110 protein-coding genes (2 of these 110 running past the window's edge) are annotated in these 114200 nt (G+C 64.0%); 75 read left to right on the forward strand and 35 right to left on the reverse strand.

The window, feature by feature from the left end:
• Positions 1-841 carry the 3' portion of an alpha/beta hydrolase gene (locus tag DN387_RS11515; protein WP_043863217.1) on the forward strand. The gene continues 77 nt to the left of window position 1, outside the view, so only the last 841 of its 918 coding nucleotides appear in the window; its start codon lies beyond the left edge, outside the window; its stop codon occupies positions 839-841.
• Positions 838-1167 (forward strand): hypothetical protein, encoded by a 330-nt coding sequence (locus DN387_RS11520; protein ID WP_043863218.1) that lies wholly within the window; start codon positions 838-840, stop codon positions 1165-1167. The genes DN387_RS11515 and DN387_RS11520 overlap by 4 nt, the downstream gene beginning before the upstream one ends.
• 48 nt (positions 1168-1215) lie before the next feature.
• Here the strand turns inward: DN387_RS11520 and DN387_RS11525 are convergent, their stop codons facing one another.
• The 4 genes from DN387_RS11525 to DN387_RS11540 all read right to left on the reverse strand — a co-directional run bounded on the left by DN387_RS11525 (position 1216) and on the right by DN387_RS11540 (position 7907).
• Positions 1216-5796: an NEL-type E3 ubiquitin ligase domain-containing protein gene (locus tag DN387_RS11525; protein ID WP_054915012.1), complete on the reverse strand. Its 4581-nt coding sequence runs from the start codon at positions 5794-5796 to the stop codon at positions 1216-1218.
• Between the two features lie 138 nt (positions 5797-5934).
• A complete protein-coding gene (locus DN387_RS11530; RefSeq protein WP_043863220.1) occupies positions 5935-6723 on the reverse strand; it encodes an OmpA family protein in 789 nt (262 codons plus the stop codon).
• 52 nt (positions 6724-6775) lie between these two features.
• The gene (locus tag DN387_RS11535) at positions 6776-7189 is read right to left on the reverse strand and encodes a DUF4398 domain-containing protein (RefSeq protein ID WP_043863221.1); all 414 of its coding nucleotides are present in this window, start codon (positions 7187-7189) and stop codon (positions 6776-6778) included.
• Positions 7190-7562: 373 nt separating this feature from the next.
• The gene (locus DN387_RS11540; RefSeq protein WP_043863222.1) at positions 7563-7907 is read right to left on the reverse strand and encodes a hypothetical protein; all 345 of its coding nucleotides are present in this window, start codon (positions 7905-7907) and stop codon (positions 7563-7565) included.
• A 144-nt stretch (positions 7908-8051) separates the two neighbouring features.
• On the opposite strand from DN387_RS11540, the gene ppc reads away from it, so the two are divergent.
• From ppc to DN387_RS11575, 7 genes are all read left to right on the forward strand, one after another.
• Entirely contained in the window at positions 8052-10679 is a 2628-nt protein-coding gene (gene ppc / locus DN387_RS11545; protein WP_043863223.1) for a phosphoenolpyruvate carboxylase, read from the forward strand.
• A 267-nt stretch (positions 10680-10946) separates the two neighbouring features.
• Positions 10947-11597: an adenylate kinase gene (adk, locus tag DN387_RS11550; protein WP_043863224.1), complete on the forward strand. Its 651-nt coding sequence runs from the start codon at positions 10947-10949 to the stop codon at positions 11595-11597.
• An 88-nt stretch (positions 11598-11685) separates the two neighbouring features.
• Positions 11686-12360 carry a tRNA (adenosine(37)-N6)-threonylcarbamoyltransferase complex dimerization subunit type 1 TsaB gene (gene tsaB / locus DN387_RS11555; protein WP_043863225.1) on the forward strand — a complete coding sequence of 225 codons (675 nt, stop codon included), beginning with the start codon at positions 11686-11688 and terminating at the stop codon, positions 12358-12360.
• 127 nt (positions 12361-12487) lie between these two features.
• A complete protein-coding gene (locus tag DN387_RS11560) occupies positions 12488-12781 on the forward strand; it encodes a hypothetical protein (RefSeq protein ID WP_043863226.1) in 294 nt (97 codons plus the stop codon).
• A gap of 3 nt (positions 12782-12784) precedes the next feature.
• The gene (locus DN387_RS11565; RefSeq protein WP_054915011.1) at positions 12785-13648 is read left to right on the forward strand and encodes a DUF72 domain-containing protein; all 864 of its coding nucleotides are present in this window, start codon (positions 12785-12787) and stop codon (positions 13646-13648) included.
• A gap of 33 nt (positions 13649-13681) precedes the next feature.
• Positions 13682-14512, forward strand: a complete 831-nt coding sequence (locus DN387_RS11570) for an oxaloacetate decarboxylase (RefSeq protein WP_043863228.1) — start codon at positions 13682-13684, stop codon at positions 14510-14512.
• 30 nt (positions 14513-14542) lie between these two features.
• Positions 14543-15208: an extensin family protein gene (locus DN387_RS11575; protein WP_152644128.1), complete on the forward strand. Its 666-nt coding sequence runs from the start codon at positions 14543-14545 to the stop codon at positions 15206-15208.
• On the opposite strand, the gene DN387_RS11580 is transcribed toward DN387_RS11575, so the two are convergent.
• A complete protein-coding gene (locus tag DN387_RS11580; RefSeq protein ID WP_043863230.1) occupies positions 15205-15825 on the reverse strand; it encodes a hypothetical protein in 621 nt (206 codons plus the stop codon). The two genes, DN387_RS11575 and DN387_RS11580, sit on opposite strands and share 4 nt — an antisense overlap.
• A gap of 99 nt (positions 15826-15924) precedes the next feature.
• Between DN387_RS11580 and DN387_RS11585 the strand changes: the two genes are divergently transcribed.
• A complete protein-coding gene (locus tag DN387_RS11585; protein WP_043863231.1) occupies positions 15925-16704 on the forward strand; it encodes a class I SAM-dependent methyltransferase in 780 nt (259 codons plus the stop codon).
• On the opposite strand, the gene DN387_RS11590 is transcribed toward DN387_RS11585, so the two are convergent.
• Entirely contained in the window at positions 16705-17340 is a 636-nt protein-coding gene (locus tag DN387_RS11590; protein ID WP_043863232.1) for a TetR/AcrR family transcriptional regulator, read from the reverse strand.
• A 280-nt stretch (positions 17341-17620) separates the two neighbouring features.
• Between DN387_RS11590 and DN387_RS11595 the strand changes: the two genes are divergently transcribed.
• Both DN387_RS11595 and DN387_RS11600 read left to right on the forward strand, forming a co-directional pair.
• On the forward strand, positions 17621-18721 hold the full coding sequence (locus DN387_RS11595) for an efflux RND transporter periplasmic adaptor subunit (protein ID WP_043863233.1): 1101 nt from the start codon (positions 17621-17623) through the stop codon (positions 18719-18721).
• A 6-nt stretch (positions 18722-18727) separates the two neighbouring features.
• Positions 18728-21793 carry an efflux RND transporter permease subunit gene (locus tag DN387_RS11600; RefSeq protein WP_043863234.1) on the forward strand — a complete coding sequence of 1022 codons (3066 nt, stop codon included), beginning with the start codon at positions 18728-18730 and terminating at the stop codon, positions 21791-21793.
• 78 nt (positions 21794-21871) lie between these two features.
• Here the strand turns inward: DN387_RS11600 and DN387_RS11605 are convergent, their stop codons facing one another.
• From DN387_RS11605 to plsB, 3 genes are read right to left on the reverse strand one after another with little or no spacing between them, the layout of a single operon-like run.
• Positions 21872-22561 carry a DUF4197 domain-containing protein gene (locus tag DN387_RS11605; RefSeq protein ID WP_043863235.1) on the reverse strand — a complete coding sequence of 230 codons (690 nt, stop codon included), beginning with the start codon at positions 22559-22561 and terminating at the stop codon, positions 21872-21874.
• A 32-nt stretch (positions 22562-22593) separates the two neighbouring features.
• The gene (locus tag DN387_RS11610) at positions 22594-22992 is read right to left on the reverse strand and encodes a YbaY family lipoprotein (protein WP_043863236.1); all 399 of its coding nucleotides are present in this window, start codon (positions 22990-22992) and stop codon (positions 22594-22596) included.
• Positions 22993-23005: 13 nt separating this feature from the next.
• Entirely contained in the window at positions 23006-25501 is a 2496-nt protein-coding gene (gene plsB, locus DN387_RS11615; RefSeq protein WP_043863237.1) for a glycerol-3-phosphate 1-O-acyltransferase PlsB, read from the reverse strand.
• Positions 25502-25723: 222 nt separating this feature from the next.
• Between plsB and DN387_RS11620 the strand changes: the two genes are divergently transcribed.
• Positions 25724-25933: a cold-shock protein gene (locus tag DN387_RS11620; RefSeq protein WP_038996759.1), complete on the forward strand. Its 210-nt coding sequence runs from the start codon at positions 25724-25726 to the stop codon at positions 25931-25933.
• A gap of 108 nt (positions 25934-26041) precedes the next feature.
• Here the strand turns inward: DN387_RS11620 and DN387_RS11625 are convergent, their stop codons facing one another.
• The 4 genes from DN387_RS11625 to DN387_RS11640 form a co-directional block, all read right to left on the reverse strand.
• Complete coding sequence (locus tag DN387_RS11625; protein WP_043863238.1) at positions 26042-26419, reverse strand: hypothetical protein; 378 nt, start codon at positions 26417-26419, stop codon at positions 26042-26044.
• 19 nt (positions 26420-26438) lie between these two features.
• Entirely contained in the window at positions 26439-27251 is an 813-nt protein-coding gene (locus tag DN387_RS11630) for a putative RNA methyltransferase (protein WP_054915009.1), read from the reverse strand.
• Positions 27251-28402, reverse strand: a complete 1152-nt coding sequence (gene dapE, locus DN387_RS11635; RefSeq protein WP_043863240.1) for a succinyl-diaminopimelate desuccinylase — start codon at positions 28400-28402, stop codon at positions 27251-27253. The genes DN387_RS11630 and dapE overlap by 1 nt, the downstream gene beginning before the upstream one ends.
• Positions 28403-28579: 177 nt before the next feature.
• The gene (locus DN387_RS11640) at positions 28580-31171 is read right to left on the reverse strand and encodes a glycosyltransferase (protein WP_043863241.1); all 2592 of its coding nucleotides are present in this window, start codon (positions 31169-31171) and stop codon (positions 28580-28582) included.
• A gap of 289 nt (positions 31172-31460) precedes the next feature.
• Between DN387_RS11640 and tcdA the strand changes: the two genes are divergently transcribed.
• Positions 31461-32285, forward strand: a complete 825-nt coding sequence (tcdA, locus tag DN387_RS11645; RefSeq protein WP_054915008.1) for a tRNA cyclic N6-threonylcarbamoyladenosine(37) synthase TcdA — start codon at positions 31461-31463, stop codon at positions 32283-32285.
• On the opposite strand, the gene DN387_RS11650 is transcribed toward tcdA, so the two are convergent.
• The 5 genes from DN387_RS11650 to pncA all read right to left on the reverse strand — a co-directional run bounded on the left by DN387_RS11650 (position 32264) and on the right by pncA (position 36110).
• Positions 32264-32674 (reverse strand): SufE family protein, encoded by a 411-nt coding sequence (locus DN387_RS11650; protein WP_054915007.1) that lies wholly within the window; start codon positions 32672-32674, stop codon positions 32264-32266. The genes tcdA and DN387_RS11650 overlap by 22 nt on opposite strands.
• Entirely contained in the window at positions 32671-33876 is a 1206-nt protein-coding gene (locus DN387_RS11655; protein ID WP_054915006.1) for a cysteine desulfurase, read from the reverse strand. Before DN387_RS11655 ends, DN387_RS11650 begins: the two co-directional genes overlap by 4 nt.
• Positions 33877-33930: 54 nt before the next feature.
• Positions 33931-34965 carry a 2,3,4,5-tetrahydropyridine-2,6-dicarboxylate N-succinyltransferase gene (dapD, locus tag DN387_RS11660; protein ID WP_043863245.1) on the reverse strand — a complete coding sequence of 345 codons (1035 nt, stop codon included), beginning with the start codon at positions 34963-34965 and terminating at the stop codon, positions 33931-33933.
• Positions 34966-35004: 39 nt separating this feature from the next.
• Positions 35005-35352 carry an ArsC family reductase gene (locus tag DN387_RS11665; protein WP_043863246.1) on the reverse strand — a complete coding sequence of 116 codons (348 nt, stop codon included), beginning with the start codon at positions 35350-35352 and terminating at the stop codon, positions 35005-35007.
• A 68-nt stretch (positions 35353-35420) separates the two neighbouring features.
• Positions 35421-36110, reverse strand: coding sequence for a bifunctional nicotinamidase/pyrazinamidase (gene pncA / locus DN387_RS11670; RefSeq protein WP_054915005.1), 690 nt, complete (start codon positions 36108-36110; stop codon positions 35421-35423).
• 158 nt (positions 36111-36268) lie between these two features.
• Here pncA and DN387_RS11675 point away from each other — a divergent pair, with 158 nt between their 5' ends.
• Positions 36269-37915, forward strand: a complete 1647-nt coding sequence (locus tag DN387_RS11675; protein WP_054915004.1) for a Na+/H+ antiporter — start codon at positions 36269-36271, stop codon at positions 37913-37915.
• Positions 37916-38024: 109 nt separating this feature from the next.
• Here DN387_RS11675 and DN387_RS11680 read toward each other — a convergent pair whose 3' ends face one another.
• From DN387_RS11680 to map, 4 genes are all read right to left on the reverse strand, one after another.
• The gene (locus tag DN387_RS11680) at positions 38025-38768 is read right to left on the reverse strand and encodes a M12 family metallopeptidase (RefSeq protein ID WP_052504292.1); all 744 of its coding nucleotides are present in this window, start codon (positions 38766-38768) and stop codon (positions 38025-38027) included.
• A gap of 94 nt (positions 38769-38862) precedes the next feature.
• Complete coding sequence (dapC, locus tag DN387_RS11685; RefSeq protein ID WP_054915003.1) at positions 38863-40056, reverse strand: succinyldiaminopimelate transaminase; 1194 nt, start codon at positions 40054-40056, stop codon at positions 38863-38865.
• Between the two features lie 23 nt (positions 40057-40079).
• Positions 40080-42782, reverse strand: a complete 2703-nt coding sequence (locus DN387_RS11690) for a [protein-PII] uridylyltransferase (RefSeq protein ID WP_043863250.1) — start codon at positions 42780-42782, stop codon at positions 40080-40082.
• Positions 42783-42802: 20 nt separating this feature from the next.
• Complete coding sequence (gene map, locus DN387_RS11695) at positions 42803-43585, reverse strand: type I methionyl aminopeptidase (RefSeq protein ID WP_043863251.1); 783 nt, start codon at positions 43583-43585, stop codon at positions 42803-42805.
• 345 nt (positions 43586-43930) lie between these two features.
• On the opposite strand from map, the gene rpsB reads away from it, so the two are divergent.
• The 23 genes from rpsB (at position 43931) to ispD (ending at position 69874) form a co-directional block, all read left to right on the forward strand.
• Complete coding sequence (gene rpsB / locus DN387_RS11700) at positions 43931-44671, forward strand: 30S ribosomal protein S2 (protein ID WP_043863252.1); 741 nt, start codon at positions 43931-43933, stop codon at positions 44669-44671.
• Between the two features lie 193 nt (positions 44672-44864).
• A complete protein-coding gene (gene tsf / locus DN387_RS11705) occupies positions 44865-45728 on the forward strand; it encodes a translation elongation factor Ts (RefSeq protein WP_043863253.1) in 864 nt (287 codons plus the stop codon).
• A gap of 182 nt (positions 45729-45910) precedes the next feature.
• Positions 45911-46654, forward strand: a complete 744-nt coding sequence (gene pyrH, locus DN387_RS11710; RefSeq protein ID WP_038614006.1) for a UMP kinase — start codon at positions 45911-45913, stop codon at positions 46652-46654.
• The gene (gene frr, locus DN387_RS11715; protein WP_043863254.1) at positions 46651-47208 is read left to right on the forward strand and encodes a ribosome recycling factor; all 558 of its coding nucleotides are present in this window, start codon (positions 46651-46653) and stop codon (positions 47206-47208) included. Before pyrH ends, frr begins: the two co-directional genes overlap by 4 nt.
• An 18-nt stretch (positions 47209-47226) precedes the next feature.
• Positions 47227-47982 (forward strand): polyprenyl diphosphate synthase, encoded by a 756-nt coding sequence (gene uppS / locus DN387_RS11720; RefSeq protein ID WP_043863255.1) that lies wholly within the window; start codon positions 47227-47229, stop codon positions 47980-47982.
• Positions 47982-48797 carry a phosphatidate cytidylyltransferase gene (locus tag DN387_RS11725; protein ID WP_054915002.1) on the forward strand — a complete coding sequence of 272 codons (816 nt, stop codon included), beginning with the start codon at positions 47982-47984 and terminating at the stop codon, positions 48795-48797. The genes uppS and DN387_RS11725 overlap by 1 nt, the downstream gene beginning before the upstream one ends.
• Positions 48794-49984, forward strand: a complete 1191-nt coding sequence (ispC, locus tag DN387_RS11730; RefSeq protein ID WP_043863257.1) for a 1-deoxy-D-xylulose-5-phosphate reductoisomerase — start codon at positions 48794-48796, stop codon at positions 49982-49984. The genes DN387_RS11725 and ispC overlap by 4 nt, the downstream gene beginning before the upstream one ends.
• Before the next feature lie 57 nt (positions 49985-50041).
• Positions 50042-51394 carry an RIP metalloprotease RseP gene (gene rseP / locus DN387_RS11735; protein ID WP_054915001.1) on the forward strand — a complete coding sequence of 451 codons (1353 nt, stop codon included), beginning with the start codon at positions 50042-50044 and terminating at the stop codon, positions 51392-51394.
• A gap of 74 nt (positions 51395-51468) precedes the next feature.
• Positions 51469-53817, forward strand: a complete 2349-nt coding sequence (bamA, locus tag DN387_RS11740) for an outer membrane protein assembly factor BamA (RefSeq protein ID WP_043863259.1) — start codon at positions 51469-51471, stop codon at positions 53815-53817.
• A 45-nt stretch (positions 53818-53862) separates the two neighbouring features.
• Entirely contained in the window at positions 53863-54366 is a 504-nt protein-coding gene (locus tag DN387_RS11745; RefSeq protein WP_043863260.1) for an OmpH family outer membrane protein, read from the forward strand.
• Positions 54367-54368: 2 nt separating this feature from the next.
• The gene (gene lpxD / locus DN387_RS11750; protein ID WP_043863261.1) at positions 54369-55424 is read left to right on the forward strand and encodes a UDP-3-O-(3-hydroxymyristoyl)glucosamine N-acyltransferase; all 1056 of its coding nucleotides are present in this window, start codon (positions 54369-54371) and stop codon (positions 55422-55424) included.
• 112 nt (positions 55425-55536) lie between these two features.
• Positions 55537-55977 (forward strand): 3-hydroxyacyl-ACP dehydratase FabZ, encoded by a 441-nt coding sequence (gene fabZ / locus DN387_RS11755; protein WP_038613986.1) that lies wholly within the window; start codon positions 55537-55539, stop codon positions 55975-55977.
• Positions 55974-56750 carry an acyl-ACP--UDP-N-acetylglucosamine O-acyltransferase gene (lpxA, locus tag DN387_RS11760; protein ID WP_043863262.1) on the forward strand — a complete coding sequence of 259 codons (777 nt, stop codon included), beginning with the start codon at positions 55974-55976 and terminating at the stop codon, positions 56748-56750. Before fabZ ends, lpxA begins: the two co-directional genes overlap by 4 nt.
• 1 nt (position 56751) lies before the next feature.
• The gene (lpxB, locus tag DN387_RS11765; RefSeq protein ID WP_054915000.1) at positions 56752-57879 is read left to right on the forward strand and encodes a lipid-A-disaccharide synthase; all 1128 of its coding nucleotides are present in this window, start codon (positions 56752-56754) and stop codon (positions 57877-57879) included.
• Positions 57880-58509 (forward strand): ribonuclease HII, encoded by a 630-nt coding sequence (rnhB, locus tag DN387_RS11770; protein ID WP_054914999.1) that lies wholly within the window; start codon positions 57880-57882, stop codon positions 58507-58509.
• Between the two features lie 102 nt (positions 58510-58611).
• Complete coding sequence (gene dnaE / locus DN387_RS11775; protein WP_054914998.1) at positions 58612-62133, forward strand: DNA polymerase III subunit alpha; 3522 nt, start codon at positions 58612-58614, stop codon at positions 62131-62133.
• 106 nt (positions 62134-62239) lie between these two features.
• Positions 62240-63187: an acetyl-CoA carboxylase carboxyltransferase subunit alpha gene (locus DN387_RS11780; RefSeq protein ID WP_043863266.1), complete on the forward strand. Its 948-nt coding sequence runs from the start codon at positions 62240-62242 to the stop codon at positions 63185-63187.
• 63 nt (positions 63188-63250) lie between these two features.
• Positions 63251-64534 carry a tRNA lysidine(34) synthetase TilS gene (tilS, locus tag DN387_RS11785; RefSeq protein WP_054914997.1) on the forward strand — a complete coding sequence of 428 codons (1284 nt, stop codon included), beginning with the start codon at positions 63251-63253 and terminating at the stop codon, positions 64532-64534.
• Between the two features lie 271 nt (positions 64535-64805).
• Positions 64806-66434: a CTP synthase gene (locus DN387_RS11790; RefSeq protein WP_043863268.1), complete on the forward strand. Its 1629-nt coding sequence runs from the start codon at positions 64806-64808 to the stop codon at positions 66432-66434.
• A gap of 3 nt (positions 66435-66437) precedes the next feature.
• Positions 66438-67283 (forward strand): 3-deoxy-8-phosphooctulonate synthase, encoded by an 846-nt coding sequence (kdsA, locus tag DN387_RS11795; protein ID WP_043863269.1) that lies wholly within the window; start codon positions 66438-66440, stop codon positions 67281-67283.
• Positions 67284-67438: 155 nt separating this feature from the next.
• Positions 67439-68728 (forward strand): phosphopyruvate hydratase, encoded by a 1290-nt coding sequence (eno, locus tag DN387_RS11800; protein WP_043863270.1) that lies wholly within the window; start codon positions 67439-67441, stop codon positions 68726-68728.
• A 160-nt stretch (positions 68729-68888) separates the two neighbouring features.
• Positions 68889-69167 (forward strand): cell division protein FtsB, encoded by a 279-nt coding sequence (ftsB, locus tag DN387_RS11805; RefSeq protein WP_043863271.1) that lies wholly within the window; start codon positions 68889-68891, stop codon positions 69165-69167.
• Positions 69164-69874 carry a 2-C-methyl-D-erythritol 4-phosphate cytidylyltransferase gene (ispD, locus tag DN387_RS11810; protein ID WP_054914996.1) on the forward strand — a complete coding sequence of 237 codons (711 nt, stop codon included), beginning with the start codon at positions 69164-69166 and terminating at the stop codon, positions 69872-69874. The genes ftsB and ispD overlap by 4 nt, the downstream gene beginning before the upstream one ends.
• A 94-nt stretch (positions 69875-69968) precedes the next feature.
• On the opposite strand, the gene DN387_RS11815 is transcribed toward ispD, so the two are convergent.
• Positions 69969-70865: a LysR substrate-binding domain-containing protein gene (locus DN387_RS11815; RefSeq protein WP_054914995.1), complete on the reverse strand. Its 897-nt coding sequence runs from the start codon at positions 70863-70865 to the stop codon at positions 69969-69971.
• A gap of 106 nt (positions 70866-70971) precedes the next feature.
• Between DN387_RS11815 and DN387_RS11820 the strand changes: the two genes are divergently transcribed.
• The 8 genes from DN387_RS11820 to rpoS all read left to right on the forward strand — a co-directional run bounded on the left by DN387_RS11820 (position 70972) and on the right by rpoS (position 78111).
• The gene (locus tag DN387_RS11820; RefSeq protein WP_043863274.1) at positions 70972-72084 is read left to right on the forward strand and encodes an S-(hydroxymethyl)glutathione dehydrogenase/class III alcohol dehydrogenase; all 1113 of its coding nucleotides are present in this window, start codon (positions 70972-70974) and stop codon (positions 72082-72084) included.
• Positions 72085-72092: 8 nt separating this feature from the next.
• Complete coding sequence (gene fghA / locus DN387_RS11825) at positions 72093-72941, forward strand: S-formylglutathione hydrolase (RefSeq protein WP_043863275.1); 849 nt, start codon at positions 72093-72095, stop codon at positions 72939-72941.
• 76 nt (positions 72942-73017) lie between these two features.
• Positions 73018-73491, forward strand: coding sequence for a 2-C-methyl-D-erythritol 2,4-cyclodiphosphate synthase (ispF, locus tag DN387_RS11830; protein WP_043863276.1), 474 nt, complete (start codon positions 73018-73020; stop codon positions 73489-73491).
• Entirely contained in the window at positions 73488-74546 is a 1059-nt protein-coding gene (gene truD / locus DN387_RS11835; RefSeq protein ID WP_054914994.1) for a tRNA pseudouridine(13) synthase TruD, read from the forward strand. Before ispF ends, truD begins: the two co-directional genes overlap by 4 nt.
• Entirely contained in the window at positions 74534-75283 is a 750-nt protein-coding gene (surE, locus tag DN387_RS11840; protein ID WP_043863278.1) for a 5'/3'-nucleotidase SurE, read from the forward strand. Before truD ends, surE begins: the two co-directional genes overlap by 13 nt.
• Positions 75283-75960: a protein-L-isoaspartate(D-aspartate) O-methyltransferase gene (locus DN387_RS11845; protein ID WP_162484879.1), complete on the forward strand. Its 678-nt coding sequence runs from the start codon at positions 75283-75285 to the stop codon at positions 75958-75960. The genes surE and DN387_RS11845 overlap by 1 nt, the downstream gene beginning before the upstream one ends.
• A 174-nt stretch (positions 75961-76134) precedes the next feature.
• A complete protein-coding gene (locus tag DN387_RS11850) occupies positions 76135-76995 on the forward strand; it encodes a peptidoglycan DD-metalloendopeptidase family protein (RefSeq protein ID WP_054914993.1) in 861 nt (286 codons plus the stop codon).
• A 108-nt stretch (positions 76996-77103) separates the two neighbouring features.
• Positions 77104-78111: an RNA polymerase sigma factor RpoS gene (gene rpoS, locus DN387_RS11855; RefSeq protein ID WP_054914992.1), complete on the forward strand. Its 1008-nt coding sequence runs from the start codon at positions 77104-77106 to the stop codon at positions 78109-78111.
• Positions 78112-78647: 536 nt separating this feature from the next.
• Here rpoS and fdxA read toward each other — a convergent pair.
• Together fdxA and mutS are read right to left on the reverse strand one after the other, a co-directional pair.
• The gene (gene fdxA, locus DN387_RS11860) at positions 78648-78971 is read right to left on the reverse strand and encodes a ferredoxin FdxA (protein ID WP_043863281.1); all 324 of its coding nucleotides are present in this window, start codon (positions 78969-78971) and stop codon (positions 78648-78650) included.
• Positions 78972-79110: 139 nt separating this feature from the next.
• On the reverse strand, positions 79111-81678 hold the full coding sequence (mutS, locus tag DN387_RS11865; RefSeq protein ID WP_054914991.1) for a DNA mismatch repair protein MutS: 2568 nt from the start codon (positions 81676-81678) through the stop codon (positions 79111-79113).
• Positions 81679-81847: 169 nt separating this feature from the next.
• Here mutS and DN387_RS11870 point away from each other — a divergent pair, with 169 nt between their 5' ends.
• Positions 81848-82582, forward strand: coding sequence for an XRE family transcriptional regulator (locus DN387_RS11870; RefSeq protein WP_078480062.1), 735 nt, complete (start codon positions 81848-81850; stop codon positions 82580-82582).
• Positions 82583-82719: 137 nt separating this feature from the next.
• On the opposite strand, the gene DN387_RS11875 is transcribed toward DN387_RS11870, so the two are convergent.
• On the reverse strand, positions 82720-84729 hold the full coding sequence (locus DN387_RS11875) for an acyltransferase family protein (RefSeq protein ID WP_156326214.1): 2010 nt from the start codon (positions 84727-84729) through the stop codon (positions 82720-82722).
• A 647-nt stretch (positions 84730-85376) separates the two neighbouring features.
• Here DN387_RS11875 and DN387_RS11880 point away from each other — a divergent pair.
• From DN387_RS11880 to recX, 23 genes are all read left to right on the forward strand, one after another.
• Complete coding sequence (locus tag DN387_RS11880; protein ID WP_043864289.1) at positions 85377-85730, forward strand: phage holin family protein; 354 nt, start codon at positions 85377-85379, stop codon at positions 85728-85730.
• A 106-nt stretch (positions 85731-85836) separates the two neighbouring features.
• Complete coding sequence (locus DN387_RS11885; protein WP_043864288.1) at positions 85837-86193, forward strand: hypothetical protein; 357 nt, start codon at positions 85837-85839, stop codon at positions 86191-86193.
• Positions 86194-86296: 103 nt separating this feature from the next.
• Positions 86297-86818: a hypothetical protein gene (locus DN387_RS11890; RefSeq protein WP_043864287.1), complete on the forward strand. Its 522-nt coding sequence runs from the start codon at positions 86297-86299 to the stop codon at positions 86816-86818.
• Positions 86815-87375, forward strand: a complete 561-nt coding sequence (locus tag DN387_RS11895; protein WP_043864286.1) for a phage baseplate assembly protein V — start codon at positions 86815-86817, stop codon at positions 87373-87375. Before DN387_RS11890 ends, DN387_RS11895 begins: the two co-directional genes overlap by 4 nt.
• An 80-nt stretch (positions 87376-87455) precedes the next feature.
• Positions 87456-87782 (forward strand): GPW/gp25 family protein, encoded by a 327-nt coding sequence (locus tag DN387_RS11900; RefSeq protein WP_043864285.1) that lies wholly within the window; start codon positions 87456-87458, stop codon positions 87780-87782.
• Complete coding sequence (locus DN387_RS11905; RefSeq protein ID WP_054914989.1) at positions 87779-88660, forward strand: baseplate J/gp47 family protein; 882 nt, start codon at positions 87779-87781, stop codon at positions 88658-88660. The genes DN387_RS11900 and DN387_RS11905 overlap by 4 nt, the downstream gene beginning before the upstream one ends.
• A gap of 1 nt (position 88661) precedes the next feature.
• On the forward strand, positions 88662-89264 hold the full coding sequence (locus DN387_RS11910; protein ID WP_054914988.1) for a phage tail protein I: 603 nt from the start codon (positions 88662-88664) through the stop codon (positions 89262-89264).
• Positions 89264-91162, forward strand: a complete 1899-nt coding sequence (locus DN387_RS11915; protein ID WP_054914987.1) for a phage tail protein — start codon at positions 89264-89266, stop codon at positions 91160-91162. The genes DN387_RS11910 and DN387_RS11915 overlap by 1 nt, the downstream gene beginning before the upstream one ends.
• Before the next feature lies 1 nt (position 91163).
• A complete protein-coding gene (locus DN387_RS11920; RefSeq protein WP_082405719.1) occupies positions 91164-91556 on the forward strand; it encodes a phage tail assembly chaperone in 393 nt (130 codons plus the stop codon).
• 67 nt (positions 91557-91623) lie between these two features.
• Positions 91624-91809, forward strand: coding sequence for a Com family DNA-binding transcriptional regulator (locus tag DN387_RS11925; RefSeq protein ID WP_080922947.1), 186 nt, complete (start codon positions 91624-91626; stop codon positions 91807-91809).
• A 10-nt stretch (positions 91810-91819) separates the two neighbouring features.
• Positions 91820-92152, forward strand: coding sequence for a hypothetical protein (locus tag DN387_RS11930; RefSeq protein WP_043864280.1), 333 nt, complete (start codon positions 91820-91822; stop codon positions 92150-92152).
• Between the two features lie 110 nt (positions 92153-92262).
• A complete protein-coding gene (locus tag DN387_RS11935) occupies positions 92263-93429 on the forward strand; it encodes a phage tail sheath family protein (protein WP_043864279.1) in 1167 nt (388 codons plus the stop codon).
• A 12-nt stretch (positions 93430-93441) separates the two neighbouring features.
• Entirely contained in the window at positions 93442-93951 is a 510-nt protein-coding gene (locus DN387_RS11940; protein WP_043864278.1) for a phage major tail tube protein, read from the forward strand.
• 9 nt (positions 93952-93960) lie between these two features.
• Entirely contained in the window at positions 93961-94260 is a 300-nt protein-coding gene (locus DN387_RS11945) for a phage tail assembly protein (RefSeq protein ID WP_043864277.1), read from the forward strand.
• 140 nt (positions 94261-94400) lie between these two features.
• Positions 94401-95783: a hypothetical protein gene (locus DN387_RS11950; RefSeq protein WP_054914986.1), complete on the forward strand. Its 1383-nt coding sequence runs from the start codon at positions 94401-94403 to the stop codon at positions 95781-95783.
• 9 nt (positions 95784-95792) lie between these two features.
• A complete protein-coding gene (locus tag DN387_RS11955; protein ID WP_054914985.1) occupies positions 95793-96638 on the forward strand; it encodes a phage tail protein in 846 nt (281 codons plus the stop codon).
• Complete coding sequence (locus DN387_RS11960; RefSeq protein WP_054914984.1) at positions 96613-96819, forward strand: tail protein X; 207 nt, start codon at positions 96613-96615, stop codon at positions 96817-96819. The genes DN387_RS11955 and DN387_RS11960 overlap by 26 nt, the downstream gene beginning before the upstream one ends.
• A 65-nt stretch (positions 96820-96884) precedes the next feature.
• Positions 96885-97928: a phage late control D family protein gene (locus DN387_RS11965; RefSeq protein WP_054914983.1), complete on the forward strand. Its 1044-nt coding sequence runs from the start codon at positions 96885-96887 to the stop codon at positions 97926-97928.
• A 26-nt stretch (positions 97929-97954) separates the two neighbouring features.
• Entirely contained in the window at positions 97955-98506 is a 552-nt protein-coding gene (locus DN387_RS11970; protein WP_054914982.1) for a glycoside hydrolase family 19 protein, read from the forward strand.
• Positions 98503-98997, forward strand: a complete 495-nt coding sequence (locus DN387_RS11975; RefSeq protein WP_054914981.1) for a lysis system i-spanin subunit Rz — start codon at positions 98503-98505, stop codon at positions 98995-98997. The genes DN387_RS11970 and DN387_RS11975 overlap by 4 nt, the downstream gene beginning before the upstream one ends.
• A 59-nt stretch (positions 98998-99056) precedes the next feature.
• Positions 99057-99539 (forward strand): CinA family protein, encoded by a 483-nt coding sequence (locus tag DN387_RS11980; RefSeq protein WP_054914980.1) that lies wholly within the window; start codon positions 99057-99059, stop codon positions 99537-99539.
• Positions 99540-99645: 106 nt separating this feature from the next.
• Entirely contained in the window at positions 99646-100728 is a 1083-nt protein-coding gene (gene recA / locus DN387_RS11985; RefSeq protein ID WP_043864269.1) for a recombinase RecA, read from the forward strand.
• Positions 100729-100742: 14 nt separating this feature from the next.
• A complete protein-coding gene (gene recX / locus DN387_RS11990) occupies positions 100743-101210 on the forward strand; it encodes a recombination regulator RecX (protein WP_043864268.1) in 468 nt (155 codons plus the stop codon).
• Between the two features lie 53 nt (positions 101211-101263).
• On the opposite strand, the gene DN387_RS11995 is transcribed toward recX, so the two are convergent.
• Positions 101264-102382, reverse strand: a complete 1119-nt coding sequence (locus DN387_RS11995; protein ID WP_043864267.1) for an LOG family protein — start codon at positions 102380-102382, stop codon at positions 101264-101266.
• A 345-nt stretch (positions 102383-102727) separates the two neighbouring features.
• Positions 102728-103147 (reverse strand): quorum-sensing-regulated virulence factor family protein, encoded by a 420-nt coding sequence (locus DN387_RS12000; RefSeq protein WP_043864266.1) that lies wholly within the window; start codon positions 103145-103147, stop codon positions 102728-102730.
• Positions 103148-103393: 246 nt separating this feature from the next.
• Here DN387_RS12000 and DN387_RS12005 point away from each other — a divergent pair, with 246 nt between their 5' ends.
• The 3 genes from DN387_RS12005 (at position 103394) to DN387_RS12015 (ending at position 105459) form a co-directional block, all read left to right on the forward strand.
• The gene (locus DN387_RS12005; RefSeq protein WP_054914979.1) at positions 103394-104104 is read left to right on the forward strand and encodes a tRNA-uridine aminocarboxypropyltransferase; all 711 of its coding nucleotides are present in this window, start codon (positions 103394-103396) and stop codon (positions 104102-104104) included.
• A 264-nt stretch (positions 104105-104368) separates the two neighbouring features.
• Entirely contained in the window at positions 104369-105019 is a 651-nt protein-coding gene (gene erdR, locus DN387_RS12010; protein WP_054914978.1) for a response regulator transcription factor ErdR, read from the forward strand.
• 77 nt (positions 105020-105096) lie between these two features.
• Complete coding sequence (locus tag DN387_RS12015; protein ID WP_054914977.1) at positions 105097-105459, forward strand: diacylglycerol kinase; 363 nt, start codon at positions 105097-105099, stop codon at positions 105457-105459.
• Here DN387_RS12015 and DN387_RS12020 read toward each other — a convergent pair.
• On the reverse strand, positions 105456-106382 hold the full coding sequence (locus tag DN387_RS12020) for a LysR family transcriptional regulator (RefSeq protein WP_043864262.1): 927 nt from the start codon (positions 106380-106382) through the stop codon (positions 105456-105458). The genes DN387_RS12015 and DN387_RS12020 overlap by 4 nt on opposite strands.
• A gap of 121 nt (positions 106383-106503) precedes the next feature.
• Between DN387_RS12020 and fpr the strand changes: the two genes are divergently transcribed.
• Positions 106504-107283 (forward strand): ferredoxin-NADP reductase, encoded by a 780-nt coding sequence (gene fpr / locus DN387_RS12025; protein ID WP_043864261.1) that lies wholly within the window; start codon positions 106504-106506, stop codon positions 107281-107283.
• Between the two features lie 111 nt (positions 107284-107394).
• On the opposite strand, the gene tsaA is transcribed toward fpr, so the two are convergent.
• The 5 genes from tsaA to rimO all read right to left on the reverse strand — a co-directional run bounded on the left by tsaA (position 107395) and on the right by rimO (position 111336).
• The gene (gene tsaA, locus DN387_RS12030; protein ID WP_054915093.1) at positions 107395-108090 is read right to left on the reverse strand and encodes a tRNA (N6-threonylcarbamoyladenosine(37)-N6)-methyltransferase TrmO; all 696 of its coding nucleotides are present in this window, start codon (positions 108088-108090) and stop codon (positions 107395-107397) included.
• A 7-nt stretch (positions 108091-108097) separates the two neighbouring features.
• Entirely contained in the window at positions 108098-108559 is a 462-nt protein-coding gene (locus DN387_RS12035; protein ID WP_043864260.1) for a DUF1456 family protein, read from the reverse strand.
• A 41-nt stretch (positions 108560-108600) separates the two neighbouring features.
• Positions 108601-109311 (reverse strand): rRNA pseudouridine synthase, encoded by a 711-nt coding sequence (locus DN387_RS12040; protein WP_043864303.1) that lies wholly within the window; start codon positions 109309-109311, stop codon positions 108601-108603.
• A gap of 130 nt (positions 109312-109441) precedes the next feature.
• Positions 109442-109909, reverse strand: coding sequence for an acetyltransferase (locus tag DN387_RS12045; RefSeq protein ID WP_054914976.1), 468 nt, complete (start codon positions 109907-109909; stop codon positions 109442-109444).
• Positions 109910-109998: 89 nt separating this feature from the next.
• Entirely contained in the window at positions 109999-111336 is a 1338-nt protein-coding gene (gene rimO / locus DN387_RS12050; RefSeq protein ID WP_043864258.1) for a 30S ribosomal protein S12 methylthiotransferase RimO, read from the reverse strand.
• Positions 111337-111603: 267 nt separating this feature from the next.
• Between rimO and DN387_RS12055 the strand changes: the two genes are divergently transcribed.
• A complete protein-coding gene (locus DN387_RS12055; protein ID WP_054914975.1) occupies positions 111604-113502 on the forward strand; it encodes a potassium transporter Kup in 1899 nt (632 codons plus the stop codon).
• 74 nt (positions 113503-113576) lie between these two features.
• Here DN387_RS12055 and DN387_RS12060 read toward each other — a convergent pair whose 3' ends face one another.
• Positions 113577-114200, reverse strand: partial view of a virulence factor family protein gene (locus DN387_RS12060; RefSeq protein ID WP_043864256.1) — the final stretch only. Its footprint extends 669 nt past the window's final position; 624 of the gene's 1293 nt are visible here — the last part of the coding sequence; its start codon lies beyond the right edge, outside the window — the gene reads right to left on this strand; the stop codon is at positions 113577-113579.

Here is a 114200-nt window from a genome sequence, read left to right on the forward strand (position 1 = left end):
CAGTTCGCTGTTGTTCTACCCCGAGCGTGGCCTGCCGTTCACGCCCGAGAAGGCTGGGCTGGCCTACCGCGACGTGAGCCTGACTACCGAGGACGGCACGCGCCTGCACGGCTGGTGGTTGCCGGCCAAGGCCGGGGTGCCGGTCAAGGGCACGGTACTGCACCTGCATGGCAATGGCGGCAACCTGGCCTGGCATCTGGGCGCCAGCTGGTGGCTGCCCGAGCAGGGCTACCAGGTGCTGCTGGTGGACTACCGGGGGTACGGGGTGTCCCAGGGCGAACCGACCCTGCCGGCGGTGTACCAGGACATCGCCGCGGCGCTGGACTGGTTGCAGCAGGCTCCCGAAGTGCAGGGCAAGCCGCTGGTGCTGCTGGGGCAGAGCCTGGGCGGGGCGATGGGCATTCACTACCTGGCGCAGCATCCCGAGCAGCGCCAGCGCTTCAAGGCCCTGGTGTTCGACGGGGTGCCGGCCAGCTACCGCAAGGTGGGCCAGTTTGCCCTGAGCACTTCCTGGCTGACCTGGCCGTTCCAGGTGCCGTTGTCGTGGCTGGTACCCGATGGCGACAGCGCCATCGGGTCGATCGACCAGCTGAGCTCGCCGCCCAAGCTGTTCTTCCACAGCATCGACGACCCGATCGTGCCGTTGGCCAACGGCCTGGCGCTGTACCGCGCCGCGCCGCCACCGCGGGTTCTGCAACTGACCCGTGGCGGGCATGTGCAGACCTTCGCCGACAAGACCTGGCGCCAGGTGATGCTGCGCTTTCTGGATGATCCCGAGCATTTCAACGGGCTGCGGCGCTTGGCCGAAGTCCCCAATTACCCTGACGAGAAGTCGCAATGAGTGAAGAACGCAACGCCATCCCGCTGATCATTACCGGTATCTGCAGCATCATCGGTACGGTGGGCGTGCTCTGGTACTACGGCTACCTGCATTTCGCCAAGCCCCAGGATGCACTGTTGCTGGCCGACTACACCATGCTCAAGACGGTGCCGGGGGAGGACTACAAGATCTCGCTCAAGCCGGCGGCGCAGGTGGCGCAATGCATCGATGGCGTGCTGGTGCTGTTCGACACCGAACAGAAGGGCCTGACCGGCGTGCTGGTAGACAACCGCAAGCAGGCGGTGCGCTGCATGGGGCAGGAGACGCCCCAGCAGGTCCAGCAGTAAGCGGTTCCCGGTACGCCGCGTGAACGCCTGCGGCGTACCGGGCACGAGTCAGCTACGTGACGAAGGGCCCGGGCGCGGCTCGCGCAGAATGGTCCTGGTCAGTTCCATGCGGGCCTGTTCGACCCGTTTCATCAAGGCCTGGTAGGCCGCGCGGTATTCGCTGCTGTTGAGCGACAGCATGTCCGGCAGCGCTTCATGCAGGCCCAGCCGACCACTCAGGTGCAGGATGTCGCGCAGGCGCGCCTGTTCATCCTCGCTCAAGGGTGGCGGCAGTTCTTCGTTGCTGACGGCGTCCAGGTATTCGCTGATTCGATCCCGCCAGCGGTTGACCTGCTCCAGTTGCGGTGACGCGGCAAAATCCAGGTAGCGCTGCCAGTAGGCCTGCCCATAGAGGTAGTCGGGCAACTGGCTCATCTGGGAGCGCAACACGGCCTCGCAGGCTTCATCGAGCATTGCCGGGGTAACCCAGCGGGTGTAACCGGTGAAGGCCTGGGTGGCCGGCTGGTCGCGCAGCCCCAGGCGCGTGGTCAACGCGATCCTGAAGTGCAGTTCGATTTCGCTGTAGTCGATCTGGTGCCCCAGGCGGCGCCAGCCCGGCAGGTTGGCGCTGACATGCTCGCGCAGGCGCAGTGCGCGCCAATGGCTGATCGCCATGTCGATCAGTTCGCCCTCGGCTGCCGCATCGCCCACGCTCGCCAGCGCCAGGTCGGCGTGCAGCAGGTTTTCCAGTTGCGAGAACACCACTGCATCGCGGTCAATGCAACTCACCGCCTCGAGCGCCACCTCATACAGGGTTCTGCGCAGGTCCTGGCCGAAAGCACCCCGGATCAATGCCTGGATTCGCGTGCGCATTGCCGTGTGCCTTGGCGGCAAGGCGTGCAGACGGTCCTGGCGCAGCAGCAAGGCGAAGAACTCGATCACCGCCGAGCCGTTGTCTTCGAGCAATTGCCGGGCCCGTGCCTGATCGTCAGCGGACATGCCTTCGAACAGGCGCGGTGCGTCGCGCAGTGCCGTGGCGTGGCGCACCGAGGCCGGTTCGACGTCGGTGGAGCCCTGCGAGTCGGAGCTCCCGGCGCTGGATGCATCGGAGTCCTGCAGCGTGTTGCCTGTGGCGATCATGTCGTCCTCGAACCGCTGGCGCTGTGATTCGGGCAGGTACTCGTATGCCATGCGCAGGCCGCGTACAAGGCCGGCCCCTTCGGGCACGCTGGCAATGGCCAGCCCACGCAGGTCGGCGCTGTGCACCCGGGGCAGTCGCTCAAGGCCCGTGGGCCACTGGTCGACGGGCGAGGCCAGGTACGACAGGTCGAGCTCTTCCAGGGCCTGCATGCGGGTCACGTCCGGCATGCGTGAAAGCGGGTTGGCGGACAGGTCGAGGCTGACCAGGCGCTGCAGGCCACCCAGATCGATGATGTCCTGTTCGCTCAAGCTGATGAGGTTCTGTGCCAGGTTCAGGGTGTGCAGGTGCGTTGCCTGCTGCAGTGCGGCGAAAACGCCCTGTTCGAAGCGCGCGCTCGAGCCCTGCAGGGTCAGAATGCGCAGCGAGTCGCGGGTCAGCAGACGGGTCATGTGCTGGGCCGTCCAGCTGAAGTCGGGCACGTCGATGTCGTTCAGGATCAGGGTCTGCAAGCCGCCCAAGGTTCCCAGTTCGGCCAGGCGGGTCGGGGTCAGCCGGGTACGCGACAGGTTCAGGTGGCTGAGCCGGTGCAGGTTCTCCAGACCTTGCGGCAGCTCGGTCAGGGGCAGATTGACCAGTTCCAGCCTGTGCAGGTTCGGAAAGTGCTGCACGAAGGCTGCCAGGCCGTCGATGCGCGGTGTATCCAGGACCCTCAGCGCCACCACTGCCGGCAACGTCACCGACAACGGTGGCAACGCCTGCTGGCTGTCGATGCGAACCTCGTCCCGCCGGCGCAGAATGCGACATTCCCAGGCCCGCACCAGCTGCTGCGCCACCTCTGTGCGCTCGGCGTGGGCAGTGGCATCGGCACTTTGCTCGACCCACCGGTCCAGGCTGCCATCGAGTTGCAGGCGCTCCTGTTCCAGCTGCGTCACGTGCGCGCCGATGGGCTGGTTCTGGCTGAGCAGGTGGGCGATGTAGGCATTGACGTAGCGGCGCGCAATGGGCAGCCGATGGTGGCTGATCAGGCGTTCGAGGCGGGTATGCAGTGGTTCGCGATTGAACATGTTCTGCTCGCCACGACTGGGGCTGCGTTGGGTCGGGGCATTGGCGGTGGTGGTCAACCAGCTTCTTTGCACCGGCAGGCCCAGCAGCAGGCGGGCGCGGGTGGGGCGCGCCAGCGCCATTTCCATCAGGCGCTGGTGCAGGCGCTGCGGCTCGTTGAGTCCGAAGCCCAGGCGGGCGCTGCGCGACTCGCCCAGTGCATGCAGCAATGCGCGGTAGAACCCGAACTCGCTGGTGTCCTGGGCCAGCAGCACCTGGGTCGCGCTGATCGCGTGCCAGCCCTCGTCTTCATCCAGGTACACCGAGGTGGTATCGACATCGGTCTGGCCCAGCGCTGCAAGCGGGGTGCCGAACCGTGCGCCGCTGCGCAGCAGCAGCGCGGTACCGGCCGGCCAGTGGTCCAGGTGTTCGAGCAGGCGCACGGCCAGGATGAAGGTGTCCTGGTTGATCGAGGCCGGCTGGGTAAAGCCCTCCAGGGCATTGCTCAGGCGCGCGTCATGGTCGAGGGCACGCGCCTGCTCGGCCACGTCCAGAGGCAGGGGCAGCGGCGGGGTCGCCTGCAGCGGGGCATAGATGCGCTGGCGGTTTTCGTCCAGCAGTCGTTGCGCGACACTCAGTGGCAGGTTCGGATAGCGTTGCTGGAGCTCCAGCACCGCATGATCGGTATCCAGTTGTGCCAGTTCGAAGCGGTGCAAGGCGATCGCCCGATTGAGCCGAGGTGACCAGGCATCGTACAGGTCGGCCGGCGGCGGGTTGCAGCCAGTGGTGCAGGGGGTGGCGGTGTCGCCGGGGGTAGGGGTCGAATCGCCGCTGCGACGGGTTCGCCTCGATGCCGGTTCCTTGCCCAGATAGACGGCCACGGCCTGGTAGAAGGCCTGCAGCTGGGGCACATCATCGATTTCGGGTACCGCCAGCCCCTGGGCGATCAGGGCCATGCTGCGCGCTACCTGGTCCTGAATGCGTGCCCGCTGCAGCACATGCGCCAGCAGCGCGGGCGCGGGTCGGTCGCGCAGGTACATCTGGCGCAGGCTTGAATTGTCAGCCCCGCTGACGCGACCCAGCTCCAGCAGGCGCGCATCGTCGAAGCCGGCCGCGAGCGGCCCCATGCGACGCAGCAGCGACAGGCGTTCCCAGCGCTGGGGCTGCTCGTGGCGATGGTGCCAGGCTCCGGCACCGTTGTGGTACAGAGGCGGGCAGTAGGCATCCTTGTCGGTGGGGTGGCGTATCTGCCAGTGGCCCTCGGGGGCCTGCTCCACCCGGTAGAACGCCTGGTTGATCATGATCGCCTTGTGCGCGCCCTGGGTGTAGAGCCCCATGGCATCCGGTTGCCCGGTCGGGGAGCTGGCGGCGTCAAGGCGGTAACTGCTCAGGTCGGGTAGCCAGCGCCGATAGTCGGCGGGTGCCGGCTTGATCACACGCAGCGGTGTGACCCACTGCGAAGGTGCCTGGCCTTCGTCTTCCTCGGTGCAGCACAGGCCCGCGCCGGCGCCGATCAGCAGATGCGCTTCGAGGGCGCTGGCGAACGGGGTGCACAGGGTGTTCAGGCTGTCGGCCTGCTGCGGTGTGGTCGGGATCAGCAGGCGGGCATCGTCGAGCAGGCGCTCGATCATGTGCTTCTGCACGAACCAGCGCAGCCCCTGGTCCAGGGCGCTGGTGTCCATCGGCAGGTCCAGCATCGCGTCGCTGGCCTGCCAGCTGCTCACCACCCGCTGCTGGTGACGCAGGGGGATGAAGCGCAGAAAGTACTGCTGGAAGGCGGTGCTCGCCAGCGCGCCGCGCAGGCTGGCAAAGAAGTGCGTGCGCGAGGGGTACTGCTTCAGCGGGTGCTGCGGGTGGCCCGGCATGTACGCGACGCACGGGGCATCGTCCACCGGCGGGCCGAGCAGAAGGATGCCGGGCACCAGCAGGTCGTCGAACAGCCTGAGCGATGCGCACACCGTTACATCCGGGCCGAAGTACGGGCCCTGTTGTGGGAACTCCGCCGAACCGTCCGGATAGGCGCCGATGATCCACTCGAGCAACGGCCTGCCTTGTCTGCCCAGGTGGCCCCGGATGTGCGCGATGCTGTATTCCTCGCGCAGGGTCGCCAGGTACGCATCCTGCTTGGCGTCAAGCAGCGTACGGCGCTGGAGCATGGCCTGCAGGTAGGTCAGGTAGACCTCGTCCAGGCTCCTGCGCTGCTGCACGCGATGGAACACCTGTGCGGTGACGGTGGCGAAGTCCTTCGCAGACAGGTCCAGAAGGTTGTAGGTGTACAGGCTCTGAACCTGCGCGAATGCCTGCGTTGCCCGCCGTCGGGCCAGTCGACCCAGTACCTGGTACTGGTGCAGCTGGCGTCGTTGCTCGGGGCTGGCCTGCTGCAGCCAGGCCGGTTGCTCCTGGGTTTCAAGCGGCGAGAACAGGGTATCGAATTGACGCACCTGCGCGTCGGTGTTGGAAGTGGGCATGGTGCACAGTCCTGGTGGAGGGGGAATGTGGCATTGATCCAGAGGCCCGGCAGGTGGCGGTGGTAGTTATTTGCGCAAGGGGCAGGCAAAAAAAATCCCGCCCTGTAACAGGCGGGATTCTGCGGGTTGCTCAGCCTGTCAGTAGGCTTTGCTTACCGAGCGTGGCGCTACCGGCTGGTTGTCGTTGGAGATGGTGACCTCCACGCGACGGTTCTGCGCACGGCCCGAGTTGCTGGAGTTGTCAGCCACCGGGAACTCCTTGCCGTAGCCCTGGGCCACGATGCGCGATGGGTCTACGCCGGCACGTACCAGTGCGGTGCGAACCGCGTTGGCGCGACGCTCGGACAGCGACTGGTTGTAGCTGGCAGAGCCCTTGCTGTCGGTGTAGCCCTCGACGATCACCTTGCGGTCAGGGTTTTCCTGGAGGAACTGCGCCAGGGTGGTGATGTTCGGCAGGGCGCTGCTTTTCAGGTTGGCCTTGTCGAAGTCGAACAGCACGTCGCCGAAGGTCACCAGGGTGCCGCGTTCGGTCTGCTTGGCGTTGAGGCTGTTCTGCAACTGCTTGATTTGCGCATCACGGGCATCCAGGCGGGCCTGGGCGCGTTTGGCGGCAGCACTTTTCAGGTTGTTCTCGGCGTCACGCAGGGCGATGGTCTGCTTGGCCACTTCCACGCGCTGGTTGGTCAGGTAGGCGAGCTGGTCGACTTTCTTCTCGTCTTCCTTGTTCATGTAGGCCTGGTCGGCCTTGTTCAGCCAGTCTTGCGCGTCCTTGGTTTCCAGCGCCGCGACCTTGCTCGCCTGCGGGTTGCTCTGCAGGGCGGAGAAGTTGGTGCGGGCGGATTCCAGGTTCGGGTTAGGCGGCGTGGAGCAGGCAGCCAGACCAACGCTCAAGGCCAGAAGGGCGGGGATCATCACGTGTTTACGCATAGTGGGTCATCCTTTATCGATTACGAATGCATGGGTCGGTGAGGCGAGCGGCTTACTGCACGCTGCGCATGCCTTCCTCACGCAGGTCCTGCACGCCCTGGTTGGCGTCCTGCACCGCTTTTTCGGCCTTGGCCGCCTGGGCTTTGCGCTCGGCGACGCGAGCGTCCCATTCGGCCTGTTCGGCCAGGCGCTTGGCCTCGTCGTACTTCTTGTCATGCATGGCGATTTCAGCTTGTTTGAGCTTGTCCTGAGCCGCCTTCATTTCCACCGCCGCGAACTCGGTACCGCCCGCGCTGACGGCGGAGTTCACCGCTGACTGCGTTACGGCGTACTGCTCGGTTGGCGGATTGCCTGCGCAGCCGGCCAGAACCAGGCTGCTGCCCAATGCCAGCGCAGCCAGCTTGAGCCCGCGCAGTTGGGTGAAGGAGGTTTTTTCGGTGCGGGTCTTCATGGTGGTCAACTCCATTGGATCACTCCTGATGAACAACGAATTCCGTAACAATCCATCGGCATGGCCCGTCAGCCTGGGGAACACGATATGCCCGTAGCTTAGGGGTTTTGCCGTAATGGCTATTGGCTGTGACCGAAGCGTTTTTTGAATAGTTCAGAAAAAAGTCTCGCCTTATCGTGTTTTTATCTGACTGATCGGTCAGTAGGTTTTCGGGGGAACTTTGCAGCGCGTGCGTAGTACGCGTGCCTGTATGGGTATAGACGGGGTTTGTGGTTCGGGCCATCAAAGGGCCTTGAATGCGGGGTTCTCGAGGCGGCTGCACGGCCCGTTGCAGAGGCCTGCGGGCTGTGGCGCTCCACAGCGCAGCCCGCAGTCGGCCAGCGGATCACTAGTGCGCCGGCCCGTCCTTGCGCTCACTCATGTCGCGCAGGTAACGGCGTGACAACGCCAGAAACCGAGGGGTGGGGCCGACGTCTTCGTAGAGCGGATTGTCTTCCTCGTCGGTGGCGATCACCTGCTGGCCCTTCACATACGGAAAGCTCGCCTCAAGCTCCTCCAGCGCCGCGCCGAGCAATTCGCCCAGCAACTCTTCGGGCCGGCGCTTGGGGTACATTTCGCTCAGCGCCGCCAGGCGCGCCGCCGCTTCGACGTCCAGGTGCAGGACGTGGCCGGTGGCGCTCAACGGGCCCTTGGCGCTGTGTTCCCAATGCTCGGCTAAATCACGGATCTTCATGGTGGCCTCCCACAGGTGGATGTGTTCGTTAGAGCATCGCCACCGCACATAGTTTGGTTGCATCGCCCACCCGGCTTGAAAGCCCAACCTCGACGGGGCACTCTGGACCCAGAGCTGTTTTCCCAGGATGCGGAGGCAAGGCTGATGACCGATATCGATGTGCGCTTGCGAGAAGATGTTCACCTGTTGGGCGAGTTGTTGGGCGACACCGTGCGCGAGCAGTACGGCGAAGCCTTTCTGCAGAAGATCGAAGACATACGTCGCAGCGCCAAGGCCGACCGCAGCGGCAGTGCAGAGCAGCTGAGTTCGACCCTGAACGATCTTGCCGAAGACGAACTGCTGCCGGTGGCGCGGGCCTTCAACCAGTTCCTCAACCTGGCCAACATCGCCGAGCAGTACCAGCTGATTCGCCGTCGTGATGCCGACCAGCCCGCGCCGTTCGAGTCGCGCGTGCTGCCCGAGCTGCTGGCCCGGCTCAAGGCCGCCGGGCACAGCGACGACGCCCTGGCTCGCCAGTTGGGCAAGCTCAGCATCGAACTGGTGCTGACCGCCCACCCGACCGAAGTCGCGCGCCGTACGCTGATCCAGAAGTACGATGCCATCGCCGCGCAACTGGCCGCCCAGGACCACCGCGACCTGACCCCCGCCGAACGCGACCAGGTGCGCCAGCGTCTGCAACGGCTGATCGCCGAGGCCTGGCACACCGAAGAGATCCGCCGTACCCGGCCGACCCCGGTGGACGAAGCCAAATGGGGCTTCGCGGTGATCGAGCACTCGCTCTGGCACGCCATCCCGCATCACCTGCGCAAGGCCGACAAGGCGCTGCACGAGGCCACCGGCCTGCGCCTGCCGCTGGAGGCTGCGCCGATCCGCTTCGCCTCGTGGATGGGCGGCGACCGTGACGGCAACCCCAATGTCACTGCCAAGGTCACCCGCGAAGTACTGCTGCTGGCGCGCTGGATGGCCGCCGACCTGTTTTTGCGTGACATCGATTCGTTGGCCGCCGAACTTTCGATGCAGCAGGCCAGCGAGGCGTTGCGCGCCAAGGTCGGTGATTCGGCCGAGCCTTACCGCACCCTGCTCAAGCAACTGCGTGATCGCCTGCGGGTGACGCGGGCCTGGGCCCAGAGCTCGCTGGCCAGCCCGCAGCCGGCCCCCGCCGAGGTACTGCACGACAACCGCGACCTGTTCGAGCCGCTGCTGCTGTGCTTCGAATCGCTGCACGCGTGCGGCATGGGCGTGATCGCCGATGGCCCGCTGCTCGACTGCCTGCGCAGGGCCGTTACCTTCGGGCTGTTTCTGGTGCGCCTGGACGTGCGCCAGGACGCCGCCCGGCACGCCGACGCACTCAGCGAGATCACCGAGTACCTGGGCCTGGGGCGCTACGCCGACTGGGATGAAGACGCGCGTATCCGTTTCCTGCAGCAGGAGCTGAGCAACCGCCGGCCGCTGCTGCCTGGCGACTTCAAGCCCCAGGCCGATACCGCCGAGGTGCTCGCCACCTGCCGCGAGGTGGCCGCCGCACCTGCCGCCTCGCTGGGCTCCTACGTGATCTCGATGGCCGGCGCCGCTTCCGACGTGCTGGCCGTGCAACTGCTGCTCAAGGAAGCCGGCGTGCGCCGGCCGATGCGCGTGGTGCCGCTGTTCGAAACCCTGGCCGACCTGGACAACGCCGGCCCGGTGATGGAACGCCTGCTCGGCCTGCCGGGCTATCGCGCCAGCCTGCACGGGCCGCAGGAGGTGATGATCGGCTATTCCGATTCGGCCAAGGATGCCGGCACCACCGCGGCGGCCTGGGCGCAGTATCGTGCCCAGGAAACCCTGGTGCGCATCTGCCGTGAAGAACAGGTCGAACTGCTGCTGTTCCACGGTCGCGGCGGCACCGTGGGGCGTGGTGGCGGCCCGGCGCATGCGGCGATCCTGTCGCAGCCGCCGGGCTCGGTGGCGGGGCGCTTCCGTACCACCGAGCAGGGCGAGATGATCCGCTTCAAGTTCGGCCTGCCGGACATCGCCGAGCAGAACCTCAACCTGTACCTGGCTGCGGTGCTGGAGGCGACCCTGCTGCCGCCACCGCCGCCGCAACCGGCCTGGCGCGAACTGATGGACCAGCTGGCCGCCGACGGCGTGAAGGCCTACCGTGGCGTGGTGCGCGACAACCCCGAGTTCGTCGAGTACTTCCGTCAGTCCACCCCGGAACAGGAACTCGGCCGCCTGCCACTGGGCAGTCGCCCGGCCAAGCGGCGCGCGGGCGGCATCGAGAGCCTGCGGGCGATCCCGTGGATCTTCGGCTGGACCCAGACGCGCCTGATGCTGCCCGCCTGGCTGGGCTGGGAGGCGGCGCTGAACAATGCGCTGGCCCGTGGCCAGGGCGAACTGCTGGCCGAGATGCGCGAACAGTGGCCGTTCTTCCGCACCCGCATCGACATGCTCGAGATGGTGCTGGCCAAGGCCGACGCCGACATCGCGCGCTTCTACGACGAACGTCTGGTGCAACCGCAACTGCGACCTTTGGGTGCCCATCTGCGCGACCTATTGTCGCAGGCGTGCCAGGTGGTGCTGGGTCTCACGGGGCAGCCGGTGCTACTGGCGCACAGCCCTGACACCCTCGAATTCATCCGTCTGCGCAACACCTATCTGGACCCGCTGCATCTATTGCAGGCCGAGCTGCTGGCACGCTCGCGCGCACGCGAAGCCGCTCTGGACAGCCCCTTGGAACAGGCGCTGCTGGTGACTGTGGCGGGTATTGCGGCAGGTCTGCGCAACACCGGTTGAGGGCGGGGCAGGGGTGGCGCGCCAGTGCCCGGCGCGCGCCCCGAGCACCCGGGCGAAGCGGTTTCGCCCCCGGTTGCGCCGGGCGCAACCCGGGCACGAACGGGCCTCACGCAGTATTTTTTTCCGACTTTCGACCGCTTGTGTGGTCCGGGTGCGCTGTGTATCTTGAGCAGCCTTTTGACCGATTTGCGGTCATCACCCGATTCTTGGGATTGGCCCTGAGTGGCGAATCCATTGATTTGCTTATAAAAAATTGAGGAGCACAAGATGCGCGTAATTCTGCTGGGAGCTCCCGGGGCCGGTAAAGGTACTCAGGCAAAGTTCATCACCGAGAAGTTCGGTATTCCCCAGATTTCCACCGGCGACATGCTGCGTGCCGCGGTCAAGGCCGGCACCCCGCTGGGTCTGGAAGCCAAGGCGATCATGGACGCCGGCAAGCTGGTGTCCGACGAGCTGATCATCAACCTGGTCAAGGACCGCATCGCTCAGGCCGACTGCGCCAAGGGTTTCCTGTTCGACGGTTTCCCGCGCACCATTCCCCAGGCTGAAGCCCTGGTGAGCGCCGGCGTCGAGCTGGATGCCGTGGTCGAGATCGCCGTTGCCGACGAAGAGATCGTCCAGCGTATCGCCGGCCGCCGCGTGCACGAAGGTTCGGGTCGCGTGTACCACGTGGTCTACAACCCGCCGAAGGTTGAAGGCAAGGACGACGAGACCGGCGAGCCGCTGATCCAGCGCAAGGACGACACCGAAGAAACCGTGCGTCATCGCCTGTCGGTCTACCACGAGCAGACCAAGCCGCTGGTGGACTTCTACCAGAAGCTGTCGGCTGCCAACGGTGGCAAGCCCAAGTACAGCCACATCGAAGGCGTGGGCTCGGTCGATGCCATCACCGCCAAGGTGCTGGCCGCTCTGAGCTGATCACCGCTCGGATGTGCACACAACGGCCCGCTTGCGGGCCGTTGTTGTTTATAATGCCGTTCTTTTTTCTTGCCCCCTGGAACCCCCGATGACCACCTTGCTGGCCCTGGATACCGCCACTGAAGCCTGCTCCGTTGCCCTGCTGCATGACGGCAAGGTGCTCAGCCACTATGAGGTGATCCCGCGCCTGCACGCGCAGAAGCTGCTGCCGATGATCCAGACGATGCTGGCCGAAGCGGGCATCGCCCTGTCGGCCGTCGATGCGATTGCCTTCGGCCGCGGCCCCGGCGCCTTTACCGGGGTGCGGATCGCCATCGGCGTGGTGCAGGGCCTGGCGTTCGCCCTCGAGCGTCCGGTGCTGCCGGTGTCCAACCTGGCGCTGCTGGCCCAGCGCGCGTTGCGCGAGCACGGCGCCGAGCAGGTGGCGGCGGCGATCGATGCGCGCATGGACGAGGTGTACTGGGGCTGCTACCAGCAGCAGGCCGGCGAAATGCGCCTGCTGGGCAGCGAGGCGGTGCTGGCCCCCGAACAGGTCAGCCTGCCGCCGGGCGCGGCCGGCGACTGGTTCGGTGCCGGTACCGGCTGGGGCTACGCCGAGCGCCTGCCGGTGGCCGTCAGTGGCCAGGACGCCGGCATGCTGCCCCACGCCCTCGACCTGCTGACCCTGGCGCGGTTCGCCTGGGACCGGGGCGAAGGTATTGCGCCCGATCTCGCCCAGCCGGTGTACCTGCGCGACAAGGTGGCCACGCCCAAGGCGCGGTAAACCGCTGGTCGTCTATCGCCGTTGCGCATAAACCTTTTGCTCGATATGTGGTCCAGTTATCAGTCGGGCATTTGCGAAGTCTCTCAGGTGCCGCTAAATTGCCATCATTGCTCCTGAGTAATCGTTCATGCGTGTCGACGGCTTCTCTTCCCAGTCCTATCCGATCAAGCGCCCGCTGCGCAAGCCGCCGGTGCGCGAAGAGGACGTGGACGAAGACCTGCCGGGCGAGTTCGAGGCGCAGCCGTCGCCATCAGGTGCTGCAGGCGGCGCCAGCCGCAGCGGCCTGCCGGTGCGCCAGCAGGACATGATATTCCCGCGGGCGCGCAACAAGCGCACCGCCCAGGCCCTGGCCAGCTACCTGACCACTGCCGGCTTCGTGGACTGGGAGATGGAAGTGCTGGGGTTGGACCTGTACATTTGAGGCATGACGCCTTTACCTTACTTTCTCGGTTGCCCGTCCTGGAGTGAAAACGCCTGGCGCGAGTACCTGTACCCCGCCGAGGCCAGACCCAGCGACTTTCTCGGCCTCTACTGCCAGGTGTTCAATGCGGTGGAGGGCAACACCACCTTCTATGCGCGCCCCGCGCCCGCCACCCTGGAACGCTGGGCGCAGATCATGCCCGCGCACTTTCGCTTCACCGCCAAGTTCCCCGGCGACATCAGTCATGCAGACGACCTGCGTCAGCAATGCGTGGCCGCGCAAACCTTCATCAACCTGCTCAAGCCGCTAGGCGCCCGTGTGGCGCCCTACTGGTTGCAGCTGCCTGCCAGCTTCGGTCCGGCACGCCTGGGCGAGCTGGTGGCATTTATCGACGAGGTGGACGTGCCGCTGGCGGTGGAGGTGCGCAACAAGGCCTTCTTCGCCAAGGGTGAGGAGGAACGTCTGCTCAATCGGCTGTTGCTCGATCGCGGCGTCGAACGCATCTGCCTGGACCCGCGTGCCCTGTTCAGTTGCACCTCGCGCGATCCGGGCGTGCTGCATGCCCAGTCCAAGAAACCGCGGGTGCCGCCACGCCCTGCCGCCTTCAGCCAGAGCCCGCAGGTGCGCTTCATCGGCCACCCGGAACTGGCGGCCAACGAGCCGTTTCTGCTGCCGTGGCTGGACAAGGTCGCGGCCTGGATCGAGGAGGGGCGCACCCCGTACGTTTTCCTGCATACTGCCGACAACCGCCTGGCAGCCGCGCTGGCGCAGCGTTTTCATCAGGGCCTGATGGAGCGCCTGCCCGGCTTGCCGGCCTTGCCTGAACTGCACAGGGCGCCCGCAGCTGAGCAGCTTGGCCTGCTCTGACCGCCCCGTACCGCCTGCTCTGGAGTTGTGATCATGGATGTGCAAACCCTGCGTGCCGAAGCCTTCAAGGCGCTGCATGAACGTGATGGCGCCTTTGTCATCCCCAACCCCTGGGATGCAGGCTCGGCCAAGCTGCTGGCCAGCCTCGGCTTCGAGGCGCTGGCTACCACCAGCGCCGGCCTGGCGTTCTCGCTGGGGCGCCCCGATGCCGAAGGCGCCATGAGCCTGGAGGAAACCCTGGGCAACGCGCGCAGCATTGTCGATGCCACCGCTCTGCCGGTGGCTGCAGACCTCGAGAACGGCTTCAGCGATACGCCCAAGGGCTGCGCCGAGGCCATCCTGCAGGCCGCCGCTGTGGGGCTTGTAGGCGGCTCCATCGAGGATGCCAGCGGCAACCCGCAAGAGCCGATCTATGGCTTTCATCAGGCAGTGGAGCGCGTCGAGGCAGCCGTTGCGGCGGCGCGCAGCCTGGAGTTCCCGTTCACCCTGTGTGCCCGCGCCGAAAACCTGCTGCACGGGCGCCTGGACCTGGACGACACCATCAAGCGCCTGCAGGCCTTTGCCGAGGCCGGTGCCGATGTGCTGTACGCGCCGGGCTTGCGCAGCGCCGAGGAGATTCGCCAGGTGGTGCAGGCCGTGGCGCCCAGGCCGGTCAACGTGCTGATGGGGCTGAGCGGGGTGGACCTGAGCGTAAGCGACCTGCAGGCGCTCGGGGTCAAGCGCATCAGCGTCGGCTCGTCGCTGGCGCGTGCGGCCTACGGCGCGTTCTTCCACGCCGCCGAACGGATCCAGCAGCAGGGCCGCTTCGACTATGCCGAACAGGCGCTGCCGTTCGACCAGCTCAACCAGTTGTTCAGGCGCTGATCGTCCATGCGGGGAGTGGGCATTTTCCTGATGATAGCGATGGCTGCGGGGCTGGTGGCCTGGCAACAGGGCTGGCGCCTGCCGGCTGCCTGGAACCCGTGGGCGGTGCTGGACGTCAAGGCGCCCCCGAACCTGCTGACCCCCTACAAGCTGAGCCGCCTGCAGGATGACCCCAGGCTTTGCGAACAGGCCCTGGCCACCTCGACGCTGCGCTACAGCAAGCAGGCCGACAGCGCGCCAGATGTGGCCTGCCCGCTGCACAACGTGGTGCGGGTGCAGGGCTCGGGCGTGCGCCTGAGCAGCAGTTTTCTGGCCAGTTGCCCAGTCGCGGTAGCCTTCGCGCTGTTCGAGCGCCACGGCCTGCAACCGGCCGCGCAGCGTGCATTCGGCCAGGCGGTGGTGCAGGTCGATCACCTGGGCAGTTTTGCCTGTCGCAATGTGTACGGGCGCAAGGAAGGGCGGCGCAGCCAGCATGCCAGCGCCAATGCGCTCGACATCGCCGGGTTCAGGCTGGCCGATGGGCAGCGCATCGAGGTGCTGCGCGACTGGCCGGGTGAGGGGGTGAAGGCAAAGTTTCTACGCGAGGTGCAGGCTGGCGGCTGCGACAGTTTCAACACGGTGCTGGGGCCTGACTACAACGCTGCCCACCGCAACCACTTCCACCTGGACATGGGCTTCTGGCAGATCTGCCGTTAGGCGGCGATGCGCACGTTGTTCAGTACCACCGGACGGGCCCAGCTGAGGTCGAACTCCAGCTCCGACTGCTGCTTGAGCAGCGTGGCCTGGTCGAACGGCTCCGGCGCCGGGTCGAGCAGGCTGGCTTCCAGCTCCGCGATCGGCAGGTGCAGCGGGTAGGGTTGCGGCGCCGGGCCTGGCTGCGGCAGCGGATGACCCTGGCTCATCACCACCGGGCGCACCCAGTTGTTGCTGATGTCCAGCTGGCGCTGCTGCTCTACCAGTTCCAGCGCGCTGAATGGCGGCGCAGGCTTGTCCAGCAGGTCCAGTTCGAATTCGGCAATCGGCAGGAACAGCGGCTCGGGCGGGGCGACGATGGTGTCGTGCACGTCGCACAGGCGCTGGCTGTGGATCTGCGCCAGGGTCTGGCTGCCGGCAATCGGTTCGCCGGTGACGGTGTCGACCTCGGGGACCGCCAGCTGACCTTCCTGCGCACCTTCACCCTGCTGCTCTGCCAACGCCTGGGCAAAGAAGTCCTGCCACAGGTGGCTGACGCCGCCGAGGGTCTGGGTGTTGTGCCGGGCAAAGTCGCCGACGGGCGACAAATAACCGGAAGGGAGCTGAAGAATGTCTGACATGGCAGTCGAAGGCTGTCCGGGTCTGGCAAAATAGCGATTACTGCGGTTATCGGCACAGGCCGGCAATCATTTAATTTTTTTGTGTGGGGAAGGTGAGCGGTGGAGCAACTGGCGGACGGCGGTATCCGGGTCGAGGCGTTGGCTGCCGAGTATCAGGCACAGGCCGAGCACTGGGCGGTGCGCCTGGGCTTGCCGCTGCAGGATGCATCGGCGGCCTTTGCCGTGCAGGTGGGCGAGACCGGCCTGCAGATCCAGCAGTTGGGCCCGCAGGCACCGGGCCCGGTGCGGGTGGATTTCGTCGAGGGCGCGGCGGCCCATCGTCGGGTGTTCGGCGGGGGCAGCGGGCAGATGATCGCCAAGGCGGTCGGCATCGCCCAGGGCGTGCGTCCACGGGTGCTGGATGCCACGGCAGGACTGGGCAAGGACGCCTTCGTGCTGGCCAGCCTGGGCTGCCAGATGCAACTGATCGAGCGCCAGCCGCTGGTGGCGGCGCTGCTCGAGGATGGCCTGGCGCGTGCGGCAGCGGATGCCGAGGTGGGCCCCATCGTGGCCCGCATGCAACTGCTGGCAGGCAACTCCATCGAGCGCATGCGCGACTGGCAGGGCGAACCGCCGCAGGTGATCTACCTCGATCCGATGTTCCCGCACCGCGACAAGAGCGCCCTGGTGAAAAAGGAGATGCGCGTATTCCGCCCGCTGGTGGGCGATGACCTGGATGCCCCGGCACTGCTGGAGGCCGCCCTGGCCCTGGCCAGCCACCGGGTGGTGGTCAAGCGCCCGCGCAAGGCGCCGATCATCGACGGGCCCAAGCCCAGCCATAGCCTGGAAGGCAAGTCGAGCCGCTACGACATCTACCCCAAGAAAGCCCTCAAGCCCTGACTAGGGGCGGTAGGCCCGCAAAAACACCGCCACCACGTCCTGCACATGTGCCTCGGCAGCCTCGGCGTCCAGCGCCGGGGAGTAGCCGAGCAGCAGGCGATAGTTCGGCGCCCCCTTGAGCAGGCAGAAGAAGTGCTCGGCCGCCCTGGCCGGCTGCTCGATACGCAGCAGGCCATGCTGGTCGACGCGCTGCAGCAGTGCTTCCATCTCGCGCAGCACGCGCAACGGGCCGGCTTCGAAGAAGATCTGGCTGAGCTTGGGGTCCTGGGTGCCCAGGGCCATGATCAGGCGGCTGAGCTTGACCGATTGATCGCTGTTGATCAGCGCCTGGAAGCCGCGCCCGATGTTCAGCAGGACCTGCTCCACCGACGTGCCTTCGGTCAGTTCGAAGAACAGTTCGGGCAACTGGGCCGTGCAGGTGGCCACGATCGCCGAGGAGAACAGTGTCTCCTTGTCGTTGAAGTGGCTGTAGACCGTCAGTTTCGAAACCCCTGCCGCATTCGCGACCGCATCCATGCTGGTGTTGGCGTAACCGTGGGTGAGAAACAGGGCTTTGGCCGCCTCGAGGATGGCCTGGCGCTTGGCGAGGTCCTTGGGCCGGCCGGGGCCGTTGGGGGCGCTGGTTTCGTTTGGCATGAATGACACGTACAGGTTCGTTAAGGGGTACAGGGTACACCGTGGTCGCCGCCTGGGGGCTGCAATCTGCGCTTTGAACGCCTATCAGCGCCAGTGATGGCGGGTGGAAGTGGCTTTTTCGGCTCCACGGAGGGCCCAGGCGGCAGGTCCAGGTGTCAGTTCGGTGCGTGCGACGACCCTGAAATTTCTGTCCGACAATCGCTTCCCGGCGCCGTTGCGCTGATTTACTATACCCGCCGGTATAAATATTAGATGCGCTACTCACGGAAGGTTCTCGATCATGTTGCGCCATGCCTTGCCCCTTGCATTCCCGCTTACCCTTGCCTTGCTGCTGAGCGGCTGCGGGCAGGAGAGTCCCCCGCCAAGCACCCTGCGCCCGGCCATGGTGGTGCAGCCGCAGCTGTCCACGGCGGCGGTCGACAGCTACCCCGGCGAAGTGCGCGCCCGGCTCGAGCCGGAGTTGGCGTTTCGTATTCCCGGCAAGGTCAGCAAGCGCCTGGTGGAGGAGGGCCAGCGGGTAAAGGCCGACCAGCCATTGGCCGAGCTCGACCCGCAGGACGTGCGCCTGCAGCTGGAGGCCAGCCGCGCGCAGATGGCAGCGGCCCAAGCCAACCTGAGCCTGGTCAAGGCCGAGCGCGACCGCTACCAGACCCTGCTGGAACGCCAGATGGTCAGCCGCTCGCAGTTCGACAACGCCGAAAACCTGTACCGCGCAGGCCTGGCGCGGGCCAACCAGGTGCGCGCCGAATTCGATGTGGCCGGCAACCAGGCCGGCTATTCGGTGCTGCGCGCGCCACAGGACGGGGTGGTGGCCAAGCGTCAGGTCGAGGTGGGCCAGGTGGTGGCTGCCGGGCAGACCGTGTTCACCCTGGCCGCCGATGGCGAGCGCGAGGTGCTGATCAGCCTGCCGGAGCAGAACTTCGGCCGCTTCAAGGTCGGCCAGCCGGTGTCGGTGGAGCTGTGGTCGCAACCGGATACGCGCTTCGAGGGTCGCATCCGCGAGCTGTCGCCGGCCGCCGACCCGCGGTCACGTACCTTCGCTGCGCGCATCGCGTTCGCGGCCGGCAAGGTGCCCGCAGAACTGGGGCAGAGCGCACGGGTGTTCATCCAGCACGCCGAGCAGGTGCCGCTGGCGGTGCCGCTGTCGGCCCTGAGCGCCGAGAACGGCCAGACCTACGTGTGGCGGGTGGAGCCTGACAATACGCTCAAGCGCACCGTGGTGCGGGTTGGCGCCTACGGCCAGGCCAGCGTGCCGGTGCTCGAAGGCCTCAAGCCCACCGATTGGGTGGTGGCGGCTGGCGGCCATGTGCTGCACGAAGGGCAGCAGATACGACCGGTGGACCGGTCCAATCGCGTGGTGAATCTGGCGGCCAAGGAGTAAGTCCCGATGGGTTTCAACCTTTCCGCCTGGGCGCTGCGCAATCGCCAGATCGTGCTGTTCCTGATGGTGCTGCTGGCCCTGGTCGGCACGCTTTCGTATACCAAGCTGGGCCAGAGCGAAGACCCGCCGTTCACCTTCAAGGCCATGGTGATCAAGACCAACTGGCCGGGGGCGAGCGCCGAGGAAGTCTCGCGCCAGGTCACCGAACGCATCGAGAAGAAGCTGATGGAGACAGGCGAGTACGAGAAGATCGTCTCGTTCTCGCGCCCTGGTGAGTCCCAGGTCACTTTCATGGCCCGCGACTCGATGCATTCCAAGGATGTTCCCGAGCTGTGGTACCAGATCCGCAAGAAGGTCGCGGACATTCGCCACACCTTGCCGCCGGGTATCCAGGGGCCGTTCTTCAACGACGAGTTCGGCACCACCTTCGGCAATATCTATGCACTGACCGGTGAAGGTTTCGACTACGCGGTGCTCAAGGACTACGCCGACCGCGTGCAGATCCAGCTGCAACGGGTAAAGGATGTGGGCAAGGTCGAGCTGCTCGGCCTGCAGGACGAGAAGATCTGGATCGAGCTGTCGAACCTCAAGCTGGCGACCCTGGGCCTGCCGCTCGAAGCTGTGCAGCAGGCGCTGGAGGAACAGAATGCGGTGACCACCGCAGGCTTTTTCGAAACTCCCAGCGAGCGCCTACAACTGCGCGTGAGCGGGCGTTTCGAGACGGTGGAGCAGATCGAGCAGTTCCCCATTCGGGTGGGCGAGCGCACCTTCCGTATCAGCGATGTGGCCGATGTGCGCCGCGGTTTCAACGATCCGCCCGCGCCACGCATGCGCTTCATGGGCGAAGACGCCATCGGCCTGGCGGTATCGATGAAGGCCGGTGGTGACATCCTGGTGCTGGGCAAGGCCCTTGAGGTCGAGTTTGCCCGTATCTCGGCCAATCTGCCGGCCGGCATGCAGCTGCGCAAGGTGTCCGACCAGCCGGCCGCCGTGAAAACCGGGGTAGGCGAGTTCGTGCAGGTGCTGGTGGAAGCACTGGCCATCGTGCTGCTGGTGAGCTTCTTCTCGCTGGGCATGCGCACCGGCCTGGTGGTGGCGCTGGCGATTCCGCTGGTGCTGGCGATGACGTTTGCCGCGATGTATTACCTCGGGATCGGCCTGCACAAGATTTCCCTGGGGGCGCTGGTGCTGGCGCTGGGGCTGTTGGTGGATGACGCGATCATTGCGGTGGAGATGATGGCGATCAAGATGGAGCAGGGCTTCGATCGCTTCAAGGCCGCCAGCTACGCCTGGACCAGCACCGCCTTCCCGATGCTCACCGGCACCCTGATCACCGCGGCGGGCTTTCTGCCGATTGCCACGGCGCAGTCGGGCACGGGCGAGTACACCCGCTCGATCTTCCAGGTGGTGACCATTGCCCTGATTGCCTCGTGGATCGCCGCCGTGGTGTTCGTGCCGTACCTGGGCGAGCGGCTGCTGCCAGACCTGGCCAAGCTGCACGCGGCCAAGCACGGCACCACCGATGGCGCCACCGACCCCTATGGCACGCCGTTCTACCAGCGTGTACGGCGGCTGGTGGGCTGGTGCGTGGCGCACCGCAAGACCGTGATCGTGGCGACCCTGGGCCTGTTCGTGCTCAGCGTGCTGTCGTTTCGCTTCGTGCCCCAGCAGTTCTTCCCGGCCTCCGGACGGCTGGAGCTGATGGTCGACCTGAAGCTGGCCGAGGGCGCCTCGCTGAGCAACACCGCCGAGCAGGTCACGCGCCTGGAGGCCCTGCTCAAGGAGCGCGCCGGCATCGACAACTATGTGGCCTACGTGGGCACCGGCTCGCCGCGCTTCTACCTGCCCCTGGACCAGCAGTTGCCGGCGACCAGCTTCGCCCAGTTCGTGGTGCTGGCCAAGACCATCGAGGAGCGCGAGGCGCTGCGCAGCTGGCTGATCGAGACCCTGAACGAGCAGTTCCCGGACCTGCGTTCGCGGGTCACGCGCCTGGAAAACGGCCCGCCCGTGGGCTACCCGGTGCAGTTCCGGGTCACCGGCGAGCACATCGAGGAGGTGCGTGCACTGGCGCGCAAGGTGGCGGCCCGGGTGCGCGAGAACCCGCATGTGGTGAACGTGCACCTGGACTGGGAAGAGCCGAGCAAGGTGATCTACCTGAGTATCGACCAGGACCGTGCCCGGGCCCTGGGGATCAGCACCGCGCACCTGGCCAAGTTCCTGCAAAGCTCGCTGACCGGTTCGTCGGTCAGCCAGTTCCGCGAAGACAACGAGCTGATCGAGATCCTGCTGCGCGGCACGCGCCAGGAGCGCACCGAGCTGACCAACCTGTCGAGCCTGGCGGTGCCCACCGAGAATGGGCGCAGCGTTGCGCTGTCGCAGGTGGCGACGCTGGAGTACGGCTTCGAGGAAGGCATCATCTGGCACCGTAATCGCCTGCCGACGGTGACGGTACGTGCCGACATCTATGGCAAGGAGCAGCCGGCGACCCTGGTCAAGCAGATACTGCCGACCCTGGAGCCGGTGCGTGCCGAGCTGCCGGATGGCTACCTGCTGGAAGTGGGCGGTACGGTGGAGGATTCGACCCGCGGGCAGAACTCGGTGAATGCCGGGGTGCCACTGTTCATCGTGGTGGTGTTGAGCTTGCTGATGGTGCAGTTGCGCAGCTTCTCGCGCACGGTGATGGTGTTCCTCACCGCGCCATTGGGGCTGATCGGGGTGGTGCTGTTCCTGATGGTGTTCCGTCAGCCGTTCGGCTTCGTGGCGATGCTGGGCACCATTGCGCTGTCGGGGATGATCATGCGCAACTCGGTGATTCTGGTGGACCAGATCGAGCAGGACATCGCGGCCGGGCTGGACCGTTGGCAGGCGATCATCGAGGCCACGGTGCGGCGCTTCCGGCCGATCGTGCTGACCGCGCTGGCGGCGGTGCTGGCGATGATTCCGCTGTCGCGCAGCGTGTTCTTCGGGCCGATGGCGGTGGCGATCATGGGCGGGCTGATCGTGGCCACGGCGTTGACGCTGCTGTTCCTGCCGGCGCTGTATGCGGCGTGGTTCAAGGTGCGCAAGCCCTGAGAAGGCGTTCGCCGGCAAGGCCGGCTCCTACGGGGGCACTGCGCATCCTGTAGGAGCCGGCCTTGCCGGCGAAGGGCCCTAGAGGGCGCCGAAGACCTTCTTGGCCAGGCTGGTAGCCGCGGCCGCCGGGTTCTGGCGGATCGTCGCTTCCTGCTTGCCGATCATCTCGAACAGGCCATCCAGCGCCTGCTCGGTCACATAACCCTCGACGTTGGCGTTCTTGCTGTCCAGCAGGCCCAGCGACGAGGCCTGCCCGGCAAAGCTGTTGTACTGCTTGGCCAGGCCGACCTGGTCGGTGGCCTGCTTGACGATGGGCAGGAACTTGGCACGGATCTGCTCGCGGCTGGTCTTGTTCAGGTACTGGGTGGCCGAATCGTTGCCACCGCTGAGAATACCCTTGGCGTCGGCCACGCTCATCTTCTTGACCGCATCCACCAGCAACGCCTGGGCCTGCGGTACTGCCGCCTCGGCCGCCTTGTTCATGCTGGCCTCGAGCTGGTCGACCTCGGCGCCCATGCCGAATTTCTTCATGGCCTTGGCAGCCTTGCCCAGGTTGCCCGGCAGCTCGATGCGCACGTCCGGGTTGTTGCTGAAGCCGCCTGGGGTGCCCAGTTGCTTGACGGCAATCTGCGCGCCTTGGGTCAGGGCATCCTTGAGGCCGCCGGTGGCGTCCTTCTGCGACAGGTCGCCGAGTGACAGGGCCAGCGCACTGGCCGACAACAGCAGGCCGGCACACAGGCCGGTAAAGGTAAGAGCAGGGCGGAACATGGCAGCATCCTTATCCAAAGGCAAAAAGGGGATCAGCGAACGGCGTCGACCTTGATTCGTACAGGCTGGGCGTCGCTACCGTCCAGCTGCACGCCGTGGTGTTCGGTGTTGATGAACAGCAGCTTACCGTCCAGCTCGATGCGCGCGCTCACGGCATAGCGGTGGCCCGGCTTGACCTGTGCCGGGTCGTAGCTCAGGTGAAACGGCAGGGGCACCTGGCCTTTTACCGGGCCGCTCTGGTTGGCCAGGGTGACGGCTGGCGCATCGGCCAGCGACACGTCCTGCAGGCTGACGCTCAGGGTGGCTGCCGGTGGCAGGGCGATGCGCTGCAGGTAGAACACCTCGCCGTCCAGGCTGGCCTTGGAGGGTGACGGGGTGCTGCTGCAGGCGGCCAGCAGGCTGCCCAGCACAGCCAGGGTCAATTTCTTCATCGTGTACTCCTGTTCAGACTTGTTGCTCGGTGTGTTCGGTGGTTTCGTCGCTGCGCTGCAAGGCCACCTGGCGGATCGACAGGCGCACCTCGGCCGACAGCACGCGCTTGGCGGCGCCTTCGGCCAGCTCGCTGAGTTTTTCATGGTAGCCGAGCTTGCCCGCCGCATCCGGGCGCAGCACGCCCTGTTCGATCTGGGTCTGGATGAAGTGGCGGAACAGGCTCTTGTCGAAGAATTCCGGGGCGTTCAGGCCATGCAGGATCGACAGGCGCTGGGCCATGACCACGCACAGGTCTTCCAGCTCTTCGGCGCTGAGGGTGTGCTGGCCGCTGTTGAGCAGCAGCGCGGTGGCCATGTAGAAGCGCTGCAGGGTCTGGGTGATGGCCCGCGCCAGCAGGGTCAGCAGCACGAACTGGCGCGAACTCGGGGCCGGGCGCAGGTACACGCCGTTCTCGAAACGCAGCAGGCCCTGTTCGACGAATGCCTCCAGCCACTGGTCGATCACCCCGTCGAGCTCCTGGGCATCCCAGCGGATGAACAGCTCCGACTGCAGATACGGGTACAGCGCGTGGGTGTAGCGGCCGATCAGTTCGCGGCTGATGCGCGAGCTGCTCTGGAAGAAGCTCGCCAGCAGCGCCGGCAGGGCGAAGATGTGCAGTACGTTGTTGCGGTAGTAGGTCATCAGTACCGCGTTGTTTTCATCCAGGTACAGGATGCGCCCCAGCGCGTCCTGCTGCTCGGCCAGCAGGTCCATGCCGCGCACGTGGCCGATCAGCGCCAGGCCGTCGCCTTCGGGCAGGGTGGTATGGGCCGAGTAGGGCACCTGGCGCAGCAGCGCCAGGTACAGGTCCAGTACCCGCGCCAGGGCGCGTTCGTCCAGGGCCAGGCGGCTGGTGGACAGCAGCGCCAGGGCCACCAGGTTGACCGGGTTGATCGCGGCGGCCTCGTTCAGGTGCTGCGCGACCTTCTCGCCCAGGCGCGAGGTGGTTTCGTTGAGCCAGGCCGGGCGGAACTGCGGGCTGTGGTCCTGTTCGCGCCAGCCCGGTTGCTGCTGGTCGAGGAAGCTGGCCAGGCGGATCGGCTCGCCGAAGTTCACGGCCACCTGGCCGAAGCGCTGCTTGAGCGCGCCGATGACCTTGAAGATGTCGAAGATCGATTCCTTCTTCTTGCTCGCCCCGCGCAGCTCGCCCAGGTAGGTGCGGCCTTCGAGCACGCGCTCGTAGCCGATGTACACCGGCACGAACACGATCGGGGTGCGCGAGGAGCGCAGAAAACTGCGCAGGGTGATCGCCAGCATGCCGGTCTTGGGCTGCAGCATGCGCCCGGTGCGCGAGCGCCCGCCCTCGACGAAGTACTCCACCGGGAAGCCCTTGGTGAACAGGGTGTGCAGGTACTCGTTGAACACTGCGGTGTACAGCGGGTTGCCCTTGAAGGTGCGGCGCATGAAGAACGCACCGCCGCGGCGCAGCAGGCTGCCGATCACCGGCATGTTGAGGTTGATGCCGGCGGCGATGTGCGGCGGCGTCAGGCCGTTGCGAAACAGCAGGTACGACAGCAGCAGGTAGTCGATGTGGCTGCGATGGCAGGGCACGTAGATCACCTCGTGCCCCGGCGCGATGCCTTGCACCTGTTCGATATGGTTGACCTTGATGCCGTCGTAGATCTTGTTCCAGAACCAGCTCAGCACCACTTCGAGGAAGCGGATGGCGGTGTAGGTGTAGTCCGAGGCGATCTCGTTGCCATAGCGCAGGGCCTGGGCCTCGGCCTTGGCCAGCGGGATGTTCTCGCGCTGGGCCTCGTCGCTGATGGCCTGGCGTACCAGCGGGTCGTGGATCAGGCCCTTGACCAGGTTGCGCCGGTGCGAGATGTCGGGGCCGATGACGGCGGTCTTGAGGTTGCGAAAATGCACCCGCAGCAGGCGCTGGGCCATGCGCACGGTGCGCTCGTGGCCCTTGTTGTGCTCGACCAGCTCACGCAGATGGATCGGCGCGGAAAACTGCACGCGGGTCTTGCGCCCCAGGATCAGCACGGTGAGCAGCCGGCGCAGGCGCCCGGTGACGGCCCAGCTGTCGGCGAACAGCAGCTTCCACGGGCTCGATTCGCTGGCCGGCGACTGGCCCCAGAACACGCTGACCGGAATGATCTGCGCGTCCTGTTCGGCGTGCTGGCTGACCAGGTTGACCAGGCGCGTCAGCGTCGGCGGTGCGCCGCGCTTGTCGTGGCGGCCCAGCCAGTCGGGTTCGGGGGTCAGGTAGAAGAACGCCGCCGGCTCCATCATCGGGCCTACCGCCACGGGCAGCACCGGGCGCGGAAGCCCGGCTTTGGTGCATTCGCGGTCGAGCACGGCCAGATCGGTGAGCGCGGGTGATTGCAGCACGTAGAACACCGGACGGCTGCGGTCCAGGTTCAGCGAGAAGGATGACTGGTTGATGGTTTCGGAGCGCACCCACAGGTACAGCAGTCGGCGCAGGGCGCCGAAGATCAGGCGGCGCAAGGGGGAACGGGTCATTCGGTAGGTGCCCTGGGTAATGGGATTCGAGCAGATGCTCAGTAGGTTAGTGTGCCGTATCCGCGCAAGTTCAGCAAAAAGCGCCCCGGTCATGAAAATTGTTGAATGGCTGCGTTATAGTCGGTCCGCCACTTGCAGGACAAATCCGCAAGCGGCGTAGGTGGGGCCTGGTGAGGCCCTGCCGACAAGGCGATTCCAAAATAAAAATCCGGAGTAGTTCAGATGTCGTCTCGTGAGACTGGAAGTGTGAAGTGGTTCAATGACGCCAAGGGATATGGCTTCATTCAGCGTGAGGGCGGTGCGGATGTGTTCGTGCATTACCGCGCGATCCGCGGTGAAGGGCATCGCACCCTGCTGGAAGGGCAACAGGTCGAGTACAACCTGACCCAGGGCCAGAAAGGCCTGCAGGCCGAAGACGTAGTGGGGCTGTAAAGCGGCAGGCGCCAGCCTTGCTGGCGATGGGCTGCGCAGCAGCCCCTTGGCCCGGCGATGCCGGGCTTCGCCAGCAAGGCTGGCGCCTAAGCAGAGCCGGTCAACGGCTCAACTGGTACGCCAGGTGATCTCTTCCTCGCCATCGGCGCTGATGCGGATCCAGCGGTCGGCGTCTTCTTCACCTTCCTCTTCCACCCAGCTACCCGGCGCGCAGCGCACTTCGACATTGAGGGCGGCGAATGCGGCGCGGGCGCAGGCGATGTCGTCCTCCCACGGGGTCTGGTCGCTTTCCAGGTACAGGCTGTTCCATTTGCCCACAGCCTTGGGCAGCCAGGTAACAGGTACGTTACCGGCCTTGCACTTGTAGGTCTGGCCCTTCTGCTGCCAGTCGCTGCACGGGCCGAGGGCCTGGCCCAGCCAGGCGGCGATCTGCTTGTGATCGACGTCGGCGTCCTTCAGGTAAATCTCGATATCGGGTTGGCGCATGGGGCTCTCCGGGTGCGGCTCAGTCTTGGCGCACAAAGTAATCGTAACGCATCGATACCGTCACCTCTAAGGGCTCGGGGTGATCGATGACGGCCGCGCGTCTTTCTGCGCTGGCGCGCCAGCCATGGGGGGTCATGGCCAGCAGGTTGGCGCGGTCGGCCGGGGCCGCCAGGCTCAGGCGAAACTCCAGCACTTCGCCGTGGGCGTGGTGCATGCCCTCGGGCACCAGGGCCAGGTGCTTGTCGTCGGCATAGTCGCGCACTTCATCGTACAGCCGTTCGCGCAGCTCCATCAGGTGGCCGCGGGTGGGGCCGACGCGCATCAGGCCGCCGCCGGGGCTGAGCAGGCGCCTGGCTTCCTGCCAGTCCAGCGGGCTGAACACGCTGGCCAGGAACTGGCAGCTGGCATCGGCCAGTGGCACCCGGGCCATGCTCGCCACCAGCCAGGTGAGTGCAGGGTTGCGCCGGCACGCACGCTTGACCGCCTCGCGGGAGATGTCCAGGGCATAGCCGTCGGCCTGGGGCAGGGCGTCGGCCAGTTGCGCGGTGTAGTAGCCTTCGCCGCAGCCGATGTCCAGCCAGCGCGCGGGGGCGCGCTCGGCCGCAAGCTCGGCCAGGCGCCGTGCCACCGGGGCGTAGTGCCCGGCATTGAGGAAGTCGCGACGTGCCTCGACCATGGCCTGGTTGTCGCCAGGGTCACGGCTGTTCTTGTGCTGCACCGGCAACAGGTTCAGGTAGCCCTGGCGCGCCCGGTCGAAGCGGTGCCCGGCTGGGCAGCCGACACCGTTGTCCAGGGCGCCGAGCGCGGCGCTGCAGATGGGGCAGATGAGCATCAGACGAGCAACCGGGTCAGGGTCTGGTAGTAGATCTCGGTCAGCACGTCCAGGTCGCTGGCCAGGACCCGCTCGTTGACCTGGTGAATGGTGGCGTTGACCGGGCCCAGTTCGACCACCTGGGTGCCCAGGGTGGCGATGAAGCGCCCGTCGGAGGTGCCGCCGCTGGTGGAGGCCTGGGTGTCGCGGCCGGTCACGGCCTTGATGCTGGCCGACACCGCGTCGAGCAGGTCGCCCGGTTCGGTGAGGAACGGCAGGCCCGACAGCGCCCAGTCCACCTGCCAGTCCAGGCCGTGCTTGTCGAGGATCGCCGCCACGCGGGCCTGCAGCCCTTCGACGGTCGACTCGGTGGAGAAACGGAAGTTGAACAGTGCGGTCAGCTCGCCTGGCACCACGTTGGTGGCGCCGGTCCCCGAGTTGAGGTTGGAGATCTGGAAGCTGGTGGGGGGAAAGAAATCATTGCCCTCGTCCCAGTGCTCGGCGGCCAGTTCGGCCAAGGCCGGGGCGGCCAGGTGGATCGGGTTCTTCGCCAGGTGCGGGTAGGCCACGTGGCCCTGCACGCCACGCACGGTGAGCCTGGCGCCAAGCGAGCCGCGACGGCCGTTCTTGACCACGTCACCGACCAGGGTGGTGCTCGACGGCTCGCCGACGATGCACCAGTCCAGGCGTTCGTTGCGCGCCGCCAGGCGTTCGACCACGGCCTTGGTGCCGTGATGGGCCGGGCCTTCCTCGTCGCTGGTGATCAGGTAGGCGACCTTGCCCTTGTGGTTCGGGTAGTCGGCGACGAAGCGCTCGGTGGCCACGATCATGGCGGCCAGGCTGCCCTTCATGTCGGCCGCGCCGCGCCCGCAGAGCATGCCGTCGGCGTCGATCAGGGCGTCGAACGGGTCGTTGGCCCAGGCCTGCACCGGGCCGGTGGGCACCACGTCGGTGTGGCCGGCGAAGCACAGTACCGGGCCGTCGTCGCTGCCGTGGGTGGCCCAGAAATTGTCGACGTCTTCGATGCGCATCGGTTCGAGCATGAAGCCGGCATCGCCCAGGCGCTGCATCATCTGTTTCTGGCAGTCGAAGTCCAGCGGGGTCACCGAGGGACGACGGATCAGGTCGCAGGCCAGTTCAAGGGTAGGCGAGAGGTCGGCTGGGGCCGTCATGAAGGACTCCGGGGTGCAAGGCTGGGGCAAAAAGAAGGGGCGTTATCTTATAGCAAAAGTGCGGGGAAGGGACTGTGGATCTGTGCTGTCTGTGCGGGCCTATCGCGGGTCAAGCCCGCTCCCACAAGGTACTGCGCAATCCCTGTGGGAGCGGGCTTGACCCGCGATGGCGGTTTATCAGGCGGCAGGTGCGGGCTGCGTGACATCCGCGGGCTTGGGCAGCGACGACAGCATGGCCATGATCAGCGCCGCCAGGTACGGCAGCGACTGCACCAGCAGCATGGTCACCCAGAAGCGCATGTCGTTGCTCGGCAGGCCCTGCACCAGGTAGATGCCCAGCGCCGCGCCCCACAGCAGCAGCATGATGAACAGCTCCTCGCGAGCCTCTGCCAGTGCCACCAGCAGCCCGTGGCTGTCGGCGTTCTTCGGCGTGCGGAAGAACGGAATGCTGCTGGTGAAGAACCCGTACAGCACCGCCTTGGCAATGGTGTGCGACAACGCCAGCCCTGCCAGCGCCGCCGAGAACGCGTCCTTGAGGTTGACCCCTACCGCGCGGCGGTACAGGAACACGATCTTGCCCACCTTGAACACGAACAGCGCCAGCGGCGGGATCGCGAAGATCAGCAGCGGCGGGTCGACCCGCTGCGGCACGATGATCATGGCCGCCGACCACAGCAGCGCACCCACGGTGAAGAAGATGTTCATGCCGTCGGCGATCCACGGCAGCCAGCCGGCCAGGAAGTGGTAGCGCTGGCCGCGGGTCAGCTGGGTGTCCTTGCCGCGCAGCAGGCTGGAGGTGTGACGCTTGATGATCTGTATCGCGCCGTAGGCCCAGCGAAAGCGCTGCTTCTTGAAGTCGATGAAGGTGTCGGGCATCAGGCCCTTGCCGTAGCTCTCGTGGGAATACGCTGCCGAGTAACCCTTCTCGAACACGCGCAGGCCCAGTTCGGCATCTTCGCAGATGCACCAGTCGGCCCAGCCGAGCTCTTCGAGCACCGAGCGCCGGGTCATGGTCATGGTGCCGTGCTGGATGATTGCGTCACGGTCGTTGCGGGTGACCATGCCGATATGGAAGAAGCCCTTGTACTCGGCGTAGCAGAGCTTCTTGAAGGTGCTTTCGTTCTGGTCGCGGTAGTCCTGCGGCGACTGCACCACGGCGATCTTGGGGTCGGCAAAGTGCGGCACCATATGCTTGAGCCAGTTGCGGTCGACACAATAGTCCGAGTCGATCACCGCGATCACTTCGGCGTCCTTGGCAGTGTGCGGGATCAGGTAGTTCAGCGCGCCACCCTTGAAGCCCGCCAGCGGTGCCACATGGAAGAACTTGAAGCGCTCGCCCAGCAGCTCGCAATGGGCCTTGAGCGGCTCCCACACGGCCGGGTCCTTGGTGTTGTTGTCGATGATCAGCACTTCGAAGTCCGGGTAGTCCAGCGCCGCGAGGGCATCGAGGGTCTGCTTGACCATCTCCGGGGGCTCGTTGTAGCACGGCACATGCACCGACACCTTGGGCCGATAGGCGCTGTCGGCCTCCACCGGCAGGAACAGCCGGCGGCGCTTGTGCGTCCATACCGCCTCGGCCAGTTCATGGGCCTCGGTCAGCAGCACGATGAACACCCCCAGCGCGCCGAGCGCCAGCAGGAAACCCACGGTGAGGCTGAACCAGGTGCTGTACTGCTGGCTGTAGTCATAGCCGATCCATACCAGCACCGAGCCGCACAGGAACGCGATGAAGGTCAGGAAGGTGCGCCCGCGCTGGCGCAGCGCCGAGCCGTCGATCAGCAGCAGGGTCAGCGACAGCATCGCCAGCACCACCGAGCCCACGGCCAGCACGCGCCACTGCGGAATGGCCACCACCGGGCCCTCGAAGTTGAATTTCTGCTGGCGCGCGGCATTGAACACGCCCCAGTAGGCGCCCACCGAACCTTCGTCACTGGCTTTCCAGGGCTGGTCGTAGGCTTCGATCACGAAGTAGTTGTAGCCCTGGCGGTTGAGCAGGTTGACCAGGCTGCGCAGGTAGATGGCCTGATCCGCCTGGGTGGCGTCGGCACCGCCGCGCATGCGGCCATTGCTGGGCCAGCCGACCTCGGACAGCAGCAGCGGCTTGCGCGGGAACAGTTGCTTGAGCTCGCGGGCGCGGTCGAGCACGAACTGCTCGGCCTGGCTCACCGGGATGAATTCCCAGTAGGGCAGGATGTGCGCGGCGATCAGGTCGGCGTGCCCGGCAAGCTCGGGGTTTTCCTTCCAGATGTGCCACTGTTCGCTGGTGGTGACCGGCACCTTCACTGCGGCGCGCACGCGGTCCATGTAGTCCATCAGGGCCTGGGGGGTGACCTCTTCGCGAAACAGCGCCTCGTTGCCGACCATCACCCGCACCACGCTGCGCGAGGTGTTGGCCAACTGGATGGCGGTCTCGATTTCGCGCTCGTTGCGTTCCAGGTCGGGGCTGATCCACACACCCAGGGTCACGCGCAGGCCGAACTCTTCGGCCAGACGCGGGATCAGCGCCTGGGTGCCTTCCACCGTATAGATGCGGATGCTGTCGGTCAGCTTGCTCAGTTGCTCGAGGTCTTCGCGCAGCTCGGCTTCGGTCGGGTACTGGCCCTTTTGCGGGCTTTCGCCCAGGCGAAAAGGCGAATACGAGAAGCCGGAGATCTGCTCCGGCCAGTCGGGGGCGGACACCGGGCGGTTGATCAGTGCCCAGAACCCGGTGAATAGCGCGGCAATCGCCATGACGACCACCAGGTTGATACCAAATTTACGCGATGACATAGATATTTCGGGTTCCGAAAAGTGGAACGGGCAAGCGCCGGCGGGCACGGATCCTACGCACCAGGCAGGTAGCGTGGTATAGGAAACGGGTGCATGTAGCGCTTGGATTTTCCTCAGATGCTGAAGTTCTGAAGCCCGTACAATTGCCGTCCAAAGCAGGGTTTGCACCGGTCATTAAAGCAGGGTTGGCGCCAGGTTTACCAATTCATGGCAATCAGTGCGTCGGTTGCGGGCTGTCATCCTGCGTTGTGGGGCCTATAATGCGCGCCGGTTTTTTCAGGGTTGGGCCATGAGTACAGAAGATCCACGCTTTGCCGGTGTTGCCCGGTTGTATGGCCAGCAGGGCTTGCAACGCCTGCGCGAGGCGCATGTGGCGATCGTCGGCATCGGCGGTGTCGGCTCGTGGGCGGCCGAGGCCATGGCCCGCAGCGGCGTTGGCGAAATTTCGCTGTTCGACCTGGATGACGTGTGCGTGAGCAACACCAATCGCCAGTTGCATGCGCTGCAGGGCAACGTGGGCAAGCCCAAGGTCGAGGTGATGGCCGAGCGCCTGCGCGCAATCAACCCGGACTGCAAGGTGCACGCGGTGGTGGACTTCGTCACCCGCGACAACCTGGCCCAGACCATCACCGACCATATCGACTGCGTGATCGACTGCATCGACAGCGTGATGGCCAAGGCTGCGCTGATTGCCTGGTGCAAGCGGCGCAAGATCCAGGTGATCTGCACCGGCGGTGCGGGCGGGCAGCTCGACCCCACGCAGATCCAGGTGGCCGATCTCAACCGCACGGTCAACGACCCGCTGGCCTCCAAGGTGCGTTCGACGCTGCGCCGCGACCACGGGTTTTCGCGCAACGTGAGCCGCAACTACGGGGTGCCGTGCGTGTTCTCCACCGAGCAGTTGCGCTATCCGCTGCCCGATGGCGGTATCTGCCTGCAGAAGAGCTTCGTAGGGGACGGGGTCAAGCTCGACTGCTCGGGCGGTTTCGGCGCGGTGATGATGGTGACGGCGACCTTCGGCATGGTCGCTGCCAGCAAGGCCGTGGAGAAACTGGTGGGTGGCAAGCGCCGCCCGGCCGATCGCGTAGCGGCTCAGGCGCCGTCGGTGAGCTGAGCCATGCGCTGCAGCACGGCGTTCAGGCCGTTGCTGCGGGACGGCGAGAGCTGTCGGCCAAGGCCCAGGGCGGTGAACCAGGCGGGCAGGTCCAGCTGCTGCAGCTGGCTGCCGGTCAAGCCGTCGGCCCGCACCAGCAGCAGCGCCAGCAGGCCGCGCAGCAGCCGCGCATCGCTGGCGGCCTTGAAGTGCCAGCGACCGTCGGTTTGTTCGGCCACCAGCCACACCTGACTTTCGCAACCGTGCACGCGGTTGGCCTCGCACTGCTGCGTCGCGTCCAGGGGGGGCAGGCGCTCGCCCCATTGCATCAGCAGGCGGGCGCGCTGCTCCCAGCCGGCAGCCTGTTCGAATACATCCAGCGCCTCGCGGGCGGCGTCGGGCAGGCTCATCGCAGCAGCTCCAGGGCCTGGTCCAGGGCGCTGAAGAAGCGCTCCAGGTCGTGGGAATCGTTGTACAGCGCCAGCGACACGCGGATCGCGCCGTCCAGGCCCAGGCTGTTGACCAGCGGCATGGCGCAGTGATGGCCGGCGCGCACGGCGATGCCCTGTTCGGTCAGCAGGTGCGCAAGGTCGGCATTGTGCACGCCCTCGACCACGAAGCTGGCCAGGGCCAGTTGCGGCGCGCCCAGTATCCGCACCCCTTCACGATCGTTGAGGCCGCGCAGCAGATGGCGGTGCAGGGCGGCTTCATGTTCGACCACGCTGGTAGCGTCGAGGCTGGCCAGGTAATCCAGGCTGGCACCCAGCCCGATCACGCTGGCGATCGGCGGCGTGCCGGCCTCGAAACCCAGCGGGGCGGGGCGAAAGCTCGACTGCTGGTAGCCGGCCAGTTGCACCATCTCGCCGCCGAACTGCCAGTGACGCAGCAGGCCCAACGCCTCGCGGCGCCCATAGAGCACGCCAAGGCCGTCCGGGCCATACAGCTTGTGACTGGAAAACACATAGAAGTCGCAGCCCAGTTGCTGTACATCGTGACGCCCGTGCACCACGCCCTGGGCGCCATCGACCACGCTGAGGGCGCCCTGGGCGCGGGCGTGGTCGAGCAACGGTTGCAGCGGCTGCCAGGTGCCGAGCACATTCGACAACTGGCTCACCGCCAGCACGCGGGTACGCGGGCCGATCAGTTGCAGGGCCGCCTCCAGGTCGATATGCCCGTTGGCGTCGAGCGGCAGGATCACCAGCCTGAGGCCGCGGCGCTGGGCCAACTGCTGCCAGGGCAGCAGGTTGGCGTGGTGCTCCAGGGCGCTGACGGCGATCTCGTCGCCCGCCTCCAGGCGCCATTCCAGGCCATAGGCCAGCAGGTTGAGCGCCGAGGTGGCGCCATGGGTGAACACGATCTGCTGCGCATCGGCGGCATTGAGCCAGGCGGCGACTTTTTCGCGGCTGGCCTCGAAGGCCTGGGTGGCAAGTGCGCCGGGCAGGTGCTGGGCCCTGTGCACGTTGGCCGCACCCTGGGTGTAGTAGTGGCTCAGGGCGTCGAGCAGGTGCTGGGGTTTCTGCGTGGTGGCAGCGCTGTCCAGGTAGGTCTGGTGCTGGCGTTGCAGGGCGGCGATGGCAGGGAAGTCTGCGCGCCAGGGAGAGGGCTGGAACATGATGTGTAGGGCCTGATATCGGGTCTGGCAGAGGGCCAGACCCGATCGTACCACTTAGTTGTGGGCGTGCAGCGCTTCGTTCAGCTCGATGGCCGACTTGTGGGTCTTGCACTCGACCGCGCCGTTTAGCGAATTGCGGCGGAACAGCAGGTCGGTCTGGCCAGCCAGGTCGCGGGCCTTGACCACCTTGACCAGCTCGTTGTTTTCGTCGAGCAGGTTCACCTTGGTGCCGGCGGTGATGTACAGGCCGGCTTCGACGGTGTTGCGGTCGCCCAGCGGGATGCCGATACCGGCGTTGGCGCCGATCAGGCAGCCTTCGCCGACCTTGATGACGATGTTGCCGCCGCCCGACAGGGTGCCCATGGTGGAGCAGCCGCCGCCCAGGTCCGAACCCTTGCCGACGAACACGCCCGCCGAAACGCGGCCTTCGATCATGCCCGGGCCTTCGGTGCCGGCGTTAAAGTTGACGAAGCCTTCGTGCATGATGGTGGTGCCTTCGCCGATATAGGCACCCAGGCGCACGCGGGCGCTGTCGGCGATACGCACGCCGCTCGGCACCACGTAGTCGGTCATTTTCGGGAACTTGTCGACCGAGAACACTTCCAGCAGCTCGCCCTTGAGGCGGGCTTCGAGTTGCTGCTCGGCCAGTTCGGCCAGGTCGATGGCGCCCTGGCTGGTCCAGGCCACGTTCGGCAGCAGCGGGAAGATGCCGGCCAGGCTCAGGCCGTGGGGCTTGACCAGGCGGTGCGACAGCAGGTGCAGCTTGAGGTAGGCCTCAGGGGTGGAGCTCAGGGTGGCGTCTTCGGCCAGCAGCGTGGCCACCAGCGGCTTGTTGCTTTCGGCCAGGCGGGTCAGCAGTGCAGCCTGGGCGGCGTCGACGCCCTTTACGGCCTCGGCCAGTTGCGCGGCCTGGGCGTTGCTGAACGCGATGGCCTGGTTGCCGCCTTCATAGCCCAGGATCGGGGCGACGGCTGCGACCAGCTCGGCGCTCGGGGCGAGCAGTGGCTGTGCGTAGAAGACTTCCAGCCAGGCGCCTTGACGGTTTTGAGTGCCGACGCCGAAGGCCAGGCTGAACAGTGAAGTGGACATGCGGTTACCTCTTGCGAAATTGAGTGAAGGCGTCGCGGTTCAGCGCAGGGCTGCCGCGTACAGGTCCGGTTTGAAACCGACCAGGGTCTTGCCGCCCAGGTCGAGCACCGGGCGCTTGATCATCGAGGGTTGTGCCAGCATCAGCTCGACGGCCTTGGCCTGGTCGAGGTCGGCCTTCTGCGCGTCATCGAGCTTGCGGAAGGTGGTGCCTGCGCGGTTGAGTACCACCTGCCAGCCGTGCTCGTCGCACCAGCGGTTCAGGTGGTCCCGGTCTATACCCTGGGTCTTGTAGTCGTGAAAGTCGTACTGGATGTGGTGTTCTTCAAGCCAGGTACGGGCTTTCTTCATCGTGTCACAGGCTTTGATGCCGAAGAGAATATAAGCCATTGAACGTTAAGGGCGCGCGGGTGTTCCCGCAGCCGCCCCGAAACTCCTCGAAGAATGGGTGGGCTGGATTATGCGACAACATCGGGCAGGGCGCCACGGCTGGCGCCGCCCAGTTGCCGCGCCTGAATGAACTGCACCCCGGCAGCCTGCATCTGTGCCATCGCCGCCGCGCAGGAGCCTGCGGTATCGATGGCGCGGCAGGCGTCCAGCACCACATAGGTGGCGAACCCTTTGCGGCGTGCGTGCAGTGCCGTCCAGGCCACGCAGAAGTCCAGGGCCAGGCCGCACAGGAACAGCGTGTCGATGCCGCGCTCGCGCAGGTTGCCGGCCAGGCCGGTGGGTGTGGTCTGGTCGGCTTCGGTGAACGCCGAGTAGCTGTCGACCTGGCGGTTGCCGCCCTTGCGCACGATCAGCTGTGCGTGGGCAATGTTCAGGTCCGGGTGAAACTGTGCGCCGGGGCTCCCTTGAATGCAGTGGTCGGGCCAGAGTGTCTGCGGCCCGTATGACAGTTCGATGACCTCGAACGGATTCTTGCCCGGGTGGCTCGAGGCGAACGAGGCGTGCCCGGCCGGGTGCCAGTCCTGGGCCAGCACCACGCGCTCGAACTGGCGGCCGAGCTGGTTGACCAGCGGCACGATCTCGTCGCCACCGGGCACCGCCAGGGCGCCGCCGGGGATGAAATCGTTTTGCACATCGATGACCAGCAGCGCACGGTTGGGGCTATCGTGGGTCAATAGGGTCGACGCGGGGGTGATCATGCGAGGCTCCTCTTTTGTAGCATTGTGTTACAGATTGCCGGCGGGTCTGCGACTTAGGTGGAGCGGTTGTGTTCATGCAGATCCCGGTAACATGTTGTTTCAATGGCATAACCCTGGCCGTTGAGCGTATTTGAAACTGAACAGGAAAAACACGCCGTATGCAGTCAGCCTATACCGTTCTCATCCTGCTGATGCTGGTCAGTGTCTCGAAACTGGTGGGGCGATTGATCCCGCTGCCACTGCCGCTGGTGCAGATTGGTGCCGGTGCGCTGCTGGCCTGGCCGACTCTGGGCCTGCACGTGGCCCTGGACCCTGAGCTGTTTCTGTTCCTGTTCTTGCCCCCGTTGCTGTTCTCCGATGGCTGGCGCATGCCCAAGCGCGAGTTCTGGCGCCTGCGCGGGCCGATCCTGACCCTGGCGGTGGGGCTGGTGCTGTTCACGGTGGTGGGGGCCGGCTATTTCATCCACTGGATCCTGCCGAGCATACCGCTGCCGGTGGCTTTTGCCCTGGCCGCCGTGCTGTCGCCCACCGACGCGGTGGCGGTGTCGGCAATCAGCCAGGATCGCCTGCCCACCCCGTTGATGCACATGCTGCAGGGCGAGGCGCTGATGAACGATGCCTCGGGCCTGGTGACATTCAAGTTTGCGCTGGTGGCGGCGATCACCGGGGTGTTCTCGCTGGCCGAGGCCAGTGTGACCTTCGTGCTGGTGGCCGTGGGTGGCCTGGCCATCGGCGTGGCGCTGAGCTGGTTGGTGGGGCGCCTGCGGGTGTGGATGATCGCGCGCGGCTGGGACGACCCGGCCACCCACGTGGTATTCATGCTGTTGCTGCCGTTCGCCGCCTATGTGCTGGCCGAGCGCCTGGGCGCCTCGGGCATTCTCTCGGCGGTGGCGGCGGGCATGATGCAGAGCTGGCTTGACCTGCTGCCGCGCCAGACCAGCACGCGCCTGCTCAACCGCAGTGTGTGGTCGCTGCTGGAGTTCGCCTTCAACGGCCTGATCTTCCTGCTGCTGGGCCTGCAACTGCCCGATATCGCCAAGGCGGTGACCAGCCATGAGGCATCGCTGTGGCCAACCCTGCTGTACCGCTGCCTGGATGTGGTGGCGATCTTCCTGGTGTTGCTGGCGCTGCGGTTCATCTGGGTGCAGAGCATCTGGCGCCTGATCGGGGTGATCCGGCGCTGGCGCGGCAAGGAAGACCTGGTGCTGGTGCCCAACGCGCGTTCGTGCTGGCTGCTGACCGTGGGCGGCGTGCGCGGGGCGGTGACCCTGGCGGGCGTGATGTCGGTGCCGCTGCTGATCGGCGCGGGCAAGGCGTTTCCCGAACGCGACCTGCTGATCTTCATTGCCGCAGGGGTGATTCTGCTGTCGCTGGTATCGGCCTGCATTGCCTTGCCGTTGCTGCTGCGCGGGGTGGAGAAGAGCCCCGACGATACCCTGCGCCAGGAGGCGCGCGAGGCCTGGCGGCGCACCGCCGAGGCGGCGATCCATGCGTTGGAGGCCGAGGAACTGGTGGAGCCCGGCGCGCCCCAGGATGCCTCCCAGGCCGCACTGGCCGCCGAGTTGAAGGCGCGCCTGATGGCCGAGTACCGGCAGCAACTGGACGTGTTCAACGACAGTGCCGAGGCCCAGGCGCTGGCCGCGCAGATGGATCAGCTGGAGCGACGCCTGCGCCTGCGGGCGCTGCGGGCGCAGCGCCTGGAGCTGTACAACCTGCACCGCCAGCACCAGATCGGTGATGACGTGGTGCGCCAGGTGCTGGGTGAGCTGGACATGAGCGAGGCCAACCTGGGGCCGGTCAAGTGAAGTGCTCGGGGTCGCATGGCGGCCCCGCGCTGGGGGTCAGTCGCGCGGACAGGTCAGGCGCATGCTGGCGCCCAGGTCTCGCCCGCTGCCGGGCTGGGCGGGGTGTACTTCACGGGTGTACCGGGGTGAAGGGGTAGGCCTTGCCCGCCAGCGCCTTGTCGCCGTCACTGAGCTGCGCCGAGCCGGTGAAAGCCACATTGTTCAGGGTGAAGGTGGCCGGAATCGGGTAGTGCATGACCGAACCCGGGTCGTAGGCGTTGTGCAATGCCTGCGTGCGTTCGATCCTGTTGAGGAAGTTTTCAGCAATCTCTTCCATGGGCATGCCGACCTGTTCGGCGTATTCCAGCAGCTTGGCCAGGTTCCACTGGATGTCCGCATCCGGGTGCTGATGCTCATGGTCCAGGCCCAGCGCGTGCCCGAACTCATGCAGCACGCTGCGCTGGAACTGCTCATCGCCAGGCCAGTCGCTGAGGGTCATGGTGCTGTCTTCGCGGAGCAAGGCGTCGGTACCGACCAGTGAATGGTTGATCCCCGTGCCGCTTGGCTTCATCTCGATCCTGATCTGTGCCTCGGCCCAGTCGGCGGTGCGCTGGAACTTGAGGTTGGCGTACGCCAGCCATTGGCAGGCAACCTCGAAGATGCTCTGTTGCGTCTGTTCCGGTACGTCGGCCGCGAAGGCGATGAGCAGGGTGCGGCCCGGCGCCCACAGGCGGCTGTGGTAGGCAACGCCGCGTTTCTGACGACCCGAGCGCGAGGGCTGCGGGGCGTTGAGCGGGTTTTCTTTCAGGGCTGTTTCGTAGGATTGCTGCTGATCGGCCACCTGGGTGACCTTGCACAAGGTTGGTATGTCCATGCTGGAGCTCCTGTTGAGTGGAGCTCCATGATTGGCGGGCCGACCGGGCCTTGGGCGTTACTTATCTATCGGTCGGCCGACCAGGCGTACCGGCTCAGCCTTCGACGAATGCGCGGATGCGCTGGGCCGCCTCGACACATTCGGCAAGCGGGGCCACCAGCGCCAGGCGCACGCGTCCGGCCCCCGGATTGAAGCCCTCCACCTCGCGAGACAGGTACGAGCCCGGCACCACGGTCACGTGCTGCTGTTCGAACAGGTCGCGGCAGAACTGCGCGTCATCGCCGGGGACCTTCGGCCACAGGTAGAAACCGCCGTCGGGCTTCTGTACATCCATTACCGGGGCCAGCACCTGCAGCACGGCGTCGAACTTCTCGCGATACAGGTCGCGGTTCTCCAGGACATGCGCCTCGTCGTTCCAGGCGGCGATGCTCGCCAGCTGGGTCTGTACCGGCATCGCGCAACCGTGATAGGTGCGGTAGAGCAAAAAGGCCTTGAGAATCTCGGCATCGCCGGCCACGAAGCCCGAACGCAGGCCTGGCAGGTTGGAGCGCTTGGACAGGCTGTGGAACACCACGCAGCGCTTGAAGTCGCTGCGGCCAAGTTCCACGCAGGCGCTGAGCAGGCCGGGTGGCGGGGCCTGCTCGTCGAAGTACAGCTCGCTGTAGCACTCGTCGGCGGCGATCACGAAGTCGTGCTCGTCGGCCAGTGCGATGAGTTTTTTCAGGGTGTCCAGCGGCACCAGTGCGCCAGTCGGGTTGCCTGGCGAGCACAGGAACAGGATCTGGCAACGCTGCCAGATCTCGGCTGGCACCGCGTCGAAGTCCGGGTTGAAGCCGTTGCTGTCCAGGCACGGCAGGTAGTGCGGCTGGGCGCCGGCGAGCAACGCGGCACCTTCGTAGATCTGGTAGAACGGGTTGGGGCTGACGATCAGCGCGTCCTCACCACGGCTGACCACCGCCTGGGTGAAGGCGAACAGCGCCTCGCGGGTGCCGTTGACGGGCAGCACGTGCTGTGCGGCATTCAGCCAGCCGGCCGGTACACCGAAGCGGCGCTCGCACCAGTGCACGATGCTTTCGCGTAGCGCGGGCAGGCCCAGGGTGGTGGGGTACACCGCCATCTTGTCGAGGTTGTCGGCCAGCGCCTTGGCCACGAATGCCGGCGAGGCGTGCTTGGGCTCGCCGATCGACAGGGCGATGGCGCGCTTGTCTGCGGCCGGCGTCACGCCATCGAGCAGGGCACGCAGTTTCTCGAACGGGTAGGGCTGAAGCTGGTTCAAAGCGTTGTTCATTGGCGCTGGGTCTCGTCAATCGGTCAAAGGGTGAGGCGGGTCATCTCGACGCCGGTGGCCTGGTCGACGCGCAACTGCTCGACGATCTCGGCCTGCAGGCGGCGGCACAGTTCAGGGTCGGACAGCGGCTGGTTGTCGGCGTCGGTGATGAAGAACACGTCTTCCACCCGCTCGCCCAGGGTGGCGATCTTGGCGTTCTGCAGCGACAGGTCGAACTCCAGGAAGATCTTGCCGATGCGTGCCAGCAGGCCCGGGCGGTCCGGGGCGCTGAGCTCGAGGATGGTCACCGGGCGCTGGGCATCGTTGAGGATGGTCACCTGGGGCGCGAAGGTGAAGTGCTTGAGCTGGCGCGGTACCCGACGCTGGATGATGGTGGGGTAGTCGTCGGGGTTGCGCAGGGCTTCGGTGAGGCCTTCACGGATTTCCTTGACGCGCTGCGGGTTGTCGCCGATCGAGCCGCCGTCGTTGTCGAGCACGATGTAGGTGTCGAGGGTGAACTGGCTGCTGGAGGTGATGATGCGTGCGTCGTGGATGTTCAGGTTGAGCTGGTCCATCGCGGCCACGGTCACGGCGAAGAAGTCGTGCTGGTCGGGGGCATAGATGAAGATCTGCGTACCGCCCTCGAACTCGCGCTGGGTGGTCTCCTTGATCAGCACCAGCGGGCCGCCGTCGGCCGGCTGCTGCAGGATCGCGTCGGAGTGCCAGGCCACGTCCGCGGCGGTGTGGCGCAGGAAGTAGTCATCGCCCAGTTGCGACCACAGTTGTTCGACGTCGTCCGGGTCGGTGCCTTCGCGTACCAGGATGTCCAGAGCTGCGCTCTGGGTCTGGCGGATCTGCTCTTCGCGTTCCAGCGGGTTTTCCAGGCCGCGGCGCAGGGCCCGCTTGGTTTCGGTGTAGAGCTGGCGCAACAGGCTGGCGCGCCAGGAGTTCCACAGGCTCGGGTTGGTGGCGTTGATGTCGGCCACGGTGAGCACATAGAGGTAGTCCAGGTGCACCAGGTCGCCGACCAGCTGGGCGAAGTCGTGGATCACCTGCGGGTCGGAGAGGTCCTTGCGCTGGGCAGTGGTCGACATCACCAGGTGGTTCTGTACCAGCCACACAATCAACCGGCTGTCCCAGGCGGGCAGCTGGTGGCGGCTGCAGAATGCCTGGGCGTCCACCGCACCGATCTCGGAATGGTCGCCCTGACGCCCCTTGCCGATGTCGTGGTACAGGCCGGCGAGGTAGATCAGCTCGGGCTTGGGCAGGCGCCCCATGAGCTTGCTGGCCAGCGGGAATTTCTCGGACACGGGGGTGTACTGCAGTTTGCGCAGGTGCTTGATCAGGTTCAGGGTGTGCGCATCGACCGTATAGATGTGGAACAGGTCGTGCTGCATCTGCCCCACGATCAGGCCGAACTCGGGCAGGTAGCGCCCCAGGATGCCGTAGCGGTTCATGCGGCGCAGGTTGCGGTGGATGCCGATCTCGCACTTGAACAGCTCGATGAACAGGCTGGTGTTGCGGATATCGTTGCGGAACTCGTCGTCGATCAGGTGTCGGTGCTCGCGCAGCAGGCGGATGGTGTCGGCACGCACGCCCTTGATTTCGGGGTGCTGAGCCATCAGCACGAAGATCTCGAGCATGGCGAACGGGGTGCGCTTGAACACGTTGCTGCGCACCGCCTCGATGTAGCCGTCATGCAGCTGGAAGCGCGGGTTCAGCGGCTGGGTGCTGCTGGCGCTGTCATCGGCGAGGATGACTTCCTCGAAGTGCTGGATGATCAGGTCGCTGAGCTCGGCGATGCTCATCACCACCCGGTAGTACTGCTGCATGAACTGTTCGATGGCGCGCTTGGGGTTGTCATCGGTAAAGCCCAGCAACGCGGCGATGCTGCGCTGGTGGTCGAACAGCAGGCGGTCTTCGGCGCGCCCGGCGAGCATGTGCAGGGCGTAGCGCACCTTCCACAGAAACTCCTGGGACGAGGCCAGCAGGTTGTTCTCGCTCTCCAGCAGGAAGCCTTCGCCGGCCAGCGCATGCAGGTTGAGCGTGCCGTACTGGCGGCGCGCTACCCAGAGCACGGTCTGGATGTCGCGCAGGCCGCCGGGGGAGCCCTTGACGTTGGGTTCCAGGTTGTACTCGGTGTCGTTGTACTTGTGGTGGCGCGCCTTCTGCTCGGCGCGCTTGGCCAGGAAGAATTCCTTGCTCGGCCACATGTGCGCCGTGCTGGTGACCTCGAGCATGCGCTGGCGCAGGTGTTCGGGGCCGCAGATGGTGCGGCTTTCCATCAGGTTGGTGACCACAGTGAGGTCGGCCCGCGCCTGTTCGGCGCATTCGTCCACCGAGCGCACGCTCTGGCCGACTTCCAGGCCGATGTCCCAGAGCAGGGTGAGGAAGCGCTCGATCGAGTCGCGAAACACCTCGTGGTCGGCGTCATCGAGCAGGATCAGCAGGTCGATGTCGGAATAGGGGTGCAGCTCGCCGCGCCCGTAGCCGCCGGTGGCGATCAGGGCGATGTCGGCGGCTTCGCTCCAGCTGAACTGGTTCCATGCCTGTTGCAGGATGTTGTCGACGAACCAGGCGCGGTCCTCGATCAGTCGGCGGATCTCGCGGCCGCTGCGAAAGCGCCCGTCGAGCACCTCGCCGGCCTGGCGGATGGCTTTCTTGAAGGCCGCTATGGGGCTGGCCTTGAGGGCCAGTTCCGCCTGGAACTGGCCGCGGTCGAACAGCTCGGGGTCCACCTGGGGCATCGATGACGTTCCTGTGAGGGTCAGGCCGAAGTGCGCGGGATCGTGTCGTCCTTGCGCAGGGTGAAGATCTCGTAGCCGGTGGCGGTGACCACCAGGGTGTGTTCCCACTGCGCCGAGAGCTTGCGGTCCTTGGTGATGGCGGTCCAGCCGTCGCCCAGCACCTTGGTGTCGGCCTTGCCCTGGTTGATCATCGGCTCGATGGTGAAGGTCATGCCTTCCTTGAGTTCCATGCCGGTACCGGCGCGGCCGTAGTGCAGGATCTGCGGCTCTTCATGGAACACCTTGCCGATACCGTGGCCGCAGAACTCGCGCACCACCGAGAAGCCGTTCTTTTCGGCGTGCTTCTGGATCACTTCGCCGATGTCGCCCAGGCGGCAGCCCGGCTTGACCAGCTCGATGGCCTTGTACATGCACTCCTGGGTGACCTGGGACAGGCGCTCGGCCCATACCGGCACGGTGCCGACGTGGAACATGCGGCTGGTGTCGCCGTGGTAGCCGTCCTTGATCACGGTCACGTCGATGTTCAGCGTGTCGCCATCCTTGAGCGGCTTGTCGCCCGGGATGCCGTGGCACACCACGTGGTTGACCGAGGTGCAGATCGACTTGGGGAAGCCCTTGTAGTTCAGGGGCGCGGGGATGGCCTGCTGCACGTTGACGATGTAGTCGTGGCACAGGCGGTCGAGTTCCTCGGTGGTGACACCGGGCTTGACGTGTTCTTCGATCATCTCCAGGACTTCGGCGGCCAGGCGGCCGGCGACGCGCATCTTTTCGATGTCTTCGGCGGTTTTGATAGTGACGGTCATTGCAGGCTCTCTACGGCGCGCGCAGGCGCAAATGAAACGGGAAAGGCGTGATTCTAACAGAGCGAGGCGGCGCGCTGGGGCCTGGGCTGCGGGGCATTGCCTACTATTTATGTTGATTGCATTGGTCGCTGCATGAGCAGGGCGGGTGCAACCCTCGGGTGTCGTCTGTTTTTTCGGTTTCGCTCGGCTCACTTGTGTGGTATAAAATGCGCCGCTTTCGGGGATAGCCCCGTCTGCTCAAACCCACACACGTGTCGACACGATGGCCTGGGTGCCCCTGACTTCGGTTTCGGGGTTGGTCATTGGGATACGTGGAGGCCCAACCCGACTTATCAAGGAACTATCATGTCCCAAGTCAACATGCGCGATATGCTGAAGGCCGGTGTGCACTTCGGTCACCAAACCCGTTACTGGAATCCGAAAATGGGCAAGTACATTTTCGGCGCGCGCAACAAGATCCACATCATCAACCTTGAAAAAACCCTGCCGATGTTCAACGAGGCACTGACCTTCGTAGAGCGCCTGGCCCAGGGCAAAAACAAGATTCTGTTCGTCGGCACCAAGCGTTCCGCTGGCAAGATCGTTGCTGAAGAAGCAGCACGTTGCGGTTCGCCGTACGTCGATCACCGCTGGTTGGGCGGCATGCTGACCAACTACAAGACCATCCGTGCTTCGATCAAGCGTCTGCGCGACCTGGAAACCCAGGCCGAAGATGGTACCTTCACCAAGCTGACCAAGAAAGAAGCGCTGATGCGCACCCGCGATCTGGAAAAACTGGACCGCAGCCTGGGTGGTATCAAGGACATGGGCGGCCTGCCTGATGCCCTGTTCGTGATCGACGTTGACCACGAGCGCATCGCTATCACCGAAGCCAACAAGCTGGGTATCCCGGTCATCGGCGTTGTCGATACCAACAGCAGCCCGGAAGGCGTTGACTACATCATCCCAGGCAACGATGACGCCATTCGCGCCATCCAGCTGTACATGGGTTCGATGGCTGACGCCGTTATCCGTGGTCGCAACAACGTTGCCGGCGGCACCGAAGTGTTCGCAGAAGAAGCAGCTGCACCGGCTGCCGAAGCCTGAGTAGCTGACGCTTAGCGTCGACTCGGCACGCAAAAAGGGGGCTTGGCCCCCTTTTTGCCACCTTGAAATCCTCTTGTCAGCGTCGCCGTTGCATCATTGCGAACTGCATGTGCTCTGGCAGTGGATTTCCAGAATTGAACGCCCGTCAGGTATCGGGTGGAATGGTTGAAAACCTATCCAAGAGGAATTTGAAATGGCAGCAATTACTGCAGCGCTGGTAAAAGAACTGCGCGAGCGTACCGGCGAAGGCATGATGGATTGCAAGAAAGCCCTGGAAAAGGCTGGCGGCGACATCGAAAAAGCCATTGACGACATGCGCGCTTCGGGTGCCATCAAGGCAGCCAAGAAAGCTGGCAACGTTGCCGCTGAAGGCGCCATCGCCATCAAGGCCGACGACAAGTCCGCTGTCCTGCTGGAAGTGAACTCGCAGACCGACTTCCTGGCCCTGCAAGACGACTTCAAGGCCTTCGTCGCCGAAAGCGTCGAGCAAGCCTTCGCTGAAAAACTGACCGACGCTGCGCCGCTGATCGCTGCGCGTGAAGCTGCTCGTGAAGCCCTGGTGGCCAAGGTTGGCGAAAACGTCAACATCCGTCGCCTGGTGCGCGTTGAAGGTGACGTTGTCGGTACCTACCTGCACGGCAACAAGATCGGTGTTGCAGTGGTCCTGAAGGGCGGCGACGTCCAACTGGCCAAAGAGATCGCCATGCACGTGGCGGCAAGCAACCCTGAGTTCCTGCTGCCGTCGGAAGTTTCGGCTGAAGCGATCGAGCGCGAAAAAGCCGTGTTCCTGCAGCTGAACGAAGAGAAGATCAAAGGCAAGCCTGAGAACATCGTCGAGAACATGGTCAAAGGCCGTATCTCGAAGTTCCTGGCCGAAGCCAGCCTGGTCGAGCAAGCCTTCGTCATGAACCCGGAAATCAAGGTCGGCGAGCTGGCCAAGAAAGCCGGTGCCGAAATCGTTTCCTTCACCTACTTCAAGGTAGGCGAAGGCATCGAGAAGCCAGTCGACAACTTCGCTGAAGAAGTTGCTGCACAGCTGGCTGCTGCCAAGCAGTAAGACAGAGTCACCTCTGTCGCCCCAAAGAGGCTGCCCGCTCACGCGCGCAGCCTCTTTGTCAAAGCGGGGGCGGTTTACAACGCCGCCCTTTCGCTGGCGCAGTCGCTGCGCCACGCTACAGTTAGCAGGCTGAAAACAGCCCGCCCAGATTTTTTTTCAAAACGCCGCAGGAGAGATTCGCAATGGCTCAGCAGGGCAGTGGTTATCAAGCTCGCTATAAACGCATTCTACTCAAGCTTAGCGGCGAGGCCCTGATGGGCTCGGAAGAGTTCGGCATCGACCCCAAGGTGCTGGATCGCATGGCGCTGGAAGTCGGCCAGCTGGTCGGTATCGGTGTGCAGGTCGGCCTGGTGATCGGTGGCGGCAACCTGTTCCGTGGCGCGGCGCTCAGCGCAGCGGGCATGGATCGCGTTACCGGCGACCACATGGGTATGCTGGCCACGGTAATGAATGCGCTGGCCATGCGCGATGCGCTGGAGCGCGCCAACATCACCGCCATCGTCATGTCGGCGATCTCCATGGTAGGCGTGACCGATCACTATGATCGCCGCAAGGCCATGCGCCACCTGAACTCGAAAGAAGTGGTAATTTTCGCGGCCGGTACCGGCAACCCGTTCTTCACCACCGACTCCGCCGCCTGCCTGCGCGCCATCGAAATCGATGCCGACGTGGTATTGAAGGCAACCAAGGTCGATGGTGTATACACTGCAGACCCATTCAAAGACCCGCATGCCGAGAAGTTCGATCATCTTACCTACGATGAAGTGCTGGATCGCAAGCTGGGCGTGATGGACCTGACAGCTATCTGTCTGTGCCGAGACCACAAGATGCCGTTGCGCGTCTTCAACATGAACAAGCCTGGCGCCCTGCTGAACATCGTGCATGGTGGCGCTGAAGGGACCCTGATCGAGGAAGTTCAAAAATGATCAACGAAATCAAGAAAGACGCCCAAGCGCGTATGCAGAAATCCCTGGAGTCTCTGGCTTATGCGTTCGGCCAGATTCGTACCGGCAAGGCACACCCCAGCATCCTGGCAAGCGTGATGGTGCCTTACTACGGTACCGACACCCCGATCAGCGGCGTGGCCAACGTCACCGTGAAAGATTCGCGCACCCTGCAAGTCGTGGCGTTCGAGCGCAACATGCTCGCTGCCGTCGACAAGGCCATCCAGAGCGCCGGTTTGAATCTCAATCCGACCAACCTGGGTGAGCTGCTGCTGATCAGCATGCCAGCCCTGACCGAAGAAACCCGCAAGGGCTTCACCAAGCAGGCGCGCAGTGCAGCCGAAGACGCGCGCGTTGCTGTGCGCAACATTCGCCGCGATGCTCTGGGTGAACTGAAGAAGCTGGTCAAGGACAAGGAAATCAGTGAAGACGAAGAGCGTCGCGCCATTGCTGATATCGACAAGCTGACCAAAGATACCGAGGCCCAGATCACCAAGGCCACCGAAGAGAAAGAAAAGGACCTGATGGCCGTTTAAGGGCCGGGACTTTTTTCAATGGAAAAGACCAAGCAGGGTGTGCCTCCATCGGTGCCGCGCCATGTCGCGATCATCATGGATGGAAATAATCGCTGGGCGAAGAAGCGCCTGTTGCCCGGCGTTGCCGGGCACAAGGCAGGCGTGGATGCGGTGCGCGCGGTCATCGAGGTGTGCGCCGAGGCCAAGGTCGAGGTCCTGACCCTGTTCGCGTTCTCCAGCGAGAACTGGCAGCGCCCGGCCGACGAGGTCGGTGCGCTGATGGAGCTGTTCTTCTCGGCGCTGCGCCGCGAGGCCAGGCGGCTCAACGAGAACAACATCAGCCTGCGCATCATCGGTGATCGCTCGCGCTTTCACCCTGAGTTGCAGGCTGCCATGCGCGAGGCCGAGGCGCTGACCGCAGGCAGCAATCGCTTCATCCTGCAGATCGCCGCCAACTACGGTGGTCAGTGGGATATCGCCCAGGCCGCCCAGCGCCTGGCGCGTGAAGTGCAGGCCGGGCATCTGCGCCCGGAAGACATCACCCCCGAGTTGCTGCAGCCGTGCCTGGCGACAGGCGATCTGCCGTTGCCCGACCTGTGCATCCGCACCGGTGGCGAGCACCGCATCAGCAACTTCCTGCTGTGGCAGCTGGCGTACGCCGAGCTGTATTTCTCCGACCTGTTCTGGCCGGACTTCAAACACGAGGCCATGCGCACTGCATTGGCCGATTTCGCTTCGCGCCAGCGCCGCTTCGGTAAAACCAGCGAGCAGGTCGAGGCTGGAGCCCGTGCTTAATGCTTAAACAACGCATCATCACTGCGCTGATTCTGTTGCCGATTGCCCTGTGCGGGTTTTTCCTGCTCGACGGGGCGAACTTTGCCTTGTTCATCGGCCTGGTGGTCACCCTTGGGGCCTGGGAATGGGCCCGCCTGGCCGGGCTGATCGCCCAGGGCCTGCGCGTTGCCTATGCCGTGGTGGTCGCCGGCCTGCTGATGCTGCTGCACCTGATGCCGGAGCTGGCACCCTGGGTGCTGGGCGTTTCGGTGCTGTGGTGGGCGCTGGCCACCTGGCTGGTGCTGACCTACCCGCGTACCAGCGAGCTGTGGGCCAGTGTGGCCTGCCGCCTGCTGATCGGCCTGCTGGTGCTGTTGCCGGCCTGGCAAGGCCTGGTGCTGATCAAGCACTGGCCCCTGGGCAACTGGCTGATCATGGCGGTGATGGTCCTGGTATGGGGCGCCGATATCGGCGCCTACTTCTCGGGCCGGGCCTTTGGCAAGCGCAAGCTGGCGCCGCAGGTCAGCCCCGGCAAGAGCTGGGAAGGTGTCTACGGTGGCCTGGCGCTGAGCCTGGTGATCACGGCGGTGGTGGGCGTGACCCGCGAGTGGAGCGCCGGCGAGCTGATCCTCGGTCTGTTCGGTGCCGCCGTCGTGGTACTGGTGTCGGTGGTCGGCGACCTGACCGAAAGCATGTTCAAGCGCCGTTCCGGAATCAAGGACAGCAGCAACCTGCTGCCGGGGCATGGTGGGGTACTGGATCGCATCGACAGCCTCACGGCTGCCATCCCGCTGTTTGCCGTGCTGCTGTGGGCCGCCAACTGGGGCGCGCTGTGAGCCGCCCGCAACGGATCACGGTGCTGGGCGCCACAGGTTCCATTGGCCTGAGCACACTGGACGTGATTGCCCGTCACCCCGAGCGCTACCAGGCCTATGCCCTGAGCGGCTATTCGCGCCTGGGCGAGCTGCTGGCCCTGTGCCTGCGCCATGCTCCGGTGTTTGCCGTGGTGCCGGGCGATGAGGCCGCGCAGCAGTTGCAGGCCGACCTGCGTGCTGCGGGGTCGAGTACCGAGGTGCTGGTGGGCGAGCAGGGCCTGTGCCAGGTGGCGGCCGACCCGCAGGTGGATGCGGTGATGGCGGCCATCGTCGGTGCGGCGGGGTTGCGTCCGACCCTGGCCGCAGTGGAGGCGGGCAAGAAGGTGCTGCTGGCCAACAAGGAGGCGCTGGTGATGTCCGGCGCCCTGTTCATGCAGGCCGTGCAGCGCAGTGGTGCGGTACTGCTGCCGATCGACAGCGAGCACAACGCGATCTTCCAGTGCCTGCCCGGTGACTATGCCCGCGGCCTGGCCCAGGTGGGTGTGCGGCGCATCCTGCTGACCGCCTCCGGTGGTCCGTTTCGTGAAACGCCGCAGGCCGAGCTGGAGCACGTCACCCCGGAGCAGGCCTGTGCGCACCCGAACTGGTCCATGGGGCGCAAGATCTCCGTCGACTCGGCCAGCATGATGAACAAGGGCCTGGAGCTGATCGAGGCGTGCTGGCTGTTCGATGCCAGGCCTGCCCAGGTCGAGGTGGTGGTCCACCCGCAAAGCGTGATTCACTCGCTGGTCGACTACGTCGATGGTTCGGTGCTGGCGCAGTTGGGCAACCCCGACATGCGCACGCCGATCGCCAACGCCCTGGCCTGGCCGCAGCGCATCGACTCGGGTGTGGCGCCGCTGGACCTGTTCGCCGTTGCCCGCCTGGATTTCCAGGCGCCGGACGAGCAGCGCTTTCCGTGTCTGCGCCTGGCGCGTGAAGCGGCGGACGCCGGCAACAGTGCCCCTGCGATGCTCAATGCGGCCAATGAAGTGGCCGTCGAGGCATTTCTTCAGCGGCGCATCCGCTTCCCGCAGATCCCGAGTATCATCGAGCACGTGCTCAACCAGGAAGCGGTCGTTGCCGTGCCGACGCTGGAGGCGGTGTTTGCAGCCGACCAGCGTGCACGCAGCCTGGCCGGGCACTGGTTGGATCGTCACGGGGTCTGAGGTGCGACGTCGCCACGGGTTGCGCCCGCTCCCGCTGAACGCTATTCGGAGAAAGACATGAGTGCGCTCTACATGATTATCGGCACCCTGGTCGCATTGGGCGTGCTGGTCACCTTTCACGAGTTCGGTCACTTCTGGGTGGCGCGGCGCTGCGGCGTCAAGGTTTTGCGGTTTTCCGTAGGGTTCGGCATGCCGCTGGTGCGCTGGCATGACCGCCATGGTACCGAGTTCGTGGTGGCCGCCATTCCCCTGGGCGGCTACGTGAAGATGCTCGACGAGCGCGAAGGCGAAGTGCCTGCCGACCAGCTGGAGCAGTCGTTCAACCGCAAGAGCGTGCGCCAGCGCATCGCTATCGTCGCCGCCGGCCCCATCGCCAACTTTCTGCTGGCCATCGTGTTCTTCTGGGCACTGGCCATGCTTGGCAGCCAGCAGGCGCGGCCGGTCATCGGCGCGGTCGAGGCTGGCAGCCTGGCGGCTGCCGCAGGCCTTAGCGCCGGCCAGGAGATCGTCGCGGTCGACGGCAAGCCGACCAACGGCTGGGCAGCGGTCAACCTGCAGCTGGTGCGCCGGCTGGGTGAAAGCGGTGCGCTGCAGGTCAGCGTGCGTGAAGAGGGTGCCAGCACCGACAGCAGCCATGTGCTCAAGCTCGATGCCTGGCTCAAGGGTGCCGACGAGCCCGACCCGATCCGCTCCCTGGGCATCCGCCCATGGCGCCCGGCGCTGGTGCCGGTGCTGGCCGAACTTGATCCCAAGGGGCCGGCCCAGGCCGCCGGTCTGAAAACCGGCGACCGCCTGCTGGCACTCGACGGCAAGGCGCTTGACGATTGGCAGCAGGTGGTGGACACCGTGCGCGGCCGTGCCGGCAGCCGCATCGTGCTGAGCGTGGCGCGTGACGGGGCGACGCTGGAGTTGCCGGTAACCCTCGCCAGCCGTGGCGAAGGCCAGAATGCCAGTGGTTACCTGGGGGCGGGCGTGGCGCCGGTGGAGTGGCCTGCGGCCATGTTGCGCGAGGTCAGTTATGGCCCGCTGCAGGGCCTGGGCGAGGGTGTTTCGCGCACCTGGAACATGAGCGTGCTGACCCTCGATTCGCTGAAGAAAATGCTGTTCGGCGAGCTCTCGGTAAAAAACTTGAGCGGACCGATAACCATTGCTAAAGTGGCGGGCGCTTCGGCCCAGTCCGGCGTTGGGGATTTCCTGAATTTCCTCGCCTACCTGAGCATTAGCCTGGGGGTTCTTAATTTGCTGCCCATTCCTGTACTGGATGGGGGGCATTTGCTGTTTTACCTGATCGAATGGGCGCGTGGTCGTCCGCTTTCGGATCGGGTGCAAGGTTGGGGGGTCCAGATCGGTATCAGTTTGGTAGTCGGGGTGATGTTGCTTGCCCTGATCAACGATTTGGGTCGACTGTAACGCTTCGCTCAATTGCGAACCTGCCGCGTCCCGCGGTGGGTCGTTTATTGCCAGTTGGAATAAGAAAGGACTTCATGAAACGTCTGCTGCTAACTGCGGTTCTCGCCGTACTGATGATCGCTGAAGTTCACGCCGAGTCCTTCACCATCTCCGATATTCGTGTCAATGGTCTGCAGCGGGTTTCCGCGGGCAGCGTGTTCGGCGCCTTGCCATTGAACGTTGGGGACGAGGCCGATGATCGGCGCCTGGTGGATTCCACCCGTGCGCTGTTCAAGACCGGCTTCTTCCAGGACATCCAACTGGGTCGCGACGGCAACGTCCTGATCATCACCGTGGTCGAGCGTCCTTCCGTCTCGAGCATCGAGATCGAAGGCAACAAGGCCATCAGCACCGAAGACCTGATGAAGGGTCTGAAGCAGTCGGGCCTGGCCGAAGGTGAAATCTTCCAGCGTGCCACCCTCGAAGGTGTGCGCAACGAGCTGCAGCGCCAGTACGTGGCCCAGGGCCGCTACTCGGCCGAGGTCGACGCCGAGGTGGTGCCGCAACCGCGCAACCGCGTAGGTCTGAAAATCAAGATCAACGAAGGCACCGTCGCTGCCATCCAGCACATCAACGTGGTGGGCAACACCAAGTTCAGCGACGACGAGCTGGCCAGCCTGTTCGAGCTCAAGACCACCAACTGGCTGTCGTTCTTCAAGAACGACGACAAGTATGCCCGCGAAAAACTGTCCGGTGACCTTGAGCGCCTGCGCTCCTACTACCTGGACCGCGGCTACATCAACATGGACATCGCCTCCACCCAGGTGTCGATCACCCCGGACAAGAAGCACGTCTACATCACCGTGAACGTCAACGAGGGCGAGAAGTACACCGTTCGTGACGTCAAGCTGTCCGGCGACCTGAAGGTGCCGGAAGACCAGGTCAAGGCACTGATGCTGGTGCAGCCTGGCCAGGTGTTCTCGCGCAAGGTGATGACCACCACCTCCGAGCTGATCACCCGCCGCCTGGGCAACGAAGGCTATACCTTCGCCAACGTCAACGGCGTGCCGCAGCCTCACGATGACGACCACACCGTCGACATCACCTTCGTCGTCGACCCGGGCAAGCGTGCCTACGTCAACCGCATCAACTTCCGTGGCAACACCAAGTCCGAGGACGAAGTGCTGCGCCGCGAGATGCGCCAGATGGAAGGTGGCTGGGCATCGACCTACCTGATCGACCAGTCCAAGACCCGCCTCGAGCGCCTGGGCTTCTTCAAGGAAGCCAACGTCGAGACCCCGGCCGTGCCGGGCACCGACGACCAGGTCGACGTGAACTACAGCGTCGAAGAGCAGGCATCGGGTTCGATCACCGCCAGCGTCGGTTTCGCGCAGAGCGCCGGCCTGATCCTGGGTGGTTCGATCAGCCAGAACAACTTCCTGGGTACCGGTAACAAGGTCTCCATCGGCCTGACCCGTTCCGAATACCAGAGCCGCTACAACTTCGGCTTCGTGGACCCCTACTGGACTGCCGATGGCGTGAGCCTTGGCTACAACGCCTTCTACCGCACCACCGACTACGACGACCTCGACGTCGACGTGGCCAGCTATGCGGTGGACAGCCTGGGTGCGGGCGTCAGCGTCGGCTACCCGATCAGCGAGACTTCGCGCCTGACCTTCGGCCTCACCGCCCAGCAGGACAAGATCAAGACCGGTCGCTACACCGTTGACGAGATCTTCGACTTCGTCAAAAAGGAAGGCGACAACTACCTGAACTTCAAGGCATCGGCCGGCTGGTCGGAGTCCACCCTGAACAAGGGCGTGCTGGCTACCCGTGGTCACTCCCAGAGCCTGGTGCTCGAGGCGACCACCCCGGGCAGCGACCTGTCGTTCTTCAAGCTTGACTACCGTGGCCAGCTGTTCAAGCCGATCAACAACGACTACACCCTGCGTCTGCACACCGAGCTGGGCTACGGCGACGGCTTCGGCGGCACCTCGGGCCTGCCGTTCTACGAGAACTACTACGCCGGTGGCTTCAACTCCGTGCGTGGCTTCAAGGACAGCAGCCTGGGCCCGCGCAGTACCCCGAGTAAAGGCAACAACCCTGGCACTGCGCGCGACCCGGACCAGGATCCACTGCCGTTCGGCGGCAACGTGCTGGTGCAGGGCGGCGTGGAACTGCTGTTCCCACTGCCGTTCGTCAAGGACCAGCGTTCGCTGCGCACCTCGGTTTTCTGGGACGTGGGTAACGTGTTCGACACCAACTGCGGCTCCAAGCCGGATTGCGAGAAGGTCGGCCTCAGCGGCCTGGCCAGCTCGGTCGGCCTGGGCGTGACCTGGATTACTGCACTGGGCCCGTTGAGCTTCAGCCTGGCGATGCCGGTCAAGAAGCCGGACGATGCCGATACCCAGGTGTTCCAATTCTCTCTGGGCCAGACCTTCTAAGGGTCTGCCCCGCGTAAACGACAACGGATTCTGTAGGAGTGCATCGTGCGTAAGTTGACTCAACTGGCTGTACTGGCTGCGACCCTGATCGCGACCCCGGCATTTGCCGAGATGAAAATTGCCGTCCTGAACTATCAGATGGCGCTGCTGGAATCGGACGCGGCCAAGAAGTACGCGGTCGATGCGGAGAAGAAATTCGGCCCGCAACTGACCAAGCTGAAAAACCTGGAAAGCAGCGCCAAGGGCATCCAGGACCGTCTGGTCAAGGGTGGCGACAAGATGGCCCAGGGCGAGCGCGAGCGTCTGGAGCTTGAATTCAAGCAAAAGGCCCGTGACTTCCAGTTCCAGTCCAAGGAGCTGAACGAAGCCAAGGCCGTTGCCGACCGCGAGATGCTCAAGCAGCTCAAGCCCAAGCTCGACGGCGCAGTGGAGGAAGTGATCAAGAAGGGTGCTTTCGACCTGGTACTCGAGCGTGGCGCGGTCATTGATGTCAAGCCTCAGTACGACATCACCCGCCAGGTCATCGAGCGCATGAACCAGTCCCGTTGAACATGACTGCGACCATGAAACTCGGCCAGCTGGCCGAGTTCCTCGGGGCCACCCTCAGTGGCCCGGCGGAGCTCGACATCACTGGCCTTGCGACCCTGCACGAGGCTGGCCCGGGACAATTGAGCTTCCTGGCCAACCCGCAGTACCGCAAATTCCTGCCTGAGAGCAAGGCCGCTGCGGTCCTGCTCAAGGCTGCCGATGCCGAGGGCTTTGCCGGTCACGCGCTGATCGTTGCAGATCCCTACCTGGCCTACGCACGTGTTTCCCACCTGTTCGATCCAAAGCCCAGGGCTGTGGCGGGAGTTCATCCCAGCGCCGTGGTGGCTGCAGACGCACAGGTCGATGCCAGCGCCAGCATCGGTGCCTGTGCAGTGATCGAGAGCGGGGTGCAGATCGGCCCTGGCGTGACCATCGGTGCCCACTGCTTCATCGGTGCGCGCAGCGTGATCGGCGAAGGCGGCTGGCTGGCCCCGCGCGTCACGCTGTACCACGATGTGCATATCGGCAAGCGTGTGGTGATCCAGTCCGGCGCCGTGCTGGGGGGTGAAGGTTTCGGTTTCGCCAATGAAAAGGGCGTATGGCAGAAGATTGCCCAGATCGGCGGCGTGAGCATCGGCGACGATGTCGAGATCGGCGTGAACACCGCCATCGACCGCGGTGCGTTGGCCGATACCCGTATCGGCAATGGCGTGAAACTCGACAACCAGATCCAGATCGCCCATAACGTACAGGTCGGCGACCACACGGCAATGGCCGCGTGTGTCGGTATTTCCGGCAGCACCAAGATCGGCAAGCATTGCACCATCGCCGGCGGTGTCGGCATGGTCGGGCATATTGATGTGTGTGATGGGGTGTTCGTCTCCGGGATGACCATGGTCACCCGTTCCATCACCGAGCCAGGTGCCTATTCGTCCGGTACGGCCATGCAGCCGCTGGGTGAGTGGCGCAAGAGTGCCGCGCGCATTCGCCAGCTGGATGAGATGGCCAAACGTCTTCAACAAGTGGAAAAGCGACTCGAGGCCGTGACCTCGGGCGACAAAGCTTCATCAGAAGGCTGATACCATTTCCTGATCAAGAGCGCCCAGCCGCTAGACTGCGCTCCTTGATTTGCTAAAGGAGCGCCGCTTGAACGTGCGCGCTCCCTATCTTTACTACAGGCTTCCCCCCGAAATGATGGACATCAACGAGATTCGCGAATATTTGCCTCACCGTTACCCGTTCCTGCTGGTGGACCGGGTGGTGGACTTGGACGTAGAGGCCCAGCGCATTCGTGCCTACAAGAATGTCAGCATCAACGAGCCTTTCTTCAACGGTCACTTCCCGGCGCACCCGATCATGCCCGGCGTGCTGATCATCGAAGCGATGGCCCAGGCAGCCGGCATCCTCGGTTTCAAGATGCTGGACGTCAAACCCGCGGACGGTACCCTGTACTACTTCGTCGGTTCCGACAAGTTGCGCTTTCGCCAGCCGGTGCTGCCGGGTGATCAACTGATCCTCGAAGCCAAGTTCATCAGCTGCAAGCGCCAGATCTGGAAGTTCGAGTGCCAGGCGTCGGTGGACGGCAAGCCGGTATGCTCGGCCGAGATCATCTGCGCGGAACGCAAACTATGAGTTTGATTGACCCTCGGGCAATCATCGATCCATCGGCAAAGATTGCCGACGGCGTCGAGGTCGGCCCATGGTCGATCGTCGGTGCCGGGGTCGAGATCGGGGAAGGGACCGTGATTGGTCCGCATGTGATTCTCAAAGGGCCGACCCGCATCGGCAAGCACAACCGCATCTACCAGTTCGCCTCTGTCGGCGAAGACACCCCTGACCTCAAGTACAAGGGTGAACCGACACGCCTGGTGATCGGCGACCACAATGTGATCCGCGAAGGCGTGACCATTCACCGTGGCACCGTGCAGGACCGTAGCGAAACCACCCTGGGTGATCACAACCTGGTCATGGCCTATGCCCATATCGGGCACGACAGCGTGATCGGCAACCACTGCATCCTGGTCAACAACACCGCGCTGGCCGGGCATGTGCATGTGGGCGACTGGGCGATACTGTCCGGGTTTACCCTGGTGCACCAGTTCTGCCATATCGGCGCCCACAGCTTTTCCGGCATGGGTACCGCCATCGGCAAGGATGTGCCGGCCTTCGTCACCGTGTTCGGCAACCCGGCCGAGGCGCGCAGCATGAACTTCGAAGGCATGCGCCGTCGCGGTTTCAGCGATGAAGCTATCCATGCCCTGCGCCGCGCCTACAAGGTGGTGTATCGCCAGAACCTGACGGTCGACCAGGCCATCGCCGAACTGGCCGAGCCCGCCCAGCAGTTCCCCGAGGTCGACCTGTTCGTCAAGTCGATCCAGAACTCTGCCCGCGGCATCACCCGCTGACATGGCGCAACTCTGTGTAGCGCTGGTGGCAGGCGAGGCCAGCGGCGATATTCTTGGCGCCGGCCTGATGCGTGCACTCAAGGCCCGCCATCCGCAGGTACGCTTTATCGGCGTCGGCGGCCCATTGATGGAAGCCGAGGGGCTGAGTTCCTACTTTCCCATGGAGCGCCTGGCCGTCATGGGCCTGGTCGAAGTGCTGGGTCGCCTGCGCGAGCTGCTCAAGCGCCGCAAGCTGCTGATCCAGACGCTGATCGAGCAGAAGCCGGACGTGTTCATCGGTATCGATGCGCCCGACTTCACCCTCAACATCGAACTGAAACTGCGCCAGGCCGGCATCAAGACCGTGCACTACGTCAGCCCTTCGGTATGGGCCTGGCGGCAGAAGCGTGTCCTGAAGATCCGCGAAGGCTGCGACCTGATGCTCACGCTGTTTCCGTTCGAGGCGCGGTTCTATGAAGAGCAGGGCGTGCCGGTGCGTTTCGTCGGCCACCCGCTGGCCGATACCATTCCGCTGCAGGCCGACCGCCCTGCAGCGCGTGAAGCGCTGGGCCTGCCCGACGGCCCCTTGGTGGCGCTGATGCCAGGCAGCCGTGGCGGCGAAGTAGGGCGCCTGGGTGCACTGTTTCTGGATACCGCACAGCGGCTTCGCGAGCTGGTGCCGGGGGTGCGCTTCGTCTCGCCCTGCGCCAACCCGGTGCGCCGTGCCCAGCTCGAACAGATGCTCGAAGGCCGCGACCTGCCACTGACCCTGCTCGACGGCCAGTCGCACCAGGCCCTGGCGGCCTGCGATGCGGTATTGATCGCCTCGGGCACCGCTACCCTGGAGGCGCTGTTGTTCAAGCGACCCATGGTGGTGGCGTACCGCGTGGCCCCGGTGACCTACTGGATTCTCAAGCGCCTGGTCAAAAGCCCTTATGTATCGCTGCCCAACCTGCTGGCCCAGCGCCTGCTGGTGCCCGAACTGCTGCAGGAGGCCGCCACCAGCGAGGCCCTGGCGCAGACCCTGGCACCACTGGTGAGCGGTGGCGAGCAGCAGACCGAGAGCTTCGATCAGATTCACCGTACCCTGCGCCGCGATGCCTCCAACCAGGCAGCCGACGCGGTACTGGCCTTGCTGGAACATCGATAAATGCAAATCGGACTGGATTTCAACCTGGTCGAAGACCTGGTCGCCGGGGTTGACGAAGTCGGCCGCGGCCCGCTGTGTGGCGCGGTGGTGACCGCTGCCGTGATCCTCGACCCGAGCCGGCCGATCCTGGGCCTGAACGATTCGAAAAAACTCACCGAGGCGCGCCGCGAAAAGCTCTTCGACGAGATTTGCGAGAAGGCCCTGAGCTTTCACATCGCCCGCGCCGAGGTCGACGAGATCGACCAGCTGAACATTCTGCATGCCACCATGCTGGCCATGCAGCGCGCGGTCGAAGGCCTGCACATCACGCCCAAGCTGGCACTGATCGATGGCAACCGTTGCCCCAAGCTCAACGTGCCATCGGCGCCGGTGGTCAAGGGTGACAGCCAGGTGCCGGCCATCGCTGCGGCCTCTATCCTGGCCAAGGTGACCCGTGACCGGGAAATGGCTGCCTTCGAGCTGATCTACCCTGGCTACGGCATCGGCGGGCACAAGGGCTACCCGACCCCGCTGCACCTTGAAGCCCTGGCCCGGCTTGGCCCCACGCCGATTCACCGGCGCTCGTTCGCCCCGGTACGGGCTGCATTCGAGGCCCGTGGCCTGCAGGCCAACGGCCTGTTGCCGGTGTAGAGGCAACCCCCGTTCAGCCTGACCACTCCCGCGCAGGCTGTAGTTTTGATCGAGGCCCGGTACAATCCGGGCCTTGTTGTTTTGTGCTGCTATAGGATCATCATGTCGGCTTCTTTCGTTCATCTTCGCCTGCACACCGAATTCTCGCTGGTCGATGGCCTGGTGCGGATCAAGCCGCTGGTCAAGGCCCTGGCCGGGATGAACATGCCGGCGGTGGCCGTCACCGACCAGAGCAACATGTGCTCGCTGGTCAAGTTCTACAAGACCGCCATGGGCAGCGGGATCAAGCCGATCTGTGGGGCCGACCTGTGGCTGTCCAACGCCGACCCCGACCTGCCGCTGTCGCGCATCTGCCTGTTGGCGATGAACGCCAAGGGCTACCGCAACCTCACCGAGCTGATCTCCCGTGGCTGGATGGACGGCCAGCGCAATGGCGTGGTGGTCATCGAGCGCGAGTGGATCGCCCCGGCCAGCGAGGGCCTGATCGCCTTGTCGGCGGCCAGGGAAGGCGATATCGGCATGGCACTGCTGGGCAACAACCCGCAGGAAGCCGAGGCCCTGCTGCGCGACTGGATGGCGATGTTCCCCGATCGCTTCTATGTCGAGGTGCAGCGCACCAACCGCAGCGGCGACGAAGAGTATCTGCACGCCGCCGTGGCCCTTGCCGACCGCCTGGGCGCGCCGCTGGTGGCCACCAACGACGTGCGCTTCATCAAGCAGACCGACTACGACGCCCACGAAACCCGGGTGTGCATCGGCGAAGGCCGTGCCCTGGACGATCCGCGGCGTTCGCGCAACTACAGCGACCAGCAGTACCTGAAAAGCCCGGAAGAAATGGCCGAGCTGTTCAGCGACCTGCCCGACGCCCTGGCCAACACGGTCGAGATCGCCAAGCGCTGCAACATCGAGGTGCAGTTGGGCAAGCACTTCCTGCCCGACTTCCCCACGCCCAACGGCATGGGCATCGACGAATACCTGCGCCATGTGTCCCATGAAGGCCTGGAAGAGCGCCTGGCGGTGCTCTGGCCCAAGGACACCACGCCCAACTATGAAGAGAAGCGCCAGGTCTACCTCGACCGGCTGAAGTTCGAGCTGGACATCATCATTCAGATGGGCTTCCCCGGTTACTTCCTGATCGTTATGGACTTCATCAAGTGGGCCAAGAACAACGGCGTGCCGGTAGGTCCGGGCCGGGGGTCGGGTGCCGGCTCGCTGGTGGCCTACGTGCTGAAGATCACCGACCTCGACCCGCTGGCCTACGACCTGCTGTTCGAACGTTTCCTCAACCCTGAACGGGTCTCGATGCCCGACTTCGACGTCGACTTCTGCATGGACGGTCGCGACCGCGTGATCGAGTACGTGGCCGATGCCTACGGGCGCAATGCGGTGAGCCAGATCATCACCTTCGGCACCATGGCGGCCAAGGCGGTGGTGCGTGACGTGGCGCGGGTGCAGGGCAAGTCCTACGGTCTGGCCGACCGCCTGTCGAAGATGATTCCATTCGAAGTCGGCATGACCCTGGAGAAGGCCTACGAGCAGGAGGAAATGCTGCGCGACTTCCTCAAGAGCGATGAGGATGCCAAGGAAATCTGGGACATGGCCCTCAAGCTCGAGGGTGTTACCCGGGGCACCGGCAAGCACGCCGGTGGCGTGGTCATCGCGCCGACCAAACTCACCGACTTCTCGCCGATTGCCTGTGACGAAGAGGGCGGCGGCCTGGTAACCCAGTTCGACAAGGATGACGTGGAGGCGGCCGGCCTGGTGAAGTTCGACTTCCTCGGCCTGCGTACGCTGACCATCATCAAGTGGGCGATGGAGACGATCAACCGCGAGCAGGCCAAGGCCGGCCTGCCGGACCTGAACATCGACTTCATCCCGCTGGACGACAAGAAAACCTACGACCTGCTGCAGAAGGCCGAGACCACTGCGGTATTCCAGCTCGAGTCGCGCGGCATGAAGGAGCTGATCAAGAAGCTCAAGCCCGACTGCCTGGAAGACCTTATCGCACTGGTGGCACTGTTCCGCCCGGGCCCGCTGCAATCGGGCATGGTGGACGACTTCATCAACCGCAAGCACGGCCGCGCCGAGCTGGCCTACCCGCACTCCGACTACCAGTACGAAGGCCTCAAGCCGGTACTGGCGCCGACCTACGGCATCATCCTGTACCAGGAACAGGTGATGCAGATCGCCCAGGTGATGGCCGGCTACACCCTCGGCGGTGCGGACATGCTGCGCCGGGCGATGGGCAAGAAGAAGCCCGAGGAAATGGCCAAGCAGCGTGGCGGTTTCATCGAAGGCTGCGCCACCAACAACATCGACCCGGACCTGGCGGGCAATATCTTCGACCTGGTGGAAAAGTTCGCCGGTTACGGCTTCAACAAGTCCCACTCCGCCGCCTACGGCCTGGTGTCGTACCAGACCGCCTGGCTCAAGACCCATCACCCGGCCGCGTTCATGGCTGCGGTACTGTCGGCGGATATGCACAACACCGACAAGGTGGTGACCCTGATCGAGGAAGTGCGCAGCATGAAGCTGCGCCTCGATGCACCGGATGTGAACACCTCCGACTTCAAGTTCACGGTCAACGACGACGGCCGCATCGTGTATGGCCTGGGCGCGATCAAGGGCGTGGGCGAGGGCCCTGTCGACGCGATCGTCGAGGCACGCAGCAGCGGGCCGTTCAAGGACCTGTTCGACTTCTGCGAGCGGGTCGACCTCAAGCGCATCAACAAGCGCACCCTCGATGCATTGATCCGCAGCGGTGCGCTGGACCGCCTGGGGCCGTTCTTCCACGACGAGATCAAGGCCTACCAGGCCAACATCGACCGTAACCGCGCGGTGCTGCTGGGGGCGATGGAAGAGGCGATCAAGTCGGCCGAACAGACCGCACGCACCCACGACAGCGGGCACTCGGACCTGTTCGGCGGGTTGTTCGTGGAGGCCGACGCCGACGTCTATGCCAACCACCGCAACGCCCGCGAGCTGACCCTCAAGGAACGCCTGCGCGGCGAGAAGGACACCCTGGGCCTGTACCTGACCGGCCACCCGATCGACGAGTACGAAGGCGAGATCCGCCGTTTCGCCCGTCAGCGCATCATCGACCTCAAGCCGGCCCGCGATACCCAGACCGTGGCCGGCATGATCATTGCGCTGCGCGTGATGAAGAACAAGAAGGGCGACAAGATGGGCTTCGTGACCCTCGACGACCGCTCCGGGCGCATCGAGGCGTCGCTGTTTGCCGATGCGTTCATGGCCGCGCAGCCGTTGCTGCAGACCGACGCGATGGTGGTGGTCGAAGGGGAGGTCAGCAATGACGACTTCTCCGGTGGCCTGCGCCTGCGGGTCAAGCGCGTGATGAGCATGGAAGATGCACGTACCAACCTGGCCGAAAGCCTGCGCCTGAAGATCCATGCCGACGCCCTCAAGGGCGACCGCCTGGCGTGGCTGGGCGAGCTGTTCAAGCGCCATCGTGGCGCGTGCCCGATCAGCATGGAATACACCGGCAACGATGCGCGCGCCCTGCTGCAGTTTGGCGAAGGTTGGCGCATCGACCCCGCGGACGGACTGATTCAGGCCCTGCGTGACCAGTTCGGGCGTGAGAACGTCTTCCTGCAATATCGATGAATTGATGAATTTTTAATCTCGACCTGAATGCGCCTGATCCCTTAAGGTAGGGCGCCAAACGGATCAACCGGCCGGCCGCCTGGCCGTCGACCCAAGACGGATGCCTATGAACCCGAATTTTCTGGATTTCGAACAGCCGATTGCTGACCTGCAAGCCAAGATCGAAGAGCTGCGCCTGGTCGGCAATGACAACTCGCTGAACATCGGCGATGAAATCGCCCGTCTGCAAGACAAGAGCAGCACGCTGACCGAGAGCATTTTCGGCAACCTGACCAGCTGGCAGATCGCGCGCCTGGCGCGTCACCCGCGTCGTCCGTACACCCTGGACTACATCGACCACATCTTCACCGAGTTCGACGAGCTGCATGGCGACCGCCACTTCTCCGACGACGCCGCGATCGTTGGTGGCATCGCCCGCCTGGACGACCAGCCGGTGATGGTGATCGGTCATCAGAAAGGCCGTGAAGTGCGCGAGAAGGTACGCCGCAACTTCGGCATGCCACGCCCTGAAGGCTACCGCAAGGCGTGCCGCCTGATGGAAATGGCCGAACGCTTCAAGATGCCGATCCTGACCTTCATCGACACCCCGGGCGCCTACCCTGGCATCGACGCCGAAGAGCGCAACCAGAGCGAAGCGATTGCCTGGAACCTGCGCGTGATGGCTCGCCTGAAAACGCCGATCATCGCCACCGTGATCGGCGAAGGCGGTTCGGGCGGTGCACTGGCCATCGGCGTTTGCGACCAGCTGAACATGCTGCAGTACTCCACCTACGCGGTGATTTCGCCGGAAGGCTGCGCCTCGATCCTGTGGAAGACTGCCGAGAAGGCTGCTGACGCAGCCGAAGCGATGGGCATCACGGCCGAGCGCCTCAAGGGCCTGGGTATCGTCGACAAGGTGATCGGCGAACCACTGGGCGGCGCACACCGTGACCCGGCGGCGGCCTCGGCCAACATCCGCGCTTCGCTGATCGAGCAGTTGGACATGCTCAAGGCGTTCGACAACGACGCGCTGCTCAAGCGCCGTTATGATCGCCTGATGAGCTACGGGCTCTGATCTGAACTCATCGGTGGCCCTTTCGCTTCTGTAGGAGCCGGCTTTGCCGGCGAAGGGCCACCGATGATCGACCTGCGCAACACCCTGTCCCCCTGGCACCAAGCTACCGGCTGGTGCGTCGCCCTCTCTGGCGGCCTCGACTCCACCGTGCTGCTGCACCTGCTGGCCCAACAGCCGGCTGCGCCCCTTCGTGCCCTCCATGTCCACCACGGTCTGCAAGCCGCTGCCGATGCGTGGCCGGCCCACTGCCAGCGCCTGTGCGACAGCCTGGGCGTACCGCTGGACATCATCCATGTGCACGTCGCCCCAGGCGCCAGCCTGGAGCAGGGCGCCCGGGACGCGCGCTATGCAGCCTTCGCCCGGGCCCTGCGCCCGGGCGAACTGCTGCTGACCGGCCAGCACCGCGACGACCAGGCCGAGACGCTGCTGTTTCGGCTGTTGCGCGGGGCCGGCCTGCGTGGCCTGTCGGGGATGCCGGCGCAGCGGGCGCTGGGACAGGGCAGCCTGCTGCGACCCTTGCTGGATACCCCGCGTGATGAACTGCTGGCCTACGCCACCGCGCATGGCCTGCACTGGATAGAAGACCCCAGCAACGATGACACCCAGTTCTCGCGCAACTACCTGCGCCACCAGGTGCTGCCGGCGCTGACCCGACGCTGGCCCCAGGCGTCGCGCAGCCTGGCGCGCAGCGCCGCGCACCTGGCCGAGGCGCAGGGCCTGCTCGATGAAGTGGCGCAGCAGGACATCGCACAAGCCTCGACCCCCGATGCCTTCGCCTGGTTGGGCTGCCCGTCGCTGGATCTGGAGGTGCTGCGCCAACTGTCCCCGGCACGCCAGCGCAACGCTCTGCAGTACTGGCTGGCGGCGCGCACGCGCCTGCCGGACACCCGCCACTGGTCGGGTTGGGAAGACGTGCGCGATGCCGGCGGCGAAGGGCGTCCTGTATGGCGCCTGGCCGATGGCGAGCTGCACCGCAGTGGCCTGCGCATCTACTGGCTGGATGCGCACTGGCTCACGCCGCCGGCGCAGCCGGTGCCTTGGCTCGACCCGCGCCAGCCGCTTGCACTGCCCGGCAATGGCCAGTTGACACTCAGCGGCAGGTTGCCGCAGGGCCCGCTGCAGGTGCGCTATCGGCAGGGCGGCGAGAGGATGGCGGTCGAGGGCAGAGGCCATCGCGACCTCAAGCGGTTGCTCAACGAGCGCCAGCTACCCTTGTTCGCCCGCCAGCGCGTGCCGCTGCTGTACCGCGACGGGCAGTTGCTGGCGGTGGCCAACCTGCCGGGGCTGGGGCTTGCCGACGGGCAACTGCACTGGTGCGTACCGACAAGCGCGCAAGGTTTGAGATGAAAGGGACATTCCGGTAGACTACGCTCCCTTCTTGATACAACTTCTGTGACTTCATCTGAATCACGGCAGTTGCCGATTACCAAGCAGTTTTTTGCTGGGCGATTCTAAAAATGTTTAGCGAGCTCCTTACCGGGTTTTCAACCCCCGGTCTGACCAGGCGCGGCAGTTTTTTAAGATGCACTGTGATTGACGCAGGTGATCGGGGGCTTCGGCCTTCCTTCGCTTTCCCCGGCGGCACTGACCGCTTTAACGCAGACTTCTAGGGTTTTTCATGACGCGCTACATATTCGTCACGGGCGGTGTTGTTTCTTCATTGGGGAAAGGCATTGCCTCGGCTTCATTGGCGGCCATCCTGGAGGCGCGGGGGCTCAAGGTCACCATGCTCAAGCTGGACCCGTACATCAACGTCGACCCGGGCACCATGAGCCCGTTCCAGCACGGTGAAGTGTTCGTCACCCACGACGGCGCCGAGACCGACCTGGACCTGGGCCACTACGAGCGGTTCATCCGCACGACCATGACCCAGAACAACAACTTCACCACCGGCCGCGTGTACGAGCACGTGCTGCGCAAGGAGCGCCGTGGTGACTACCTGGGTGCCACCATCCAGGTGATCCCGCACATCACCGACGAAATCAAGCGCCGCATCATCAAGGGCGCCGGCGATGCCGACGTGGCCATGGTCGAGATCGGCGGTACCGTGGGTGACATCGAGTCGCAACCGTTCCTCGAGGCCATCCGCCAGCTGCGCTTCGAAGTGGGCGCCAAGCGCGCGATGCTGATGCACTTGACCCTGGTGCCGTACATCGCCACCGCCGGCGAGACCAAGACCAAGCCTACCCAGCACTCGGTCAAGGAGCTGCGCTCCATCGGCCTGCAGCCGGACGTGCTGGTGTGCCGTTCCGATCACCCGATCGACAGCTCGTCGCGCCGCAAGATCGCGCAGTTCACCAACGTTGAAGAACGTGCGGTGATCGCGCTGGAAGACGCCGACACCATCTACAAGATCCCGGGCATCCTGCACTCCCAGGGCCTGGACGACTTCGTCGTCGAGCGTTTCGGCCTGCAGTGCGGCAGCGCCGACCTGTCCGAGTGGGACGCGGTGGTCGATGCCAAGCTCAACCCGGAGCACGAAGTCACCATCGCCATGGTCGGCAAGTACATGGAGCTGCTCGATGCCTACAAATCGCTGATCGAAGCGATGAGCCATGCCGGCATCAGCAACCGCACCAAGGTCAACCTGCGCTACATCGACTCCGAAGACATCGAGAACCAGGGCACCGGCCTGCTCGAAGGCGTGGACGCCATCCTGGTACCGGGCGGTTTCGGCCTGCGCGGTGTGGAAGGCAAGATCACTGCCGTTCAATACGCTCGCGAGAACAAGGTGCCTTACCTGGGTATCTGCCTGGGCATGCAGGTGGCGGTCATCGAATTCGCCCGCAACGTGATGGGCTGGAAGGACGCCAACTCCACCGAGTTCGACCGCGCCAGCGGTCACCCGGTGGTGGGCCTGATCACCGAGTGGGAAGATGCCACCGGCGCGGTCGAGACCCGTACCGAAGCTTCGGACCTTGGCGGCACCATGCGTCTGGGCGCCCAGGAGTGCCAGCTGCAAAGCGGCTCCAAGGTGCACGACTGCTACGCCAAGGACGTGATCGTCGAGCGTCACCGTCACCGCTACGAGGTCAACAACAACCTGCTGCCGCAACTGATCGAGGCGGGCCTGGTGGTCTCGGGTCGTTCCGGCGACGGCGCACTGGTCGAAGTGGTCGAGTCCAAGGACCATCCGTGGTTCGTGGCCTGCCAGTTCCACCCGGAGTTCACCTCTACCCCGCGTGACGGTCACCCGCTGTTCAGCGGCTTCGTCAAAGCTGCATTGGCTCAAAAGAACAAGGCCTGATCCATGACCCAGAAGATCATTCGCGTCGGTAACATCGAGATCGCCAACGACAAGCCGTTCGTCCTGTTCGGCGGCATGAACGTGCTGGAATCCCGTGACCTGGCCCTGAAGGTCTGCGAAGAGTACGTGCGGGTTACCGAGAAGCTCGGTATCCCCTACGTGTTCAAGGCCAGCTTCGACAAGGCCAACCGTTCGTCGATCAACTCCTACCGCGGCCCTGGCCTGGAAGAGGGGATGAAGATTTTCGAAGAGATAAAGCGCACCTTCAACGTGCCGGTGATCACCGACGTGCACGAGCCGCACCAGGCGCAGGCCGTGGCCGACGTGTGCGACATCATCCAGCTGCCGGCCTTCCTGTCGCGCCAGACTGACCTTGTTGTCGCGATGGCCAAGACCGGCGCGGTGATCAACATCAAGAAGGCGCAGTTCCTCGCACCCCAGGAGATGAAGCACATCCTGAGCAAGTGCGAAGAGGCCGGCAACGACCAACTGATCCTCTGCGAGCGTGGTTCGAGCTTCGGCTACAACAACCTGGTGGTGGACATGCTCGGCTTCGGCATCATGAAGCAGTTCGAGTACCCGGTGTTCTTCGACGTGACCCATGCCCTGCAGATGCCGGGTGGTCGCGCCGATTCCGCAGGTGGCCGCCGTGCCCAGGTCACCGACCTGGCCAAGGCCGGCCTCAGTCAGGGGCTGGCGGGCCTGTTCCTCGAGGCCCACCCGGACCCTGACAATGCCAAGTGCGACGGCCCGTGCGCCCTGCGCCTGGACAAACTGGAGCCATTCCTGGCCCAGCTCAAGCAACTGGACGAACTGGTCAAGAGTTTTCCGACGGTAGAAACCGCGTAAACCTCGATTCTCCGGTAAAGTACCGCCCGTTCATCCCCTGACCCCCGGGTCAGGGGCTTGTCCTCGTCAGGCCTGCCCGTGCGCCGACCGCCTGTGACGGCCCCGGTTTTTTTCTCAGCTGCGTTGTTTTCGTCAATTCTGGAGTGCTTACAACAATGGCAAAAATCGTCGACATCAAAGGTCGTGAAGTTCTCGATTCGCGCGGTAACCCTACCGTCGAAGCGGACGTACTGCTCGACAACGGCATCATCGGCAGCGCCTGTGCGCCGTCGGGTGCTTCCACTGGCTCGCGCGAAGCGCTGGAGCTGCGTGATGGCGACAAGAGCCGTTACATGGGCAAGGGCGTACTGAAGGCCGTCGCCAACATCAACGGCCCGATCCGCGACCTGCTGCTGGGCAAGGACCCGGTCGAGCAGAAAGCGCTCGATCTGGCGATGATCAAGCTCGACGGTACTGAAAACAAAGGCAACCTGGGCGCCAACGCCATCCTCGCCGTGTCCCTGGCTGCCGCCAAGGCCGCTGCACAGGACCAGGACCTGCCGCTGTACGCGCACATCGCAAACCTCAATGGCACCCCTGGCCAGTACTCGATGCCGGTCCCGATGATGAACATCATCAACGGCGGCGAGCACGCCGACAACAACGTCGACATCCAGGAGTTCATGGTGCAGCCGGTCGGCGCCAAGACCTTCTCCGACGCGCTGCGCATGGGCACCGAGATCTTCCACCACCTCAAGGCAGTACTGAAGGCCCGTGGCCTGAACACCGCCGTGGGTGACGAGGGTGGTTTCGCACCTAACCTGGCTTCCAACGAAGACGCGCTGTCGGCCATCGCCGAAGCCATCGCCAACGCCGGCTACACCCTGGGCACCGACGTGACCCTGGCGCTGGACTGTGCGGCCAGCGAGTTCTACGAGGACGGCAAGTACAACCTGTCCGGTGAAGGCAAGTCGTTCGACGCAGCCGGTTTTGCCGACTACCTCAAGGGCCTGACCGAGCGTTTCCCGATCATCTCGATCGAAGACGGCCTGGACGAGTCCGACTGGGCTGGCTGGAAGATCCTGACCGACAAGATCGGCGACAAGGTGCAACTGGTCGGTGACGACCTGTTCGTGACCAACACCAAGATCCTGAAGGAAGGCATCGACAAGAAGATCGCCAACTCGATCCTGATCAAGTTCAACCAGATCGGCACCCTGACCGAAACCCTGGAAGCCATCCAGATGGCCAAGGCTGCCGGTTACACCGCGGTGATCTCGCACCGTTCGGGCGAAACCGAAGATTCGACCATTGCCGACCTGGCCGTGGGTACCGCTGCCGGCCAGATCAAGACCGGTTCGCTGTGCCGCTCCGACCGCGTCTCCAAGTACAACCAATTGCTGCGTATCGAAGAGCAACTGGGCAGCAAGGCTGTGTACCGTGGTCGCGGCGAGTTTCGCGGCTAAGCCAGAGATGGTAAAAAGGCCGCAGTGTGAGGCTGAAAGACGCAGCTAATCTTTCAGCAACCCTGTGCAGCAAGTGCTTTCCCCACAAAGCCTGGCTTCGGTCAGGCTTCGTGCCATCAGCCCCTTGTGCACGGGCGGCCTTTTTCCAGTGGATACCCTGATGCGTAGTCCCTATTGGTTGTTCCTCGTCTTGCTCCTGTTGCTGGGTGGCCTGCAGTACCGTCTGTGGGTGGGCAACGGCAGCCTGGCCCAGGTTGCCGACCTCAAGCAGCAGATCGCCGACCAGCACGCTGAAAACGAGCGTCTGCTGGAGCGTAATCGCGTGCTTGATGCCGAAGTGCTGGAGTTGAAGAAAGGTATGGAAACCGTCGAAGAACGCGCTCGTCATGAGCTGGGTATGGTCAAGGAGGGTGAAACCCTCTACCAGTTGGCCCAATGACGGCGTCCCTGCCTGCCTTCTGGGCAGTGATTCCTGCCGCGGGTGTTGGTGCCCGCATGGCTGCCGACCGTCCCAAGCAGTACCTGCAACTGGGCGGGCGGACGATTCTCGAGCATAGCCTCGACTGTTTTCTCGACCATCCATGCCTCAAGGGCGTGGTGGTCAGCATTGCTGCCGACGACCCTTACTGGCCGGGCCTGGCCTGCGCCAGCGATACGCGCATCCAGCGTGCGGCAGGTGGGCGCGAGCGTGCCGATTCGGTGCTCAACGCCTTGCTGCTGCTGCATGCCCAGGGCGCGGCCGACAACGACTGGGTGCTGGTGCACGATGCGGCGCGGCCAAACCTGGCGCGCGACGACCTTGACCGCCTGCTGGGCGAGCTGGCGAATGACCCGGTGGGCGGGCTGCTGGCGGTGCCGGCGCGCGACACGCTCAAGCGTGCCGATGCCAACGGGCGGGTAAGCGCCACCATCGACCGCAGCACGGTGTGGCAGGCGTACACCCCGCAGATGTTCCGCCTGGGGGCATTGCACCGTGCGCTGGCAGACAGCCTGGTGGCGGACGTGGCGATCACCGACGAGGCGTCGGCCATCGAATGGTCGGGGCAGGCGCCGCGCCTGGTCGAAGGGCGCAACGACAATATCAAGGTGACGCGGCCGGAAGACCTGGAGTGGCTGAGACAGCGCTGGGCCAATCGCGGCAATTGACCGCGGTGGCCCATTCGCTGGCAAGCCAGCCCCCACAAGGGACTGCAGTACGTTCAAGGGCTGGTGAACTGCCTGTGGGAGCCCGCGACGTTTTCTACACGCTGCGGTACTCAGGCAGCTGTCCCAACTTCTCCCGTAGATAATCCACCAGCTTGCGCACCTTCGGCGACAGGTGCCGCTGTTGCGGGTACAACGCCCACACCGCCGTATTCGGCGGCTGATGCGCTTCAAGCAGCGACACCAGCGCGCCACTGCCCAGATGCTCCAGCACGTAGTAGTCCGGCAACTGGCACAGGCCCATCCCCTGCAGCGCCGCATCCAGCACCGCCTGCCCGCTGTTGCAGCGCCAGTTGCCCTGCACCCGCTGACTGATTTCCCGGCCCTCCTGCTGCAAGGCCCAGATATCCGTGCTGCCGATCAGGCAGTTGTGCCGCGCCAGCTCCGACACGCTGTGGGGTCGCCCATAGCGCTCCAGGTACGCTGGCGAGGCGCACAGGTACATGCGCCGTGGGGCCAGGCGTGCCGCCACCAGGCGTGACTCCTGCAACCGACCCAGGCGAATCGCCATGTCCATGCCTTCGTGCAGCAGGTCGAGGGTGCGGTTGGTCAGCTCGATGTCCACCCGCAACTGCGGGTACTGCGCCATGAAGCGGGTGACCAGCGGCACGATGAAGCGCTCGCCATAGGCCACCGCACAGGTCATGCGCAGCAGCCCCTTGGGCTCGCTGGTCAGGTCGCCTATGGCGCGCAGGGCCTCTTCGCGGCCATCCTGCAGGCGCTGGCAGTGCTGAAGAAAGGTCTGCCCGGCCTCGCTCAAGGTCACCTTGCGCGTGCTGCGGTACAAAAGGCGCGTCTGCAGGCGATCTTCCAGGCGTGCCACCGCACGGCTCACGTGCGACGACGATACCCCCAGGCGCTCGGCTGCCGCAGTGAACTGGCCCGATTCGGCCACCGCGACGAATTCGTCGATCCCTTCCCAGCGGCTGTTCATCGATTATCCCTGTATGGCAATAATGTTTTGTGTTTGGCTCGATTATTAATCAAAAGACGATGAATTACACTTCACGCCTGAACTGAAACCTTTGTGGAGAACCTTGATGATCAAGTCCCGTGCTGCCGTTGCCTTCGAAGCCAAGAAACCGCTGGAGATCGTCGAAGTCGACGTGGCCATGCCCAAGGCCGGCGAAGTGCTGTTGCGCGTGGTCGCCAGCGGCGTCTGCCACACCGACGCCTACACGCTGTCGGGCGCCGACCCGGAAGGCATCTTCCCGTCCATCCTGGGCCATGAAGGCGGCGCCATCGTCGAGGCCATCGGTGAGGGCGTGACCTCGGTGGCGGTGGGCGATCACGTGATCCCGCTCTACACCCCGGAATGTCGCCAGTGCAAGTTCTGCAAGTCGGGCAAGACCAACCTGTGCCAGGCCATCCGCGCGACCCAGGGCAAGGGCCTGATGCCCGACGGCACCACGCGTTTTGCCTACAAGGGTCAGCCGCTGTTCCACTACATGGGCACCTCGACCTTCTCCGAATACACCGTGCTGCCGGAAATTTCCGTGGCCAAGATCCAGAAAGAGGCCCCGCTGGAGAAGGTGTGCCTGCTCGGTTGCGGCGTGACCACCGGCATCGGTGCGGTACTCAATACCGCCAAGGTCAAGCCGGGTGACACCGTGGCCATCTTCGGCCTGGGCGGCATCGGCCTGTCGGCCGTGATCGGAGCGGTCAAGGCCAAGGCCAGCCGCATCATCGCCATCGACATCAACCCGGCCAAGTTCGAGATCGCACGCCAGCTGGGTGCCACCGACTGCATCAACCCCAAGGACTACGATCGCCCGATCCAGGAAGTGATCGTGGACCTGACCGATGGCGGCGTGGACTTCTCGTTCGAGTGCATCGGCAACGTGCAACTGATGCGTGCGGCCCTGGAGTGCTGCCACAAGGGCTGGGGCGAGTCGGTGATCATCGGCGTCGCCGGTGCCGGCCAGGAGATCGCAACGCGTCCGTTCCAGCTGGTCACCGGCCGCGTCTGGCGCGGCTCGGCATTCGGTGGCGTGCGTGGTCGCACCGAGCTGCCAAGCTATGTGGACATGGCCGAGCAGGGCGAGATCCCGCTGGACACCTTCATTACCCACACCATGGGCCTGGAAGACATCAACAAGGCCTTCGACCTGATGCATGAAGGCAAGAGCATCCGCAGCGTCATCCACTTCTGAGGTCTGCCATGAGCCTGGAAAACATCTCCTGCCAGAAGAGCTTCGGCGGCTGGCACAAGCGCTACCGGCACCGCTCCAGCGTGCTGGGGTGCGACATGGTGTTTGCCGTTTACCTGCCGCCGCAGGCGGAGCAGGGCGGCAAGCTGCCGGTGCTGTACTGGCTGAGCGGGCTGACCTGCACCGACGAGAACTTCATGCAGAAGGCCGGCGCGCACAAGCTTGCCGCCGAGCTCGGCCTGATCATCGTGGCGCCGGACACCAGCCCGCGCGGGCCACAGGTACCGGACGACCCGGACGGCGCCTGGGACTTCGGCCTGGGCGCGGGGTTCTACCTCAATGCCACCGAACAGCCGTGGGCCGAGCACTACCGCATGCACGACTATGTGGTGGATGAGCTGCCGGCACTGGTGGAGGCGCATTTCCCGGCCTCAGCTGCGCGCAGCATCAGCGGTCACTCCATGGGTGGGCACGGCGCGCTGGTGTGCGCCTTGCGCAACCCCGGGCGCTATGTGTCGGTGTCGGCGTTCTCGCCCATCGGCAACCCGATGGACTGCCCCTGGGGCCAGAAGGCGTTCAGTCGCTACCTGGGCGAGGAGCGTTCGCGCTGGCGCGAATGGGATGCCAGCGTACTGATCGCGCAGGCGCAGGAAACGCTGCCGCTGCTGGTCGACCAGGGCGATCGCGACGACTTCCTGCAAACCCAGCTCAAGCCCGAAGTGCTGGCCCAGGCCGCGCAGGCGGCTGGCTACCCGCTGACGTTGCGCCTGCAGCCTGGCTACGACCACAGCTACTACTTCATCGCCAGCTTCATCGATGACCACCTGCGCCATCATGCGGCGGCACTGGGGCGGGCGTAGGGCTAGTCCTACAAATAAGCCAAACCCCCGGCAAAGCAGGTAGAATCACGCCCTGACTCAATCAGGGCGTTTTTTTATGCGTATTGGCCACGGCTACGATGTGCACCGCTTCGCGGAAGGCGATTTCATCACCTTGGGTGGGGTGCGCATTGCGCACAAGTTCGGCCTGCTGGCCCATTCCGACGGCGATGTGCTGCTGCACGCGCTGAGCGATGCACTGCTGGGCGCCGCCGCGCTGGGTGACATCGGCAAGCATTTCCCCGATACCGACCCGCAGTTCAAGGGCGCCGACAGCCGCGTGCTGCTGCGCCACATCCTGTCGATCATCCATGCCAAGGGCTGGAAGGTGGGCAACGTCGACGCCACCATCGTGGCCCAGGCACCCCGGATGGCCGCGCACATCGAAACCATGCGTACCCTGATCGCCCAGGACCTGCAGGTCGAGCTCGACCAGGTCAACGTCAAGGCCACCACCGAAGAGAAGCTCGGCTTCACCGGCCGTGAAGAAGGCATCGCCGTTCACGCCGTCGCGTTGTTGCTGCGCGCATGACCGAACTCGAACTGCTCGGCCCGCAGGCAGCCGGGCCGGCGCTGGGCAGCGCCATCCTCAAGGCCACGGCCGAAGATTTCCAGGTCGATGAAGTGCTCGACATTCCCCTGTCGGGTGAAGGCGAGCACTTGTGGCTGTGGGTCGAGAAACGCGACCTCAATACCGAGGAGGCCGCCCGCCGCCTGGCCCGCGCCGCCGGCGTACCGCTGCGCACCGTGAGCTATGCCGGCCTCAAGGACCGTCAGGCGCTGACTCGCCAATGGTTCAGCCTGCACCTGCCGGGCAAGGCCGACCCTGACCTGAGCGCGGCTGAAAACGAAACCCTGAGCATCCTCAGACACACCCGCCACTCGCGCAAACTCCAGCGTGGCGCGCACTCGGCCAACGGCTTCACCCTGCGCCTCACAGCGCTCAGCGCCGATCACCAGGCCCTGGACGCGCGCCTCGAGCAATTGCGCATACAAGGCGTGCCCAACTACTTCGGCAGCCAGCGCTTCGGCTTTGCTGGCGGCAACGTGCACGATGCGCGCCAGTGGGCCGAGCGCAAGGCCCTGCCCGAGCAGCGCAATGTGCGTTCGCGGCTGCTGTCCAGCGCACGCAGCTACCTGTTCAACCGGGTGCTGGCCGAGCGGGTTGCCGATGGCAGCTGGCAACAGGCTCAGGTCGGCGACCTGCTGGCGTTCACCGACAGCCGCAGCTTTTTCACGGCGGGCGAGGCCGAGTGCAGCGATCCGCGCCTGGCAATACTCGACCTGCACCCTACCGGGCCGCTGTGGGGCGAGGGCCTTCCGGCCACCAGTGGGGCGGGCGGTGCGATCGAGCAACGCGTGGCCGAACAGGAGGCAGCCCTGTGCCAATGGCTGGGCAATGCCAACCTCAAACAGGAACGGCGCATTCTGCGGCTGCCCATTGGCGGCTTGACGTGGCATTATCCCGAGCCTGATATCCTGCAACTGGAATTCGTCCTTCCGGCCGGATGCTTCGCCACCGTGGTGGTGCGCGAACTCGTCGATCTGGTGCCGGCAGGGCAGACGGACAGCCCATGCGTATTCTGATTTCGAACGACGACGGGGTCACCGCACCCGGTCTCGCCGCGCTGCATGCTGCGCTGGCGGATTATGCCGAGTGCGTGGTGATTGCCCCGGACCAGGACAAGAGTGGCGCCAGCAGTTCGCTGACGCTCGACCGCCCGCTGCATCCGCAGACCCTGGCCAACGGCTACATCAGCCTCAACGGCACACCGACCGATTGCGTGCACCTGGGCCTGAACGGGCTGCTGGAGCATCCGCCGGACATGGTCGTCTCGGGTATCAACCTGGGCGCCAACCTGGGCGATGACGTGCTTTACTCGGGCACGGTCGCCGCGGCGCTTGAAGGTCGATTCCTGGGGGGCACCTCGTTTGCCTTCTCGTTGCTCTCGCGCCTGCCGGACAACCTGCCCACTGCCGCCTATTTCGCGCGCAAGCTGGTCGAGGCGCATGCAAGCCTTGAGCTGCCACCGCGCACCGTACTCAATGTGAACATTCCCAACCTGCCGCTGGAGCACATCCGTGGCATCCAGCTGACACGCCTTGGGCATCGTGCACGTGCGGCGGCGCCGACCAAGGTGGTCAACCCGCGCGGCAAGGAAGGCTACTGGATCGCGGTGGCCGGCGACGCCGAGGATGGCGGCCCGGGTACCGATTTTCACGCGGTGATGCAGGGCTATGTCTCGATCACCCCGCTACAGCTTGACCGCACCTTCAACGATGCCTTCGACCGTCTCGAGGGTTGGCTGGAGGGGCTGCTCTGATGCGAGAGCCGGAGGATCTGATGCGCCATGGTATCGGTTTTACTTCGCAGCGAACCCGTGAACGGCTGATCCAGCGTTTGATCGAGGAAGGCATCAAGGACCAGCGGGTGCTCGAGGCCTTGCGCAACATCCCGCGGCACATGTTCGTCGACGAGGCGCTGTCGCACCGTGCGTATGAAGATACCGCCCTGCCCATCGGCAACAACCAGACCATCTCGCAGCCGTTCATGGTCGCGTACATGAGCGAGGTGCTGCTGGAGGACGGTCCGCTGGACAAGGTGCTGGAGATCGGCACCGGGTCTGGCTACCAGACAGCAGTGCTGTCCAGGCTGGTGGAGCGGGTGTTCTCGGTAGAGCGCATCAAACCCCTGCAGGACCGCGCCAAGGAACGGCTGGTCGAGTTGAACCTGCGCAACCAGGTGTTCCGCTGGGGCGACGGTTTCGAGGGATGGCCGGCACTGGCCCCCTACAATGGCATCATCGTCACCGCCGGCGCACCCGAAGTGCCCCAGGCCTTGCTCGACCAGCTGGCACCGGGCGGGCGCATGGTGATACCGGTGGGCGCCAGTGGCGAGACACAGCAATTGCTGTTGATCGTGCGCGAAGAACAGGGCTTCTCGCGGCGCAAACTGTGTGACGTACGCTTCGTGCCGTTGCTCAATGGCACATTGAGCTGAGTCGATTTTTTTCGCGGGCGTCGAATTCCCGGTGCATTGCCGGGTCTATGGGGCGTGCGGTTTCTTGAACGATCGCACAACCTGGCAAGCAGTTGATCTGCATTGCCTGTGCGCTCGGTTATAATTGCAACAATATTGCATTCCTACATCGGTCACCACATAAGGGAGCGGCGGGTGAGTCACACAGTCATTCGGCAGCGCATGGGTCTATCGAGCTTAAAGCTTCTGGTGATTGCACTCGCCTTGGGAACCCTGGTTTCAGGGTGTTCCAGTTCATCTTCGAGCAGCGTGCGGGTGGTCGACCGCAACAGCGCCGCGCCCAAGCGCCCGGTGGTCACTACGGGGCAGTACGTGGTTCGCCCGGGCGATACGCTGTTCTCGATTGCCTTTCGCTACGGCTGGGACTACAAGGAGCTCGCTGCGCGCAACGGTATCCCGGCGCCCTATACCATCCGGCCCGGCCAGGCGATCCGCTTCGGCTCCGGCACGGCTACCAGCAGCGGCTCGCGGGTCGTCACCTCCACCTCGCCCTCCAGCAAGACCACGGTCACCCGTCGTCCGGCAGGTACCCCGGCGCCGGCAAAAACCACGTCTTCAGGCGGTAACAGCGCGCCGCCCGTCGTCGCCACCACCCCTGTCCAGGTGCCGGCTTCGGAGCGTTCGGCCGGTGGCTGGGCATGGCCGGCCAACGGTGTGCTGATTGGAAAATTCGCTTCAAACGGTAGTTTGAATAAAGGCATTGATATCGCCGGTGATTTGGGACAGCCTGTTTTTGCTGCGTCGGATGGTTCCGTTGTGTACGCCGGAAGTGGCTTGCGGGGCTACGGTGAACTGGTAATCATCAAGCACAGCGATACCTACGTCAGTGCCTACGGTCACAACCGCAGGCTGTTGGTTCGGGAGGGACAGCAGGTCAAGGTTGGGCAGACAATTGCCGAAATGGGGTCCACGGGCACCGACCGGGTGAAGCTTCACTTCGAGATTCGCCGCCAGGGCAAACCTGTAGATCCGTTGCAATTCCTGCCACGTCGTTGATAAGCATGTACCCGGCCTGTTCCTTCGCGTAGTGGGGACAGGCTCAGCGTTGCCAAGGATAAAGGCGCCGCTTGAGTCTGAGTTCGAACTCAGCAAAGGACTATAACAATGGCTCTCAGTAAAGAAGTGCCGGAGTTTGACATCGACGATGAGGTGCTCCTTATGGAAACCGGCATCGTTTTGGAAACGGATGTGGTGTCAGACGAACCTGCTGTATCTCCGGTTCGGACCCGGGCCAAACAAGGCTCACCGCTCAAACAGCACAAGTACATCGATTACACTCGAGCACTTGATGCAACTCAGCTCTACCTCAACGAAATCGGCTTTTCGCCCCTGCTTTCCCCGGAAGAAGAAGTTCATTTTGCGCGTCTGTCGCAAAGTGGCGACCCTGCCGGGCGCAAACGCATGATCGAAAGCAACCTGCGCCTGGTGGTGAAGATTGCGCGCCGCTACGTCAACCGCGGTCTATCGCTGCTCGACCTGATCGAAGAGGGCAACCTGGGCCTGATTCGCGCAGTCGAGAAGTTCGACCCCGAGCGTGGGTTCCGTTTCTCGACCTACGCCACCTGGTGGATCCGGCAGACCATCGAACGCGCCATCATGAACCAGACGCGCACCATTCGCCTGCCGATCCATGTGGTCAAGGAACTGAACGTCTACCTGCGTGCAGCACGCGAGCTGACCCAGAAACTCGATCACGAGCCGTCACCGGAAGAGATCGCCAACCTGCTGGAAAAACCCGTAGGCGAGGTCAAGCGCATGCTCGGCCTGAACGAGCGCGTGTCTTCGGTGGACGTTTCACTGGGCCCGGACTCGGACAAGACCCTGCTCGATACCCTCACCGACGATCGTCCCACCGACCCTTGCGAGCTGTTGCAGGACGACGACCTGTCCCAGAGCATCGACCTGTGGCTGAGCGAACTGACCGACAAGCAGCGTGAGGTGGTGATTCGCCGCTTTGGCCTGCGCGGGCATGAGAGCAGCACCCTGGAGGATGTCGGCCTGGAGATTGGTCTTACCCGGGAGCGGGTACGTCAGATCCAGGTGGAGGGCCTCAAGCGGCTGCGGGAGATCCTGGAGAAGAACGGTCTGTCCAGCGAGTCGCTGTTCCAGTAACTGCGACGGCTGTGAAAAGGCGCCTCGACCCAGTCGAGGCGTTTTTGTTCGTGGCTGTCTCAAGCGCTCAGACACGCGCAGAAACACCGATACCACGGCGGCAACCTTTCCCGGTTGCGTATTGTTATTGGATTTGTAGGTTATCGCTTACAAGATCCGTAAGCCTTTACATCAAGAGGGTGTAAATTCCAGTCGGTTTTGACGTGGTATTTTGTCTAAACAATTGATATTGAAAGAGTTTATTTTAAGGTGGCGTCACCTTGCGGACTTTTTTTGAGAGCTTTTACCAGTTGCTCTGCCGGCTGCAGGGGATAGTATCTGAACTGTGTCTACGGACTGACACAGGTTCTCAAGGATGAGCGCCAAGGACATCGCGGGATGCGATTCATCAGGATGATGATAGGGAATACAGGGACTACGGAAAAAAATGTGGGCGGGTCATACCGCCCCTTTTTTTTGCCTGCGGAAAAGTGGCTGGCCCTGCAGCGAACATAAAAAAAGGCCCCGAAGGGCCTTTTTCATTGATCCGGCGTCGATCAACGCTCCAGATCTGCAATCTTGCCCGGCTTGCCATCCCACTCTGCAGCGTCTGGCATCGAATCCTTCTTCTCGGTGATGTTCGGCCAGATTTCGGCCAGCTCGGCGTTGAGCTCGATGAAGTTTTCCATGCCGGCCGGCACTTCATCTTCCGAGAAGATCGCAACGGCGGGGCACTCAGGCTCGCACAGTGCACAGTCGATGCACTCATCCGGGTGAATGACCAGGAAGTTCGGGCCTTCGTAGAAGCAGTCCACCGGACAGACTTCTACACAGTCGGTGTACTTGCACTTGATGCAGTTGTCGGTGACGACGAAGGTCATTTCTAATTTTCTCCTCAGGCGACGGCAGCGTTCCCTTCCAGACAGGGCCGCTCGGTTCGGTAGGTCGGCAGCGAGCCAGGCTAATAACTCGCTGCCCCGCCGAACCGCGCGGGATTCTATCAGTTTGTGCGATGGGGCGTTATAACAGAGTCTTTAGTGTATAGAGCATTTCGATAGCTTGGCGTGGCGTCAGGTTGTCCACGTCGAGCTTGCCGATCTTCTCGATCACCGGATGCGGCAGGCTGGCGAACAGGTCGCTCTGGTGCGGCGTGCTGGGCGCTCCCGGGCTTGCTGGCGCGGTTTCGTGGGGCAGGCTGTTGGTTTCCAGGCGGCCCAGGTGCTCGCGGGCTCGCTGGATCACCGGTGCCGGCACGCCTGCCAGTTGTGCCACTGCCAGGCCGTAGCTCTGGCTGGCAGGCCCTGGCAGCACATGGTGCAGGAACACGATGCGTTCGTTGTGCTCGGTAGCGTTCAGGTGCACGTTGGCCACCAGCGGCTCGCTTTCGGGCAGCACGGTCAGTTCGAAGTAGTGCGTGGCGAACAGCGTGTAGGCGCGCAGCTGGGCCAGGCGCTCGGCGGCGGCCCAGGCCAGCGAGAGGCCGTCGAAGGTACTGGTGCCGCGGCCCACTTCGTCCATCAGCACCAGGCTGCGTTCGGTGGCGTTGTGCAGGATGTTGGCGGTTTCGCTCATCTCCACCATGAAGGTAGAGCGCCCACCGGCCAGGTCGTCGCTGGAGCCGATACGGGTGAAGATGCGGTCCACCAGCGACAGCTCGCAGCTGGCGGCCGGCACGAAGCTACCGATATGCGCCAGCAGCACGATCAGTGCGGTCTGGCGCATGTAGGTGGACTTACCACCCATGTTCGGGCCGGTGATCACCAGCATGCGCGTGTTGTCGTCCAGGCCCAGGTCGTTGGCCACGAACGGCGTGGTCAACACCTGCTCGACCACCGGGTGGCGACCCTGGCTGATGCGCATGCACGGTTCGTCGACGAATGTCGGGCAGTTGAGGTCAAGGTTCAGCGCACGCTCGGCCAGGTTGCTGACCACATCCAGTTCGGCCAGCGCCGCGGCGGTGTCCTGCAGCGGGGCCAGGTGGCCGATCAGGGTTTCGAGCAACGCATCGTAGAGCATCTTCTCGCGCGCCAGGGCACGGCTCTTGGCCGACAGCGCCTTGTCTTCGAACGTCTTGAGCTCGGGGGTGATGAAGCGCTCGGCGCCCTTGAGGGTCTGGCGGCGGATGTAGTCGGCCGGCGCCTGTTCGGCCTGCTTGCTCGGCAGCTCGATGAAGTAGCCATGCACACGGTTGTAGCCGACCTTGAGGTTGGCAAGGCCCGTGCGGGCCTTTTCGCGGGCTTCGAGGTCGATCAGGAACTGCCCGGCGTTCTCGCTCATCGACAGCAGGTCGTCGAGCTCGGCGTCATAGCCGACCTTGAGCACGCCGCCATCACGGATCACCGCAGGCGGGTTGTCGATGATCGCCTTCTGCAGTAGGTCGGCCAGTTCCGGGTAGGTACCGGCGATGGCCGCCAGGCGCGCCAGGTGCGGTGCCTCCAGCTCGGCCATGGCGTTCTGCAGTTCAGGCAGCGCGCCAAGCGCGTCGCGCAGGCGCGCCAGGTCCCGTGGGCGAGCATTGCGCAGGCCGATACGGGCGAGAATCCGCTCGATATCGCCGATGTCCTTCAGTTGCGGTTGCAGCTTCTCGAAGCGGTAGCCGTCGAGCAGGCAGCGAATCGAGCTCTGGCGGGCCTGCAGCACCTTCAGGTCACGCAGCGGCCGGTTCAGCCAGCGGGTCAGCAGGCGGCTGCCCATGGCGGTCTGACAGCGGTCGATCACCGATTGCAGGGTGTTGTCGCGGCCCCCGGCCAGGTTGACGTCCAGCTCCAGGTTGCGCCGGCTGGCGCCGTCTAGCACCACGGTGTCGTCCAGCCGCTCGTGCTTGAGGCTGCGCAGGTGCGGCAGGGCGGTGCGCTGGGTTTCCTTGGCGTAGGCGAGCAGGCAGCCGGCGGCGCCGATGGCCAGGGTCAGCTTCTCGCAGCCGAAGCCCTTGAGGTCCTGGGTTGCGAACTGCTGGCACAGGCTCTTGCGCGCCGAGTCACGGTCGAAGTCCCACGGCGCGCGGCGGCGCGAGCCACGGCGCTTCTCGGCGGGCAGGCCCTGGGGCCAGTCGTCGGGGATCAGCAGCTCCACGGGGTTGACCCGCTCGAGCTCGGCCAGCAGGTTTTCCCAGCCCTTGAACTCCTGCACGGTGAAGTTGCCGCTGGTGATATCCAGCACGGCCAGGCCGAACAGGCGTTCGTCACCCAGTACGGCGGCGATCAGGTTGTCGCGGCGCTCGTCGAGCAGGGCTTCGTCGCTGACCGTGCCTGGGGTGATGATGCGCACCACCTGGCGTTCCACCGGGCCCTTGCTGGTGGCCGGATCGCCGATCTGCTCGCAGATCACCACCGATTCGCCCAGCTTCACCAGCTTGGCCAGGTAGCCTTCGGCGGCGTGGTAGGGGATACCGCACATGGGGATCGACTGGCCCGCTGACTGCCCGCGGGCGGTCAGGGTGATATCCAGCAGTTTGGCGGCCTTCTTCGCGTCTTCGTAGAAGATCTCGTAGAAATCGCCCATGCGGTAGAACATCAGCTGGTCCGGGTGCTGGTTTTTCAGCTTCCAGTACTGCTGCATCATCGGGGTGTGTGCGGAAAGATCGCTCATTACAGAAACTTGGCTCGCAGTGTCGTTTAGACCAAAGGCAGCGGGCAATGGTACAGGGATTTTTTCCCCGTTGCCGGGCCTAACGCTGCGCAGCGACCTTTTGCCCCTGGCATTGTGTTAATGCATATTTGAATTTGCATTTGTGCACGAGATGGTTACTATGCACGTTATGCAAAAACGCAACGTAGCTACCGTCTTGAGAGCATTGCTCGACCGCCACGGGATCTCCCCCACGGAGCTTCACCGTCGCACCGGCGTGCCCCAATCCACCCTGTCGCGGATTCTCAGCGAGAAGATCGTCGATCCTTCCGACAAGCATGTGTCGAAGATCGCCGAGTACTTCGGCGTGAGCACCGATCAGTTGCGCGGCCGTGCCGACCTGGGCGATACCCGCCCGGCGAACGCGCCGCGCGCCGACGTGCAGCTGCAGGACATCAGCCTGTGGGATGACGATACCCCCGTCGAGGACGACGAAGTGTCCATTCCGTTTCTTCGTGAGGTCGAGTTGGCAGCAGGATCAGGACGATTCGTCATCGAGGAAAGCGAGAAGGCCAGCCTGCGCTTCGGCAAGCGCAGCCTGCGTCACAACGGCGTGCAGTTCGACCAGGCCAAGTGCGTGACGGTGCGCGGCAACAGCATGCTGCCGGTGCTGCGTGATGGCGCCACGGTGGGGGTGAATGCGGGCAAGAGCGGCATCGGCGACATTGTCGACGGCGACCTGTATGCCATCAACCACAATGGCCAGTTGCGCGTGAAACAGCTGTATCGCCTGCCCACGGGTATCCGCCTGCGCAGCTTCAACCGCGACGAGCACCCGGACGAGGACTACACCTTCCAGCAGATGCAGGAGGAGCAAATCAGCATCCTCGGGCATGTGTTCTGGTGGGGCATGTACGCCCGCTAGGTTCTACGCTTTCTCAGAAACCCGCCCCGGCGGGTTTTTTGTGCCTGCTCAAACCCCTTATTGACCCTTTCCGGCAAGACCGATACCTGCAAAAGTTTGCGGGGTCGGCCCTGTCGGAGCAAGCATCAGCGCGCTGGCTACTTCGCCATTTCGGCGGTTTGTGCCGAGCGGGTAAGCCCTTCGGCCAGCGCGGGATAGACCTTGAGCGCCCCCGTGATACTCAGGTGATCATCATCGGAATACAGAAACGCGTTCCCCTCGACCAGCGGGCAGATATCCCCAGGGCACAGCGCGCGGTCGTAGTTGATGATTGTGGCGGATGTCTTGCGCAACGCCGCGTTCACGAATGCTTGATTGCGAACATGCTCTTCGCGGCTGACCGACAACTTCAAGTATTCGCGTTCTATGCCGCGCCCACGCCGTAATACATCCTTGGGCTCATACCGCTGCTGCGGGTTATCCTCGATGAAGATAACGTTCACGCCAATCTGGGCATAGCGAGAAACGGTGTTATCCATTGCCCAGACAAGGTCATGGGTTGAGCTCTGGACCGTTGCCTTTGCGGATGGATCTCTTGCAATGCCATTGAACTCCGAAGGGCGTGACGGTGATGAAGTGTAATACGTCCAGCGATTGATCAATATGACGTGCTTAATACCCGAGGCCCGAACGTCGTTGAAGATGCGCTCGTTCAATGCCTGGCAATTGTGTTTTTCAATTCCGGCTTCGCCACGCAGTGACTGGATACCCAGGAGCGAGGGGCAGCCAGACGTTCCCGTAAACTTCATGCCTACCTTATGGTCGCGTGCAAACTTCTCCAATGCCGGCACCAGGCTCAGTGCATGACTGTCACCGTACGCAAAGTACTCAACGGGCGCACCACGCTCACCCAGCCCGCAGAACCAGCCATCCGGCTTCTTGTAGGCATAGGGTATTTCAAAGCATTCGGCCGCTCGCTCAGTGACTTTTATACTGTTCTGGTAGGCCATGAGTTTTTGGTTATGCGTTCGCTGTGCAATGCTGTCCTGCGTGTAGGTCGCATAGCCTGTTGCTCCGCAGCCAGCTGCCAGCAGCACGAGCACAATGACCTTGGAGCGCCCCTGCCACCTTGAACGCAGGGGAAGCTCCACCAGCCTGTATGTCAGCCAAGCCAGAAGAATAGCCAACAGTACGGCCGCTACGCGAATGCCGACAGTGGGTACTTCGCCTTCCACGATCCTTGCGAAAGACAACAAGGGCCAGTGCCACAGGTAGAGAGGGAAGCTGATCAAGCCGAACCACACGGCCAACTTGTTACCCAGCACCCTGCGATTGAACCAGGCATCAGGGCCCGCCGCAATGATCAACACAGCGCCCAGTACTGGAACGAGTGCCCATTTTCCAGGAAAGTTGAGGCCTTTGTTTATCCTGAAGAAGCCGAATACCAGTAAACACACACCCAGCACGGAAAGCACATGCCCAAGTCGTTTTCGCACGGCACGCGTTCTATAAAGGGTGAGCCATGCGAGAAGCGTGCCGGCCAGCAACTCCCAGAAACGTGTATGTGGTGAATAGAATGTGGCGATCGCATCATGCTTGACACCTTTGACGCTCAGGAAAAATGAGACAGCACCCAAGAGGATCGTCAAGGCCAGAACGTTGAACCTGAATCGCCACGCCACCCACAACAATATTGGCCAGACAATGTAAAACTGTTCCTCTACGCCCAAACTCCACAAATGCAATAGCGGTTTGGTTTCCACGGAGTTGTCGAAATAACCGACCTCACTCCATAGCACCAGGTTCGAGACGAAACCGGCGCCGCCTGCGATATGTTTTCCCAGTTGCCTGAATTCATCGTCCAGCAACGTGAACCAGCCGAAACCATAACACGCTGAAAGTATCAGCAGCAGCGCAGGAAATATGCGTTTTATACGTCGTGCGTAGAACTCGGTAAAACTGAATGCGCCCCGATCCAGGCTTTCAAAAATGATAGTGGAAATCAGGTAGCCTGAGATGACAAAGAATATATCGACGCCGATAAACCCTCCCCTGAGCACACTGGGGAAGGCGTGATAGATAACTACTGCCAAGACGGCAACAGCCCGCAAGCCGTCGATATCTGGGCGATATTTGGGATGAGAAAGATGAAGGGTAGGTTGTGTCATTTATAGGGTAAGCACTTGATGTCCGACGGAGGAGAACAGCCCCGTCAAAGCGAGGAAAATTCCGCGATTATAGCCTTTCGCCTCACTTCCAATGCAACGTTGATGGCGATGCCACAGCTATCTATCTGCCCGCTCAGGAGCAACTGCGCAGATCTCACCGATCACGAGCAACCAGATGGAAACGGAATTCATCTGCTGGCGCCCGTCAAAATCTCTGCTCCTCATGAGCCCGCTCTTGCCGATTCGCAGCCGGTGTTGACTGCATAAAACAGCCCTGCAGGCCCCACCGCGCAAGGCCCGCATGCGTCAGCGCAAATAAAATGCATAAATATTTCCAGAAATGCATTGACTGCATATGCATTGATGCATAATCTTTGTCTCAAGCCGGTCAGACACCGACAGTGGCAAGGCAGCGATGAACAGGCCTGAACTGTTCAGAGGGTTGGCAACTGACCCGGGTGTGCAGCGTAAAGCACCGTAAGCAGTTATCCGGCGGGCAGGCGGCCGCGGTCGGAGGAACAATTTGAGGCGGGATCGCACGGCGCACCAGCAGTGGCCGGCGGTCCGACAACGCATTACTGAAAAGCCTGGGCGACCGGGCTTTTTGGAATGCCGAGTGATCGGCTGTTCAACAAGGGAGCACGAGCATGACAAACGAGCAACAGACGTTGCTGGAAATGCCGATCTGGCTGGTGATCGTCCTGGCATTGCTGGGCGGTCTGTCTGGCGAGATGTGGCGCGCAGACAAGGAGGGCGCCCGCGGCTGGGGCCTGTTCAGGCGACTGCTGCTGCGCTCCGGGGCCTGCATGGTCTGCGGCGTATCGACCGTGATGCTGCTGTATGCCAGCGGGCTGTCGATCTGGAGCGCCGCAGCCTTTGGTTGCCTGACCGCCATGGCGGGCGCCGACGTGGCCATCGGGCTTTACGAGCGCTGGGCTGCGAAGCGGCTGGGTGTGAAGGATTGCACACCTGCGCAACCAACCGACCATCCACCCCGCTGACGGGCGTCGGTGTTCGGAGGTGAAGGCCATGAGCCTCCAGTCATCGCCTGCGAGCGACACCTACAGGGCACACGCCCGCATTTGATCAATCAACGGAGAAAGACTCATGTCACTTACTGCTGAACAGATTCAGAACTGCAAGGCCCTGGTCACCAGCATCTGGGGCGCCAGTGTGGCAAACAACCTGGACTACAACGAGGAGGTCCTGGCCGTGGTAGGTACGGCGGTGAACGAAATCGGCACATGCAGTGCTCTGCTGGCTGATTTGTTCCGGGCCCTGGTGATCGCCACCGGGGCGGGTGCCGCATTGATCTACTCACGCATGTGGATCGTGGAAGGCGCGCAGAAGATCGCCGATACCATCAACGACATGAAGGAGGCCAATCTGCAGGCCCGGGCCTGCATCGCCACTGCTGCCGCAACCTATCGATCGCCGCTTGAAATGGCATCGATGGGTATTTGAACCCTTGCAGTAGACCCGGCATCCATCTGTCACGCCCAGGTTCGCCTGGGCGTTTTCATTGCGATGCAATAACAGAACAGCGCACCGATAGCGAGGAGTGACCGTGAACGAACTTGGGACGTTACATCAAGCGATCAGCGCCACCCTGAGTGCGGGCATGCCCCAGTTGCGGCACGTGGAAGCGTTTGCGCTGCCGGACGAGAACACGGCCTTGCCTGCGCTGATGCACACCCTCACCGGCATGAGGCCTGGCGTCGACCCCGGCGATGGGCGTACATGCGTTAACGCCTCGTTCGAGGCGAGGATTCTGGTGAGTAAAGCGCGCCAGCAGGCTTCGCTGGAAGCAATGACACTGGCCGCGCAATTGACCGCGCTGCTGCGCCAGCAGTTCTGGAGCCTGGGTTTCGTCGACGCCATCTCCCAGGTGCAGGCCCGTCCTTCAGCCATACCTGCCGAAGTACCCGGCACCCTGGAATGGCGGGTGCAATGGCAGCAGCCCGTTTACCTTGGCGACCTGCAGTGGCCCTGGCCAGACCAGCCACCCGGTTCGCTGCTGTTCGCCTTCAGCCCCGACACAGGACCCGCGCACAAGGACAGCTACCAGGCACCGGAGGACATGGCATGAGTTACGCCAGCTCCATGCATGACCGCATGCTGGCGGCGCTGGTCATTCCATGTCGGGTGGTCGGCATCGACCTGGCAGCAGCGCGGGTACGGGTCTCCGATGGCGCCGGCTGGACCAGCGCCTGGGTGCGCTGGCACAGCCACGCGGCAGGCAAGGCCCGCCACTGGCGTGCGCCGAGCCTGAACGAGCAGGGCGCACTGCTCAGCCCCAGCGGTGAGCCGGCGCAGGGCACCTTCGTACCGGGCCTGTACGGCAATGCCGGCGCGCCACCCGACAATCGCGAGCACGTCGAGGTATGGCGCTTCGATGACGGTGGCTCGCTGGTCTACGACTGGCAGGCCCGCAGCTACAGCATCGAGCTGCCCGGTGGCACCGTCAGCCTCAAGGTGGCCGGCAGCTCGCTGCTGGTCACCGACAACGCAATCACCCTGAACGCCGCCAACATTGCCCTGACCGGTGAGGTGAGCATCAACGGTGGCCTGCGCGTGACCGGTGACATTCTGGGGGCCGGCAAGATCATCGACACCGGCGGCAACACCGCCAATCACAAGCACTGAACCCCGCCCGCCGACGCGGGCTTTTTTATGCCTGGAGACAACATGGCTAGTGAATGCATTCAGGCCAGGGAGGTACCGCGATGATCGGCATGAGCCGCCACGGCGGGCAGACGCTGTCCGGCATCGGGCACCTGCGCCAGTCCATCGAAGACATCCTCACCACCCCGCTGGGCAGCCGGCGCATGCGCCCCGACTACGGCAGCAAGCTGCGCCGTTTCGTCGACCTGCCAGTCAACGAGGGCTGGAAGAGTGCGGTGCAGGCCGAGGTCGCCCGCGCCCTGACCCGCTGGGAACCACGCCTGAAATTGCAGCGGGTGCGCGTGGTGGCGGTAGTGGGCGGGCAGATCAGCCTGCAGCTGAGCGGGCAGTACCTGGGTGACAGCCAACTGCTGGAGATAACGGCATGAGCAACGTGGAACTGTCGGCGCTGCCCGCGCCGCAGGTGCTGGAAGACCTCGACTTCGAGGACATCTTCCAGGATGACCTGGCGGCCTTTCGGTCGCACATGGGCGAGAACTGGGACGCGCTGCTGGAAAGCGACCCGGTGACCAAGCTGCTGGAGGTGGGCGCGTACCGCAAGCTGCTCAATCGGGCGCGGGTCAACGATGCCGCCAAGGCGTTGCTGCTGGCCTATGCCCAGGGTAGCGACCTGGACCAGCTGGCCGCCAACGTGCAGCTCAAGCGGCTGGTGGTACAGGCCGAAGACGCGAACAGTGTGCCACCGACCCTCGAAGTGCTTGAGGAAGACGATGCACTGCGCGAGCGGGTGCAACTGGTGTACGAGGGCCTGACCACCGCCGGCCCGCGCAACAGCTACATCCTGCATGCACGCAATGCCTCGGGGCAGGTGGCCGATGCCTCTGCAGAAAGCCCGTCACCGGCAGTGGTGGAGGTGACGGTGCTGAGCCTGGAGGAGGACGGCATCGCCAGTGCGCAGTTGCTGGCCGAAGTGGCCGCCTATTTCAACGACGACGATGTACGCCCGGTGGCGGACCGCCTGGAAGTGCGCAGTGCCGAGGTGATTCCTTATCGCATCGATGCCGTGCTCTACATGGCCGGGACGGGGCCGGAGAACGAAGCGACCCTGGCCGAGTGCCAGCGGCGCCTGCAGGCCTGGGTCAACCCCCGACGACGCCTGGGCGTGGAGGTCTCGCGCTCGGCCATCGATGCGCAACTGCACATCGCCGGTGTGAGCCGGGTGGAGCTGCGCAACTGGACCGACATCCGCCCGAGCAAGGCGCAGGCGGCCTGGTGCACCGGGTTCGAACTGACGCGGGGGGGCTGACATGCACAGCCTCCTGCCGCTCAACAGCACGCCGCTGGAACGGGCCGTCGAGGCGGCCTCCAGCGAAGACCTCAAGGTCACCCTGCGCACCCTGTACAACCCCGATACCTGCCCGGCGAACCTGTTGTACCAGCTGGCCTGGGCCTGGTCGGTGGACCGTTGGGACGACACCTGGCCCGAGGCGATCAAGCGCTCGGTGATTCGCTCCTCGTTCTACGTGCATGCCCACAAGGGCACGATCGGCGCATTGCGCCGCGTGGTGGAGCCGTTTGGCTATTTGATCGAAGTGATCGAGTGGTTCAAGGCCACGCCCCCGGCGGTGCCCGGCACGTTCGCGCTGAAGATCGGCGTGTCCGAGGCGGGGATCAGCGAACAGACGTACCAGGAACTGACCTGGCTGATCGACGACGCCAGGCCCGTCAGCCGACACCTGAGCGGCCTGGTCATCAGCCTGGAAACCGCCGGCTCGCTTTACCTCGGCGCCGCGCTGCAAGACGGCGACGAACTTGACATCTACCCGCCTGCGCCGGCCGACCTCACGGTCATGGGTGCCATCGGGCGTGGTGGGCGAGAACACACCATTGACTATCTGGACATTTACTAATGGTTGATCAGAACTCCCAGTTCTACGCGATCCTGACCAAGGTGGGGGCCGCGAAACAGGCCAATGCGGATGCCCTGGGCATTCCTTGGAAAATCACACACATGGCCGTCGGTGACGCCAGTCCGGCAGGGCTGGACAACCCGCCGCTGCCAATGCCCGACGCGAGCTGGACCAGCCTGCTCAACGAGTGGCGGCGGGCGCCGCTGAACCAGCTCAAGGTCGACGAAAAGGACAGTGCGGTCATCGTCGCCGAGCAGGTGATTCCTGCCGAGATTGGCGGGCGCTGGATTCGCGAGGTGGGGCTGTACGACGCCGACGGCGACCTGGTGGCGGTGGCCAACTGTGCGCCTACCTACAAGCCGCTGCTCAACCAGGGCTCGGGCCGCACCCAGGTGGTGCGCATGAACCTGGTGGTCAGCAGCGCCAGCAATGTGCAACTCAAGATCGATCCGGGTGTAGTGCTGGCGACCCGCGAGTTCGTGACCGAGGAACTGGCCAAGCGCGACTTCAAGCACTCGGTGCTGGCTGCGACCACCGCCGCGGTCACCTTGAGCGGGTTGCAGACGATGGATGGTGTTGCGCTACAGGCGGGCGCGCGCGTGCTGGTGAAGAATCAGGCCGCTGCCAAGGACAACGGCCTGTATCTGGTTGCCAGTGGAGCGTGGACACGTTGCCCGGATGCGGACAGCAGCGCCAAGGTCACGCCCGGCCTGCTGGTGCTGGTGGAGCGGGGCGCGGCCAACGGTGACAGCGCCTGGCAACTGACCACGGATGCACCCATTACCCTGGGCGTCACTGCGCTGGCCTTCGAAATGGCCTTCGGGCGCAGCGGGGTCGCCGCCGGTACCTATCGCAGCGTCAAGGTGGATGCCTACGGCCGTGTCATTGCCGCGACGAATCCAACCACATTGGCCGGCTACGACATCACCGATGCGTACACGATGGCGCAGATCGATGCTCTTCTGGAGCAGAAGGCCGGGTCTGCTGGTGTGTACAGCTTCAGCATCGACAAGACCTTGACCAGCTCGCACCGGGGGCTGGTGCTGCTCGATGCCAGTGCTGGCACGCGCACGATTACTTTGCCGGCGGTTACCCCCGCCCTGGGTGTGATGGACGTGATCCTGCGCCGTGTCGACCTGACGACCAACGCCCTGGTAATTGCGGCAAGTGGCACGGACAAGATTTTGCTCGATACCACGGGATCGACCTCCGGCCAGACCTCCACCGAGCTGCTGTTTGCCGGGGATTACCTCTGCCTGCGTAACGATTCGGTAGGCCGATGGTGGTGTGTTGGGCAGGCCCAGTTGCCGCCAAGTATCGAAACGGTGATCACGAAGTACTCGACCCCTGGAATTTTTACTTACACGGTGCCGCCACTGTTTCGTTCGGGGCGTCGCCGGGCTCGGGTGAAGGTGACCGCCGGCGGTGGTGGCGGCGGGCACGTAGAAGGTAATGGCGTAGCCGGTGGTGGTGGCGGCGGGGGTGGCATGGGCTCATCGGTGCTGGATCTGAGCGGCGTCGTATCGGTAACCGTTACCGTCGGGGCCGGCGGTGCTGCCCGTCCTGCCGGCGCCTCGCTTGCCGGTGGGGCTGGCGGGGCTTCGTCGTTCGGTGAGCTGATCAGCTCGACCGGCGGCAGCGGTGGTTCATCGCCCAGTGGCGGGATTACCGGCAGCACAACAGGTCAAATCGTGTACCCGGTATCAGCGTCTGGTTGTGGCACGGCGTCCTCTCTTGGACACGGTGGCGGCCATGGCGGGTGCAGTAAGGCTTTCAATTGGCAAGTCGGTGATCCCGGCGTCGGCCCTGGTGGTGGTGGTGTAGGTGGTGCAGGAACGTCAGGCGCACGGGGCTCTGGCGCGGGTGCACCGGGTGAAGTGCTGATCGAGGTGGCGTGATATGTGGGCATTGGTTGTAGGCGACAAGGTTATCGAGGTGACCCCAATTGACCCGGTTGGCCGGTTCCATCCCGCACTTAATTGGCTGCCGTGCGCGGCCGATGTTGTTCCGGGTTTCCGGCTGGGAGACAAGGGCTTTGAGCCTGCGCCCGAGGGCGACCGGATCGCCGCTGAGCGTGAATGGCGGGATGCCCAGGTTAGCGGTACTGAATGGCTGGTAAATCGACACCGCGACGAACAAGACATGCAGTTGACCACGACGCTGCAGGCGGGGCAGTTCGCCGATCTGCTGCAGTACCGCCAGGCCCTGCGCGACTGGCCCCAGTCGGAGCTGTTCCCAGTTTCTGAGCACCGGCCGGTACCGCCGCTCTGGTTGGAGAGCATCACCCCCTGAAGCCCCGCACTGTCGGGGCTTTTTCATTCTTCAAGACCCTTCAGCAGAAAATCACAAGGCTTTGCAGATGTTGAAAGATTGCAGATGCGGCAGATGCAAACGACTGCTTGCCCGTATGGGCGAGTTCACAGAACTCCAGATCAAATGTTCCCGCTGCGGAACGTTGAATCATGTGAAGGCCACGAGCCTCGAACCATCGCCTGTGAGCGACATGAACGCGGAATGTTCCGCGACTCAGCATTCGACTCGATAGGTAAACAGACATGGAAGCAGTAAAAGTAGGCAAGCATTTTTATTACGGGCACCCGACCAGCATGATCCAGGTGGTCAACCCGGCCGATAACACCGAAGGTGTCTATCTGCGTACTACCACCCTCTGCACGGGCGGTGGCGCCATCAATGTGTACAGCGGCCCCAAGGCGCCTGCTCGTCTCGGCGATACGACCGTGCACTGCATTTTTGGCGGTATCGACGGACGCAACGACTCGCAGTACACCCTGCCTTATCCGCTGTTCATCCCAGCCGGCTACGGGCTCTGGACCGCAGCCAACAACCCGACTGCAGCGATCTGCCTGACCTGGGATTTCCTGGCCTGAGATTGGCTGTGCGCTCTGCATATCCTCGCATCAGGCTGCATTTCGAAAATTTCTGATTCTCCTTCCGAGGCCCTGCATTGCAGGGCCTTTTTCATACCCGGAGTTTACCCATGAGTGGTTTCTTTCACGGCGTCACCGTCACCAACGTCGACACCGGCGCACGCACCATCGCGTTGCCGTCGTCCTCGATCATCGGCCTGGTGGACACCTTCACCGAAGGCCCGACCGCCAGCGCCAAGTTCAACGACCTGGTGCTGATCACCAGCGAGCGTGAAGCCATCGCCGCCTTCGGCGCCGACGCGGCCATCACCCGTGCCTGCCAGGCCATCTACCAGCGCGCCAAGGCGGTCATCGTCGCCTGCGGCGTGGCCAAGGTGGCCGACGCCGCCGAGCAGACCTCCGCCATCATCGGCAGCGTGCTGGCCGACGGCAAGCGTACCGGCCTGCAAGCGCTGCTCGACGGCAAGAGCCGTTTCAACGCCCAGCCGCGCCTGCTGGTCACTCCAAAGCACAGCGCAACTCAAGCCGTCGCCACCGCCCTGGTGGCCCTGGCCGACAAGCTGCGCGGCCTGGCCATCATCGACGGCCCGGCCACCACCGACGAGGCCGCCCTGGCCTACGCCGAAAACTTCGGTGCCAAGCGCGCCTTCCTGGTCGACCCGGGCGTGCAGTACTGGGACACCACCACCAGCGCCACCGTCGATGCAGCGGCCTCGGCCTGGGTCGCCGGCCTGTTCGCCTGGACCGACAACGAGTACGGCTTCTGGGCCTCGCCCTCGAACAAGGAGTTCGTCGGCATCACCGGCACCACCCGCCCCATCGAGTTCCTCGATGGCGACGAGACCTGCCGCGCCAACCTGCTCAACAACGCCAACATCACCACCATCATCCGCGATGACGGCTATCGCCTGTGGGGCAACCGCACCCTGAGCAGCGACCCGAAGTGGGCCTTCGTCACCCGCGTGCGCACCATGGACATCGTGATGGACGCGATTCTCTACGGGCACAAATGGGCAGTCGACCGCTCGATCACCGCCACCTACGTCAAGGACGTGACCGAAGGCCTGCAGGCGTTCATGCGCGACCTCAAGGCCCAGGGCGCGATCATCAACTTCGAAGTGTTCGCCGACCCGGAACTCAACAGTGCCAGCCAGCTGGAGCAGGGCAAGGTGTACTGGAACATCCGCTTCACCGACGTACCACCGGCCGAAAACCCCAACTTCCGCGTCGAGGTCACCAACCAGTGGCTGACCGAAGTTCTCGATAACGCAGCTTAAGGAGCACTAGCAATGGCAATGATTCCCGAAACCCTGGCGAACCTGAACCTGTTCGTCGATGGCACCAGCTTCCAGGGCGATGTCACCAGCCTGACCCTGCCCAAGCTCACCCTGAAGATGGAAGAGCACCGGGTGGGCGGCATGGACATGCCCATCGAGATGGACATGGGCATGGAGAAGCAGGAAGCCGGCTTCACCACTACCGGCGTGCGCCGTGAGTCGCTGAAGTTCTTCGGCCTAGCCGATGGTTCTGCGTTCAACGGCACCTTCCGCGGTGCCTTCAAGGGCCTCAAGGGCGCTGTCACCCCGGTGATCGTGACCCTGCGCGGCGCGCTCAAGGAAGTCGACATGGGCGATTGGAAGGCCGGTGACAAGGCCGAGGTCAAGCACACCGTCGCCGTCACCTACTACAAGCTGGAAGTCGGCGGACGCCTGATCTACGAGATCGACCCCATCGGCATGAAGCGCGTGATCGACGGCGTCGACCAGCTCGCGGCACAACGTTCGGCCCTGGGCCTGTAAGGACTTCTCATGACCCAAGCAAAGATCCCCAGCTGGATGAAGCTGAGCGCCGACGGCGTGGTGGTGGCGCTGACCCGGCCGAGCGAAGCCAATGGCATCAAGGTCGACAGCCTGTCGTTGCGCTCGCCTACGGTACGCGACATTCGTGCGGCTCAGTCGGCCGGCAGCGGCGACGACGAGCAGCGTGAGCTGAACTTGTTCGCCTCCCTCGCCGAGGTGGGCATCAAGGACCTGGAGGGCCTCGCGCTCAAGGACTATGGCCGCCTGCAGGCGGGCTATTTTCGCCTGGTGCAAGACGACGAGCTTTGACCCCTCCTTTCAGAAGGTGGCCGCCAGGCGGCTTGCCCGTGAGCTGAATTTTTCTGCCACCGAGATCATGACCATGTCGTTCACCGACATGGTCTGGTGGCTCACGGAGTGAGCCGGTTTTGCACGCACAGGGGGACCGTATGGCAAACGCGTTAGCGTTGAAACTGGTTATCGGCGCCTCGGTCAGTTCGACGATCGGCGCATCATTCAAGCTGCTTGAGGCGCGGATCCGGCAACTCAGGCAATTGAGCAGCGAAGGCAAGGGCGACCTGTACCCGCTCGGGCACGAGACGCTGGGCAACGGGATGCTCGACAGCGCTCCTGGTGATCCGCCAGGCGCGAGAACTCAAGCAAAGACCGGGGGCGCCGTACAGGCTGCTGAAACACAGGGCTCCCGGCACAGGCTGACATTGTTGAAGAGCATCGACGGGCACTTGCAGGTGATCAGTTTCCAGGTCGCCGATGTTGCGCGCCGGCTTTCGCAATCGAAGCCCGCCAGGGTATCCGTAAACATCAGATCGCAAGCGGCACCGCAGGCACCCGCAGGGGCAACTGCGGCTGCTTCACTGGAGACTGCAGCGCCTGCATCTCTGCCAACCGATGGGACACCTGCGGCGGGTCGGGTATCCGACCCGCTCAGCAGGAGGATGGCGGGGAGCGATGATACCGGGCCCCCGGCAAAGGGGCCGCAGCCCATAGGTATCATCGCTGTTGCCAGTGATTTCAGGGCAGGGCCACGGAAGGCTGGCGTGCTGGGTGGCGACGCTCCCAAAGGCGCAAGGGCGCCGCAACGGGTGTTTGTCGTCAATGCCCAGGACTTTTGCTGCGGCGCGATAACTTCGAGAAGGGGTAGAGGGGGAAGAAAGAACAGCCCCTCCAGGCGCCGACCTTCATCTGCTCCGGTTGGGCGCTTGGAAAGCATCAAAGGTTACCTCGGCAAGGCTGTTCCGGCGATCAAGGCCGCTCGAGCGCCCGCAGCCGTCGAGGCCATCTACAAGTTCGGCAAGACCTTCCTCACTGCAGAAACCACCGAGCAGAAGGCCGAGGGATATGGTGGGGCAGTGGGCGGTTTTGGTGGCGCACTGGCCGGGGCTGCGCTGGGCGCTTTCGTTCCTGTCATCGGTCCTGCGATCGGTTCGGTGATCGGGGGTATTGTGTTCAGCGAGTGGGGCTCCTCGTTAGCCAAGAAGTGGTTTGCAGACGACGATGCTGCCAAGCCTCCTGCTGGCGAACCCACTCACTTGTCCAAGTCGCTGGGCGATGTCGCTCGTTCGATGAATCCCGGCGCTGGCGAGCCGATGACAATTCTGTCGTTGCCGCCTGCACCACCTTCGATCAGCCCTGCGCCGGAGCCGATTGCCCAACAGATCACCTTCGCCCCGAACATGCCCATCACCGTGCAGGGCAGTGTCACCGACCCGGCCCAGTTGGCGATGAACATCGAGCCGATCATTCGACGTCAGTTCCTCGAACTGACCCGTCAGGCTTCGATGCGGCAACTGGCCGACCCCACATTTGTATAAGGAGCTGCCATGACCTACATGGACCAGTTGCACTCGGCCCTGCGGGCGCTGATCGCAGCGGGGGAGGCGGGCCGGCGCAGTGCCGACGAGATGCTGGAGCCCATGACCGGCGCCATCAGCGATATCGCCGAAGCCGCTGCCGCGCTCGAGGACATCCCCTACGTCGGGCCGCTGATCGGCGCCAGGCTGCAACGCACGATGCGCGCCATCAACCGGGCGCAGCAGGGCGTCGACAAGGTGCTGGGCCGTTACAGCCGCGCCGTGGCCAAGGTTGCGCTGGTGCAGGAGCGCATCGTCATATTCGAGCAGAAGGCGGCCAAGGCTGCCGCAGCCATCAACAAGGTGGCGGGTCGCATCAGCCCGTCGCTGGGCACGTTGCTGCCCACCGGCAGTTTCGCGCCGTCGGTCACGCCGGCAGCCGAGGTGGTCAAGCCGTTCCCGCACCTGCTCATTCTGCAGTCGTTGCAGGCGCAGGCGCAGCCTTACTACTTCAACCTCGACACCGCGACCTTCGATGAACTGCGTCGCCAGAGCGGCTTTCGCTGGGCGGGCCAGGAGCGCCTGAGCCGCCACCCGGCGCAGCAGGCGGTGGGGCTGGGCGAAGAGCGCATCACCCTCAAGGGCACGATCTTTCCCGGTGCGAAAAGCGGGCTCGGCCAGTTGCAGGCGCTGCGCAGCATCGGTCGGCAATTGCAGCCACTGAGCCTGACCACCGGCTACGGCGAGGTACTGGGCAACTGGTGCCTGACCAGCATCGAGGAGGACCAGAGCAGCCTGGTGGCTGGCGGCATTCCTCGCAAACAAGGCTTTTCATTGGAGTTCGTGAGCTATGGCGACGATCTGCAGAACCTCTGACGGCGATCTGCTCGACAGCCTCTGCCAGCACTATTACGGGCACCTCGACGGCAGCGTCGAAGCGGTACTCGATGCCAACCAGGGCCTGGCCGACCAGGCGCAGCCGTTTGGTGCCGGGGTGCTCATCAGGCTGCCCGCATTGACGCCCGCCCGCCAGGCCCTGGTGCAGTTGTGGGACTGAGCTGGCGCGCCCCCCCCTGCCTGCCAGCGCTGCGTGCGCGGGCAGGCCCTTCTGGAGCAGCAACCATGCAACCTGTGTTTCGCATCGTGGCCGATGGCAAGGACATCACCGCGCTGATCAATGATCGCCTGTTGTCGCTGCGTACCACCGACAAGCCGGGCATGGACTCGGACGAGTTCGAACTGCGTATCGACGATCGCGACGGCGAGGTGGCATTGCCGGCACGCGGTGCCTTCATCGAGGTGCATCTGGGCTATGCTGGCCAGGCATTGACCCGCCTGGGGCGCTACGCCGTGGATGAGGTGGAGCTGTCCGGGCCGCCCGACAGCATCGTGATCCGAGGCAAGGCCAGCGACATGCGCGGCAGCGGCAAGACCACCCGCAGCGGCAGCTGGGAGAACGTCACCCTGCAGCAGATCGTACGCGACATCGCCGCGCGCAATGGCTGGCAGCCAGCGTGCCCGGTGACGGTGTGCATACCGCGCATCGACCAGTTCAACGAGTCGGACTTCAACTTCATCACCCGTCTGGGGCGCCTGTTCGACTGCACCGCCAAGGTAGCGAACGGCGCGCTGCTGGTGATGCCGCGCCAGGCCGGCAAGAGCGCCAGCGGCAAGGCCCTTGGCAACGTCATGATCAGCCGTGGCGATGTGCGCAGCTGGCAGTTTCGCATGACCGACAAAGGCACCCACAAAGCCGTGCAGACGCGTCATCTGGACAGCAAGAGCGGCCAGCAGAGCGTGGTCGACCTGCCCAACGACGACGCGCCCGACGGCCTGTCGCCTGTGCACACCGACCGCCACCTGTACCCCAACCGTAGCGCTGCCGAGCAGGCCGCCAAGGCCCGCCTGGCGGCGCTCAACCGCAGCACCGCCAGCCTGCGCCTGGAAATGCCGGGCCGCACCGACCTGTTCGTCGAACGCACCCTCGACGCCCAGGGCTTCAAGCCCGGCCTCGATGGCGAGTACCTGATCGAGTCGATCGAGCAGGTGTTCAGCGCGTCCGGGTGGAGCACCACGGTCGAGTGCAATGGCGGCAAGCAAGGCAAGGCCAGGGCCAAGGGCGGGCAGGGTAATGCCGGTCGTTCGCTCAAGGCCGGACAGGCCTGAACCCCTATGCATTTTGGAGAATGATGATGGTCATCACTCAGCAGAACTTGATGCAGATTCTTCCCGGTGCCGGCGCCAATGCCGGCATTTTTGTACCCGCCCTGAACACTGCCATGGCCCGTTGGGAAATCGACAACCCCCGACGCATTGCCGCCTTCCTCGCGCAGATCGGCCACGAGTCGGGCCACCTGCGTTATGTGAAGGAGCTGGGCAGCGATCGCTACCTGTCCCGTTACGACACCGGCGCCCTGGCCCTGCGCCTGGGCAACACGCCGGAGGCGGACGGCGACGGTCAGCGGTACTGCGGCAGGGGGCTGATCCAGGTTACAGGGCGCAACAATTACCGCGCCTGCAGCATGGCGCTGTTTGGCGACGAGCGTCTGCTGGAGTTGCCGCAGTTGCTCGAGCAACCGCGTTGGGCCGCCGAGTCGGCTGCCTGGTTCTGGCACTCGCGCGGGCTTAACGCGCTGGCCGACCGCGGTGAGTTCAACCGCATCACGCGGCATATCAACGGTGGCCTCAATGGCCTGGAGGATCGCCTCAAACTCTGGGCCCGCGCCCGCGAGGTGCTGTGTTGAACCGCTTGCACGCTGGCGTGCTGCTGAGCCTGGTGCTGCTGGCCTGCGCATTGACCTGGCAGGTCCAGGGCTGGCGCCTGGGCCGCCAGCTGGCGCAGCAGCAACAGGCCTGGGCATTCGAACGCCAGCAACTGGCCGAGCGTGCTGCCGCCGAGCTGCAGGGCGAACGCCAGCAACGTCATGTGCTGGAGCGCCAGCTGGATTTGAACGACAACACCCATTATCAGGAGCTTCTCGATGCACAACAGGCTCAGGCACGCTTGCGTGATCGGCTGGCTACTGCTGATCTGCGGTTGTCGGTCCTTCTCGACCGCGACGCCACCCCCGACCTGCCTGCCGCCCCCGGCGCCGGCAGCCTGGATCATGGCGCCCCACGCGCCCGACTTGACCCGGCGCATGCTCGACGAATTATCGCCATCACCGATGCCGGTGACGCCGGACTGATCGCCCTGCGCGCCTGCCAGGGTTACATACGCGCGCTCACACCTTGAGTGTTCAGCCACGCCGATAGCTGGTGTAGGGTAGGCGCCAGACCTTCAAGGAGCCCGCCATGGACCCGATCACCGCACTTTCTGCCCGGCTGGGGGAACACCTGCGCCGTTACAATGCCCAAGTCACCACGGCCGAGTCCTGCACCGGCGGTGGTATCGCCGAGGCCATCACACGTATTCCTGGCAGTTCGGCCTGGTTCGAAGCGGGCTACGTGACCTACTCCAACGCCCAGAAGACTCGCCAGCTGGGGGTAGACCAGGCACTGTTCCCGCAGGTCGGTGCGGTCAGCCAGGAAGTGGTCGAGGCCATGGTGCGCGGCGCCCAGGCTGCCAGCGGGGCACGCTTTGCCGTGGCGGTCAGCGGTGTGGCAGGGCCCGATGGCGGCTCGCCGGCCAAACCGGTGGGCACTGTATGGCTGGCCTGGGGCGACGGTGCGCATGTGGCCAGCGAGCGCCGGCACTTCGATGGCGACCGCGATGCGGTGCGCCGACAAACGGTAATCGCCGCCCTAGAGGGCTTGTTACAGCTTGGCGCAGAGTAAATCGCAAATCGGGGGTAGGCGGAAAGAAAACCCTGTGGAATAATACTGGCTACTTATACAGGTGTTGTGGCCGTCAGGCCCTATCGATGATTACGTGAGGACTTCAATGGACGACAACAAGAAGCGTGCCTTGGCTGCGGCCCTGGGTCAGATCGAACGTCAATTCGGTAAAGGCGCGGTCATGCGCATGGGCGATCACGATCGCCAGGCGATTCCGGCAATCTCGACCGGCTCGCTGGGTCTGGACATTGCTCTGGGCATCGGCGGCCTGCCAAAGGGCCGTATCGTCGAAATCTACGGTCCTGAGTCGTCGGGTAAGACCACGCTGACCCTGTCGGTGATCGCCCAGGCACAAAAAGCCGGCGCCACCTGCGCATTCGTCGACGCCGAACACGCCCTCGACCCCGAGTACGCCGGCAAGCTGGGCGTCAATGTCGACGACCTGCTGGTCTCGCAGCCGGACACCGGTGAGCAGGCCCTGGAAATCACCGACATGCTGGTGCGCTCCAACGCTGTCGACGTGATCATCGTCGACTCCGTGGCGGCCCTGGTACCCAAGGCCGAGATCGAAGGCGAAATGGGCGACATGCACGTGGGCCTGCAGGCTCGCCTGATGTCCCAGGCACTGCGCAAGATTACCGGCAACATCAAGAACGCCAACTGCCTGGTGATCTTCATCAACCAGATCCGCATGAAAATCGGCGTGATGTTCGGCAGCCCGGAAACCACCACAGGTGGTAACGCGCTGAAGTTCTACGCTTCGGTACGTCTGGACATCCGCCGTACCGGCGCGGTGAAGGAAGGCGACGAAGTGGTCGGCAGCGAAACCCGCGTCAAAATCGTCAAGAACAAGGTGGCGCCGCCGTTCCGCCAGGCCGAGTTCCAGATTCTGTATGGCAAGGGCATCTACCGCAACGGCGAGATCATCGACCTGGGCGTGCTGCACGGTTTCCTCGAAAAAGCCGGTGCCTGGTACAGCTACCAAGGCAGCAAGATCGGTCAGGGTAAAGCCAACTCCGCCAAGTTCCTGGCAGAGAACCCGGAAATCGCCGCGACCCTCGAGAAGCAGATCCGCGACAAGCTGCTGACCGGTGGTGTTGAAGCTGCAGCTGCTGCGGCTGCTGGTAAAACGGCTGCTGCAGAACCTGAAGATGATCTGGTCGACGCTGACGCCGACGCCAACTTCTGATTTGCAGATAGACCATGTCCGTCGTACTCGATACCCCCGTCGCCGTAAGGCGGACAGCTATGGACCTGCTCGCGCGACGCGAGCATGGTCGTGTCGAGCTGACGCGCAAGTTGCGTCAGCGCGGCGCTGAGCTCGAATTGATCGACCAGGAACTCGACCGTCTGACGGAAGAGGGCCTGCTCAGCGAAGCGCGCTATCTCGAAAGTTTCATCAGTTACCGCTCCCGTTCGGGCTATGGCCCTGCGCGTATCCGTGAAGAGCTCAGTCAGCGCGGTTTGCAGCGTAGTGATATCGAACAGGCCTTGCGTGAGTGCGGCATCGACTGGCAAAGCCTGCTGATCGATGTATGGCAACGCAAGTTTTCCGGGCAACTGCCCTCCGATCCGCGCAGTCGCGCACAGCAAACCCGTTTTCTGGTCTACCGTGGTTTTTCCATGGAGATGGTCGGTCGTGTGCTGAGTGGTCGCAGCCTGGACGATTGAGCGATGGCCGACCCCGAAAGGGGGTAGGCCAGGCATGTTCACGGTGTGGCTGTTCAGGTGACCTTGAGGGGTTCACGTGCCCGTTGCGGGGCTTCATTGTGCTGAGGCTTTGCCCAGTTTTCCGAGCGGTTGATGAAGTCCACCAGCTCGCGCAGGCGGCCCTGATCGCGTCCATTGAAGGCAAAAGCCAGGCGTGACAAGTGGCTGAACTGTGCCTCGTCATGCTCCTCGCCTGCATAGGCGTGCTGATGGAAGTCGCCACTCAGGCGCAGGTCGGCGAAGGACTGCTGGATGTCGAGCAGGGCCGCTTCGCTGAGCGGGTGGTGTGTGCGAATCACGAACTGGTTCTTCAGCCAGCGGCTGGAGTGGTAGTTGCTGTAGAACTGGTTGATTTCCGCTACCGCATCGTCGGCGTTGTTCACCAGGCGCACCAGCTTCAGATCGTTCGGCAGGATGTAGCGATTGCCTTCCAGCTGGCGGGTAATGAAGTCCAGTGCATCCTGCCAGAAGGTCCCCCCCGGTGAGTCGAGCAGTACCACCGGCACCAGCGGACTCTTGCCGGTCTGGATCAGGGTCAGCACTTCCAGGGCCTCGTCCAGGGTGCCGAAACCGCCCGGGCACAGTACCAGCGCGTCAGCTTCCTTGACGAAGAACAGCTTGCGAATGAAAAAGAAGTGGAACGGCAGCAACTTGTCCGTTCCATCCACCGTGGCATTGGCGTGCTGCTCGAAGGGCAGGGTGATGTTGAAGCCCAGGCAGTTGTCGACGCCTGCGCCTTCGTGAGCCGCAGCCATGATGCCGCCCCCGGCCCCGGTGATCACCATCAGGTCCGAGCGCGCCAGGGTCGCACCCAGCTCGCGGGCCAGGGCATACATGGGGTGTTCGACCGGGGTGCGTGCCGAGCCGAACACGGTGACCTTGCGTCGCCCCTTGTACTGGTGCAGCACACGGAAGGCGTGGTCGAGTTCACGCAGTGCCTGCAGGGTGATCTTGGCGCTCCAGCGGTCGCTGTCATCGTGCGCCATGCGCAACACGGTCAGCATCATGTCCCGGTACAGTGGCAGGTTGGGGCTGTTGGGGGCGACCAGGTTGAGCTGTTGTTCGAGGTGGGTCAGGTCGATTGCATTGTTCTTGAAATGGTTGGCTAGCAATTCGTTGGTCTGGTACGGCATTCAACTTCTCCTTTTGCAGCAAAACCTTCGGCCTGGCCGCACATCGGTCAGGCCCCTCTGCTTGTCCGCAAAGTGAAAGGTCCTGGCTATAAATCTAGACCTTGTCGCAGGGTTATGCCGGTGTCGATCGTGGGCTCGCGAGGACGCGGCAGGCAATGGGCTGTACATGATGTTCAGGTGGGACCCGGGCGGACAAGCCGGGCCCGAACTGCGCAGTACAGGCCAACAACCGGGGCCTGAAGTGACAAGGCCTGTAGTGACCGTGCGTAGAGTACGCGTCACATTCAGGCCTTGATCGCTGAGCTGCGCGCCGATGGCGAGCAGCGGCGCAACAGAGAACGCTGGTTACTTCTTCTTCTGCCCGGAAACGCAACTGGCCTTGTTGAACGACTGGTCGATCACCGGGCGGTTGGTCTTGTACTCGGTGAAACGGTAGGTCAGCACAGCACCGCGGTCCATCAACTGGCGAAAGCCGGTGTTACGGCACACGCTGTCTCCCAGTTGGCCGCGCATGACTTCCGGGTTTTGCTGCATTTTTTGTGCATGGCCGGCGCGAACGCTGAGGTGGTTGATCAACTGGTTGCCTTCGACAGTGTAGCCCTGATCGAGGATGTCTTCGTTGATTGCCCGAGGGGTACCCACGCTGCTTTCCTTGGCGACTTCTTGAAGCTTCTGGTTCAGGGCGTACTCTTGCTTGGAGACGGCATGCGCGCCCAACGGCAGGGCAAGCAACAGGCTCAAGGATGGGGCAATGAAACGCAGCATGAATCTCTCCTGGTTCGATAACTGGCGATTTGACCGGTCATTGCGCGCAGTGTTCCGTCACAGGCGCGATGGCAGTACTGGCAGGTCTGTACAGGCTGGAGATTATAAGGGAGTAGCGCGCAACGCTGCACGGCAAATACGGCCAGTGGAGGCGGGCTCTGGTAAACTGCCGGGGTTTTAGTCTCGCTGAGCCTGCGTCGTGCCCTGCCTTTATTGCCATCCCCATTGCCACCGTTGCGCCCTGTCATGAGCCATGCCGTCTCGCGCCTGCGCGCCGAGCGCCTGGCGCGCAGTGTCAAACCCTTCGTCGCGCGCGGCTCGCGTGCGCCACGCTGTCCCGGCTGCCGGGTAATCCCCGAATACTGTCTGTGTGCCTGGCGCCCGCGGGTGCAGGCGCACTCGGGCATTTGCCTGCTCATGCATGACACCGAACCACTCAAGCCTACGAACACGGGCTGGCTGATTGCCGACGTGATCGATGACACCACGGCGTTTGCCTGGGAGCGCAAGGCGATGGATGCACAGTTGCAGGCGCTGCTCGATGATCCACAGTGGCAGCCCTACATCGTTTTCCCGGGTGAGTTCGTGGCGCCGGAGCGAGTGGTCAGCAGCGTCGCCCCAGCGTCGGGCAAGCGCCCGCTGTTCATTCTGCTGGATGCCACGTGGCCCGAAGCCCGCAAGATGTTTCGCAAAAGCCCGTACTTGGAACGGTTCCCGGTGCTCAATCTGCAGCCTGAACAGATCTCGCGCTACACATTGCGCCGCTCGCGGCGCGACGACCATTTCTGTACCGCTGAAGTGGCAGCCATGTGTCTGGAACTGGCCGATGACCAGCAGGCCTCGCAGGCACTGGATGCCTATCTGGACGTATTCAGCACCCATTATCTGGGTGCCAAAAACAGGCTTGTGCTGGATGAAGACGATGCCGTGCACCAAAAACTGCGGCCCTTCCTATAGTTCAAGGGGCAAGTACGTCACTTTGCTTCATAATGTGTGCACTGGCGCCATGGGCTACGAGACAACCACCGGGCTTTGAACTTGACCACCCGGTCCGGGCTCGGCATCCTTGGCGCCGATTCGGGCACGACGAAGGCTTGAATGCTGTTTTCCTGGCCCCGACGTGCCTTTTTGGCTTCCGGCACTGCCGCCCGATGCCCTTGAGCTGCCCCGCCAGGCGCCCGCACGCTGGCTGCGCCTGCACAGAACAGGATCATTAGATCGATGGCCACATACGAAATCCTGATTGCCGATGACCACCCGCTGTTTCGCAGTGCGCTGCGCCAGGCCGTTACCCTGGGCCTTGGTCCGGACGTTCGACTGGTTGAGGTGGCAAGCATCGCCGAACTGGAAACCCGCCTGGCCGAGAAAAACGACTGGGACCTGGTGCTGCTGGACCTGAACATGCCCGGTGCCTATGGTTTCTCGGGTCTGGTGCTGCTGCGCGGTCAGTATCCGCAAATCCCGGTGGTGATGGTCTCGGCCCAGGAAGAGGCGGCCGTGGTGGTAAAGTCCCGAGAATTCGGTGCCAGCGGCTTTATCCCAAAATCCAGCCCGCTGGAGCAGATTCAGGACGCGGTCAAGAAAGTGCTCGATGGCGATGTCTGGTGGCCGCCGCAAGCCTTCGAGAAGATCGATGTGTCCGCTGAAGCCAAGGCCGCCAGCGAGGGCCTGGCCAGCCTTACCCCACAGCAATTCCGCGTGTTGACCATGGTGTGCGAAGGCCTGCTGAACAAGCAGATTGCCTATGAGCTGAGCGTGTCGGAGGCCACCATCAAGGCCCACGTCACCGCGATCTTCCGCAAGCTGGGCGTGCGTACGCGCACCCAGGCCGCGTTGTTGCTGCAACAATTGGAATCGGTTTCAACGAATTAAGGCCACTGGCCTTCACGCTTTTTTGACTCGGCGTGCACTAGCCTGCATCGCTCCTCATTGGGTTCAAGTGGCTTTCTATGTCGCCTTTCAAGGGCCAGACCGGCCTTAAACGAGTGTTCAACGCCGCCGGCTATTCGTTCGACGGCCTGCGCGCCGCCTTTACCGGCGAAGCGGCGTTTCGTCAGTTGGTGCTGCTCAACGTGGTGCTGATCCCGGTCGCCTTCTGGCTGGATGTAAGCCGTGCCGAACGCGCGATCCTGATCGCGGTGTGCCTGCTGGGGCTGATCGTCGAGCTGCTCAACTCTGCCGTGGAAGCCGCGATCGATCGTATTTCCCTGGACCGCCACCCGTTGTCCAAGAACGCCAAGGACATGGGCAGTGCTGCCCAGTTCGTGGCGTTGAGCATCGTGGCGGTGGTGTGGGCGGTGATTCTGCTCTAGGCAATGTGCGGCAGCACGATTTCGTCGCTGCGTCGTACCCCGGCGGTAAAATTGCGGCACAACTCCAGAAACTCGCGCATCGCCGAGGTCTGGTACTTCTGCTTGTGCCAGATGAAGTAGAACTGCCGCGCCAGGTCCAGGTCGGGAGTTTCCACCGCCACCAGGCTGCCGCGACGAAACGCATCGCGCAGCGCCAGACGTGAAATGCAGCCGATCCCGAGCCCTGATTCCACCGCGCGCTTGATCGCTTCGGTATGTTCCAGCTCCAGGCGGATGTTGAGTGTCGAGCGATGGTGGCGCATCGCCTGGTCAAAGGTCAGGCGCGTGCCTGAACCCTGCTCGCGCAGAATCCAGGCTTCATGGGTCAGTTCCTCAAGGCTGGCGCGACCCTTGAGCGCCAAGGGGTGCTGCGGCGCGCAGAACACCACCAGTTCGTCCTCGACCCAGGGCTGAACCTCCAGGTCGGGGTGGTTGCAATCGCCTTCTATAAGACCCAGATCAATTTCATAGTGCGCGACCTGATGCACGATATGGGCGGTGTTCTGTACATGCAGTTTGACCTGGCTCTCCGGGTGAACCTGCATGAAGCTGCCGATCAGCAAGGTGGCCAGGTAGTTGCCAATGGTCAGTGTGGCGCCCACTGCCAGAGAGCCGAAGCCGGACTTGCCGTTGAGCAGGTCCTCGATTTCCTTGGCCTGGTCGAGCAGGGCCACGGCCTGGGGCAGCAACTGGTGCCCCAGTGCATTGAGGCTCAGGCGCTTGCCGGCACGATCGAACAGCTGACAGCTGGATTGCCGTTCAAGCTCGGTGATGGAGGTGCTCGCAGCCGACTGCGACAGCGCCAGTATCCCGGCCGCACGGGAGACGCTCTGGTGTTGCGCGACGGCCACGAAGACCTGAAGTTGACGCAGTGTAAATCGCATATCTATATAACCGATAAGACATATCTTGATAATTCATTTAACAGATATTGTCGCTCGCACTAAACTATCGCGCAATCGCGCTCACGGTCAGCGCTGCGTTATTTTTCAGGAGCCCCCGTACATGAGCAACATGAACCACGAACGTGTCCTCAGTGTTCATCACTGGAACGACACCCTGTTCAGCTTCAAGTGCACCCGCGACCCGGGCCTGCGCTTCGAGAACGGTCAGTTCGTGATGATCGGCCTGCAACAGCCTAACGGCCGCCCGCTCATGCGCGCCTATTCGATCGCCAGCCCTAACTGGGAAGAGCATCTGGAGTTCTTCAGCATCAAGGTGCCGGACGGCCCGCTGACCTCGCAGTTGCAGCACCTGAAGGAAGGCGACGAGATCATCATCAGCAAGAAGCCTACCGGCACCCTGGTGCTGGATGACCTGAACCCGGGCAAGCACCTGTACCTGCTGAGCACCGGCACTGGCCTGGCACCGTTCATGAGCGTCATCCAGGACCCGGAAACCTACGAGCGCTTCGAGAAAGTGATCCTGGTCCACGGTGTGCGCTACGTCAACGAAGTGGCCTATCGCGAGTTCATCACCGAGCACCTGCCGCAGAACGAGTTCTTCGGTGAGGCGCTGCGTGAAAAACTGATCTACTACCCCACCGTCACCCGCGAGCCGTTCGAGAATCAGGGTCGCCTGACTGACCTGATGCGCAGCGGCAAACTGTTCAGCGACATCGGCCTGCCGCCGATCAACCCGCAGGACGATCGTGCGATGATCTGCGGTAGCCCGAGCATGCTGGATGAAACCAGCGAAGTCCTGAACAGCTTCGGCCTGAAAGTCTCCGCGCGCATGCGCGAGCCAGGTGACTATCTGATCGAGCGTGCGTTCGTCGAGAAGTAAGCAGGCAGTACCAATAAAAAACGCAGACCGTGGTCTGCGTTTTTTTTTGCCCTGGATTTGTGGTGCGGCATTCGCCGGCGCGGCGTTCCTGCTACCTTGCGGGCGCCGGCCCTACGCCTCGCGCACCACCTCCAGCACCCGGATCGTATCCAGCTGAGGGTAGTGCCAGCGTACCTGCACGTCCCAGAACCTGACCCCGTACACACGCTCGACCGGGGGCACCTGATAGGCCGGGCGTGGATCCTGTGCCAGGCATTGTTCTATCAGCTCCACCAACGGCTCTGCGAGACGCAGCGCATGCGCATGGGCCTGCTGCAGTGCCGAGTCGCTCCACTGCACCGTGATCGGCGCAGGCGGGGCGCTGGCAATGTGATTGACCGCCCCGGCTACGCTGTCGGCATAGGGTACATAGGGCTTGATATCGATGACCGGCGTGCCGTCCAGCAGGTCGATGCCCGACAGCAGCAGTCGCCCGGCCTCGACGCCCTCCAGCTTCACCACCGACTGCCCGATGCCGTTTGGCCGGTGGGTGGCGCGGGTGGCGAACACGCCCATCGACGTGTTGCCGCCCAGGCGCGGCGGGCGCACCTTCAGGCGCGGCTTTTCTTCCAGGGCCTGATGAAACAGGAACAGCAGCCACACGTGGCTGACCTGCTCTAGCCCGGCAACCGCTTCCCCCTGATCGAAAGGCGATACCAGCTCCAGCACCCCGCGCGCAGCCGGAGCCAGCTGCGGTTGGCGCGGGATGGCGAACTTCTCCTTGAAGCAGGAGCGCACGTAGCCGACCGGCTCGACACTGTAGGCCATGATCGAATCAGCCACGCACTCGCAGGGTCAGGCCCTTGAGGAAGTTGCGCAGCAACTGGTCGCCACAGGGGCGGTAGTTGCTGTTGCCGACCTTGCGGAACAGGGCGCTGAGTTCAGGCTTGGATACCGAAAAATCCGCCGCCTTGAGAATGGCATGCAGGTCGTCTTCCTTGAGCTCGAAGGCCACCCGCAGTTTTTTCAGGATGATGTTGTTGGTGACCGGCAGTTCGACCGGCAGAGGCGGGCGGCTCTCGTCGCGACCACGCTTGAACACCACCAGGCCATCGAGAAAATGCGCGATGACCTCGTCCGGGCAGCGCACGAAGCCTTCTTCCTCGTCTTTTTTCAGGTAGCTGGCAATGTCGGCATCGCTGACGTCAAAACCGTTGATGCGGGTGATCTCTGCCAGTTTGGCATCGCTGATATCCAGCATGTAGCGCAGGCTGCGCAGCACATCGTTGTGAATCATTGGACAATCCTGATCAAGTGGCAACGCCCGAGTGGCGAGGCCTAGAATTTTTCTTTGCTGGACAGGTAGCGCCACTGGCCCAGCGGCAGCTTGCTCATGGCCACGCCGCCCAGGCGGATACGGCGCATGCTGACCACGCTGACACCGACACTGCGGCACAGCAGTTCGATCAGCCCCGGCGCCGGGTTTTTCAGCACCATGCGCAGGCGCGTCTCGTTCTGCCAGCTGGCCTTGATGCGGGGCAGTTCCTGGCCCTTCCAGGTGAAACCGCGGTTAAGGCGTTCGAGACCATGGGCGACCATCTCGCCGCTGACCTCGACCACATACTCCTGCTCCAGCTTGGCCAGGTCCGAGGTGACCTTGCGCACGGCACGCCAGTCCTGGCTGTACACCTGCAGGCCGCTGGCGCCCTGTTGCAGCTCGGCGACGCAGGTCAGCCGGGCAAAGTGGCCCTTGAGCGGGCGATGCCCTTCGGCGTGGGCCTCGGACAAGGTGGCCGGGGTCATGCTCAGGCGAGCGCTTTCGCTGTCCTGGTCGGCGGCCTGGTGCAGCAGCAGGGTTACCGGTTCCAGGGCTTCGGCCTTGGCGCCCGGCAGCAGGGCGACGACCTGGCCGTCGACCTTGAGCTGTGGCTCGTCGACGACGTTGCCGTCAACGGTCACCCAACCGCCTTCGATATAGAGTTCGGCCTCCCGTCGGGAGCAGCCGACCAGTTCGATAAGGCGTTTGGAAAGACGAATGGGTTCAGACATGACGGCGGCCGTGGCACAGGGAAAGGCGCCCATTGTAACCGCCCGGGCGAGCGAAGGCCCGGCTACATTCGTGCCGGGCGGCTATTAATGCCGTGAGGGGATGATTTTCGGATCGGCCTTACAGCGTCCTTCAGCCCGTGCTCGCAGACTGTGTACGACCTAGCCTGAGGTGAAGCAGGGGGTAGGGTTTGCCCATGCCGTCCTTTTCCGAGCGCCCGATGACTTCGAAGCCTTGGCTGGCATAGAAGCCGATGGCCTGGGGATTCTGCTCGTTGACGTCGAGCTCATCGGCGTTCAGCTCATTGATGGCATGCCGCAGCAACTGCTTGCCGATGCCCTGACCGCGATACTGCGGGTCGACGAACAGCATTTCGACACGCCCGGCCGCTACACCGGCAAAGCCGGTGATGCGTTGCTGGCTGTCCTTGCAGCAGATCAGCATCACTGCATCCAGGTACTTGGGCACCAGTTCACGCAGCAGCACGATGTAGCTTTCGGGGAGAAAATCGTGGGTGGCACGTACCGAGGCTTCCCATACCTGCAGCAGGCGAGGGTAGTCGTGGGGGCTAGGGGTTTGCACGGTGGAATGCGCGCGCATCGCAGGGTCTCCTGGGGTGTCCGTACTGGACACGATAGTCCAATAAAAAGCCCCGCCATGATGGCAGGGCTTTTCCAGGCCGCAAAGCGTCAGACAGGCTCGGCCCACAGGTCGTATTCGTCGGCATCGGTGACGACGCACCAGACCTTGTCCCCCGGCTTGAAGCCGTGGTCGCCGTCGATGAACACATTGCCGTCGATCTCCGGGGCGTCGAAGAAGCTGCGGCCCACCGAGCCCTGCTCCTCGACTTCGTCGATCAGCACTTCGATGCGCTTGCCGATGCGCAGTTGCAGACGCGCGCTGCTGATGGCCTGCTGGTGGGCCATGAAGCGATCCCAGCGGTCCTGCTTGACGTCATCAGGAACCACGGGCAGGTCCAGGTCGTTGGCCGGTGCGCCTTCGACGGGCGAGTACTGGAAGCAGCCGACGCGGTCGAGCTGGGCTTCGGTGAGCCAGTCGAGCAGGTACTGGAAGTCTTCCTCGGTCTCGCCGGGGAAGCCGACGATGAAGGTGGAGCGGATGATCAGCTCCGGGCACTGTTCGCGCCATTTCTTGATGCGTGCCAGGGTCTTGTCTTCGAAGGCAGGGCGCTTCATCGACTTGAGCACTTTGGGGCTGGCGTGCTGGAACGGGATGTCCAGGTAAGGCAGCAGCTTGCCGGCGGCCATCAGCGGGATCACGTCATCGACGTTCGGGTACGGGTACACATAGTGCAGGCGCACCCACACGCCCAGGCTGCCGAGCGCTTCGCACAGCTCGAGCATGCGCGTCTTGACCGGCCGGCCGTTCCAGAAGTCGGTCTTGTACTTGACGTCGACGCCGTAGGCGCTGGTGTCCTGGGAGATCACCAGCAGCTCCTTGACGCCGGCCTTGACCAGGCGCTCGGCCTCGCTAAGCACCTCGCCCACCGGGCGGCTGACCAGCTTGCCACGCATCGACGGAATGATGCAGAAGCTGCAGGTGTGGTTGCAGCCTTCGGAAATCTTCAGGTAGGCGTAGTGACGCGGGGTCAGCTTGACACCCTGGGGCGGCACCAGATCGATCAGCGGATTGTGGTCCTGACGTGGTGGCACCACTTCGTGCACGGCGTTGACCACCTGCTCGTACTGCTGCGGCCCGGACACCGACAACACGCTGGGGTGCACGTCGCGAATGTTGTTGGCGTCGACACCCATGCAGCCGGTAACGATGACCTTGCCGTTTTCCTTGATGGCCTCGCCGATCACTTCCAGCGATTCGGCCTTGGCCGAGTCGATGAAGCCACAGGTGTTGACCACCACCACGTCGGCATCCTCGTAGGTGGGCACGACTTCATAGCCTTCCATGCGCAGCTGGGTCAGGATGCGCTCGGAATCGACCAGGGCTTTGGGGCAACCCAGGGAAACGAAGCCGACCTTTGGCGTGGTGGGCGTGGCGGTGGTGGACATGGTTAACCTCGGTGTAGAGGGGCTGCTTGGCACGCGAAGGTGGCAGCCCTGACGGGCGCTTTGGGGCGCCTCTGATCAAAAAGTGCGCAATTCTAGCGAGGCACAACGCGCTTGACTAGCAGAAATGCGACGAACGCTGCGCTATGCTTCGCGCCATCGCTCCCGCGTCGTTCAGCGCTGCGTTCGGCACGCTGCGACGGGTTGCAAAAATGATAGCGCCTGGCGCGAATTTCGCCGGCCTCTGGGTCTTGGTTGCGGGAGTGGTTGATGGTTCAGGCAAGCAGTCAGGCCAATGCCGGGCAGACGGCGGCAAAGCCGCTGAGCCTGCTGGTGGCGGCAGTCGGGGTGGTATACGGCGATATCGGTACCAGCCCCTTGTATACCCTCAAGGAAGTCTTCTCCGGCGGCTACGGGGTGCCGGTCAACCATGATGGTGTGCTGGGCATCCTGGCGTTGATCCTGTGGTCGCTGATCTGGGTGGTGTCGATCAAGTACGTGCTGTTCATCCTGCGCGCGGACAACCAGGGGGAGGGTGGCATCATGGCCCTGACCGCGCTGGCCCGACGAGCGGCTGCACCTTATCCCAGGTTGCGTGCGCTGCTGGTGGTGTTCGGCTTGTTCGGTGCGGCGCTGTTCTATGGCGACAGCATGATCACCCCGGCGATTTCGGTGCTGTCGGCGGTCGAAGGCATGCAACTGGCGTTCGATGGCATCGATCACTGGGTGATACCGGTGGCGCTGGTCGTGCTGGTGGCGCTGTTCCTGATCCAGAAGCACGGTACCGCGCGCATCGGCATTCTGTTCGGGCCGGTGATGGTGGCCTGGTTCGTGGTGCTGGCGGCCCTGGGCGTGCACGGCATCGTCCAGCGCCCCGAAGTGCTGCAGGCGCTCAACCCGATCTGGGCTGTGCGCTTCTTCATCGTCCACCCCGGCATGGGCGTGGCGATTCTGGGCGCCGTGGTGCTGGCGCTGACCGGGGCCGAGGCCTTGTACGCCGACATGGGGCATTTTGGCCGCAAACCGATCGCGCGGGCGTGGTTCGCGCTGGTGCTGCCGGCGCTGGTGCTCAACTATTTCGGTCAGGGCGCATTGCTGCTGGAGAACCCCGAAGCGGCACGCAACCCGTTCTACCTGCTGGCCCCCGGCTGGGCGCTGGTGCCGCTGGTCGGGCTGGCCACCCTGGCCACCGTGATCGCTTCCCAGGCGGTGATTTCCGGGGCCTTCTCCCTCACCCGCCAGGCCATCCAGCTTGGTTATGTGCCGCGCATGCAGATCCAGCACACCTCCAGCGACGAGCAGGGGCAGATCTACATCGGGGCGGTCAACTGGTCGCTGATGGTCGGGGTGATCCTGCTGGTGCTGGGCTTCGAGTCCTCCGGCGCGCTGGCGTCGGCCTATGGCGTTGCGGTAACCGGGACCATGCTGATCACCACCATCCTGGTGTCGGCGGTGATGTTGCTGCTGTGGAAGTGGCCACCGCTGCTGGCGGTACCGGTACTGCTGGGCTTTCTGTTCGTCGACGGGCTGTTCTTTGCCGCCAACGTGCCCAAGGTGCTGCAGGGTGGGGCATTCCCGGTGCTGGCAGGGATTGCGCTGTTCATCCTGATGACCACCTGGAAGCGCGGCAAGCAGATCCTGGTGGAGCGCCTGGATGAAGGCGCGTTGCCATTGCCGGTGTTCATCGCCAGCATCCGCGTGCAGCCGCCGCACCGTGTGGAAGGTACGGCGGTGTTCCTGACCGCACGTTCGGACGCGGTGCCCCATGCGCTGCTGCACAACATGCTGCACAACCAGGTGCTGCACCGCCAGGTGGTGTTGCTCACCGTGGTCAACGAGGATTCACCGCGGGTACCGCCACAGCGGCGTTTCGAGGTGGAGGGGTATGGCGAGGGGTTCTACCGGGTGATCCTGCATTTCGGCTTCATGGACGAGCCGGACGTGCCGGCGGCGTTGAAGCTGTGTCACCTGGACGAGCTGGATTTCAGCCCCATGCGCACCACCTACTTCCTCAGCCGCGAGACGGTGATCGCATCCAAGCTGGTGGGCATGTCGCGCTGGCGCGGGGTGCTGTTTGCCTTCCTGCTGAAGAATGCCAACGGCAACCTGAGGTTCTTCAACCTGCCATTGAACCGGGTGATCGAGCTGGGTACGCAGGTGGAGATCTAGCGGGGGCTTTCGCCGCTAAGGCGGCTCCTGCAGGATGCGATCCGTTGCAGGAGCCGGCCTTGCCGGCGAGGCTTCTACTGTTCAGCGACGCTGGACTTCCCCTGGCGCGTTTCGATCTCGCTGATCAGGCGCTTGGCCAGGGCCGGGTAGTTTTCGTCGAAGTGGTGCCCGCCGGGCAGCTTCACGCGCTCACCCACGGCGGTATGGTCGGTGCAGCCGCTTTCATCGGCCTCTTCTTCACCATAGATGCACAGCACCTTGCTCGGCGGCATCCTGGCCATCTCAGGCCCGGTTGGCGCCTCCTTGCCGGCATTGCCCAGCCAGCCCTCGACCTCGATCTCGAAACTGCCACTGCGCGCGAACGCCAGCAGAATCACCGCATCGATGCGCTTCTGGTCTTCGGGTGGCAAGCGGTTGTAGATCGCCGGCAGCACGTCGGCACCGAATGAATAGCCGGTCAGTACGAAGCGTTTGGTGCCCCACTTCTGGCGGTAGTGCTGCATCAGCTCGGACAGGTCGACTGCGCTCTGCTCCGGTGTCTTGTGCTGCCAGTAGTAGCGCAGAGTATCGATGCCCACCACCGGGTAGCCCAGCTTGGCCATCTCGCCCGCCACGTCGCGGTCAAGGTCGCGCCAGCCGCCATCGCCGGACAGGAACAGCGTCACGGTGTCGGTGGTCTGGCCGGCCGGTACCTCCAC

The organism is Pseudomonas sp. FBF18, assembly GCF_024261405.1.
Lineage (GTDB): Bacteria > Pseudomonadota > Gammaproteobacteria > Pseudomonadales > Pseudomonadaceae > Aquipseudomonas > Aquipseudomonas palmensis.

Coding starts and splice junctions, on each gene's coding strand:
- DN387_RS11520 (WP_043863218.1), top strand. CDS start 838: ATGAGTGAAGAACGCAACGCCATCCCGCTGATCATTACCGGTATCTGC.
- DN387_RS11525 (WP_054915012.1), bottom strand. CDS start 5,796: ATGCCCACTTCCAACACCGACGCGCAGGTGCGTCAATTCGATACCCTG.
- DN387_RS11530 (WP_043863220.1), bottom strand. CDS start 6,723: ATGCGTAAACACGTGATGATCCCCGCCCTTCTGGCCTTGAGCGTTGGT.
- DN387_RS11535 (WP_043863221.1), bottom strand. CDS start 7,189: ATGGAGTTGACCACCATGAAGACCCGCACCGAAAAAACCTCCTTCACC.
- DN387_RS11540 (WP_043863222.1), bottom strand. CDS start 7,907: ATGAAGATCCGTGATTTAGCCGAGCATTGGGAACACAGCGCCAAGGGC.
- ppc (WP_043863223.1), top strand. CDS start 8,052: ATGACCGATATCGATGTGCGCTTGCGAGAAGATGTTCACCTGTTGGGC.
- adk (WP_043863224.1), top strand. CDS start 10,947: ATGCGCGTAATTCTGCTGGGAGCTCCCGGGGCCGGTAAAGGTACTCAG.
- tsaB (WP_043863225.1), top strand. CDS start 11,686: ATGACCACCTTGCTGGCCCTGGATACCGCCACTGAAGCCTGCTCCGTT.
- DN387_RS11560 (WP_043863226.1), top strand. CDS start 12,488: ATGCGTGTCGACGGCTTCTCTTCCCAGTCCTATCCGATCAAGCGCCCG.
- DN387_RS11565 (WP_054915011.1), top strand. CDS start 12,785: ATGACGCCTTTACCTTACTTTCTCGGTTGCCCGTCCTGGAGTGAAAAC.
- DN387_RS11570 (WP_043863228.1), top strand. CDS start 13,682: ATGGATGTGCAAACCCTGCGTGCCGAAGCCTTCAAGGCGCTGCATGAA.
- DN387_RS11575 (WP_152644128.1), top strand. CDS start 14,543: ATGATAGCGATGGCTGCGGGGCTGGTGGCCTGGCAACAGGGCTGGCGC.
- DN387_RS11580 (WP_043863230.1), bottom strand. CDS start 15,825: ATGTCAGACATTCTTCAGCTCCCTTCCGGTTATTTGTCGCCCGTCGGC.
- DN387_RS11590 (WP_043863232.1), bottom strand. CDS start 17,340: ATGCCAAACGAAACCAGCGCCCCCAACGGCCCCGGCCGGCCCAAGGAC.
- DN387_RS11595 (WP_043863233.1), top strand. CDS start 17,621: ATGTTGCGCCATGCCTTGCCCCTTGCATTCCCGCTTACCCTTGCCTTG.
- DN387_RS11600 (WP_043863234.1), top strand. CDS start 18,728: ATGGGTTTCAACCTTTCCGCCTGGGCGCTGCGCAATCGCCAGATCGTG.
- DN387_RS11605 (WP_043863235.1), bottom strand. CDS start 22,561: ATGTTCCGCCCTGCTCTTACCTTTACCGGCCTGTGTGCCGGCCTGCTG.
- DN387_RS11610 (WP_043863236.1), bottom strand. CDS start 22,992: ATGAAGAAATTGACCCTGGCTGTGCTGGGCAGCCTGCTGGCCGCCTGC.
- plsB (WP_043863237.1), bottom strand. CDS start 25,501: ATGACCCGTTCCCCCTTGCGCCGCCTGATCTTCGGCGCCCTGCGCCGA.
- DN387_RS11620 (WP_038996759.1), top strand. CDS start 25,724: ATGTCGTCTCGTGAGACTGGAAGTGTGAAGTGGTTCAATGACGCCAAG.
- DN387_RS11625 (WP_043863238.1), bottom strand. CDS start 26,419: ATGCGCCAACCCGATATCGAGATTTACCTGAAGGACGCCGACGTCGAT.
- DN387_RS11630 (WP_054915009.1), bottom strand. CDS start 27,251: ATGCTCATCTGCCCCATCTGCAGCGCCGCGCTCGGCGCCCTGGACAAC.
- dapE (WP_043863240.1), bottom strand. CDS start 28,402: ATGACGGCCCCAGCCGACCTCTCGCCTACCCTTGAACTGGCCTGCGAC.
- DN387_RS11640 (WP_043863241.1), bottom strand. CDS start 31,171: ATGTCATCGCGTAAATTTGGTATCAACCTGGTGGTCGTCATGGCGATT.
- tcdA (WP_054915008.1), top strand. CDS start 31,461: ATGAGTACAGAAGATCCACGCTTTGCCGGTGTTGCCCGGTTGTATGGC.
- DN387_RS11650 (WP_054915007.1), bottom strand. CDS start 32,674: ATGAGCCTGCCCGACGCCGCCCGCGAGGCGCTGGATGTATTCGAACAG.
- DN387_RS11655 (WP_054915006.1), bottom strand. CDS start 33,876: ATGTTCCAGCCCTCTCCCTGGCGCGCAGACTTCCCTGCCATCGCCGCC.
- dapD (WP_043863245.1), bottom strand. CDS start 34,965: ATGTCCACTTCACTGTTCAGCCTGGCCTTCGGCGTCGGCACTCAAAAC.
- DN387_RS11665 (WP_043863246.1), bottom strand. CDS start 35,352: ATGGCTTATATTCTCTTCGGCATCAAAGCCTGTGACACGATGAAGAAA.
- pncA (WP_054915005.1), bottom strand. CDS start 36,110: ATGATCACCCCCGCGTCGACCCTATTGACCCACGATAGCCCCAACCGT.
- DN387_RS11675 (WP_054915004.1), top strand. CDS start 36,269: ATGCAGTCAGCCTATACCGTTCTCATCCTGCTGATGCTGGTCAGTGTC.
- DN387_RS11680 (WP_052504292.1), bottom strand. CDS start 38,768: ATGGACATACCAACCTTGTGCAAGGTCACCCAGGTGGCCGATCAGCAG.
- dapC (WP_054915003.1), bottom strand. CDS start 40,056: ATGAACAACGCTTTGAACCAGCTTCAGCCCTACCCGTTCGAGAAACTG.
- DN387_RS11690 (WP_043863250.1), bottom strand. CDS start 42,782: ATGCCCCAGGTGGACCCCGAGCTGTTCGACCGCGGCCAGTTCCAGGCG.
- map (WP_043863251.1), bottom strand. CDS start 43,585: ATGACCGTCACTATCAAAACCGCCGAAGACATCGAAAAGATGCGCGTC.
- rpsB (WP_043863252.1), top strand. CDS start 43,931: ATGTCCCAAGTCAACATGCGCGATATGCTGAAGGCCGGTGTGCACTTC.
- tsf (WP_043863253.1), top strand. CDS start 44,865: ATGGCAGCAATTACTGCAGCGCTGGTAAAAGAACTGCGCGAGCGTACC.
- pyrH (WP_038614006.1), top strand. CDS start 45,911: ATGGCTCAGCAGGGCAGTGGTTATCAAGCTCGCTATAAACGCATTCTA.
- frr (WP_043863254.1), top strand. CDS start 46,651: ATGATCAACGAAATCAAGAAAGACGCCCAAGCGCGTATGCAGAAATCC.
- uppS (WP_043863255.1), top strand. CDS start 47,227: ATGGAAAAGACCAAGCAGGGTGTGCCTCCATCGGTGCCGCGCCATGTC.
- DN387_RS11725 (WP_054915002.1), top strand. CDS start 47,982: ATGCTTAAACAACGCATCATCACTGCGCTGATTCTGTTGCCGATTGCC.
- rseP (WP_054915001.1), top strand. CDS start 50,042: ATGAGTGCGCTCTACATGATTATCGGCACCCTGGTCGCATTGGGCGTG.
- bamA (WP_043863259.1), top strand. CDS start 51,469: ATGAAACGTCTGCTGCTAACTGCGGTTCTCGCCGTACTGATGATCGCT.
- lpxD (WP_043863261.1), top strand. CDS start 54,369: ATGACTGCGACCATGAAACTCGGCCAGCTGGCCGAGTTCCTCGGGGCC.
- fabZ (WP_038613986.1), top strand. CDS start 55,537: ATGATGGACATCAACGAGATTCGCGAATATTTGCCTCACCGTTACCCG.
- lpxA (WP_043863262.1), top strand. CDS start 55,974: ATGAGTTTGATTGACCCTCGGGCAATCATCGATCCATCGGCAAAGATT.
- lpxB (WP_054915000.1), top strand. CDS start 56,752: ATGGCGCAACTCTGTGTAGCGCTGGTGGCAGGCGAGGCCAGCGGCGAT.
- rnhB (WP_054914999.1), top strand. CDS start 57,880: ATGCAAATCGGACTGGATTTCAACCTGGTCGAAGACCTGGTCGCCGGG.
- dnaE (WP_054914998.1), top strand. CDS start 58,612: ATGTCGGCTTCTTTCGTTCATCTTCGCCTGCACACCGAATTCTCGCTG.
- DN387_RS11780 (WP_043863266.1), top strand. CDS start 62,240: ATGAACCCGAATTTTCTGGATTTCGAACAGCCGATTGCTGACCTGCAA.
- tilS (WP_054914997.1), top strand. CDS start 63,251: ATGATCGACCTGCGCAACACCCTGTCCCCCTGGCACCAAGCTACCGGC.
- DN387_RS11790 (WP_043863268.1), top strand. CDS start 64,806: ATGACGCGCTACATATTCGTCACGGGCGGTGTTGTTTCTTCATTGGGG.
- kdsA (WP_043863269.1), top strand. CDS start 66,438: ATGACCCAGAAGATCATTCGCGTCGGTAACATCGAGATCGCCAACGAC.
- eno (WP_043863270.1), top strand. CDS start 67,439: ATGGCAAAAATCGTCGACATCAAAGGTCGTGAAGTTCTCGATTCGCGC.
- ftsB (WP_043863271.1), top strand. CDS start 68,889: ATGCGTAGTCCCTATTGGTTGTTCCTCGTCTTGCTCCTGTTGCTGGGT.
- ispD (WP_054914996.1), top strand. CDS start 69,164: ATGACGGCGTCCCTGCCTGCCTTCTGGGCAGTGATTCCTGCCGCGGGT.
- DN387_RS11815 (WP_054914995.1), bottom strand. CDS start 70,865: ATGAACAGCCGCTGGGAAGGGATCGACGAATTCGTCGCGGTGGCCGAA.
- DN387_RS11820 (WP_043863274.1), top strand. CDS start 70,972: ATGATCAAGTCCCGTGCTGCCGTTGCCTTCGAAGCCAAGAAACCGCTG.
- fghA (WP_043863275.1), top strand. CDS start 72,093: ATGAGCCTGGAAAACATCTCCTGCCAGAAGAGCTTCGGCGGCTGGCAC.
- ispF (WP_043863276.1), top strand. CDS start 73,018: ATGCGTATTGGCCACGGCTACGATGTGCACCGCTTCGCGGAAGGCGAT.
- truD (WP_054914994.1), top strand. CDS start 73,488: ATGACCGAACTCGAACTGCTCGGCCCGCAGGCAGCCGGGCCGGCGCTG.
- surE (WP_043863278.1), top strand. CDS start 74,534: ATGCGTATTCTGATTTCGAACGACGACGGGGTCACCGCACCCGGTCTC.
- DN387_RS11845 (WP_162484879.1), top strand. CDS start 75,283: ATGCGAGAGCCGGAGGATCTGATGCGCCATGGTATCGGTTTTACTTCG.
- rpoS (WP_054914992.1), top strand. CDS start 77,104: ATGGCTCTCAGTAAAGAAGTGCCGGAGTTTGACATCGACGATGAGGTG.
- fdxA (WP_043863281.1), bottom strand. CDS start 78,971: ATGACCTTCGTCGTCACCGACAACTGCATCAAGTGCAAGTACACCGAC.
- mutS (WP_054914991.1), bottom strand. CDS start 81,678: ATGAGCGATCTTTCCGCACACACCCCGATGATGCAGCAGTACTGGAAG.
- DN387_RS11870 (WP_078480062.1), top strand. CDS start 81,848: ATGCAAAAACGCAACGTAGCTACCGTCTTGAGAGCATTGCTCGACCGC.
- DN387_RS11875 (WP_156326214.1), bottom strand. CDS start 84,729: ATGACACAACCTACCCTTCATCTTTCTCATCCCAAATATCGCCCAGAT.
- DN387_RS11880 (WP_043864289.1), top strand. CDS start 85,377: ATGACAAACGAGCAACAGACGTTGCTGGAAATGCCGATCTGGCTGGTG.
- DN387_RS11885 (WP_043864288.1), top strand. CDS start 85,837: ATGTCACTTACTGCTGAACAGATTCAGAACTGCAAGGCCCTGGTCACC.
- DN387_RS11895 (WP_043864286.1), top strand. CDS start 86,815: ATGAGTTACGCCAGCTCCATGCATGACCGCATGCTGGCGGCGCTGGTC.
- DN387_RS11900 (WP_043864285.1), top strand. CDS start 87,456: ATGATCGGCATGAGCCGCCACGGCGGGCAGACGCTGTCCGGCATCGGG.
- DN387_RS11905 (WP_054914989.1), top strand. CDS start 87,779: ATGAGCAACGTGGAACTGTCGGCGCTGCCCGCGCCGCAGGTGCTGGAA.
- DN387_RS11910 (WP_054914988.1), top strand. CDS start 88,662: ATGCACAGCCTCCTGCCGCTCAACAGCACGCCGCTGGAACGGGCCGTC.
- DN387_RS11915 (WP_054914987.1), top strand. CDS start 89,264: ATGGTTGATCAGAACTCCCAGTTCTACGCGATCCTGACCAAGGTGGGG.
- DN387_RS11920 (WP_082405719.1), top strand. CDS start 91,164: ATGTGGGCATTGGTTGTAGGCGACAAGGTTATCGAGGTGACCCCAATT.
- DN387_RS11925 (WP_080922947.1), top strand. CDS start 91,624: ATGTTGAAAGATTGCAGATGCGGCAGATGCAAACGACTGCTTGCCCGT.
- DN387_RS11930 (WP_043864280.1), top strand. CDS start 91,820: ATGGAAGCAGTAAAAGTAGGCAAGCATTTTTATTACGGGCACCCGACC.
- DN387_RS11935 (WP_043864279.1), top strand. CDS start 92,263: ATGAGTGGTTTCTTTCACGGCGTCACCGTCACCAACGTCGACACCGGC.
- DN387_RS11940 (WP_043864278.1), top strand. CDS start 93,442: ATGGCAATGATTCCCGAAACCCTGGCGAACCTGAACCTGTTCGTCGAT.
- DN387_RS11945 (WP_043864277.1), top strand. CDS start 93,961: ATGACCCAAGCAAAGATCCCCAGCTGGATGAAGCTGAGCGCCGACGGC.
- DN387_RS11950 (WP_054914986.1), top strand. CDS start 94,401: ATGGCAAACGCGTTAGCGTTGAAACTGGTTATCGGCGCCTCGGTCAGT.
- DN387_RS11955 (WP_054914985.1), top strand. CDS start 95,793: ATGACCTACATGGACCAGTTGCACTCGGCCCTGCGGGCGCTGATCGCA.
- DN387_RS11960 (WP_054914984.1), top strand. CDS start 96,613: ATGGCGACGATCTGCAGAACCTCTGACGGCGATCTGCTCGACAGCCTC.
- DN387_RS11965 (WP_054914983.1), top strand. CDS start 96,885: ATGCAACCTGTGTTTCGCATCGTGGCCGATGGCAAGGACATCACCGCG.
- DN387_RS11970 (WP_054914982.1), top strand. CDS start 97,955: ATGGTCATCACTCAGCAGAACTTGATGCAGATTCTTCCCGGTGCCGGC.
- DN387_RS11980 (WP_054914980.1), top strand. CDS start 99,057: ATGGACCCGATCACCGCACTTTCTGCCCGGCTGGGGGAACACCTGCGC.
- recA (WP_043864269.1), top strand. CDS start 99,646: ATGGACGACAACAAGAAGCGTGCCTTGGCTGCGGCCCTGGGTCAGATC.
- recX (WP_043864268.1), top strand. CDS start 100,743: ATGTCCGTCGTACTCGATACCCCCGTCGCCGTAAGGCGGACAGCTATG.
- DN387_RS11995 (WP_043864267.1), bottom strand. CDS start 102,382: ATGCCGTACCAGACCAACGAATTGCTAGCCAACCATTTCAAGAACAAT.
- DN387_RS12000 (WP_043864266.1), bottom strand. CDS start 103,147: ATGCTGCGTTTCATTGCCCCATCCTTGAGCCTGTTGCTTGCCCTGCCG.
- DN387_RS12005 (WP_054914979.1), top strand. CDS start 103,394: ATGAGCCATGCCGTCTCGCGCCTGCGCGCCGAGCGCCTGGCGCGCAGT.
- erdR (WP_054914978.1), top strand. CDS start 104,369: ATGGCCACATACGAAATCCTGATTGCCGATGACCACCCGCTGTTTCGC.
- DN387_RS12015 (WP_054914977.1), top strand. CDS start 105,097: ATGTCGCCTTTCAAGGGCCAGACCGGCCTTAAACGAGTGTTCAACGCC.
- DN387_RS12020 (WP_043864262.1), bottom strand. CDS start 106,382: ATGCGATTTACACTGCGTCAACTTCAGGTCTTCGTGGCCGTCGCGCAA.
- fpr (WP_043864261.1), top strand. CDS start 106,504: ATGAGCAACATGAACCACGAACGTGTCCTCAGTGTTCATCACTGGAAC.
- tsaA (WP_054915093.1), bottom strand. CDS start 108,090: ATGGCCTACAGTGTCGAGCCGGTCGGCTACGTGCGCTCCTGCTTCAAG.
- DN387_RS12035 (WP_043864260.1), bottom strand. CDS start 108,559: ATGATTCACAACGATGTGCTGCGCAGCCTGCGCTACATGCTGGATATC.
- DN387_RS12040 (WP_043864303.1), bottom strand. CDS start 109,311: ATGTCTGAACCCATTCGTCTTTCCAAACGCCTTATCGAACTGGTCGGC.
- DN387_RS12045 (WP_054914976.1), bottom strand. CDS start 109,909: ATGCGCGCGCATTCCACCGTGCAAACCCCTAGCCCCCACGACTACCCT.
- rimO (WP_043864258.1), bottom strand. CDS start 111,336: ATGTCCACCACCGCCACGCCCACCACGCCAAAGGTCGGCTTCGTTTCC.
- DN387_RS12055 (WP_054914975.1), top strand. CDS start 111,604: ATGGTTCAGGCAAGCAGTCAGGCCAATGCCGGGCAGACGGCGGCAAAG.